106 protein-coding genes and 1 tRNA gene (2 of these 107 only partly in view) are annotated in these 111,441 nt (G+C 69.9%); 44 read left to right on the top strand and 63 right to left on the bottom strand.

Features of this window, described 5'->3' with window-relative positions; genetic code table 11:
- The 11 genes from V5F49_RS20690 to V5F49_RS20640 all read right to left on the bottom strand — a co-directional run.
- A protein-coding gene (locus tag V5F49_RS20690; RefSeq protein ID WP_394115157.1) for a hypothetical protein crosses the window boundary here: on the bottom strand, positions 1-329 show its 5' portion. Its footprint begins 328 nt before the window's first position; only the first 329 of its 657 coding nucleotides appear in the window; it begins with the start codon at positions 327-329; its stop codon lies beyond the left edge, outside the window.
- A 44-nt stretch (positions 330-373) separates the two neighbouring features.
- Positions 374-622, bottom strand: coding sequence for a GlsB/YeaQ/YmgE family stress response membrane protein (locus V5F49_RS20685; RefSeq protein WP_394115156.1), 249 nt, complete (start codon positions 620-622; stop codon positions 374-376).
- 11 nt (positions 623-633) lie between these two features.
- A complete protein-coding gene (locus tag V5F49_RS20680) occupies positions 634-912 on the bottom strand; it encodes a GlsB/YeaQ/YmgE family stress response membrane protein (protein ID WP_394115155.1) in 279 nt (92 codons plus the stop codon).
- Between the two features lie 145 nt (positions 913-1,057).
- Positions 1,058-2,473, bottom strand: coding sequence for a dihydrolipoyl dehydrogenase (gene lpdA / locus V5F49_RS20675; RefSeq protein WP_394115154.1), 1,416 nt, complete (start codon positions 2,471-2,473; stop codon positions 1,058-1,060).
- Positions 2,474-2,506: 33 nt separating this feature from the next.
- Positions 2,507-3,103, bottom strand: coding sequence for a nucleoside 2-deoxyribosyltransferase (locus V5F49_RS20670; RefSeq protein WP_394115153.1), 597 nt, complete (start codon positions 3,101-3,103; stop codon positions 2,507-2,509).
- 112 nt (positions 3,104-3,215) lie between these two features.
- Entirely contained in the window at positions 3,216-3,452 is a 237-nt protein-coding gene (locus tag V5F49_RS20665; protein ID WP_394115152.1) for an HP1242/YdcH family protein, read from the bottom strand.
- Between the two features lie 127 nt (positions 3,453-3,579).
- Positions 3,580-4,974 (bottom strand): pyruvate dehydrogenase complex dihydrolipoamide acetyltransferase, encoded by a 1,395-nt coding sequence (locus tag V5F49_RS20660; protein WP_394115151.1) that lies wholly within the window; start codon positions 4,972-4,974, stop codon positions 3,580-3,582.
- Between the two features lie 12 nt (positions 4,975-4,986).
- On the bottom strand, positions 4,987-6,372 hold the full coding sequence (locus V5F49_RS20655; protein WP_394115150.1) for a pyruvate dehydrogenase complex E1 component subunit beta: 1,386 nt from the start codon (positions 6,370-6,372) through the stop codon (positions 4,987-4,989).
- 5 nt (positions 6,373-6,377) lie between these two features.
- A complete protein-coding gene (locus tag V5F49_RS20650) occupies positions 6,378-6,734 on the bottom strand; it encodes a hypothetical protein (RefSeq protein ID WP_394115149.1) in 357 nt (118 codons plus the stop codon).
- A gap of 8 nt (positions 6,735-6,742) precedes the next feature.
- Positions 6,743-7,756: a pyruvate dehydrogenase (acetyl-transferring) E1 component subunit alpha gene (gene pdhA / locus V5F49_RS20645; protein WP_394115148.1), complete on the bottom strand. Its 1,014-nt coding sequence runs from the start codon at positions 7,754-7,756 to the stop codon at positions 6,743-6,745.
- Positions 7,757-7,917: 161 nt separating this feature from the next.
- Positions 7,918-8,232, bottom strand: a complete 315-nt coding sequence (locus tag V5F49_RS20640) for an FtsB family cell division protein (protein ID WP_394115147.1) — start codon at positions 8,230-8,232, stop codon at positions 7,918-7,920.
- A gap of 135 nt (positions 8,233-8,367) precedes the next feature.
- Here V5F49_RS20640 and recO point away from each other — a divergent pair, with 135 nt between their 5' ends.
- Positions 8,368-9,096 (top strand): DNA repair protein RecO, encoded by a 729-nt coding sequence (gene recO / locus V5F49_RS20635; protein ID WP_394115146.1) that lies wholly within the window; start codon positions 8,368-8,370, stop codon positions 9,094-9,096.
- Here the strand turns inward: recO and V5F49_RS20630 are convergent, their stop codons facing one another.
- Positions 9,097-9,336 carry a hypothetical protein gene (locus V5F49_RS20630; RefSeq protein WP_394115145.1) on the bottom strand — a complete coding sequence of 80 codons (240 nt, stop codon included), beginning with the start codon at positions 9,334-9,336 and terminating at the stop codon, positions 9,097-9,099.
- 296 nt (positions 9,337-9,632) lie between these two features.
- Between V5F49_RS20630 and parC the strand changes: the two genes are divergently transcribed.
- Together parC and V5F49_RS20620 are read left to right on the top strand one after the other, a co-directional pair.
- Entirely contained in the window at positions 9,633-11,870 is a 2,238-nt protein-coding gene (gene parC, locus V5F49_RS20625) for a DNA topoisomerase IV subunit A (protein WP_394115144.1), read from the top strand.
- Between the two features lie 3 nt (positions 11,871-11,873).
- Positions 11,874-13,676, top strand: coding sequence for a chloride channel protein (locus V5F49_RS20620; RefSeq protein WP_394115143.1), 1,803 nt, complete (start codon positions 11,874-11,876; stop codon positions 13,674-13,676).
- A gap of 221 nt (positions 13,677-13,897) precedes the next feature.
- Here V5F49_RS20620 and V5F49_RS20615 read toward each other — a convergent pair whose 3' ends face one another.
- The 9 genes from V5F49_RS20615 to V5F49_RS20575 form a co-directional block, all read right to left on the bottom strand.
- Positions 13,898-14,473, bottom strand: a complete 576-nt coding sequence (locus V5F49_RS20615) for a flavodoxin family protein (protein ID WP_394115142.1) — start codon at positions 14,471-14,473, stop codon at positions 13,898-13,900.
- Between the two features lie 152 nt (positions 14,474-14,625).
- Complete coding sequence (gene era / locus V5F49_RS20610) at positions 14,626-15,675, bottom strand: GTPase Era (RefSeq protein ID WP_394115388.1); 1,050 nt, start codon at positions 15,673-15,675, stop codon at positions 14,626-14,628.
- 140 nt (positions 15,676-15,815) lie between these two features.
- Entirely contained in the window at positions 15,816-16,517 is a 702-nt protein-coding gene (gene rnc / locus V5F49_RS20605) for a ribonuclease III (protein WP_394115141.1), read from the bottom strand.
- A gap of 5 nt (positions 16,518-16,522) precedes the next feature.
- Positions 16,523-17,275 carry a signal peptidase I gene (lepB, locus tag V5F49_RS20600; protein ID WP_394115140.1) on the bottom strand — a complete coding sequence of 251 codons (753 nt, stop codon included), beginning with the start codon at positions 17,273-17,275 and terminating at the stop codon, positions 16,523-16,525.
- A 155-nt stretch (positions 17,276-17,430) separates the two neighbouring features.
- The gene (gene acpS / locus V5F49_RS20595; protein WP_394115139.1) at positions 17,431-17,838 is read right to left on the bottom strand and encodes a holo-ACP synthase; all 408 of its coding nucleotides are present in this window, start codon (positions 17,836-17,838) and stop codon (positions 17,431-17,433) included.
- Entirely contained in the window at positions 17,835-18,602 is a 768-nt protein-coding gene (locus V5F49_RS20590) for a pyridoxine 5'-phosphate synthase (protein ID WP_394115138.1), read from the bottom strand. The genes acpS and V5F49_RS20590 overlap by 4 nt, the downstream gene beginning before the upstream one ends.
- Before the next feature lie 24 nt (positions 18,603-18,626).
- A complete protein-coding gene (locus V5F49_RS20585) occupies positions 18,627-20,837 on the bottom strand; it encodes a RelA/SpoT family protein (protein WP_394115137.1) in 2,211 nt (736 codons plus the stop codon).
- Between the two features lie 153 nt (positions 20,838-20,990).
- On the bottom strand, positions 20,991-21,965 hold the full coding sequence (locus tag V5F49_RS20580; protein ID WP_394115136.1) for a quinone oxidoreductase family protein: 975 nt from the start codon (positions 21,963-21,965) through the stop codon (positions 20,991-20,993).
- Positions 21,966-22,099: 134 nt separating this feature from the next.
- Positions 22,100-22,861, bottom strand: coding sequence for a TerC family protein (locus V5F49_RS20575; RefSeq protein WP_394115135.1), 762 nt, complete (start codon positions 22,859-22,861; stop codon positions 22,100-22,102).
- 200 nt (positions 22,862-23,061) lie between these two features.
- Here V5F49_RS20575 and V5F49_RS20570 point away from each other — a divergent pair, with 200 nt between their 5' ends.
- Positions 23,062-24,240 carry a UbiH/UbiF family hydroxylase gene (locus V5F49_RS20570; protein WP_394115134.1) on the top strand — a complete coding sequence of 393 codons (1,179 nt, stop codon included), beginning with the start codon at positions 23,062-23,064 and terminating at the stop codon, positions 24,238-24,240.
- A 4-nt stretch (positions 24,241-24,244) separates the two neighbouring features.
- Here V5F49_RS20570 and V5F49_RS20565 read toward each other — a convergent pair whose 3' ends face one another.
- Together V5F49_RS20565 and V5F49_RS20560 are read right to left on the bottom strand one after the other, a co-directional pair.
- Positions 24,245-25,201: an AEC family transporter gene (locus V5F49_RS20565; RefSeq protein ID WP_394115133.1), complete on the bottom strand. Its 957-nt coding sequence runs from the start codon at positions 25,199-25,201 to the stop codon at positions 24,245-24,247.
- Positions 25,202-25,523: 322 nt separating this feature from the next.
- Positions 25,524-26,381: a gamma-glutamylcyclotransferase family protein gene (locus tag V5F49_RS20560; RefSeq protein ID WP_394115132.1), complete on the bottom strand. Its 858-nt coding sequence runs from the start codon at positions 26,379-26,381 to the stop codon at positions 25,524-25,526.
- An 83-nt stretch (positions 26,382-26,464) separates the two neighbouring features.
- Here V5F49_RS20560 and V5F49_RS20555 point away from each other — a divergent pair, with 83 nt between their 5' ends.
- A complete protein-coding gene (locus V5F49_RS20555; RefSeq protein WP_394115131.1) occupies positions 26,465-27,505 on the top strand; it encodes an HpcH/HpaI aldolase/citrate lyase family protein in 1,041 nt (346 codons plus the stop codon).
- Between the two features lie 165 nt (positions 27,506-27,670).
- On the top strand, positions 27,671-27,994 hold the full coding sequence (hspQ, locus tag V5F49_RS20550) for a heat shock protein HspQ (protein ID WP_394115130.1): 324 nt from the start codon (positions 27,671-27,673) through the stop codon (positions 27,992-27,994).
- Between the two features lie 196 nt (positions 27,995-28,190).
- Here the strand turns inward: hspQ and V5F49_RS20545 are convergent, their stop codons facing one another.
- The gene (locus V5F49_RS20545) at positions 28,191-29,006 is read right to left on the bottom strand and encodes an invasion associated locus B family protein (protein WP_394115129.1); all 816 of its coding nucleotides are present in this window, start codon (positions 29,004-29,006) and stop codon (positions 28,191-28,193) included.
- Positions 29,007-29,428: 422 nt separating this feature from the next.
- Here V5F49_RS20545 and V5F49_RS20540 point away from each other — a divergent pair, with 422 nt between their 5' ends.
- From V5F49_RS20540 to rpmG, 7 genes are all read left to right on the top strand, one after another.
- The gene (locus V5F49_RS20540) at positions 29,429-31,249 is read left to right on the top strand and encodes an extracellular solute-binding protein (RefSeq protein ID WP_394115128.1); all 1,821 of its coding nucleotides are present in this window, start codon (positions 29,429-29,431) and stop codon (positions 31,247-31,249) included.
- Between the two features lie 712 nt (positions 31,250-31,961).
- On the top strand, positions 31,962-32,390 hold the full coding sequence (locus V5F49_RS20535) for an SH3 domain-containing protein (RefSeq protein ID WP_394115127.1): 429 nt from the start codon (positions 31,962-31,964) through the stop codon (positions 32,388-32,390).
- A 509-nt stretch (positions 32,391-32,899) separates the two neighbouring features.
- Positions 32,900-35,236, top strand: a complete 2,337-nt coding sequence (rnr, locus tag V5F49_RS20530; protein WP_394115387.1) for a ribonuclease R — start codon at positions 32,900-32,902, stop codon at positions 35,234-35,236.
- Positions 35,237-35,309: 73 nt separating this feature from the next.
- Positions 35,310-35,813: a DUF983 domain-containing protein gene (locus tag V5F49_RS20525; protein WP_509210719.1), complete on the top strand. Its 504-nt coding sequence runs from the start codon at positions 35,310-35,312 to the stop codon at positions 35,811-35,813.
- 21 nt (positions 35,814-35,834) lie between these two features.
- On the top strand, positions 35,835-36,569 hold the full coding sequence (locus V5F49_RS20520; RefSeq protein WP_394115125.1) for an NUDIX hydrolase: 735 nt from the start codon (positions 35,835-35,837) through the stop codon (positions 36,567-36,569).
- Between the two features lie 10 nt (positions 36,570-36,579).
- Positions 36,580-37,755 (top strand): MFS transporter, encoded by a 1,176-nt coding sequence (locus tag V5F49_RS20515; RefSeq protein WP_394115124.1) that lies wholly within the window; start codon positions 36,580-36,582, stop codon positions 37,753-37,755.
- 180 nt (positions 37,756-37,935) lie between these two features.
- Complete coding sequence (gene rpmG / locus V5F49_RS20510) at positions 37,936-38,103, top strand: 50S ribosomal protein L33 (RefSeq protein ID WP_012115832.1); 168 nt, start codon at positions 37,936-37,938, stop codon at positions 38,101-38,103.
- Between the two features lie 536 nt (positions 38,104-38,639).
- Here rpmG and V5F49_RS20505 read toward each other — a convergent pair.
- Entirely contained in the window at positions 38,640-39,008 is a 369-nt protein-coding gene (locus tag V5F49_RS20505; protein WP_394115123.1) for a response regulator, read from the bottom strand.
- Positions 39,009-39,103: 95 nt separating this feature from the next.
- Between V5F49_RS20505 and V5F49_RS20500 the strand changes: the two genes are divergently transcribed.
- From V5F49_RS20500 to V5F49_RS20490, 3 genes are read left to right on the top strand one after another with little or no spacing between them, the layout of a single operon-like run.
- On the top strand, positions 39,104-39,430 hold the full coding sequence (locus tag V5F49_RS20500) for a DUF3572 domain-containing protein (protein WP_394115122.1): 327 nt from the start codon (positions 39,104-39,106) through the stop codon (positions 39,428-39,430).
- A gap of 30 nt (positions 39,431-39,460) precedes the next feature.
- Positions 39,461-40,744 (top strand): DNA polymerase IV, encoded by a 1,284-nt coding sequence (locus V5F49_RS20495; RefSeq protein WP_394115121.1) that lies wholly within the window; start codon positions 39,461-39,463, stop codon positions 40,742-40,744.
- 55 nt (positions 40,745-40,799) lie between these two features.
- Complete coding sequence (locus tag V5F49_RS20490; RefSeq protein ID WP_394115120.1) at positions 40,800-41,762, top strand: bile acid:sodium symporter family protein; 963 nt, start codon at positions 40,800-40,802, stop codon at positions 41,760-41,762.
- Here V5F49_RS20490 and V5F49_RS20485 read toward each other — a convergent pair.
- Entirely contained in the window at positions 41,749-42,141 is a 393-nt protein-coding gene (locus tag V5F49_RS20485) for a hypothetical protein (protein ID WP_394115119.1), read from the bottom strand. The genes V5F49_RS20490 and V5F49_RS20485 overlap by 14 nt on opposite strands.
- 140 nt (positions 42,142-42,281) lie before the next feature.
- On the opposite strand from V5F49_RS20485, the gene purB reads away from it, so the two are divergent.
- Positions 42,282-43,589 (top strand): adenylosuccinate lyase, encoded by a 1,308-nt coding sequence (gene purB / locus V5F49_RS20480; RefSeq protein ID WP_394115118.1) that lies wholly within the window; start codon positions 42,282-42,284, stop codon positions 43,587-43,589.
- A gap of 98 nt (positions 43,590-43,687) precedes the next feature.
- On the opposite strand, the gene V5F49_RS20475 is transcribed toward purB, so the two are convergent.
- The 3 genes from V5F49_RS20475 to acnA all read right to left on the bottom strand — a co-directional run bounded on the left by V5F49_RS20475 (position 43,688) and on the right by acnA (position 48,249).
- Complete coding sequence (locus tag V5F49_RS20475) at positions 43,688-44,059, bottom strand: DUF2794 domain-containing protein (RefSeq protein ID WP_394115117.1); 372 nt, start codon at positions 44,057-44,059, stop codon at positions 43,688-43,690.
- A gap of 586 nt (positions 44,060-44,645) precedes the next feature.
- Positions 44,646-45,380, bottom strand: coding sequence for a DUF1223 domain-containing protein (locus tag V5F49_RS20470; RefSeq protein WP_394115116.1), 735 nt, complete (start codon positions 45,378-45,380; stop codon positions 44,646-44,648).
- A gap of 172 nt (positions 45,381-45,552) precedes the next feature.
- Complete coding sequence (gene acnA, locus V5F49_RS20465; RefSeq protein ID WP_394115115.1) at positions 45,553-48,249, bottom strand: aconitate hydratase AcnA; 2,697 nt, start codon at positions 48,247-48,249, stop codon at positions 45,553-45,555.
- A 177-nt stretch (positions 48,250-48,426) separates the two neighbouring features.
- On the opposite strand from acnA, the gene ccmA reads away from it, so the two are divergent.
- From ccmA to V5F49_RS20445, 4 genes are all read left to right on the top strand, one after another.
- Entirely contained in the window at positions 48,427-49,041 is a 615-nt protein-coding gene (ccmA, locus tag V5F49_RS20460; RefSeq protein ID WP_394115114.1) for a heme ABC exporter ATP-binding protein CcmA, read from the top strand.
- Entirely contained in the window at positions 49,041-49,709 is a 669-nt protein-coding gene (gene ccmB, locus V5F49_RS20455; protein ID WP_394115386.1) for a heme exporter protein CcmB, read from the top strand. The genes ccmA and ccmB overlap by 1 nt, the downstream gene beginning before the upstream one ends.
- A 91-nt stretch (positions 49,710-49,800) precedes the next feature.
- Entirely contained in the window at positions 49,801-50,712 is a 912-nt protein-coding gene (gene murI, locus V5F49_RS20450; protein WP_394115113.1) for a glutamate racemase, read from the top strand.
- A 21-nt stretch (positions 50,713-50,733) separates the two neighbouring features.
- The gene (locus tag V5F49_RS20445; RefSeq protein ID WP_394115112.1) at positions 50,734-52,023 is read left to right on the top strand and encodes a lytic murein transglycosylase; all 1,290 of its coding nucleotides are present in this window, start codon (positions 50,734-50,736) and stop codon (positions 52,021-52,023) included.
- A 256-nt stretch (positions 52,024-52,279) separates the two neighbouring features.
- On the opposite strand, the gene irrA is transcribed toward V5F49_RS20445, so the two are convergent.
- Positions 52,280-52,819: an iron response transcriptional regulator IrrA gene (irrA, locus tag V5F49_RS20440; RefSeq protein ID WP_394115111.1), complete on the bottom strand. Its 540-nt coding sequence runs from the start codon at positions 52,817-52,819 to the stop codon at positions 52,280-52,282.
- 281 nt (positions 52,820-53,100) lie between these two features.
- Here irrA and V5F49_RS20435 point away from each other — a divergent pair, with 281 nt between their 5' ends.
- Positions 53,101-53,601 carry a disulfide bond formation protein B gene (locus tag V5F49_RS20435; protein ID WP_394115110.1) on the top strand — a complete coding sequence of 167 codons (501 nt, stop codon included), beginning with the start codon at positions 53,101-53,103 and terminating at the stop codon, positions 53,599-53,601.
- A gap of 72 nt (positions 53,602-53,673) precedes the next feature.
- On the opposite strand, the gene V5F49_RS20430 is transcribed toward V5F49_RS20435, so the two are convergent.
- The 3 genes from V5F49_RS20430 to V5F49_RS20420 form a co-directional block, all read right to left on the bottom strand.
- A complete protein-coding gene (locus V5F49_RS20430; RefSeq protein ID WP_394115109.1) occupies positions 53,674-54,231 on the bottom strand; it encodes an HNH endonuclease in 558 nt (185 codons plus the stop codon).
- 172 nt (positions 54,232-54,403) lie between these two features.
- Positions 54,404-55,108 carry an alpha/beta hydrolase gene (locus tag V5F49_RS20425; protein WP_394115108.1) on the bottom strand — a complete coding sequence of 235 codons (705 nt, stop codon included), beginning with the start codon at positions 55,106-55,108 and terminating at the stop codon, positions 54,404-54,406.
- Between the two features lie 18 nt (positions 55,109-55,126).
- On the bottom strand, positions 55,127-55,777 hold the full coding sequence (locus V5F49_RS20420) for a DNA-3-methyladenine glycosylase family protein (protein ID WP_394115107.1): 651 nt from the start codon (positions 55,775-55,777) through the stop codon (positions 55,127-55,129).
- A 164-nt stretch (positions 55,778-55,941) separates the two neighbouring features.
- Between V5F49_RS20420 and gluQRS the strand changes: the two genes are divergently transcribed.
- The gene (gene gluQRS, locus V5F49_RS20415) at positions 55,942-56,856 is read left to right on the top strand and encodes a tRNA glutamyl-Q(34) synthetase GluQRS (protein WP_394115385.1); all 915 of its coding nucleotides are present in this window, start codon (positions 55,942-55,944) and stop codon (positions 56,854-56,856) included.
- Here gluQRS and V5F49_RS20410 read toward each other — a convergent pair.
- The 3 genes from V5F49_RS20410 to rpoZ form a co-directional block, all read right to left on the bottom strand.
- Positions 56,835-57,776 carry an AEC family transporter gene (locus V5F49_RS20410; RefSeq protein ID WP_394115106.1) on the bottom strand — a complete coding sequence of 314 codons (942 nt, stop codon included), beginning with the start codon at positions 57,774-57,776 and terminating at the stop codon, positions 56,835-56,837. The two genes, gluQRS and V5F49_RS20410, sit on opposite strands and share 22 nt — an antisense overlap.
- Positions 57,777-57,789: 13 nt before the next feature.
- A complete protein-coding gene (locus V5F49_RS20405) occupies positions 57,790-58,107 on the bottom strand; it encodes a hypothetical protein (RefSeq protein WP_394115105.1) in 318 nt (105 codons plus the stop codon).
- Positions 58,108-58,493: 386 nt separating this feature from the next.
- Positions 58,494-58,883 carry a DNA-directed RNA polymerase subunit omega gene (gene rpoZ, locus V5F49_RS20400; protein WP_394115104.1) on the bottom strand — a complete coding sequence of 130 codons (390 nt, stop codon included), beginning with the start codon at positions 58,881-58,883 and terminating at the stop codon, positions 58,494-58,496.
- 202 nt (positions 58,884-59,085) lie between these two features.
- On the opposite strand from rpoZ, the gene V5F49_RS20395 reads away from it, so the two are divergent.
- On the top strand, positions 59,086-59,697 hold the full coding sequence (locus tag V5F49_RS20395; RefSeq protein ID WP_394115103.1) for a LabA-like NYN domain-containing protein: 612 nt from the start codon (positions 59,086-59,088) through the stop codon (positions 59,695-59,697).
- Between the two features lie 6 nt (positions 59,698-59,703).
- Positions 59,704-60,387 (top strand): uracil-DNA glycosylase family protein, encoded by a 684-nt coding sequence (locus V5F49_RS20390; RefSeq protein WP_509210718.1) that lies wholly within the window; start codon positions 59,704-59,706, stop codon positions 60,385-60,387.
- Between the two features lie 22 nt (positions 60,388-60,409).
- On the opposite strand, the gene V5F49_RS20385 is transcribed toward V5F49_RS20390, so the two are convergent.
- The 3 genes from V5F49_RS20385 to dapA all read right to left on the bottom strand — a co-directional run bounded on the left by V5F49_RS20385 (position 60,410) and on the right by dapA (position 62,512).
- Positions 60,410-60,979: a peroxiredoxin gene (locus V5F49_RS20385; protein ID WP_394115101.1), complete on the bottom strand. Its 570-nt coding sequence runs from the start codon at positions 60,977-60,979 to the stop codon at positions 60,410-60,412.
- Between the two features lie 68 nt (positions 60,980-61,047).
- The gene (gene smpB / locus V5F49_RS20380; protein WP_394115100.1) at positions 61,048-61,524 is read right to left on the bottom strand and encodes an SsrA-binding protein SmpB; all 477 of its coding nucleotides are present in this window, start codon (positions 61,522-61,524) and stop codon (positions 61,048-61,050) included.
- Positions 61,525-61,612: 88 nt separating this feature from the next.
- Positions 61,613-62,512, bottom strand: coding sequence for a 4-hydroxy-tetrahydrodipicolinate synthase (gene dapA / locus V5F49_RS20375; RefSeq protein ID WP_394115099.1), 900 nt, complete (start codon positions 62,510-62,512; stop codon positions 61,613-61,615).
- A gap of 417 nt (positions 62,513-62,929) precedes the next feature.
- Here dapA and V5F49_RS20370 point away from each other — a divergent pair, with 417 nt between their 5' ends.
- Positions 62,930-65,251 carry a transglycosylase SLT domain-containing protein gene (locus V5F49_RS20370; RefSeq protein WP_394115098.1) on the top strand — a complete coding sequence of 774 codons (2,322 nt, stop codon included), beginning with the start codon at positions 62,930-62,932 and terminating at the stop codon, positions 65,249-65,251.
- A 219-nt stretch (positions 65,252-65,470) separates the two neighbouring features.
- On the opposite strand, the gene V5F49_RS20365 is transcribed toward V5F49_RS20370, so the two are convergent.
- The 4 genes from V5F49_RS20365 to V5F49_RS20350 all read right to left on the bottom strand — a co-directional run bounded on the left by V5F49_RS20365 (position 65,471) and on the right by V5F49_RS20350 (position 72,015).
- Positions 65,471-66,208 carry a helix-hairpin-helix domain-containing protein gene (locus tag V5F49_RS20365; protein ID WP_394115097.1) on the bottom strand — a complete coding sequence of 246 codons (738 nt, stop codon included), beginning with the start codon at positions 66,206-66,208 and terminating at the stop codon, positions 65,471-65,473.
- A gap of 100 nt (positions 66,209-66,308) precedes the next feature.
- Positions 66,309-68,495 carry an OmpA family protein gene (locus V5F49_RS20360; RefSeq protein WP_394115096.1) on the bottom strand — a complete coding sequence of 729 codons (2,187 nt, stop codon included), beginning with the start codon at positions 68,493-68,495 and terminating at the stop codon, positions 66,309-66,311.
- A gap of 253 nt (positions 68,496-68,748) precedes the next feature.
- Positions 68,749-70,053 carry a porin gene (locus V5F49_RS20355; protein ID WP_394115095.1) on the bottom strand — a complete coding sequence of 435 codons (1,305 nt, stop codon included), beginning with the start codon at positions 70,051-70,053 and terminating at the stop codon, positions 68,749-68,751.
- Between the two features lie 399 nt (positions 70,054-70,452).
- Positions 70,453-72,015, bottom strand: a complete 1,563-nt coding sequence (locus V5F49_RS20350) for a porin (protein ID WP_394115094.1) — start codon at positions 72,013-72,015, stop codon at positions 70,453-70,455.
- A gap of 936 nt (positions 72,016-72,951) precedes the next feature.
- Between V5F49_RS20350 and V5F49_RS20345 the strand changes: the two genes are divergently transcribed.
- The 11 genes from V5F49_RS20345 to V5F49_RS20295 all read left to right on the top strand — a co-directional run bounded on the left by V5F49_RS20345 (position 72,952) and on the right by V5F49_RS20295 (position 83,140).
- Positions 72,952-77,661: a glycosyltransferase gene (locus tag V5F49_RS20345; RefSeq protein WP_394115093.1), complete on the top strand. Its 4,710-nt coding sequence runs from the start codon at positions 72,952-72,954 to the stop codon at positions 77,659-77,661.
- 703 nt (positions 77,662-78,364) lie between these two features.
- Positions 78,365-78,568, top strand: coding sequence for a helix-turn-helix transcriptional regulator (locus tag V5F49_RS20340; protein WP_394115092.1), 204 nt, complete (start codon positions 78,365-78,367; stop codon positions 78,566-78,568).
- A gap of 105 nt (positions 78,569-78,673) precedes the next feature.
- Positions 78,674-78,826, top strand: coding sequence for a hypothetical protein (locus V5F49_RS20335; protein WP_394115091.1), 153 nt, complete (start codon positions 78,674-78,676; stop codon positions 78,824-78,826).
- Positions 78,826-80,076: a hypothetical protein gene (locus V5F49_RS20330; protein WP_394115090.1), complete on the top strand. Its 1,251-nt coding sequence runs from the start codon at positions 78,826-78,828 to the stop codon at positions 80,074-80,076. The genes V5F49_RS20335 and V5F49_RS20330 overlap by 1 nt, the downstream gene beginning before the upstream one ends.
- 10 nt (positions 80,077-80,086) lie before the next feature.
- Positions 80,087-80,395: a hypothetical protein gene (locus V5F49_RS20325; RefSeq protein ID WP_394115089.1), complete on the top strand. Its 309-nt coding sequence runs from the start codon at positions 80,087-80,089 to the stop codon at positions 80,393-80,395.
- Entirely contained in the window at positions 80,395-81,225 is an 831-nt protein-coding gene (locus V5F49_RS20320; RefSeq protein WP_394115088.1) for a hypothetical protein, read from the top strand. Before V5F49_RS20325 ends, V5F49_RS20320 begins: the two co-directional genes overlap by 1 nt.
- Before the next feature lie 6 nt (positions 81,226-81,231).
- Positions 81,232-81,360 (top strand): hypothetical protein, encoded by a 129-nt coding sequence (locus V5F49_RS20315; RefSeq protein ID WP_394115087.1) that lies wholly within the window; start codon positions 81,232-81,234, stop codon positions 81,358-81,360.
- Positions 81,361-81,371: 11 nt separating this feature from the next.
- Positions 81,372-82,187 (top strand): hypothetical protein, encoded by an 816-nt coding sequence (locus V5F49_RS20310; protein WP_394115086.1) that lies wholly within the window; start codon positions 81,372-81,374, stop codon positions 82,185-82,187.
- A 36-nt stretch (positions 82,188-82,223) separates the two neighbouring features.
- Positions 82,224-82,556, top strand: coding sequence for a hypothetical protein (locus V5F49_RS20305; protein ID WP_394115085.1), 333 nt, complete (start codon positions 82,224-82,226; stop codon positions 82,554-82,556).
- Between the two features lie 67 nt (positions 82,557-82,623).
- Complete coding sequence (locus V5F49_RS20300; protein WP_394115084.1) at positions 82,624-82,842, top strand: hypothetical protein; 219 nt, start codon at positions 82,624-82,626, stop codon at positions 82,840-82,842.
- Entirely contained in the window at positions 82,829-83,140 is a 312-nt protein-coding gene (locus V5F49_RS20295; protein WP_394115083.1) for a hypothetical protein, read from the top strand. The genes V5F49_RS20300 and V5F49_RS20295 overlap by 14 nt, the downstream gene beginning before the upstream one ends.
- Before the next feature lie 359 nt (positions 83,141-83,499).
- On the opposite strand, the gene V5F49_RS20290 is transcribed toward V5F49_RS20295, so the two are convergent.
- The 7 genes from V5F49_RS20290 to V5F49_RS20260 form a co-directional block, all read right to left on the bottom strand.
- Positions 83,500-84,729: a tyrosine-type recombinase/integrase gene (locus V5F49_RS20290; RefSeq protein WP_394115082.1), complete on the bottom strand. Its 1,230-nt coding sequence runs from the start codon at positions 84,727-84,729 to the stop codon at positions 83,500-83,502.
- Positions 84,730-84,901: 172 nt separating this feature from the next.
- A tRNA-Ser gene (locus V5F49_RS20285) sits at positions 84,902-84,993 on the bottom strand.
- Positions 84,994-85,087: 94 nt separating this feature from the next.
- A complete protein-coding gene (locus V5F49_RS20280; RefSeq protein WP_394115081.1) occupies positions 85,088-87,184 on the bottom strand; it encodes a tetratricopeptide repeat protein in 2,097 nt (698 codons plus the stop codon).
- A 78-nt stretch (positions 87,185-87,262) separates the two neighbouring features.
- Positions 87,263-87,976, bottom strand: coding sequence for a glutathione S-transferase N-terminal domain-containing protein (locus V5F49_RS20275; RefSeq protein ID WP_394115080.1), 714 nt, complete (start codon positions 87,974-87,976; stop codon positions 87,263-87,265).
- 144 nt (positions 87,977-88,120) lie between these two features.
- Complete coding sequence (locus tag V5F49_RS20270; RefSeq protein WP_394115079.1) at positions 88,121-89,638, bottom strand: ArnT family glycosyltransferase; 1,518 nt, start codon at positions 89,636-89,638, stop codon at positions 88,121-88,123.
- A gap of 213 nt (positions 89,639-89,851) precedes the next feature.
- The gene (locus V5F49_RS20265) at positions 89,852-90,148 is read right to left on the bottom strand and encodes an acylphosphatase (protein ID WP_394115078.1); all 297 of its coding nucleotides are present in this window, start codon (positions 90,146-90,148) and stop codon (positions 89,852-89,854) included.
- 4 nt (positions 90,149-90,152) lie between these two features.
- A complete protein-coding gene (locus V5F49_RS20260; protein ID WP_394115077.1) occupies positions 90,153-90,974 on the bottom strand; it encodes a cell envelope integrity EipB family protein in 822 nt (273 codons plus the stop codon).
- 126 nt (positions 90,975-91,100) lie between these two features.
- On the opposite strand from V5F49_RS20260, the gene V5F49_RS20255 reads away from it, so the two are divergent.
- The 4 genes from V5F49_RS20255 to V5F49_RS20240 all read left to right on the top strand — a co-directional run bounded on the left by V5F49_RS20255 (position 91,101) and on the right by V5F49_RS20240 (position 94,463).
- Complete coding sequence (locus tag V5F49_RS20255) at positions 91,101-91,565, top strand: RidA family protein (protein WP_394115076.1); 465 nt, start codon at positions 91,101-91,103, stop codon at positions 91,563-91,565.
- Between the two features lie 21 nt (positions 91,566-91,586).
- Positions 91,587-92,330: a glycerophosphodiester phosphodiesterase family protein gene (locus V5F49_RS20250; RefSeq protein WP_394115075.1), complete on the top strand. Its 744-nt coding sequence runs from the start codon at positions 91,587-91,589 to the stop codon at positions 92,328-92,330.
- 82 nt (positions 92,331-92,412) lie between these two features.
- Positions 92,413-93,585, top strand: coding sequence for a GNAT family N-acetyltransferase (locus V5F49_RS20245; RefSeq protein ID WP_394115074.1), 1,173 nt, complete (start codon positions 92,413-92,415; stop codon positions 93,583-93,585).
- A gap of 107 nt (positions 93,586-93,692) precedes the next feature.
- Positions 93,693-94,463: a proteasome-type protease gene (locus V5F49_RS20240; protein ID WP_394115073.1), complete on the top strand. Its 771-nt coding sequence runs from the start codon at positions 93,693-93,695 to the stop codon at positions 94,461-94,463.
- An 87-nt stretch (positions 94,464-94,550) separates the two neighbouring features.
- Here the strand turns inward: V5F49_RS20240 and V5F49_RS20235 are convergent, their stop codons facing one another.
- From V5F49_RS20235 to V5F49_RS20215, 5 genes are all read right to left on the bottom strand, one after another.
- A complete protein-coding gene (locus V5F49_RS20235) occupies positions 94,551-95,009 on the bottom strand; it encodes a peptidylprolyl isomerase (protein WP_394115072.1) in 459 nt (152 codons plus the stop codon).
- 129 nt (positions 95,010-95,138) lie between these two features.
- Complete coding sequence (locus V5F49_RS20230) at positions 95,139-95,702, bottom strand: peptidylprolyl isomerase (protein ID WP_394115071.1); 564 nt, start codon at positions 95,700-95,702, stop codon at positions 95,139-95,141.
- A gap of 81 nt (positions 95,703-95,783) precedes the next feature.
- Positions 95,784-96,293 carry a pantetheine-phosphate adenylyltransferase gene (gene coaD, locus V5F49_RS20225; RefSeq protein ID WP_394115070.1) on the bottom strand — a complete coding sequence of 170 codons (510 nt, stop codon included), beginning with the start codon at positions 96,291-96,293 and terminating at the stop codon, positions 95,784-95,786.
- Positions 96,294-96,419: 126 nt separating this feature from the next.
- Positions 96,420-97,136 (bottom strand): metal-dependent hydrolase, encoded by a 717-nt coding sequence (locus V5F49_RS20220; RefSeq protein WP_394115069.1) that lies wholly within the window; start codon positions 97,134-97,136, stop codon positions 96,420-96,422.
- Between the two features lie 102 nt (positions 97,137-97,238).
- Positions 97,239-97,970, bottom strand: a complete 732-nt coding sequence (locus V5F49_RS20215) for a cytochrome c biogenesis CcdA family protein (protein WP_394115068.1) — start codon at positions 97,968-97,970, stop codon at positions 97,239-97,241.
- A gap of 183 nt (positions 97,971-98,153) precedes the next feature.
- Between V5F49_RS20215 and V5F49_RS20210 the strand changes: the two genes are divergently transcribed.
- Positions 98,154-99,164: a YcjF family protein gene (locus tag V5F49_RS20210; RefSeq protein WP_394115067.1), complete on the top strand. Its 1,011-nt coding sequence runs from the start codon at positions 98,154-98,156 to the stop codon at positions 99,162-99,164.
- Here V5F49_RS20210 and V5F49_RS20205 read toward each other — a convergent pair.
- The 4 genes from V5F49_RS20205 to V5F49_RS20190 form a co-directional block, all read right to left on the bottom strand.
- Positions 99,150-99,755 carry a hypothetical protein gene (locus V5F49_RS20205; RefSeq protein WP_394115066.1) on the bottom strand — a complete coding sequence of 202 codons (606 nt, stop codon included), beginning with the start codon at positions 99,753-99,755 and terminating at the stop codon, positions 99,150-99,152. The two genes, V5F49_RS20210 and V5F49_RS20205, sit on opposite strands and share 15 nt — an antisense overlap.
- Positions 99,752-100,924: a vWA domain-containing protein gene (locus V5F49_RS20200; protein ID WP_394115384.1), complete on the bottom strand. Its 1,173-nt coding sequence runs from the start codon at positions 100,922-100,924 to the stop codon at positions 99,752-99,754. Before V5F49_RS20200 ends, V5F49_RS20205 begins: the two co-directional genes overlap by 4 nt.
- Positions 100,925-101,194: 270 nt before the next feature.
- Positions 101,195-102,214, bottom strand: coding sequence for a polysaccharide biosynthesis/export family protein (locus V5F49_RS20195; RefSeq protein WP_394115065.1), 1,020 nt, complete (start codon positions 102,212-102,214; stop codon positions 101,195-101,197).
- A gap of 408 nt (positions 102,215-102,622) precedes the next feature.
- Positions 102,623-103,396 carry a metallophosphoesterase family protein gene (locus V5F49_RS20190; protein WP_394115064.1) on the bottom strand — a complete coding sequence of 258 codons (774 nt, stop codon included), beginning with the start codon at positions 103,394-103,396 and terminating at the stop codon, positions 102,623-102,625.
- Positions 103,397-103,591: 195 nt separating this feature from the next.
- On the opposite strand from V5F49_RS20190, the gene cbiB reads away from it, so the two are divergent.
- Entirely contained in the window at positions 103,592-104,563 is a 972-nt protein-coding gene (cbiB, locus tag V5F49_RS20185; protein ID WP_394115063.1) for an adenosylcobinamide-phosphate synthase CbiB, read from the top strand.
- Positions 104,564-105,093: 530 nt separating this feature from the next.
- On the opposite strand, the gene V5F49_RS20180 is transcribed toward cbiB, so the two are convergent.
- The 3 genes from V5F49_RS20180 to cobU all read right to left on the bottom strand — a co-directional run bounded on the left by V5F49_RS20180 (position 105,094) and on the right by cobU (position 107,780).
- Complete coding sequence (locus tag V5F49_RS20180) at positions 105,094-106,542, bottom strand: cobyric acid synthase (RefSeq protein WP_394115383.1); 1,449 nt, start codon at positions 106,540-106,542, stop codon at positions 105,094-105,096.
- 30 nt (positions 106,543-106,572) lie between these two features.
- The gene (gene cobO, locus V5F49_RS20175) at positions 106,573-107,142 is read right to left on the bottom strand and encodes a cob(I)yrinic acid a,c-diamide adenosyltransferase (protein WP_509210797.1); all 570 of its coding nucleotides are present in this window, start codon (positions 107,140-107,142) and stop codon (positions 106,573-106,575) included.
- Positions 107,143-107,246: 104 nt separating this feature from the next.
- The gene (gene cobU / locus V5F49_RS20170) at positions 107,247-107,780 is read right to left on the bottom strand and encodes a bifunctional adenosylcobinamide kinase/adenosylcobinamide-phosphate guanylyltransferase (protein ID WP_394115062.1); all 534 of its coding nucleotides are present in this window, start codon (positions 107,778-107,780) and stop codon (positions 107,247-107,249) included.
- A 467-nt stretch (positions 107,781-108,247) separates the two neighbouring features.
- On the opposite strand from cobU, the gene V5F49_RS20165 reads away from it, so the two are divergent.
- On the top strand, positions 108,248-110,062 hold the full coding sequence (locus tag V5F49_RS20165) for a solute carrier family 23 protein (protein ID WP_394115061.1): 1,815 nt from the start codon (positions 108,248-108,250) through the stop codon (positions 110,060-110,062).
- Between the two features lie 113 nt (positions 110,063-110,175).
- On the opposite strand, the gene rfaE1 is transcribed toward V5F49_RS20165, so the two are convergent.
- Positions 110,176-111,441, bottom strand: the 3' portion of a protein-coding gene (gene rfaE1 / locus V5F49_RS20160; protein WP_394115060.1) for a D-glycero-beta-D-manno-heptose-7-phosphate kinase. Its footprint extends 183 nt past the window's final position; 1,266 of the gene's 1,449 nt are visible here — the last part of the coding sequence; its start codon lies beyond the right edge, outside the window; its stop codon occupies positions 110,176-110,178.

Below are 111,441 nucleotides of genomic sequence, written 5' to 3'. Positions count from 1 at the left end.
CTATGAGAATGAATTAAAATATTCCTACTCTCGCGCAGCGAATTAAAGGCACGACATGCAAACTCAATTCTCTCGATCAACTCGTCATTGTCGGGACGCTGCCGCGCAAGTGCTAAGAGGACATCAGCCTTGGACACATTGCCCATTCCACTAGTAATGGCCGATCCAATCTCCATATCACCTATGTACTGCCATATAAGGCAAGAAAAGAAATGCTCAATCATATTCCACTCAAGAGAAAAACGGCCGAGATTGTAGACAATCCCGAACGCCTCTTCTGTTTCGTGGTAGTCCACCTCAATATGAGGTGAGCCGATGCTGGCACTCATAAGTTCGCCTCAGACGTGGATGGCGCGCCCGCTGGCGGGCGCACTCAGGCCGGACGCCGGCCCGTGAACGCCCGCCAGATGGCGAGCAGCAGCACCGCCCCGCAGGTGGACACCACGATGCGGTCGGTGAGCCCGTCGCCGATATAGGCGAGGCCGAGCGCCCCCGCCACCCAGCCGCCGAGCATGCCGCCGACGAGCCCCACGAACAGGTTGGTGAACAGGCCGCCGGACGAGGCCATGATCTTCTCGGCCAGGAAGCCCGCGACGATGCCGATAATGATGGAGACGATCATGGCATCCCTCCTCAGCGCGAGCGGATGGCTCGCCACAGCCACAGGAGCACGATGGCGCCGACGATGGCGGCGATCAGCGTGCGGAAGAAGCCGAACACCGGCACGTTGAGCAGCGAGGCCAGCTTGTCGCCCACGAAGGCGCCGGCGACGCCGACGATGAGGTTGGTGAGCAGGCCGTGGTTGCTCGCGGTCACCCGCTCGGCCACCCATCCGGCGATGACGCCGATGAGCAGCAGGGAAAAGAAGCCGACGCCCGGCTGGCTCAGGAACGCATAGGTCTCTTGGCTCATGCCCATACCCCGGTTTGTCCCGCCCGGCTTCCGCCGCCGGCGACGGGCCGATCATGCCGCCGGCCCGGACGCTTGGCGAGGGGGAAGCGCGCGGGCCGGGCATGCAACTTTCGCCTGCGCCCGCGCCCGCCCCTCGCCGGCGTCCTCAGATGTGGATCGCCCGCCCGTAGGCCGCCATGACGCTCTCGTGCATCATCTCGGACAGGGTGGGATGCGGGAACACCGCATGGATCAGCTCTTCCTCGGTGGTCTCGAGGTTCATGGCCACGACGAAGCCCTGGATCAGCTCCGTCACCTCCGCCCCCACCATGTGGGCGCCGAGAAGCTCGCCGGTCTTGGCATCGAAGATGGTCTTCACCAGCCCGTCCGGCTCGCCCAGCGCGATGGCCTTGCCGTTGCCGATGAAGGGGAAGCGGCCGACCTTGATCTGCCGGCCCTGCTCCTTGGCCTTCTTCTCGGTCAGGCCCACGGAGGCGATCTGCGGCGTGCAGTAGGTGCAGCCGGGGATCTTGTTCTTGTCCATGGGATGGGTGTGGAGCCCCTTGATGGTCTCCACGCAGATCACCCCCTCGTGCTCCGCCTTGTGGGCGAGCATGGGCGGGCCGGCGATGTCGCCGATGGCGTAGATGCCCGGCACGTTGGTGCGGCCAAAGGGGTCGATCACGATGCAGCCGCGCTCGATCTTCACGCCCAGCGCCTCGAGGCCGAGGCCCTCCACGTTGCCCACCACGCCGACGGCGGAGATCATGCGCTCCACCGTGATGTCGTGCTTGGCGCCCTTCTCGTCCACCACATGGGCGGTGATGCTGTCGGGATGCTTGGTGACGCCGGTCACCTTGGCGCCGGACATGATCTTCATGCCCTGCTTCTCGAACCGCTTGCGGGCGACGGCGGCGATCTCCTCGTCCTCCACCGGCAGGATCTGCGGCAGCACCTCCACCACGGTCACCTCGGCGCCCATGGTGCGGTAGAAGGAGGCGAACTCGATGCCGATGGCGCCCGAGCCCATGACGAGCAGGCTCTTGGGCATCGTCGAAGGCACCATGGCGTCGAAATAGGTCCAGATCAGCTTCTTGTCGGGCTCGAGGCCCGGCAGCGCACGGGGGCGGGCGCCGGTGGCGACGATGATGTGCTTGGCGGAATAGTCGCCTCCGCCCTTGGCGCCCTTGGGCGGGTTCTCGGCGGCATCCACCTTCAGCTTGCCCGGGGCGGTCAGGGTCGCCTTGCCCCAGATCACGTCCACCTTGTTCTTGCTGAGCAGGAAGCCGACGCCGGTGGCGAGCTGGGAGGACACCCCGCGCGAGCGCTTCACCACGGCGGCGGCATCGAAGCCGATCTTCTCGGCGGAGAGGCCGTAGTCCTTGGCGTGCTCCATGTAGTGGTAGATCTCGGCGGAGCGCAGCAGCGCCTTGGTGGGGATGCAGCCCCAGTTGAGGCAGATGCCACCCAGGTGGCTCTTCTCCACCACCGCGGTCTTGAAGCCGAGCTGCGCGGCGCGGATGGCGGCGACGTAGCCGCCGGGACCGCCGCCGATGACGATGATGTCGTAAGTGTCAGCCATGGGAGGTCTCCTCGCCGCGTGCGCTTCCGGCGGTCATGGATGGGGGGAAACGGGGCGCGTCTTCAGCCGTCCGGCGGCGCGCGCGGCCGCCAGCGCGGCGAGCGCCTGCTCGAACAGGTCGAGGTCGCGGAAGGGATCGCCGGCAGGCGTCCCGGCCTGGATCACCGGCAGCCGTGAGGCGATGAGCGCCTCGGCCAGCATCAGATTGTCGAAATGGCCGAAGTCCTCCACATGGAGGCCGTCCGCCAGCAGCGTCGCGGTCGCCGCGTCGCCCGCCGGCCCGATGGCCGCATGGGCCCGGTGCAGCAGCTCGCCCGGCAGGTTGGAATAGGCAGCCACCGGCTTGCCGAGGGCGAAGGCGAACCCGACCTCGAAGGCAGTGCCGGGATCGGCGCTGATGCCGCGGAACGGCGTCAGGTTGGCGAGCACCGCATCGGCCGCCCGTAAGAGGTCCACGTTGGCGAGGAAGATCTCCCCGCTGCCCGGCCCGCCCGCCGCGTCGAGCGTGGGCTCGCCGTCCAGCGGGTAGAGGCCGGTGAAGCCGTAGCGGGCGCACAGCTCCCGCTTGCGCCGGCCGATCTCGCGCGCATCGTCGAGAAACACTTCGGGGCCGGCGAGATACAGCTTCATGGGGTCGCCCGCCTCCTCGGGCCGTGAGGAGAGCCCCGCCGTGGCGGGGCTCCGTCGCGGACCGGGCAGATGGGGCCCGCCCGGTCCGGTCGTCGGGACTAACCGCGCGCGCTCACTTGGCGAGCAGCGCGTAGAGCTCGTCCTTCAGGCGCATGCGCTCGCGGCGCATGGATTCGATCTCGGCATCGCCGGTGGGCTCCACGTCGGTCTCGGCGCGGTGCACCTGGCGGTTCACCTCGTGATAGGCGTCATAGAGCTTGGCGAAGTGGGCATCCGACACCTTGAGCGCCTGGATCTTCTCGGCGTGCTCCGGGAAGTCGGCGGCGAGCTCGTGGGGCGTATGGCTCATTGTTGTTTCCTCTTTCCGATCAGACGGCGCGACGCGCCGCTGATACCGCAGCTACACCGGCCCGCCGCTGCGGGATTTGATCTGCCGCAGGCCCGCGGGCGGGCCCGCAGCGACCGCCGGCGGTGCCTCACACCAGCATGGACATGGGCTTCTCGATGAAGCCCTTGAACGCGCTGAGCAGCTCGGCGCCCAGCGCGCCGTCCATCACCCGGTGGTCGCAGGTCATGGTCACGGTCATCTGGGTGGCGATCTTGATCTCGCCGCCGCGCACCACCGCCCGCTGCTCGGAGGCGCCCACCGCGAGGATGGAGGACTGCGGCGCGTTGATGATGGCGGTGAAGTTGCGCATCCCCATCATGCCAAGGTTCGACACCGACGAGGAGCCGCCGGAATATTCGTCCGGCTTCAGCTTCTTGGTGCGGGCGCGGGCGGCGAGGTCGCGCATCTCGTTGGAGATGGCGGAGATGGTCTTCTGCTCCGCCTTCTTCACGATGGGCGCATAGAGGCCGCCGTCGATGGCCACCGCCACGCCGACATCCGCGTGCTTCATGCGCAGGATGCGGTCCTCGGCCCACACCGCGTTGGCGGCGGGCACCTTCTGCAGGGCCAGCGCCAGCGCCTTGATGATGAAGTCGTTGACCGACACCCGGTAGGCGGGCTTGCCGTCCTTGTCCTTGGGGGCATTGGCGTTGACCTGCTCGCGCAGGGCCATCAGGTCGTCGAGGTCGCAGTCCACCGTCAGGTAGAAGTGCGGCGTGACCTGCTCGCTCTCCACCAGCCGGCGGGCGATGGTCTTGCGCATGCCGTCGAGCTGGATCTCCTCGTAGGAACCGGGCTCGTACAGGGCCTTGACCTGGTCCGCGCCGGGCGCGGTGGCGAGCGCCGCCTTGGGGGCGGGCGCCGGCGCGGCCGGTGCTGCGGCGGGGGCCGGCGCAGGCGCGGCAGCGGGGCGGGCGCCGGGCTGGGCCCCCTCGATGTCGCGGGCGACGATGCGGCCGTGCGGACCCGAGCCCGCCACGGCGCCCAGGTCGACACCCTTGTCGCGGGCGAGCCGGCGGGCCAGTGGCGAGGCGAACACGCGTCCGGCCGCCCCGTTGGCGGCGGGAGCGGGAGCAGCGACCGCAGCCGCAGCGGCAGGAGCGGCAGGAGCAGCGGCGGGCGCGGGAGCAGGCGCGGCGGCGGGGGCAGCGGGAGCAGGCGCTGCTGCGGCGGCAGCGGGAGCCGGCGCCGCCCCACCCTTCCCGGCCCCGGACGCGGCAGCGGCCACGTCCTCGCCCTCGCCCTCGCCGGCGAGCACGGCGATGAGCTGGTTGACCGGAACGTCCTGCGTGCCTTCCGGCACCAGGATCTTGGCGAGGACGCCTTCGTCGATCGCCTCCACCTCCATGGTGGCCTTGTCGGTCTCGATCTCGGCGAGGACGTCACCGGACTTGACGGTGTCGCCTTCCTTCTTGAGCCACTTGGCGAGGTTGCCCTTCTCCATGGTGGGAGAGAGGGCCGGCATCAGGATCTCGATGGGCATGGGACGACCCCGTCAGCGATAGGTCACGGCGTGGACCGCCTCGATCACCTCGGCGACCGACGGCAGGGCGAGCTTCTCGAGGTTGGCGGCATAGGGCATGGGCACGTCCTTGCCGGTGACGCGGAGCACCGGCGCGTCGAGCCAGTCGAACGCCTTCTCCATCAGCTGGGCGACGATCTCGGAGCCGACGCCCGACTGCGGCCAGCCCTCCTCGACGCTGACGCAGCGCCCGGTCTTCTTCACCGAGGCGATGATGGTGTCCACGTCCATGGGGCGGATGGTGCGCAGGTCGATCACCTCCGCCTCGATGCCCTGCTTGGAGAGTTCCTCGGCCGCCTTCAGCGCGTAGGTCATGCCGATGGAGAAGGACACCAGCGTCACGTCCTTGCCGGGACGGGCGATGCGCGCCTTGCCGATGGGCAGCACGTAATCGTCGAGCTTGGGCACCTCGAACGAGTGGCCATAGAGGATCTCGTTCTCAAGGAAGATCACCGGGTTGGGATCGCGGATGGCGGCCTTCAGCAAGCCCTTCGCGTCGGCCGCCGTATAGGGGGCGATGACCTTCAGGCCGGGCACGTTGGAGTACCAGGCGGAATAATCCTGGCTGTGCTGGGCGGCGACGCGGGCGGCGGCGCCGTTGGGGCCGCGGAACACGATGGAGCAGCCCACCTGCCCGCCCGACATGTAATGGGTCTTGGCCGCAGAGTTGATGATCTGGTCGATCGCCTGCATGGCGAAGTTGAAGGTCATGAACTCGACGATGGGCTTCAGGCCGGCCATGGCCGCGCCGACGCCGATACCTGCGAAGCCATGCTCGGTGATGGGGGTGTCGATGACGCGGCGGGCGCCGAATTCCTGCAGCAGGCCCTGGGTGATCTTGTAGGCGCCCTGATACTCGGCCACCTCCTCGCCCATGACGAAGACGTCGCCGTCGCGGCGCATCTCCTCGGCCATGGCGTCGCGCAGCGCCTCGCGCACCGTCTGGGTGACGAACGTGGTGCCGGCCGGCACTTCCGGATCGGGCTGGGCCGACACCTGCGGCGGGGCGGCGACCGCGGACGGCGCCGGGGTCACGGGCGCGGCAGGCGCGGCGGCGGCCGGCGGCGCGCTCTCGGCCGCCTTGGCCGCCGGCGCAGGCGCCGCGCTCGCATCCTCGCCGTCGGCGACGATGGTGGCGATGGGCGTGTTGACGGCGACGTCCTGCGTGCCTTCGGGCACCAGGATGCGGCCGAGGATCCCCTCGTCGACCGCCTCCACCTCCATGGTGGCCTTGTCGGTCTCGATCTCGGCGAGGACGTCGCCGGATTTCACCGCGTCGCCCTCCTTCTTCACCCACTTGGTGAGGTTGCCCTTCTCCATGGTGGGAGACAGGGCCGGCATGAGAACGTCGATAGCCATGGCTGTCAGCTCTTGCTCGGCACCGTCGCGGGCGCCGCCGGCTCCTGGCCGGTCGGGACCGCGTGGGTGCGCCTGAAGGTGAGGTTTGTGTAGGCGGAGGTGGCGGCGATCGCGATGGTGAGCGCGACGAAGAAGGCGACCGACGCCTTGCCCGTGCGCACGGCATCGAGATCGGCGGCGGGGCCGCGCCGCTTCACGGCGAACGGCCACAGGGCAAGCAGGGCATAGCTGCCGGCACCGACGGGAAAGCCGCCGGCCCGGTTCGCGGCGATGGCGCCGAGGCCGCCCTTCACCGCCACGCCCCAGGCGACAAGCGCCGCCAGGAACGACAGGCCGGCGAGGATATGGAACAGGCCGGCCACCGGGGCGCTCAGCGCAGCACGTCGGTGTAGAGCTCGGCGGCGTCCGGCTCGGGATCGTTGCTGGCGAAGTCGGCGGCGGCGTTGACGATCTCGCGGATCTCCGCATCCACCTTCTTCAGGTCTTCCTCGCTCAGGCCGTGCGTGTCGAGGAGACGGGCGCGCACCTGCTCGATGGGATCGTGCTCGGTGCGCATCTTCTGCACCTCCTCCTTCGACCGGTACTTCGCCGGGTCCGACATGGAGTGGCCGCGATAGCGGTAGGTCTGCATCTCGAGGATGTAGGGGCCATTGCCTTCGCGGGCGAAGGCGAGCGCCCGCTCGCTGGCGGCCTTCACCGCCTGCACGTCCATGCCGTCCACCTGCTCGCCGGGGATGTTGAAGGAGGCGCCGCGCTTGGAGAAGTCCTGCTGGGCCGAGGCGCGGGAGACCGACGTGCCCATGGCGTACTTGTTGTTCTCGATCACGTACACGACCGGCAGCTTCCACAGCTCGGCCATGTTGAAGCTCTCGTAGACCTGGCCCTGGTTGGCCGCGCCGTCGCCGAAATAGGTGACGGAGACGTTGCCGTTCTCGCGGTAGCGGTCGGCGAAGGCGAGGCCGGTGCCGAGCGACACCTGGGCGCCGACGATGCCGTGGCCGCCGAAGAACTGCTTCTCGATGCTGAACATGTGCATCGAGCCGCCCTTGCCCTTGGACAGGCCGCCGCGGCGGCCGGTCAGCTCGGCCATCACGCCCTTGGCGTCCATGCCGGTGGCGAGCATGTGGCCGTGGTCACGGTAGCCGGTGATCACCTGGTCGCCGGACTTCATGGCCATCTGCATGCCCACCACCACGGCTTCCTGGCCGATGTAGAGGTGGCAGAAGCCGCCGATGAGACCCATGCCGTACATCTGGCCCGCCTTCTCCTCGAAGCGGCGGATCAGCAGCATCTCACGATAGGCGAGGAGGTCCTCGTCCTTGGTGAAGGCCGGCGGGGAAGCAGGTTCGGCAGCGGCGCGGGAAGAGGGTTTCTTGGCAGCCATCGGCGTCCTCGAGAAGCGCTGGAACTGCGCCTCTCTAACGCAGGCTCCGCCGCCCTCAAAGCACCAATTTCATCGTGCTGCACTGCAACACGTTGCAAATGCTTGAATTTGCTTGATTGAACTGAATTTCAGTTTATGAGTGTCGTGAACTCAATCACAGTTCATTTTGTGCGAAGCAGCACCAGATCCTTCGCGTTGATGAAGTTCAGCTGGCGCCGTCCCTCCTCGTCCAGCATGTCCGGATCGAGCTGGTTGGGGGCGAGCAGCGACACCTTGTTCTCGATCGCCTTGCGCTGGGCCTTGAGCGACGCGAGCTCGGCCTCCAGCGCCTTCATCTCCTGCTCGTAGTTCCGCTTCGCCACGAGCCCGTGGTCGCCGTTATAGGCGTGGTAGGCGAAATAGCCGATGAGCGCCGCCGCTCCGAGGTGGAGGGCGAGCGTGGCGAGAATGGATTGGAGACGCGACCGGCTCTGCATGGGCGCATCCTCGCCGCTTCGGGTTTCCGTCCCCTTAAGGCCGGCGGGTTTCCGCGCGCGGGGCTGCCCGGTTGCGCGCGGCGGGCGGAAGGAGTCAATTGGCTCCGAGCAACCGGTCAGGAGCGGACCCGACCCGTGGAATGGACTGACGAGGCGATCGTGCTGGGGGTGCGCCGGCATGGCGAGGGCAATGCCATCGTCGAGCTGCTGACACGCCTGCGCGGGCGCCATCTGGGAATGGTGCGCGGCGGCGCCGGCCGCAAGGTGGCGCCCCTGCTCCAGCCGGGCAATACCGTGAGCGCGACGTGGCGCGCCCGGCTCGACGAGCACATGGGCAATTATGCCATCGAGCCCTCGGTGGTGCGCACCGAGCTGCTGATGCGGGCGCCCCATGCGGCGTTCGGCTTCACCCACATGGCCCGGATGCTCCACCTGCTGCCGGAGCGCGACCCGCACGAGGGCCTGTTCCTCACCCTCGGCGCCATCCTCGATGCCTTCGAGGACCGGGCGACGGCCGGCCTGCTGCTGGCGCGGTTCGAGCTGGCGCTGCTGTCGGAGCTGGGATTCGGGCTGGAGCTGGAGACCTGTGCCGCCACCGGCCGGCGCGACGAGCTGATCTACGTGTCCCCGCGCACCGGCCGCGCCGTGTGCCGGGACGCCGGTGCGCCCTATGCGCAGCGGCTGTTCCCCCTCCCCGCCTTCCTGACCGCGGGCGGCCCGGCCGATCCCGAGCAGGTGGAGGCGGCGCTGCGCCTCACCGGCCACTTCCTGCTCGCGCGCGCGCTGGAGCCGCGCGGCCTCGCCTTTTCCGAGGCGCGCGCGGCCTTCCTGACGGCGTGGCGGCGCGATACCGCCCCCGCCTGATCACCAGCGACGGTTCACCCAGACGCTGCGGCAGCGGGTCTGCCAGTGCCAGCGACCGCCCCACCAGACGCGCTGCCGCCAGCAGCGGCGCACCCAGTACACGTTGTCCGGCGTCGCAAGCTGCTGCGACGGACCCAGCAGCATGGAGCCGCTGCCGCCCAGCGATCCCGCCGACGCCGGCGCGGCGGCGAACAGGGCCAGGGCAAGCACACCGCCCGCTGCGAATGCGATCTTCCTCATGAGCCTCTCCTGTCGGAGCCCCGGGCACCTGTGCGCCCGTGAGCAGAAGCTAGAACGATGCCGAGGCACCACTTTGTTCCCCGCCAAGCGAAGTCTCGGCAAAAGAAGGCCGACGACAAGCGCCATTCGCCATGTTGCTGAACACATGTTCACAGCTTGGGTGGCGAATACCGGCCGAATACGTTGCGGCGTACCGCCATCGCCGCCCGTCGCCAGGCCGCGGACCGCCGCGGGACGCCAGGATGCGCGCCAAGATGCGCCTTGTCGCGCGCGCAGGTGCGCGCTACTGGCATCGGATGGCCACGCGCACACTTCCCCCCGGCGACGGAAACATCGAGCAGGTCACGCTGAAGGAGGCGCTGGAAGAGCGCTACCTTGCCTATGCCCTCTCGACCATCATGCACCGCGCCCTGCCGGACGCGCGCGACGGCCTGAAGCCCGTGCACCGGCGCATCCTCCACGCCATGCGCCAGTTGCGGCTCGATCCCGGCCAGGGGTTCAAGAAGTCCGCCCGCGTGGTAGGCGACGTGATCGGCAAGTTCCACCCCCACGGCGACCAGTCGGTCTATGACGCGCTGGTGCGCCTCGCGCAGGATTTCGCCCAGCGCTACCCGCTGGTGGACGGCCAGGGCAATTTCGGCAACGTGGACGGCGATAACGCCGCCGCCATGCGATACACCGAGGCCCGCCTCACCGAGACCGCCCGGCTGCTGCTGGACGGCATCGACGAGAATGCGGTCGACTTCCGTCCCACCTACGACGGCTCGGAAGAGGAGCCGGTGGTGCTGCCGGCGGCCTTCCCCAACCTGCTCGCCAACGGCTCGCAGGGCATCGCGGTGGGCATGGCCACCTCCATCCCGCCCCACAATGCCGCCGAGCTGCTCGACGCGGCCCTGCACCTGATCGAGAACCCCAACGCCCTCGCCTTCGACCTCCTGAAGTTCGTGCCCGGCCCGGACTTCCCCACCGGCGGCGTGCTGGTGGAGGACCCGGTGGGCGTGGCGGAGGCGTACGCGACCGGGCGCGGCTCGTTCCGCGTGCGCGCCCGCTGGGAGAAGGAGGAGACCGGCCGCGGCACATATGTGGTGGTGGTCACGGAGATTCCCTACGGCGTCGCCAAATCCCGGCTGATCGAGAAGATCGCCGAGCTGCTCACCGACAAGAAGCTGCCGCTGCTCGCCGACGTGCGGGACGAGAGCGCCGAGGACATCCGCGTGGTGCTGGAGCCGCGCGCCCGCACCGTGGATGCCGAAGTGCTGATGGAGAGCCTGTTCAAGCTCACCGAGCTGGAGGCCCGCGTCCCGCTCAACATGAACGTGCTGGTGCGCGGGCAGGTGCCCAAGGTGCTCTCCCTCGCCGACGCGCTGCGCGAGTGGCTGGACCACCGCCGCGACGTGCTGCTGCGCCGCTCCCACTACCGCCTCGAGCAGATCGCGCACCGCCTCGAGGTGCTTGGCGGCTACCTCGTCGCCTATCTCAACCTCGACGAGGTGATCCGCATCATCCGCGAGGAGGACGAGCCCAAGCAGGAGCTGATGCGCACCTTCTCGCTCAGCGACGTGCAGGCCGAGGCCATCCTGAACATGCGGCTGCGCTCGCTGCGCCGCCTGGAGGAGATAGAGATCCGCAAGGAGCACGACGCCCTGACCAAGGAGCAGGACGGGCTGAACCGCCTCGTCGGCTCCGAGGCCGCCCAGTGGAAGGCCATCTCCAAGGAGATCCGCGACACCCGCAAGACCTACGGGCCGGAGACCGCCATCGGCCGGCGCCGCACCACCTTCGCCGCCGCCCCCACCGTGCACGAGGATGCCTTCACCGAGGCGCTGGTGGAGCGCGAGCCCATCACCGTGGTGGTCTCCGACAAGGGCTGGATCCGGGCCCTGAAGGGCCATGTGCAGGACCTCTCCAACCTCCAGTTCAAGGGCGACGACCATCTCGGCCATGCCTTCTTCGCCGAGACCACGTCCAAGCTCATGGTGTTCGCCTCCAACGGGCGCTTCTACACGCTGGACGCCGCCAAGCTGCCCGGCGGGCGCGGGCACGGCGAGCCGGTGCGCCTGATGATCGACCTGGAGCAGGAGGCGGAGATCGTCTCCGTCTTCGCCTACCAGGCGGGCCGCAAGCTGCTGGTGGCCTCGAAGCAGGGCCGCGGCTTCATGGTGGCGGAGGACGACTGCCTCGCCAACACGCGCAAGGGCAAGCAGGTGCTGGTGACCGACCCGCCGGACGCGGCGCTGGCCGTGCGCTTCGTCGAGGGCGACTGGGTGGCCGTGATCGGCGACAACCGCAAGCTGCTCCTGTTCCCCCTCAACCAGATGCCGGAGATGGCGCGCGGGCGCGGCGTGCGACTGCAGCGCTACCGCGAGGGCGGCCTTTCCGACCTGAAGACCTTCTCCATGGCCGCCGGCCTCACCTGGGAAGACACCTCCGGCCGGACCTGGACCGTGACCGACCTGATCGAATGGCAGGGCGAGCGCGCCTCCGCCGGCCGGCTGCCGCCCAAGGGCTTCCCCCGCAACAACACGTTCGGCTGATCCATGTCCGAGCCCGCCGCCGAGCCCACCGTCGGCCCCGCGGCGGGGGCGCCCGATGCCCCGCGTGCCCGCGGCCTCCTCGCCGCAGCGCGGACGATGGCCCGCTCGCGCGAGACCGCGCTGGTGCTCATCGCCGCGGTCATGGGGGTCCTGGCCGGCCTTGCCGCCAGCGCCATGAGCATGACCACCCAATGGATGCACGAGGTACTGTTCGCGCTGCCGCCGGGCCAGCGGCTGTCCTCCTCCGGCGCGCTCGGCTCGGTGTGGCTGGCGCTGGTGCCGGTGGTCGGCGGGCTCGCCATGGGGCTGATCTACCTCGCGCTGCGGCGCTGGCGGCGGCGCGCCTTCGTCGATCCCATCGAGGCCAATGCCCTGCACGGCGGGCGCATGTCGCTCGTCGACAGCATCATCGTCGCCGGGCAGACCATGGTCTCCAACGGCTTCGGCGCCTCGCTGGGGCTTGAGGCCGGTTATTCCCAGATCGGCGCCGGCATCGCCTCCCGGCTCGGCCTGTCGTTCCGGCTGCGGCGCAACGATCTGCGCATTCTCGTGGGCGCCGGCGCGGCGGCCGGCATCGGCGCCGCCTTCGATGCGCCGCTGATGGGCGCCTTCTACGGCTTCGAGATCGTCATCGGCTCCTATTCCATCCCGGCCGCCGCGCCGGTGCTGGCGGCAACGCTGGCCGCCGTGATGACCGCCCGTCTGCTGGGCGCCCATGTGGAGCCGCTGCACCTGCCGCTCGATGCGGTGCTGTCCCCGCTCGACATCCTGCCCGTGGTGGCGCTGGGGCTTGTGGCCGCGCTGGTGGCCATCGGCGTGATGCGGCTGGTGACGGGCGTGGAGACGTTGTTCGGCGCGAGCCGGCTGCCGGCGGCGCTGCGCCCGGCGGTGGGCGGCCTCGTGGTGGGCGCGCTGGCGCTCTACAGTCCGCAGGTGCTCTCCGACGGCCACGGCGCGCTGCACCTGCAGGTGGAAAGCGCGGTGACGCTGTCCGTGGCGCTGGTGTTCGGCCTCAAGATCATCGCCTCGGCGGTGTCCATCGGCTCCGGCTTTCGCGGCGGCCTGTTCTTCGCGTCGCTGTTCCTCGGGGCGCTGATGGGGAAGCTGTTCGGCGGCGCCCTGGCGCTGCTCGTCCCCTCCCTGCACCTCGATCCTGCCGTCGCGGCGGTGACCGGCATGGGGGCGCTGGCGGTGGGCATCATCGGCGGGCCGCTCACCATGAGCTTCCTGGTGCTGGAGATGACGCGCGATCTTGCGCTGACCGGCTACGTGCTGGCGGCTGCGGTGGTCACCTCCCTCACCGTGCGCGAGACGTTCGGCTATTCGTTCTCCACCTGGCGCTTCCATCTGCGCGGCGAGACCATCCGCAGTGCGCAGGACATCGGCTGGATGCGGGCGCTGACGGTGGCGCGGATGATGCGCACGGACATGCGCACCTTTCCGCAGGACGGCACCCTCGCCGCGCTGCGCGAGGCTTATCCGCTCGGCGCGCAGCGGGTGGTGGCGCTGGTGGACGGCGCCGGCGCCTACGCAGGCCTTGCTCGGGTCGTGGACGCCCATGCCCCGGGCCGGGATGCGGACGCCCCCGCGTCCGCCATCGCCGTCCATTGCGACGACATGCTGCTGCCGGGCATGAACGTGCGCGAGGCCGCCCTCGCCTTCGACGCCACCGACGCGGAAGACCTGCCAGTGGTGGAGGATCGCGTCACGCGCCGCCTCGTGGGGCTGCTGGGGCAGGCCCACGTGCTGCGCCGCTATGCGGAGGAGCTGGACAAGGCCCGCCGCGGCCTCGGCGCGGAGGACTGAGCCGGGCGGGCCGGGTCGCGCGGGACCAGGGGCTTCCGGGACGCTCGATCGCGCGCAGCGGGTGAACAGCACTGCGCCCGATACCGGGCGGCATCGGGCGCAGGACATCAGGCACGATCGGGAGACGGCGATCAGGCGCCGGCTCCGCTTGCGGTGGACCGGGATGCTTTCGCGTGCGCCGGTCTCACGCGCATCGGCTCTCAGGCTTTCACTTCAGGCTCTCAGGCGCCCTTGGTCCAGCGCACGGTGGCCTCGGCCACGCGGCGGCCCAGATGGACGGCGGTGCGGCGGTCGGTGGCGGGAACCGCGTCCGGGCCCTCGTCCACGTTGGACTGGGCGAACGCGCCGCCGAACCCGCCGAGCCGGTTCAGGTCCTCGATGGAGCCCTTGGAATTGTTGTTGCCGGGGTGCAGGCCGAGCCCCACCCACACCATGCCGTGCTGCTGCGACAGGTTGAACAACGCATGCAGGCCCTGCAGCTTGTCGCCGTTCTGGCTGCCGGAGTTGACGAAGCCGGCGGCCAGCTTGTCCTTCCACTTCAGCTCGAACCAGCGCTTGGAGGACTTCTCCGCGAACGCCCAGAAGGCGGCAGAGACGGAGCCCATGTAGATGGGCGCGCCGAAGATGATGGCGGCGGCGCCGTCCAGCACTTCCCACTGGCTGTCCACCTCGTCCACCGAGATGAGCACGCCTTCCACCGCATCCACTTCCTTGATGCCGGCGAGCACGGACTCTGCCACCACCTTGGTATGGCCGTACCCGGAATGATACACGATCGCGACGACTGGCTTGGACATGTGACGACTCCCGTTTGGGTTCGCCCTGTTGTGCCGTGCGTCGATGCAGATGAAAATGCGAGACTTCGCAAAGCGGCATTGCATTCATGCAATGCGATCTCGCGGGACGGTGATGGGGCGCGCCCTCCTCCGGCCGGCTTGTCGCGGGATGCTCAGCCGCCCTTCGGAAATTCCAGCCCCATCTCGCGGTAGCGCTCCGGATCATCCGCCCAGCTCTCGCGCACCTTCACGAACAGGAAGAGGTGCACCGGCTGCTCGATGATCTCGGCGATCTCCTTGCGGGCTTCCGAGGAGATGGTCTTGATGGCGCTGCCGCCCCGGCCGAGGACAATCTTGCGCTGGCTTTCGCGCTCCACGTAGATCGTCTGCTCTATGCGCACCGAGCCGTTGCGCAGCTCCTTCCAGCTCTCGGTTTCAACCGTCGAGCGGTACGGCAGTTCATCGTGCAGGCGCAGGAACATCTTCTCGCGGGTGATCTCCGCCGCCAGCATGCGCATGGGCGCGTCGGAGACCTGGTCCTCCGGGTAGAGCCAGGGGCCGGGCGGCACCGTCTCGGCGAACCAGCGCCGCACGTCGGCAACGCCGTCGCCGGTCAGCGCCGACACCATGAACACGCGGTCGAACGGCAGTTGCTCGTTGATCTGCGCGGCCAGCGCCAGCAGCGTGTCGCGGCGGATCAGGTCGATCTTGTTCAGGATCAGCGCGCGCGGCTTGCGGATGTCCTTCAGCGGGCCCAGCAGCGCCTCGATTTCCTCGTCCACGCCGCGCTTGGCGTCCACCAGCAGCGCGATGACGTCGGCGTCGGCGGCATGGGTCCAGGCGGTGGTGACCATGGCCCGCTCCAGCCGCCGCTTGGGCGCGAAGATGCCGGGCGTGTCCACCAGCACCACCTGCGAGGTGCCGTCGAGGGCGATGCCGCGCACGATGGCCCGCGTGGTCTGCACCTTGTGGGAGACGATGGACACCTTGGTGCCCACCAGCGCGTTGGTCAGGGTGGACTTGCCGGCGTTGGGCGCGCCCAGCAAGGCGACGAAGCCGCAGCGGGTCGGCCCCTCCAGCGGCGCGAGGGGACCGCGCGGGGCCTCGTCCTCGTCCTCGTCCTCGTCGTCGAAGTCCTCGTCTTCGAGATCCCCGTCGCCGAAATCCGCGCCTTCAGGATCTTCGTCGTCGAAGGCCGCGGCGGCCAGCGCCTCGTCTTCCATCTCGGCCTCACCGGCCTCGGGCGCACCCGCAGCATCGAGCTCGGGGACGACCGGCTCCGCCGCCTCGGCGGGGGTGCCGCGGGGCGGACGGGGGGCGGACGCGCCGCCGCTCTTTCCGGGGCCCTTCTTCGCCGTCGCCATCACGCCTCGTCCTTCTTCCATACGCCCTCGCGGACGAGCACGGCGGCCGCTGCCGCCTTCTGGGCACTCTGCTTGGAGGCTCCCTCCGCCTGCCCTGGCAGCACGCCCGGCAGGTCCACGGCCACCACGAAGCGCGGCGCGTGGTCGGGGCCGGAACGGCTCACCTCGCGATAGACCGGCGGCGGCAGGCCGCGGGCCTGCGCCCACTCCTGCAGCACCGTCTTGGCATCCCGCAACGGACGGCGCGGCGCCTCGAGGCGCGGGCGCCAGAAGCGCTCCACCAGATCCTGCGCGGCATCATAGCCGCCGTCGAGGAACACGGCGGCCACCACACCTTCCGCAACGTCGGCGAGGATGGCGCGGCGCTTGTGCGCGCCGGACTGGCTCTCGCCGGGACCGAGACGGATATAGGGGCCGAGGTTCATGTCCTCCGCCACCTCGGCGCAGGTCTCCTCGCGCACCAGCTCGGCGAGCCGGCGCGACAGCTCGCCCTCCTCGCCTTCGGGGAAGGCGAGATACAGCATGTGGGACACCACCGAGCCGAGCACGTGGTCGCCGAGGAATTCGAGGCGCTGGTAGGAGCGCAGGCGCGGCGCCTCGCCCTTCACGGCGCTGATGTGCGACAGGGCGAGCTCAAGCGCGGAGCGGTCGCGGAAGCGATAGCCGATCCGGTCTTCCAGAGGAGCGAGATCCGTACCCACTCCGTTCAATGCACCCGTGTGAACAGCCGATCCCATCGCACCGTCCAAGGCCATGACCAAACCTGCCACGCCGAGGCGCCCTCGTCGATGGAGAAGAAGATCACCTGCGCCTTGCCGATGAGATTCTCGAACGGCACGTAGCCCACCTGGCTCAGCACGCGGCTGTCGGCGGAGTTGTCGCGGTTGTCGCCCATCATGAAGTAGTGCCCGGCCGGCACCTCATAGACGGGGGTGTTGTCGTAGAAGCCGTTGTCCACGAGGTCGAGCGTCTCGTAGGAGACGCCGTTGGGCAGGGTCTCGCGCCAGCGCTTCACCGGCACCTTGCGGCCGGAGCCGTCGTCCTCGGTCACGTCCGAGAGCCGCTCGCGCTTCACCGGGGTGCCGTTGATGTGCAGCAGGCCGCCGATCATCTGGATGCGGTCTCCCGGCATGCCGATGACGCGCTTGATGTAGTCGGTCTCGTTGTCCTTCGGCAGCTTGAACACCACCACGTCGCCGCGCGTCGGCTCGGCGCCGAGGATGCGGCCGGAGAACAGGTTGGGCGAGAAGGGAATCGAGAAGCGCGAGTAGCCGTAGCTGTACTTCGACACGAACAGGTAGTCGCCGATCAGCAGCGTGTCCTTCATGGAGCCCGACGGGATGTTGAAGGGCTGGAACAGGAACGTCCGGATCACCAGCGCGATCAGCAGCGCATGGACGATCACGCGGACGGTTTCGAGGAAGCCGCCGTCCTTCTTGGAGTCGCTGGTCGCGGTCATCTGCCGTCCAAAAAATTCCGAGTGGGGCGCAGCGTAGTCCAAACTGCGCCGAAACTGAGGAGAGGCGCCCGAATTGCCCGGCGGCTGGCGCCGGGGCAGCGCCCGTCCGGCTCCTCATAGAGGCTTCGACGGCCGGCGGCAACGCGCCCCCAGCGTCAGGGCGCGGACTTCGGTACCGCAGAGATGATGACATGGGCCGCCGTCAGCGGGCCCTCGTCGGTGATGGACAGGTGGATGCGCGGCTCGTAGCCGTCCGGCACCAGCGCGGCGAGCCGCGCCGCCGCGCCGCCGGTGAGCACCATGGTGGGCTGGCCGGACGGCAGGTTCACCACCCCCATGTCGCGCCAGAACACGCCGTGGCTCAGCCCGGTGCCGAGCGCCTTGGCGCAGGCCTCCTTGGCGGCGAAGCGCTTGGCGTAGGTCTCGGCCCTCAGCTTGCGGCGATCCGCCTTGGCCCGCTCCACCGGCGTGAACACCCGGTCAAGGAAGCGGTCGCCATAGCGCTCGATGGAGCGGGCGATCCGCCGCGCGTCTGAGAAATCCGAGCCGATGCCGAGAATCATGCCGCCGCCCCGCCGGCGATCCGCGCCCGGCCGTCGGCTATCGCCGCGCGCATGCGCGCCACCGCTGCCTCCAGGCCGACGAAGATGGCCTCGCCGATGAGGAAATGGCCGATGTTCAGCTCGACGATCTCCGGAAAGGCCGCCATGCGCTCGGCGGTGGCGTAGTCGAGCCCGTGGCCGGCGTGGACCTCCAGCCCGGCGGCGGCCGCCTCCCGCGCCCCCGCCTCCAGCCGGCGGAACTCGGCCTCGGCGGCATCCTGGTGCCCCTCAGCGAGGGCGTCGCACCAGGCACCGGTGTGCAGTTCCACGATGTCCGCGCCGAGCGCGCGGGCAGCTGCGATCTGCGCCGGATCGGCAGCGATGAACAGGGAGATGCGGATACCGGCCGCCTTCAGCCGGGCGATGCGGGGCCGAAGCTCGGCCGCCTGCCCCGCCGCATCGAGCCCGCCCTCGGTGGTGCGCTCCTCCCGCCGCTCGGGCACGAGGCAGCAGGCGTGGGGGCGGATGCCCGCGGCGATCTCCACCATCTCGTCGGTGGCGGCCATCTCGAAATTGAGCGGCACGCCGATCTCGGCCTTCAGCCGCGCCATGTCGGCATCGCGGATGTGGCGCCGGTCCTCGCGCAGATGGGCGGTGATGCCGTCGGCCCCGGCCGCCTGCGCCAGCAGGGCGGCGCGCACCGGGTCCGGCAGCGTGCCGCCGCGGGCATTGCGCACGGTGGCCACGTGATCGATGTTCACCCCGAGCCGCACCGGCTTCAGCATGGCTATGCTCCTTGTTGCGGCCGCTCAGCCGTTCACCCGCTCCACCTGGGCGACCACGTCGCGGGCCTTCAGGTCGGCGATGATGGCGTTCAGATGCCGCAGGTCGAACACCTCCACGTCGATGACGATCTCGTGGAAGTCGGCCGAGCGCGAGCGCATCTGCAGGCCGTCGATGTTGGCGCCGCGGTCGCCGATGGCGCTCGCCACCTGGGCCAGCGCCCCCGGCACGTTGCGGGAGGTGACGGCGATGCGGGCCGGAAACCTGCCCTCGGAGAGCTCGTCCACATCCCACCGCACGTCGAGCCAGCGCTCGGGCGCATCCTCGAAATTCTGCAGCGAGGGGGACTGGATCGGATAGATGGTGATGCCCTCGCCGGGGGTGAGGATGCCGACGATGCGGTCCCCCGGCACGGCTCCGCCCTCCGGCGCGAACCGCACCGGCAGCTCGCCGTTGATGCCGCGGATGGGAATGGCGTCAGGCCGCTCGCCCGGCGCGCCATCGGGGATCTTGAACTTGAGATTGTGGCCGCGCTTCAGCTCGAACCAGCCCTCGCCGCTGGCGACGCGGCTGCCGGGCTCCTCCGGCCGGGGGGGCACCCAGTCGGGATGGACGGCGCGCACCAGATCGTCGGTCTTGATCTCGCCCCGGCCGACGGCGGCGAACACGTCCTCGGCGGCGGTGCGCGCGAGCCGCGGCGTGGCCTTGGCCACCGCCTCGTCGGAGAAGCTGCGGCCGGCCTTGGCGAAGGCGCGCTCGGCGATCTTGCGGCCGAGGCCGGCATATTGCGCGCGCACGGCGGTCCGCGTGGCCCGGCGCACCGCGGCGCGGGCCTTGCCGGTGACGGCGATGGTCTCCCACGCGCCCGGGGGCGTCTGCGCCTTGGAGGTGATGATCTCCACCTCGTCGCCGTTCTTCAGCTCCGACACCAGCGGCGCGATGGTGCCGTTGATCTTGCAGCCCACCGCCGTGTTGCCCACGTCAGTATGGACCGCATAGGCGAAATCGATGGGGGTCGCCTTGCGCGGCAAGGCGATCAGCCGGCCCTTGGGGGTGAAGCAGAAGACCTGGTCGTGGAACAGCTCGAGCTTGGTGTGCTCCAGGAACTCCTCGGGCGAGAGGCCCTGGGAGAGGTTCTCGATGGTCTTGCGCAGCCAGGCATAGGCGCGGCTCTCGTGGGAGAGCATCTCCGCCGGGGCGCCGGTGGCGTCCTTGTAGAGGGCGTGGGCGGCGATGCCGTATTCGGCGATCTCGTCCATGTCGCGGGTGCGGATCTGCATCTCCACGCGCTGGCGGCGCGGGCCGACGATGGTGGTGTGCAGGGAGCGGTAGTCGTTGGGCTTGGGGGTGGAGATGTAGTCCTTGAAGCGGCCGGGCACGATGGCCCACTTCATGTGGATCACGCCCAGCGCGCGGTAGCAGTCCTCCATGGAGGAGACGATGATGCGGAAGCCGTAGAGGTCGGAGAGCTGTTCGAAGCCGATGGCCTTGCGCTCCATCTTGCCCCAGATGGAATAGGGCAGCTTCTCGCGGCCCTTCACCTCGGCGGTGATGCCGCGCCGGGCCAGCTCGTCCTTCAGCTCGCGCTCGATCTCCTGCACCAGCGGGCCATTGACCTGCCGCAGCTCGGAGACGCGGATGGTGATGCTCTCGTACGCCTCCGGGGAGAGCTGGCGGAAGGCGAGATCCTCCAGCTCCTCGCGCATGTCCTGCATGCCCATGCGGGCGGCAAGCGGGGCGTAGATGTCCAGCGTCTCCTGGGCGACACGATCGCGCTTTTCCGGCGGCACCCATTTCAGGGTGCGCATGTTGTGCAGCCGGTCGGCGAGCTTCACCAGCAGCACCCGCACGTCGTCGGCGATGGCGAGCAGCAGCTTGCGCAGGTTTTCCGCCTGCTTGGCCTGCTTGGAGACCAGATCCAGCTTCTTGATCTTGGTGAGGCCCTCCACCAGCGTCGCGATCTGGTGGCCGAACAGGCGTTCGATCTCCGACTTGGTGGCGCTGGTGTCCTCGATCGTGTCGTGCAGCAGCGCCGCGACGATGGTGGCGTCGTCGAGCTTCAGGTCGGTGAGGATCGCCGCCACTTCCAGCGGGTGCGAGAAGTAGGGATCGCCGGACGCGCGCAGCTGGCTGCCGTGCGCGCGCATGGCATAGACATAGGCGCGGTCGAGCAGCGCCTCGTCGGTGTTGGGATTATACCGTCGAACGCGCTCGACGAGTTCGTATTGGCGCATCATGGGCCGGAACGATCCGTCGCAGCACGGGCGGGGCAGCTGCGCAGCACCCGCCCCTTCCTTGAATGTGTCCTAGATATCATGCGGATGGGCGCGATGCGCAAGGCGTGAGCCGGCGATGATCCGGCGCATTCCCCGGCTTTCGCCCGCCCGCCGTCAGGGCAGGAGCAGGGTGGAGCCGGTGGTGCCGCGCCCTTCCAGATCCCGGTGCGCCTTCTGCACATCCTTCAGCGCATAGGTCTGGTGGATGGGGATGCGCACGGCGCCGGTCAGCACCGCCTCGAACAGGTCGTTGGCGGTGGCGACGAGCTCCTCCCGCTTCGCCACGAAGGTGCCGAGCGTCGGCCGGGTGGCGAACAGGGAGCCCTTGGCCGAGAGCTGCAGCAGGTCGAAGTTCTTGATGGCGCCGGAGGCATTGCCGAAGCTGACCCACAGGCCCAGCGGCTTGAGGCAGTCCAGCGAGGCGGGATAGGTCGCCTGGCCGACGCCGTCATACACCACGTCGCACAGCTTGCCGGTGGTGATCTCCTTGACGCGATGCACGAAATCCTCGTCGCGATAGAGGATCACGTGATCGCAGCCGTGGGAGAGCGCGAGCTCCGCCTTGTCCTTCGAGCCGACCGTGCCGATGACGGTGGCGCCGAGATGCTTCGCCCACTGGCACAGGATGAGGCCGACGCCGCCGGCGGCCGCCTGCACCAGAATCACGTCGCCCGGCTTGATGTGGTGGGTGCGCTTGACGAGATACTGCGCCGTCATGCCCTTGAGCATCATGGCGGCGGCGGTGCGGTCGTCGATGGCGGCAGGCAGGTGGACGAGCACCGCGGCGGGCACGTTGCGCACCTCGGCATAGGAGCCGGTCGCCATGGCATAGGCGACCCGGTCGCCCTCATGGAAGCCGCTCACGTCGGGCCCCACGGCGGTCACCACGCCGGCGCCCTCGTTGCCGGGCACGAACGGCAGGCTCGCGGCCTTGTAGAGGCCGGTCCGGAAATAGACGTCGATGAAGTTCAGCCCGATGGCGGTGTGGCGGATCTGCACCTCGCCCCGGCCCGGCGGCGGCACCACGACCTCCTCGTAGGTGAGCACTTCGGGCCCGCCCGTCTGATGCACCCGAACCGCGTGGACCATGATCCGCTTCCTCCGTTGCTTCGTTCCTCGCCGCGTTGGCGCGATCATAGGCGTGGCAACAGGGGCCGCAAGCACCGTGGCGACCGCCTGATACCATCATGAGCGGGCAAATCCCTGTGCGGAGCGGGTTCGCCTCAGGCCCTGCCGACGCCCCGCCGCGCCTCGCTGCGGCGCCGGCGGCGGCCGGAGGCGGCGACGTTCAGCGCCTCCACCGTCACCGAGAAGGCCATGGCGGCGTAGATGTAGCCCTTGGAGATGTGCGCCCCGAAGCCATCCGCCACCAGCGTCACGCCGATCAGCACCAGGAAGGCGAGCGCCAGCATCTTGGTGGTGGGATGGGCGGCGATGAAGGCGGACAGCGGCCCCGAGGCGGCGAACATGATTCCCACCGCGATGATCACCGCCAGCACCATGATGGCGAGGTGCTCGGCCATGCCGATGGCGGTGAGGATGGAATCCACCGAGAACACGAGATCGAGCACGATCACCTGCGCCACGATCATGGCGAAGGCCTGCCCGGCCGCGCCGCCGAGCGTCCCCTCCTCCTCCGGCTCCTCGTCGCCCTCGAGCGCGGCATGCATCTCGTGGGTCGCCTTGGCCATCAGGAAGGCGCCGCCGCCGATGAGGATGAGGTCGCGCCAGGAGAAATCATGCCCGAAGGCCGAGAACAGGGTCTGCTGCAGCCCGATCAGCCAGGTCAGCGCGAACAGCAGCGCGATGCGCAGGCCCAGCGCCGCCGAAAGGCCGATCTGCCGCGCCCGCAGCGCCTGGGCCGCCGGCAGGCGCTGCACCACCAGCGAGATGAACACCACGTTGTCGATGCCGAGCACGATCTCCATGGCCGTGAGCGTGACCAGGGCCGCCCAGGCCTCCGGCGACGAAACCCATTCCAGCATCCGCCCCTCCGCTTTGAGAGCAGAATGGGCAAACGCGGCGATGCCGCAAGGCTTGCGGCCGGTCTGGCGGGCGAAAGCGTGGCGCCGTGCCGCACGCGCAACAACGTGACACGGGGCGGAGCATCCCGCGTCCGCTTTCCTCGGCCGGGCTGCGGTTCTAGTCTCGCGCGAAGAACAGGCACCACGCGAGGGAGGTCCCGATGACGCACGACGACATGCACGAGGTGATCGTGGTGGGCGCCGGTCCGGCCGGGCTTGCCACCGCCATCGGCCTTGCCGCGCGGGGCGTGCCGACCGCCCTCGTCACCGGCCCGGAGCGCGCCGCCGACCACCGCACCACCGCCCTTCTCGACGGCTCGGTGCGCATCCTCGAAAGCTTCGGCGTGTGGTCCCAGGTTGCGGGCAAGGCCGCCCCCCTGCGCGACATGCGCATCGCCGATGCCACCCGCCGGCTGGTGCGGGCGCCGGAGGTCACCTTCCGCTCGTCCGAGATCGGACTGGAGGCGTTCGGCTACAACATCGAGAACGACGCCCTGCGCAACGGGCTCCTCGCCGCCGCGCTGGAGCATCCGGGCCTTGCCATCCACCGCGCCGCCGTCACCCGCGTCGAGCTGTCGGAGGACGCCCCGCGCGTGCATCTGGATGACGGACGCACGCTTGCCGCCCGCCTGCTGGTGGGCGCGGACGGGCGCAATTCCATCGTCCGCAAGGCGGCCGGCATCGGCACGCGCACGCGGGCCTATCCGCAGGTCGCCTTCACCGCCACCGTGCGCCACACCCGCCCGCACGACGACACCTCCACCGAGTTCCACACCGAGACCGGCCCCTTCACCCTCGTGCCTCTGCCCGGCGACCGCTCCTCCATCGTCTGCGTGGTCAGCGACCGGGAGGCGGTGCGCCTCCTCGGCCTCGACGACGCGGCGCTGGCGCGGGAGCTGGAGGCGCGGGCCTCCTCCGTGCTCGGCCGGTTCGAGATGGAGGGCGGGCGCGGCGCCTTTCCGCTGGCCGCCGAGACCGCCGAGACCGTGGCCGGCGAGCGCGTCGCGCTGGTGAGCGAGGCGGCGCACATCATGCCGCCCATCGGCGCGCAGGGGCTGAACCTCGGCCTGCGCGACGCCGGCGCGCTGGTGGAGATGGTGGGCGATGCCTTCGCCGCCGGGACGGACGTGGGCGCCCCCGAGCTCCTCTCCCGCTATGCCGCCGCCCGCGCGCGGGACATCACCGGCCGGATGCGGGCGGTGGACCTGCTGAACCGCTCGCTGCTGTCGGATCTCGTGCCGATCCAGGGCGCGCGCGGCTTCGGGCTCTACCTGCTCGACCGGGTGGGGCCGCTGCGCCGCACGCTGATGCGCCTCGGCGTCGGCGACAAGGCGGCCTGAGCGCTCAGAACAGGCTGAGGGGGATGATCTGCTCGCGCAGCAGGTAGAGCATCCCCGTCACGCTCACCACCGAGAGCAGCGTGCCGACCAGGACGCCGGTCGAGGCCTCCTCCACATACTCGTGATACTGCCGCGCCAGCACGAAGGCGTTGAGGGCCGGCGGCAGGGCCGCCATCAGCAGCATGGTCTTCGCCCACACCGGCGAGAACGGCCCCAACAGCGACAGCGAGACCAACGCGATAGCCGGATGCGCCACCAGCTTGATGGCGAGCAGCGGCACCAGCTCCACCGGCACGCGCGACAGCGGCCTGAGCGCCACCGTCACCCCGAGCGTGAACAGCGCGCACGGGGCGGCCGCATTCTTCAGGAAATCGAGCATGCGCGAGAGGGCATCCGGCTCGCGCAGCTCCAGCCAGGCGGCCGCTACGCCCAGCATGGTGGCGATGTTGAACGGGTGCGTCAGCACGCGCTTGGCGATCAGCGCGAAGGTGTGGGCCAGCCCTTCCCCGCGTCCGCGCGTCGCCATCAGCAGCGGCACGAGGGTGAAGAACAGGAGGCTGTCGCAGGCGAAGATGATGGCCGCCGGCGGCGCCGCCTGCTGGCCGAGCGCCGCGAGGGTGAGGCCCGGGCCCATGTAGCCGACGTTCGCATAGGCGCCGACGGTGGTGGCGATGGCCGCCTCCCCCACATTGCCGCGCCGGAACCACAGCGCGACGCCAAGCGCCAGCCCCGCCGTGACGCCGGTGGAGGCGACCACCGCGAGGATGAAGCGGGGGTTGGCCAGCTCATGGAACGGCGTCTGCGCCACGATCCGATAGAACAGCGCCGGCAGCGCCACGTAGATGATGAAGAAGGACAGCCACGCCAGCCCGCTCTCCGGCAGGCGCACCCGCCAGCCGCAGAAATAGCCGAGGAAGATCAACCCGAAGAAGGGAAAGGCGAGGCCGAAGAGTTCGCTCATGGGGCGCCGGGACAGCTGGGGACGGGAGAGGGAGAGGGGCGGGGGCGGAAGCAGGCAGGATAGTGGGATGGGCGGGGCAGCGGGCGGGCGGTCAGGAGCGATCGGCGGTGGCGCCGGGCCGCCGGCTTGAGGTGTTCAGCGGACGGCCCCGAAGACGGTCGGAGCCGGCGGATGGCCAGTCTCGATCGGGTGACCCGGCCATGCCGGACCGCCCGGACCGCCTCACGGACGGCGCCGAAGGGACCCGCCGGCCGCACGCAGCTACCCTCGGCCACCCTCCCCTCTTACCCCCCGCCCGTGTGGTTGAACAGCGCCCGCGCCCTCAGCGCGCCGGCGCCAGCAGGTGGCGGGCGGCGTAGAGCTCCGGGTAGAGCCGGTTGGCGAACTGGCCGGCGGCGGGCTCCACGCTCGCCAGCAGCCGGTCGATGGCGCCGGCCTGCTCGGTGGACGACCACGGCCGCCGCGGTGTCGGCCGGTCGTCCAGCCAGAACCGGCTCCAGTCGAAGGTGGTCTCCACCAGCTCGCGGGCGAACGCCGCGCCCTCGGCCAGCGCGCCCTGGAGCACCACGTCGATGTAGGACTGGACCAACGGGAAGTCGGCGTCCGGCAGCATCAGGTCGTCGGCGAGGTCGCCGCTGCGCCCGCGCGGGACATAGATCCAGATGCGGGCGGCGCGGGGCAGGTTCTGCCACCCCACCGGCTCGATGAGGGCCGGGTCCACCTCGACCCGCCGGTAGCCGCCCTCGCGCCGGTCGAAGGCTGCCATCTCGGCCGCGTCCAGCACCGGGAAGATGACGCCATTGACGGAGCACGGCGTCTCGTCCGCGCGCGCTCGCCGCAGGCCCAGCGCCGTGAAGCCAGCCCCGGAACGTCCGCCGGCGCGCGCCACGAAGCCGCGCACGTAGCCGACCCGTGGCGAGATTCGCGCCGCCACCGCCGCCACCCGCCGGCCCGAGGTGCCTGTGCGCGAGGGCTCGCTGATGAGCGTGCCGTAGCCGAACAGGAAATCCGCCGGCAGGTCCGCTGTCGGCGTGCCCCAGAAATCGCGCGCCGACGCGGGCCCGGCCGTGGCGAGGCCGGCCGCAAGCGCGCCGAGGCCGGAGATGACCGCGCGCCGGCTGATGCCGGGCTGTGCGGGAAGGGGGCCGCGGGCCCGGCGTCCTCTGAAGTCGTGTTGCACGTGGGGGCTACCTATGCTGCATTGCATCCAACATACGGGCGTGGGGCACGGTGCCCCCCGCCGCCGGCTCCACGGGGGGACAAATGAAGCTGCCGCGCCAATTCTTCAAGCCGCTCGCCATCGGCGCGCCCGAGCCCTACCGCGAGCTGCCGGTGCGTCTGGAGCGGATGATTCATTTCGTGCCGCCGCATCTGGAGAAGATGCGCGCCAAGGTTCCGGACATCGCCAAGCAGGTCGACGTGGTGCTCGGCAACCTTGAGGATGCCATTCCCTCCGACGCCAAGGAGGCGGCCCGCCGCGGCTTCATCGAGATGGCCAAGGCCACCGATTTCGGCGACACCGGCCTGTGGACCCGCATCAACTGCCTCAACAGCCCGTGGGTGCTGGACGACATCGTCGAGATCGTCAGCGAGATCGGCAACAAGCTGGACGTGATCATGCTGCCGAAGGTCGAGGGCGCGTGGGACATCCACTACCTCGACCAGCTGCTCGCCCAGCTGGAGGCCAAGCACGCCATCGCCAAGCCGATCCTGATCCACGCCATCCTCGAGACCGCCGAGGGCGTGAAGAATGTGGAGGAGATCGCCAGCGCCTCCCCGCGGATGCACGGCATGAGCCTCGGCCCGGCCGATCTCGCAGCCTCGCGCGCCATGAAGACCACCCGCGTCGGCGGCGGCCACCCCGACTACAAGGTGCTGGCCGATCCCGACGGCGACAAGCCCCGCGCCGGCTACCAGCAGGACCTGTGGCACTACACCGTCGGCAAGATGGTGGATGCCTGCGCCGCCAACGGCATCAAGCCGTTCTATGGCCCGTTCGGCGACTTCGCCGACCTCGCCGCCTGCGAGAGCCAGTTCCGCAACGCCTTCCTGCAGGGCTGCGTCGGCGCGTGGTCGCTGCATCCCACCCAGATCGACATCGCCAAGCGCGTGTTCTCGCCGGATCCGGGCGAGGTCGCGTTCGCGCTCAAGATCCTCGCGGCCATGCCGGATGGCGCCGGCGCGGTGATGATCGACGGCAAGATGCAGGACGACGCCACCTGGAAGCAGGCCAAGGTGATCGTGGATCTTGCCCGCATTGTCGCAGCCAAGGATCCGGAAATGGGCAAAGTCTACGGATTGTGAGAGAATTAACCAAAATGCGTCACGCCCCAGCGGCGTGACGCTAGGTCAATTCGAGACGTGAGCGTGAAGAGGCGGGACATGGGGACTCAGGAGAAAACGCGGACGCGCGCCGCGGCGGTCGAGGCTCTCCCCCTCCCCGCAACGGGTGACGATTTCAGCACCGTCATGCGTCAGGCCAAGTTCCGCATCGGCGAGGTGGTGCGCCACAAGCACTTCCCGTTCCGCGGCGTCGTGTTCGACGTGGACCCGGTGTTCGACAACACCGAGGAATGGTGGCTCTCCATCCCGGAGGAGATCCGCCCCCACAAGGATCAGCCATTCTACCACCTGCTCGCCGAGAATGCCGACAGCGAGTATGTGGCCTATGTCTCCGAGCAGAACCTCGAGCGCGACTATTCGGACGAGCCGGTGCGCCACCCCAAGGTCACCGAGGCGCTGTCCGAGGACGGCGCCGGCGGCTGGCGTGTGCGGCCCGACCTCGTGAACTGACGGCACGCGGCGCTGCTGCCGCCAGCCATCCGACGCATCGCCAATGAAGACGCATCGCCAATGAAAAAGGGCCGGCTTCGCGCCGGCCCTTTTTTCGTGGTTCCCATGGATGCGTCCGGCCCCCGGACCCTGCCGGGACCGGCCTTCCGAGCGCCCCCGTCTCGGGACGCCGGCCGGAGCCCGTGACCTCAAGCGATCACTGGGCGCCCTGGGTCTTGGCGCGCTCGAGCTCCTGGCCCTTCTTCAGCAGCGCGGCCTTGCCCTGCTCTTCCTGCTGCTGCTGGGCGGCGCGCATCTCCTCCACGCGCTTGCGCTCCATCTCTATGGCAACCTTGGCGTCCATGCCGGGGTTGTCATAGGCCTTGCCGAAGTCGGCGTTGGAGATGGGCAGGCTGAGGGTCCGGCCGGTTCCGTTCACCATCTGCAGGTACACGGCATTGGCCTTGCGGAACTTGGCGATGAAGCTGCCGTCCACCTCGAGGTCGCCGATGCAGGTGGCGCCGCCGCCCTGGATCGGCTGGCACAGCACGAACGGGATGTTCACCGGGTCCTTGTCGAGGGTGATGCGCAGGCCGGGCTGCAGACGCATGCCGAGCGGCACCGAGACGTTGATGCGCTTCTTCGGCTCGTCCTGGAGCTCGATGATGTCCACCTTGGCGATGGCCTGGTTCTCGACGCCGAGCACCTGGGTGAGCACGCAGAGCTGCTTCTTCTTCTCGGGCACTTCCTGGCAGATCTTCTGCCAGGGCGAGGCGGAGAACTTCACATCGCCTTCGCCGGGGGCGCCGGCCTGACCCTGCTGGGGCGCGCCGGCGGGGGCGGCAGCGGCGGGAGCGGCAGGCTTGGCGGCGCCGGCGGCCGGGGTCGCGGGCTTGGCGGCGGGAGCGGCGGGCTTGGCGGGCTGCGCCGGAGCCGGCTGCGCCTGGGAGAAGGCCGGGCCGGCGAGAGCCACGGCGACAAGCGTGGCGGCCACCCCGGCCGTGAGCCGCGCGATGGAATGGGTCTTGGTCATTGTGGCCTTTCCTGTGGTCTCTACCGCCGGGCTCCGGACACACCGGGGCCAAAGCGCCCGAACCCCTCTAAGACACCGGCTCTCTCCAGTCCAATTGAGGCGAGAAGGTGGCCGAGGGGTGCGCTGCCGTTCGTATGGCGTCGTGTGCTACCTTGCCGAGGATTAAGGCCAACAAACGACCGACGATTCGCGATTCACGGGAAAGACGCCCCAAGGTGAGCTCTGAGCGACGATTCGCGAGGTCCGGGCGGCAGCCCAACGGCGCAGCACGCGGTAGCGGGTGCGGGCCCGGGAGGCCGGCAGGCCGTTCCGGCGGCGCTCCGCCCATGTCGGGGGGAGCAGTGTGGCGCGCGGCGGCGCTCGCATTCGTCCTTGCGATTGCTCCGCCCGCCTCGGCCCAGGCGCCGCCCGCAAGCCCCTCCGTGCCCCCCGGGCCGGCGTCCCCCTCGCCGCCTTCCATCGCCCCTCCACCCACCACGTCCGAACGGCCGCCCCCAACCGCCGGCTGGCCCGTCCTCGACCACGCTCCTGCCATCGCCATGCGCGGCACGCCCGCCCTGCCGCCCAACTTCTCTGCCCTGCCCTATGCCGATCCCGCCGCTCCCCGCGGCGGCCGGCTGGACCTCTCGCTGCTCGGCACCTTCGACAGCCTGAACCCCTTCATCGTGAAGGGCTCCGCACCGGCCTTCATCCGCAACTACGTGGTGGAGAGCCTGATGGCGCGCTCGCTGGACGAGCCGTTCACGCTCTATCCCCTGCTCGCCCGCACGGTGAGCACCGATGCGGCCCGCAGCTTCGTGGAATTCTCGCTCGATCCCGCCGCGCGCTTCTCCAATGGCGCGCCGGTGACGAGCGCGGACGTGCTGTTCTCGTTCGAGCTGATGCGCGAGATGGGCCGGCCCAACCACCGTCTATATTATGGGAAGGTGGCGCGGGCGGAGGCGCCGGACGCCCACACCGTGCGCTTCACCTTTGCCGAGCCGGACCCGGAGCTGCCGCTCATCATGGGGCTGATGCCGGTGTTCTGCCACACGGCCGTGGACCGGGACCGCTTCGCCGAGACCACGCTGACGCCGCTGGTGGGCTCCGGCCCCTACCGCGTCGGCACCGTGGATGCGGGCGCCGCGGTCACGCTGGAGCGCGACCCCGCCTATTGGGGACGCTCGCTCTCCTTCAATCGCGGCCTCTACAATTTCGACACCCTCCGCTTCACCTATTTCCGCGATGCGAACACGGAGTTCGAGGCCTTCAAGAAGGGGCTGGTGGATGCGCGCTTCGAGAGCGACCCCGGCCGCTGGGAGACCGGCTACGACTTTCCCGCCGCCCGCGCCGGGGAAGTGGTGCGGGAGACCATCCCCACCGGCACGCCCAAGCCCTATTCCGCCTTCGTCTTCAACACCCGCCGCGCCATCTTCGCCGACCGGCGGGTGCGCGAGGCGCTGATCGCGCTGTTCGATTTCGAGTGGCTGGACCGCACCTTCTACCATGGCCTCTACCGGCGCACGGCGAGCTTCTTCGAGGGCTCGGTGCTCTCCAGCTCGGGCCTGCCGGCCAACACGCGCGAGCGGGCGCTGCTGGCCCCCTTCGCCGGCTCCGTGGTGGACGACGTGCTCGCCGGCACCTACCGGCCGCCGGAATCCGACGGCTCCGGTCGCGACCGGAGCCAGCTGCGCTCCGCCCTCGCCCTGCTGGAGGCCGCCGGATGGAGCCTCAAGCAGGGGGCGCTGGTGAGCCGCGCCACCGGCCGGCCATTCGCCTTCGAGATCATGGTGGTGACGCGTGAGCAGGAGCGCCTCGCCCTCGCCTATGCGAGCCAGCTCAAGCGCGCCGGCATCGCCGCCCAGGTGCGGTTCGTGGACGCGGTGCAGTTCGATGCACGGCGCGGCGCCTACGAGTTCGACATGATGCCCTACTCCTGGAGCCAGTCCCTCTCGCCGGGGAACGAGCAGGCGTTCTATTTCGGCTCCGCCGCCGCCGACACGCCCGGCACCCGCAACTACATGGGCGCGAAGTCGCCCGCGGTGGACGCGGCCATCGCCGCCCTGCTGGAGGCGCGGGGCGAGGCCGACTACGTGGCCGCCGCCCGCGCCCTCGACCGCGCGCTGATCTCCGGCGCCTATGCGGTGCCGCTGTTCCACACGCCGGGGCAGTGGCTCGCCCGCTGGACCCGCATCGAGCGGCCGCGCCGCGCCTCCCTCTACGGCACCTTGCCGGAGACGTGGTGGCGGGTGCCCGGGCGGTAGAGCGACCGCGGCACCGCGTCGCGCACGGGCCGGTGGAGGTGCAGCCTACCTCCCGCACACATATCGGCCGCATTTTGCGAAGAAGCTCCGCCCGCGCTTTCAAGCGGTATTGCCGGAAGAAGGGAGGACTTCGCCCTCGATCGCCCCTTTCGAGATCGACCGGCAAGGGAAAGCGAACCCCCGGGGCCTGCGCCAGCCAGTGGCGGCGCAGACGGTGGAGCGGAGGTGATTGCCAATGGCCGGACTGATACGCACCCAGCGACGCGGCAGCGACGTCAACCAGGTGGGCGATGCCGACCTCGACGGCGGATATGACGCGGTCGGGCACGCCCGGCCATCGGTGCGCCCCCGCTTCGGCACGGGCGCGCGGCCTGTAGAGGCACGCCGCAAACGGGCCGACGGCCTGATGCAATGGCGGCTCCTCGCGTTCGGCGCATGCGCCCTGATCCTCGGAACCGGGGTCGTGATCGCCCTGCGTGCCATGGCGCCCATCGAACCTGTGCCGACCGCATCGGCGCCGCCGGCATCCGCACCAGCGCTCGCCGCGGCATCGGCCGCTGCCGTCGGACCCGCCCGGACGGCCCCGGCCGAAACCCGCCTCCCGGCCGCGGCGCCCGCCGCCGCATCGACGCCGGCACCCGCGGTCGCAACGGCCGTTCCTGCCGCCCCCGCCCTCGCGGCCGCGCCGCAGCCTCCTGAAGCGCACGCGCAAATGGCGACCCAGGTCGCCTCCATCCTCGGCACCGGCGCCGCGGCGCAGGATGCGCCGGCACCGTCGGACACGAAGGTCGCCAGCGCCGAGCCCGCTCCCACCGCCGACGACTTCGCCCGTCCCGCCTTCCTCGAGCCCGCCGATGGCGACGAGGCGGACCTGCCCGAGGGCGCCGCGGAGGCCGCGGGCGACGCCGCCCCGCTGCCCACGCCCCGCCCGGCCGCCGCCAGCGCCGAGGCCGACAAGGACGCCCGCACCGTCCGCATTCGCAGCGCGGTGACCCTGCGATCCGGCCCGCGCCGCTCAGCCTCCGCCATAGGCACCCTCGACGAAGGCACCCGCGTCACCCTCTATTCGTGCAAGTCGTGGTGCGAGGTGTCGTCCGGCGACAAGCGCGGCTTCGTCTACAAGACCGCAGTGGCGCAGTAGCCATCCGCCGGGCGCGGGCGAAGCCGGCATTCGGGCGGCTTCCCGCGGGCGCTTCCCGCGGGCAGCTTCCTGCGGGCTCGTCCTGCCAGCGCGCTCGCGGCCGGGCGCGCTCCTCACTGCGGCCCTTCCCATGGCGCGTCCGCCCGTTCGGACGACCATCGCGACGACGCCGACCATCCGATGGATGGGTGCATCCCCGACCCGATACACCGGCCGCAAGCCGCGCTCCCTGAACCGGTGAGGAGGTTCCGCGCGTGCCCGGCGCCTGCGCGCCATCCGCCGGGCACCGGGACGGCTAGCCGGGGCGGTCCGTTCCGGGTAGCGTCGCAACAAACCGGAAAGCTCTCTTGTCCAAGCGTCCCACCAAGCCCCCCGCCCGTTCCAGCAAGGCGAACGCCCGACCCGGCGTCGTGAAGACGCGCGGCAAGTCCCGCGCCGGCCGCAAGCAGGCGGCGGCGGAACATGCCCGCGCCGAGCAGCTGGTCATCGCCCGCCACGCCACCGGCGAGATGCCGACGAAAGAGCAGGTTCTGGCCTTCATCGCCTCCCAGAGCGGCGAGGTGGGCAAGCGCGAGATCGCCCGCGCCTTCGGCCTCAACGCCGCGCAGAAGCTCGAATTGAAGGCGCTGCTGCGCGACCTGTCCGATGACGGCACCGTGGACCGCCGCCGCAAGCGCCTGCACGTGCCCGGCGCGCTGCCGGGCGTGGTGCTGGCGGACATCGTCTCGCGCGATGGCGACGGCGAGCTCATCGCGGTGCCGGTGGAGTGGGACACAGAGGCCCAGGGCGAGGCCCCGCACATCCTGGTGCAGGTGCCGCGCCGCGCCGCCGGCCCCGCGCCCGGCCTGAGCGACCGGGTGCTGCTGCGGATCGTGGAAGGCTCGATCGAGCATCAGGTCCCGCACGTGGGCCGGGTCATCAAGGTGCTGGAGAAGGCGCGCCGGCAGACGCTGGGCATCTTCCGCGCCGCCCCCCACGGCGGCGGCCGCATCATCCCCATCGACAAGAAATCGCTGGGGCGCGAGCTCCAGGTGCCGCCGGGCGCGGAGAACGACGCCGAGGACGGCGACCTCGTGACCGTGGAGCTGATGCGCCAGCGCGTGTTCGGCCTGCCCACCGCGCGGGTGAAGGACAAGCTCGGCTCCATGAAGTCCGAGAAGGCGGTGAGCCTCATCGCCATCCACGCCCACGGCATTCCCAACGTCTTCCCCGACGCCGTGCTGAAGGAGGCCGAGGCCGCCCGCCGCGCCACCGTGCGCGGGCGCGAGGACTGGCGCCACCTGCCTCTCGTCACCATCGACCCGCCCGACGCCAAGGACCATGACGACGCGGTGCATGCCGTCGCCGACGACGATCCGGACAACGAGGGCGGCTATGTGGTCACGGTCGCCATCGCCGACGTGTGCGCCTATGTGCGCCCGGGCTCGGCGCTGGACCGGGAAGCGCTCATCCGCGGCAATTCGGTCTATTTCCCGGACCGTGTGGTCCCCATGCTGCCGGAGCGCATCTCCAACGACCTGTGCTCGCTGAGGCCCGACGAGGACCGCGCGGCCCTGGCGGTGCGCATGGTCATCGGCGGGGACGGGCGCAAGAAGCACCATTCCTTCCACCGCGTGCTCATGCGCTCGGCCGGCAAGCTCGCCTACGCCCAGGCGCAGAACGCCATCGAGGGCCGCGCCGATCCGGTGACGGACGACCTGCTCCATCCGGTCATCCGCCCGCTCTATGCGGCCTACGCGCTGGTGAAGAGGGCGCGCGACAACCGCCAGCCGCTGGAGCTGGACCTGCCCGAGCGCAAGATCCTGCTGAAGGAGGACGGCACGGTTGACCGAGTGGTGGTGCCGGAGCGGCTCGACGCGCACCGCCTGATCGAGGAGTTCATGATCCTCGCCAACGTGGCCGCCGCCGAGACGCTGGAGGAGCGGCGCACCCCGCTCATCTACCGCGTGCACGACGGCCCCTCGCTGGAGAAGCTCTCCAACCTGCGCGAATTCCTGAAGACGCTGGATATCGCCCTGCCCAAGATTGACGCGGTGCGCCCCTCCCACCTCAACCGCATCCTCGAGCAGGTGCGCGAGAGCGACGTGGCGCCGCTGGTGAACCAGGTGATCCTGCGCAGCCAGTCGCAGGCGGAATACGCCTCCGAGAACTACGGGCATTTCGGCCTCAACCTGCGCCGCTACGCCCATTTCACCTCGCCCATCCGCCGCTATGCCGACCTTGTGGTGCATCGCGGGCTGGTGCGCGCCCTCGGCCTCGGCGGCGACGGCCTGCCGGAGGAGGCGACGCCCGCCACGCTGGGCGAGGTGGCCGCCGCCATCTCCGTCACCGAGCGGCGTGCCATGGCGGCCGAGCGCGAGACGGTGGACCGGCTGATCGCCCATCACCTCGCCGACCAGATCGGCGCGGAATTCAGGGGCCGCATCACCGGGGCGACCAAGGCGGGACTATTCGTCGCGCTCGACATCACCGGTGCCGACGGCTTCATCCCGGCGGCGACGCTGGGGCAGGACTATTACCGCTACGACGAGACGCGGCAGGCGCTGGTGGGCGAGCGCACCGGCGAGATGCATCGCATCGGCGACCGGGTGGAGGTGCGTCTGGTGGAGGCCGCGCCGGTCGCCGGAGCGCTCCGGTTTGAGCTTCTGAGCGAAGGCACTTATGTAAAGGGCTTGCGCGGTCGTCCCGCGCCCCTCCGCAAGGGCGGGGCGAAGGGACAGAGCCGGTTCGCGCCCGACGACGCGCCGCGTGGCGGCGGCGCCGGCCGGAGCCTGCCGCGCAAGGGGCCTCCCGGCAAAGGTTCCTCTGGCAAGGGGCCTTCCGGACGAGGACGGCAGCGGCCGTGACGGGTCCGCGCCACGGGGCAAGACGACGCGCGCGGACAGTCGCGCGCGCTCAGGGGTGACGACGCCTGTGACCATGACGGTGACCACCAAGCTGGACGCCTCCGGCGATCCGGCCCCGGACGACGGGCCCCTTCCCGAGGGACCGGCGCCGAAGCGCGACGTGCGCACGGCGCTGGCGCGCGGCGCGCGCTGCCTGTGCCCGGCCTGTGGCGGCCGGGGCCTCTACTCCGCCTATATCAAGGTATCTCCCTACTGCACCTCGTGCGGCGAGGCGCTCTATCACCACCGCGCGGACGACGCGCCGCCCTATGCCGTGATTTTCGTGGTGGGGCACATCGTGGTGCCGCTGATGGTGCTGGTGGAGGAATTGCTGCGTCCCGATCTGTGGGTGCATCTCTCGCTCTGGCTGCCGCTGACGCTGGTCCTGTCGCTGGCGCTGCTTCCGCCCCTGAAGGGCATGCTGGTGAACCTGCAATGGGCGCTGCGCATGCATGGATTCGACCCGGCGAGCGAGGAACGGGAGGCGCCGCCCGACGACGTGAAGCCCTTCGTCCGCGCTGTCCGCCCCACCCGCTGAGCCCCGTCGCCGAGACCCCCCATGACCGATCTTGCCACCCGCCTCACCAACGCCGAGCGCCGCCAGGACTGGCCGAACGTGCGCCCCCGCGACGCCGCGACCCTCATCCTGGTGGACCGCAAGGGCAAGAAGCCCCGCGTGCTGATGGGGCGGCGCAGCCCGAAGCTGAAGTTCATGCCCGGCATGTTCGTGTTTCCCGGCGGGCGCCTGGAGGCCACCGACAAGTCCATGCCGGTCTACGGCGTGCTCGACGCCGACAGCGAGCGCCGGCTGATGGCCATGGTGCAGCGCCCGACCCTCGGCCGCGCCCGGGGTCTCGCCTCGGCCGCCATCCGCGAGATGTACGAGGAAACCGGCCTGCTGGTGGGCACCAAGGAGCTCGGCGCGCCCAAGGCGCCCTGCGAGGACTGGAGCGCCTTCGAGACGCGCGGCGTCTTTCCAGATCTCGGCGCCCTCGCCTATGTGGCCCGCGCCATCACGCCACCGCGCCGGCCGAAGCGCTTCGACACCCGCTTCTTCGCCGCCGACGCCACCGCGGTCTGCGACGAGGTGGGCGGTTTCGTCGGCGACGATTCGGAGCTGGTGGAGCTGCGCTGGCTCTCGTTCGACGAGACCGAGAAGCTGGAGCTGCCCACGGTGACCCGGGTCATCATCGAGGAGATCACCGCCCGCATCGAGGGCGGCTTCGGCCGCCACCTGCCGGTTCCCTTCTACGCCATGCACCACGGGCGCTTCGTCCGCACCCTGCTCGATTGACCTCTTCCTGATGCACGCACCCGAACAGGCCCTCGGCCACATGAGCCGCACGGCCTCCATTGCCGCCGCCATCTCCGCCATCACCGTGGTGGGCGTCGGCATCAGCCTTTCCATTCCGTTGCTGGCGCTGGAACTGGAGGTGCGCGGCATCTCCGCCTTCTGGATCGGCGTGAACACCGCGGTGGCCGGCGTCGCCACCATCGCGACGGCACCGTTCGTGCCGCTGCTGGTGCGCAAGCTGGGCCTGCGGACGCTGCTCGTCTGCGCCATCGTGCTCGCCGCAGCGAGCCTCGTGGGGTTCAAGGCGGCGCCCTCGTTCGCGCTGTGGTTTCCGCTGCGCTTCGCATTCGGCGCGGCGCTGTGCATCCTGTTCGCGGTTTCGGAATTCTGGATCAACGCCCTCGCCCCGCCCAACCGGCGCGGGCTGATCATGGGCATCTACGCCACCGCCTTGTCCCTCGGCGCGGCGCTGGGGCCGACCATCCTCAGCGTGCTCGGCGCCTCCGGCTGGGAGCCCTATCTCGCCGGGGCGGGGGTGCTGCTCGCCGGCGCCATCCCCATCCTCATGGCGCGGGGAATGACGCCGCGTATCCATGACGACAGCCATCACGACGTGCTCACCTTCGTGCGCCTCTCGCCCTCAGCGGTGCTGGCGGCGCTGGTGTTCGGCGCCATCGAGACGGCGGTGATGACCTTCCTGCCGCTGTACGGCCTGCGCCTGGGACTGACCGAGACCAGCGCCGCCCTGCTCCTCACGGCCGCGGTATTGGGCAACGTCGCCTTCCAGATTCCCATCGGCCTCATCAGCGACAAGGTGGACCGGCGCGTGCTGCTGCTGGTGTGCGCGATAGGCGGCGCCATCGGCGCGTTCACGCTGCCGTTCGTGGACGTGTCGAGCCCCATGTTCCTGGCGATGATCTTCCTCGCCACCGGCGTGGTGGGCTCGCTCTACACCGTGGGCCTCGCCCATCTCGGCGAGCGATTCCACGGCGCCGATCTCGCCGCCGCCAATGCGGCCTTCGTGATGCTCTATTCGGTGGGCCTCATCGTCGGCCCGCCGGCGGCCGGGCTCGGCATGAAGCTGTACAACCCCTATGGCTTCGCCTTCGTCATCTCCACCATGCTCGCCCTGTATGCGGGCGTGGTCGCCGTCCGCCTCACGATGAGGGGGCGGCGCGCGCCGTGAGGTGCCCGGAGAGGGAGCCGCCCTTGACATTGCGGGCGCTTTGAGAGAGTTTCCGCGCCCACGAGCCGCCGGAGACCGGCAGCGAGTCCGTTCTATTTTTCGCTACCTCCAGTTCCGTCAACGCAAGGTTTTTGGAAACAGGACGGTCGCTCGCCGCACGCGGCACCCAGGGATCAAGACATGGCCAAGGCTGCAACCATCAAGATCAAGCTCCTGTCCTCCGCGGACACGGGCGTGTTCTATGTGACCAAGAAGAACTCCCGCACCAAGACCGACAAGATCGTGCTGAAGAAGTACGACCCGGTGGTGCGCAAGCACGTCGAGTTCCGCGAGACCAAGATCAAGTGAGCCGCGGCGGCGCCGTGCGGCGCCGCGCGATCGCATCTGGTCCTCACGATCGTCATCGTGACTGACAGGGCGCCTTTCGGGGCGCCCTTTTTGTTTGCCCGCAATCCTTTGGCCGGCCGGTGCGTGTGCCGGCAGGCGCGCGGCAGCATCGCCCCGCGTGGCAGGACCGCTGCCCGTAGGACGGCGGCGCGCAAGGTTGCCGCCACAGCATGGGCGAAGACGGCGGACGGATGCGGACCGCGGTCGGGATGATGAAGGAGAGGATGGCCGGTGGGGAACATGCGGGGAGGCCTCCCGCTACGCTCACCCACCGGCCAAACCCTACGGACCCAGGAGATGCGGCGGACCTGAGCACTCCGCAGGGTTGTTCTGAAGCAGCGGACACCCGCGCCGGAGGAGCGCAGCATCCATCTCGCGGCCGCCGCTCTGCCGCGCGCAATCTGCTTCACATGTGCAAGGCGGAAACAGTAGCACAACGCCCGAAAAGGAAAAGCGCGCGATTCGCCCGGTAGCCGGCTGACCTTCGCCCGCGGCCCTCACCCGCCGGCGAACTGGCGCACCGTCTGCAGGAACTTCGCCACCGAGATGGGCTTGGAAAGATACGCCTCGCAGCCGCCGGCGCGGATGCGCTCCTCGTCGCCCTTCATGGCAAAGGCGGTCACCGCCACCACCGGGATCACCTTCAGCTCGGGATCGGCCTTCAGCTTGCGGGTGACGTCGAGGCCGGAAATCTCCGGCAGCTGGATGTCCATGATGATGAGGTCGGGCCGGTGGGCGCGGGCGAGCTCCACGGCCTCCACACCGGATCGTGTCTCGACGGTGCGGTAGCCGTGGGCCTCCAAGAGATCGTGGAAGAGCTTCATGTTGAGCTCGTTGTCCTCCACGATCATCACCGTCTTGGCCATCGCCCATTCCCCCGAACAGCCGCCGCCCGGCTTCTAAGCCCGGCCGGAACGTGCTGGAATGGGACAGCTAGACCCCATTCCTTGCGGAAGCGCAAATGCCGTTTCAGGACAAACCGAGAGGCCTCAAGGCGCAGCGTGACGCGGCGCAGGAGGTGGCCGTCTCGGCTCTCGCCTTCATCGCCGCCGACGGGGAGCGCCTCGTGCGGTTCCTGGCCGAGACCGGCCTCTCCCCCGCCACCCTGCGCGAGGCCGCCGGCCGGCGCGACTTCGGCGCGGGCGTGCTCGCCTTCCTCCTCTCGGACGAACAGATGCTGCTCGCCTTCGCCGCCGAGAAGGGCCTCGAGCCCAAGCATGTAGCCGGCGCCCACGACATCCTCGCTCCGCCGTTCGATCCCGATGCGACGGTGCGCCGGCCCATGTAGGCGCGGCCCGGCGCGGCGGAGCGCGCGACCATGAGCGCGCCCGGCTTCTGCCGCGACTGCCTCGCCGATGCGCCCCACGGCCTGCGCTGCCCGGCCTGCGGCAGCCCACGTCTGGTGCGCCACGCCGCGCTCGACCGGCTCAGCGTCGCCCATGTGGATTGCGACGCCTTCTTCGCCGCCGTGGAGAAGCGCGACGACCCGAGCCTCGCCGACGTGCCGCTCATCATCGGCGGCGGCAAGCGGGGCGTGGTCTCGACCGCCTGCTACATCGCGCGCATCCGCGGCGTGCGCTCCGCCATGCCCATGTTCAAGGCCCTCGCCTTGTGTCCGGAAGCGGTGGTGCTGAAGCCGAACATGGAGAAATACCGTGTCGCCGGCCGGCAGGTCCGCGCCCTGATGCAGGAGCTGACCCCGCTGGTGGAGCCGCTCTCCATCGACGAGGCCTTCCTCGACCTGTCGGGCACGCAGGCGCTGCATGGCGCCAGCCCCGCCCGCACCCTCGCCCGCTTCGCCCGGCGGGTGGAGGAAGAGGTGGGAATCAGCGTCTCGGTGGGCCTCGCGCCCAACAAGTTCCTCGCCAAGACCGCCTCCGACCTCGACAAGCCGCGCGGCTTCTCGGTGCTGTCGCTGGAGGAGGCGCCGGCCTTCCTCGCGCCCCGGCCGGTCACCTTCATCTGGGGCGTGGGCGCGGCCTTCGGCGGGCGCCTGGCGCGCGACGGCTTTGCCACCATCGGCGACCTGCAGCGTGCCGAGGCCAGCGACCTCGCCCGGCGCTACGGTGCGGAAGGGCTGCGCCTTGCCCGGCTCGCCTTCGGCATCGACACCCGCAGCGTGGAGCCGGCGCGGGAGGCCAAGAGCGTCTCGGCCGAAACCACCTTCGAGCGCGACATGGGCGCGCTTCGCCCGCTGGAGCAGACGCTCTATGCGCTCTCCGAAGAAGTGAGCGACCGGCTCAAGCGCGCCGGCCTCGCCGGCCGGGGGGTGACGCTGAAGCTGAAGACGGCCGACTTCCGCCTGCGCACCCGCTCGCGCATGCTGGAGGCGCCCACCAGCCTCGCCGCCCGCATCAACGCCGCCGCCCACGAGCTGCTGGCGCGGGAGGCGGACGGCACGCTGTTCCGCCTCATCGGCGTCGGCGTGTCCGACCTCTGCCCCATCACGGAGGCGGACCCGGCGGATCTGGTGGACACCTCCACCCAGCGCATCAAGGCCACCGAGACCGCCATGGACGCGCTGCGCGCCAAGTTCGGCCGGGAGGCGATCTCCCGCGGCATCCTCCTCGACGCCACCACCGACCGCCGCAGGAAACGGTGAGGCCATCCGGCGGTATCCGAGCAGGCCCGAAACGCGCTAGGTAGGAGGACAAGGTATGTCCATGCCCCTCCTCTCCCTTCCCGTCCGCGCGCTCGGCGCCCTCGGCCGCAGGAGCGCGCCCGCGGTCGCGCTCAGCGTGTTCGGCGGTCTCGCCTTCCCGACCCTTGCCGGTCTGGCCAAGCCGCTGATCGTGCCCGTGATTCTCGCGCTGCTCACCCTCTCCTTCGTGCGCACCGATGTCTCCGGCGCGCTCGGCGGGCGGCGCGGGCCGGCGGCGCTCGCAGCCATCGCCTGGACCATGCTCGCGCTGCCGCTGGCGGTGGGCTTCGCCGCCCAGGCGCTGGGAGAGCCTTCGGCGGTGACGCTGGCGGTGCTGATGCAGGCGTGCGCGCCGCCCATCATGTCCGCGCCTGCGTTCGCGCTGATGCTGGGGCTGGATGCGCGCCTCGTGCTGGCGGTGATGGTGGGCGCCATGGCGATGACGCCACTGACCGCGCCGACGCTGGTGGGCCACTTTTCCCACGGCGCGCTGTCCATCGATCCGCTGGGCCTTGCCCTGCGCCTGGGCGGCGTGGTGGCGGGCCCGGCGGCGGCGGGCCTCGCCCTGCGCCGGCTGGCGGGGGTGGAGCGCATCGCCGCGACGCGCGCGCCGCTGGACGGGCTGAACGTGCTGCTGCTCGGCCTCCTGGCCTTCGGGCTGATGGACGGGGTGACCGTCGCGTTCCTGGATCGCCCGGCGTTCATGGCCGGGCTGGTGGCCCTCGCCTTCGGCCTGTCGGTGGCGGGCATGGGCCTGACGCTGCTCGCGTTCCGCAGCGTCGGCGCGGGCGATGCGCTGACCCTCGGCTTTGCGGCCGGGCATCGCAACATCTCGGTGATGGTGGCGGCGACGGGCGCGGCCCTGCCGCCGGACACCTGGCTTTATGTGGGCGCGGCGCAGTTTCCCATCTATCTGCTGCCGCTCGCCCTGCTGCCGCTGGCGCGCCGCATCCGCGACGACGCCGTCACGCCCGGCTGACGGGGGTCAGCAGCCCCGCCAGCGCCCCGACCGCCGCCGAAGCGAGCGCAACGAGGCCGTCAGGGATGGGAATGCTGGTCTTGTCGCCGCCGATCCACAGGCTCGCGACCGTGATGATCAGCATGGCGATGACCGCGCCGGTCACGCAGCCGCCCGGCGATTTCACCACCAGCCGGTAGATGCGCGAATCCGGCGCGACGGCGGAGCGCTCCACCACCCGCTTCTCCTCCTCGTCGGAGGCCTTGGTGGCCTCCGCGTCATAGGCGCGGATCAGGTCCGGATTCGCCTTGATCTGCTCGACCTGCGAGGGATCGCGCGCCAGTCGGTTGACCAGCGTGTCGGCGAGAAGACTCGCCGAGCGCAAGGGCGTGAGTGCCATGTGTCGCCCCTCAGATTGAGGGCACAGATTGACGCGCTCATTGCGTGTATTGGCAAGTCGGCACACGCCCGGCGGCTACCCGTGGCGCCGCCTTTCTGCTAGATCGCTGGCCTGCCCTGAGATTGCACGAGCACTGAACGATGATCCCGCGCTACAGCCGGCCGGAAATGGCCTCCATCTGGTCCCCCGAGGCCCGCTTCCGCATCTGGTTCGAGATCGAGGCCCATGCCGCCGACGCCATGGCGGAACTTGGCATCGTTCCCAAGGAAGCCGCCGCCAAGATCTGGGAGCTGGGCGGCAAGGCCGAGTTCAATGTGGAGCGCATCGACGAGATCGAGCGCGAGGTGAAGCACGACGTCATCGCCTTCCTCACCCACCTCGCCGAGTTCGTGGGGCCGGAGGCGCGCTTCGTCCACCAGGGCATGACCTCGTCCGACGTGCTGGACACCTGCCTCGCCGTGCAGCTCGCCCGCGCCGCGGACCTGCTGATCGCCGACGTGGACAAGCTTCTGGCCGTGCTGGAGCGCCGGGCGTTCGAGTTCAAGCTGACGCCCACGGTCGGCCGCTCCCACGGCATCCACGCCGAGCCGACCACCTTCGGCGTGAAGCTCGCCATCGCCGCCGCCGAGTTCCAGCGCTGCCGCGCCCGCCTCGTCGCCGCGCGCGAGGAGATCGCGACCTGCGCCATCTCCGGCGCCGTCGGCACCTTCGCCCATATCGATCCGGCCGTTGAGGCCCATGTGGCGGCCAAGCTGGGGCTGAAGGTGGAGACCGTCTCCACCCAGGTCATCCCGCGCGACCGGCATGCCATGTTCTTCGCCGTGCTGGGCGTCGTCGCCTCCTCGGTGGAGCGGCTCGCCACCGAGGTCCGGCACCTGCAGCGCACCGAGGTGCTGGAGGCGGAGGAGTATTTCTCGCCCGAGCAGAAGGGCTCCTCGGCCATGCCGCACAAGCGCAACCCGGTGCTCACCGAGAACCTCACCGGCCTTGCCCGCATGGTGCGCGCCTATGTGACGCCGGCGCTGGAGAACGTGGCCCTGTGGCACGAGCGGGACATCTCCCACTCCTCGGTCGAGCGCATGATCGGCCCCGACGCCACCGTGACGCTGGACTTCGCCCTCGCCCGCCTCACCGGCGTGATGGACAAGCTCGTCGTCCATACCGACAACATGCAGAAGAACATGGACAAGCTGGGCGGCCTCATCCACTCCCAGCGCGTCCTGCTCGCCCTCACCCAGAAGGGCGCGAGCCGCGAGGACAGCTATCGCCTCGTGCAGCGCAACGCCATGAAGGTCTGGCGCGGCGAGGGCGACTTCCGCACCTTCCTGCTGAACGATGCGGACGTGCGCAAATACCTCTCGGAAGACGACATCAACGAGAAGTTCGACCTCGGCTACCACTTCAAGAACGTGGACAACATCTTCAAGCGGGTGTTCGGCCGGGCCTGACCGGAGGGTGTCGTCCGGCACGGCGCCAAAAAGGACCAACGCGAAATGGCCGGGCTTGCCCGGCCATTTTCATGTCTGCCGCCGGCGCCCCGCGCCGCTCAGATGGTGCGGAGCGGCTTTTCCAGCACCGCCAGCACGCGCGGCAGCTCATGCCCGCGCTTCAGGATCAGGCCGGTCTGCGAGACAACGGCATACATGCCCTGCCGCCTGGCAAGGCGGGGGTCCTTCTCGATGCGGTAGAGAGGGACATCCATGCTGCGGCGGTAGATGGCGAACACCGCCTTGTCGCGCTGGAAGTCGATGGCGTAGTCCCGCCATTCACCTTGGGCGACCATGCGTCCGTACAGATCGAGGATGCGATCCAGCTCCCGGCGGTCGAACGTGACCTTGAGCGGAGCGGCGGCCGGCGCCGCGGGCTGGACCGGCGTGGCGCCGCGGCGGGACAGGGATATGGGTTCGACGTCTCCCATCGGGCCTCCTCTGCCGCTGACGGGCTGCCTGCTCCCCTGCCCCGTCGCGCGGAGCCGGTTGGAGACGACCCGGCCGGATTACCGCACCATGATCGCCCCGGCACGGCAGGGTTTCAAGCGCATTCGGTAGCCGGCTGGCTCGCCGCCTGAAACGGTGTCAGGGTAGCGATCACGCCAACGTCAATGAAATCACAGTGTCGCCGGAATTCGGTCAATCGCGCGCCGCGGCCCGGCGCGATCTTCATTTGCGTAGCAGGGCCGGTTCGCGAGGCGCTCCGGTCTATCCCAGCCCCCCAGCCCCCCGGGGTGCGCGCGAACCGGCCACTGCTACGCACCGACTTCAGACCCCCAAGATCAGGCCGCCTCTGGCGGCCTCTTTTTTTGCGCCGCCGCCTGTCCGGGCGAAAGCCTCCCTCCCCCGAGGGCGAGGGCGAAGCTGGGGCGAGGGCGAAGCTGGGCAGTCCACGAGTCGCATGAAGGGCACGGCCCAGCCGACGCGGACCGTATCAGGCGGCTTCGCAGGGCGCAGGGCGCCATCCATGCGGCGCAGGATACGGGCCATGGATTTTGGAAACGACGCGCCGCGTCACTCCAGCGGGGTCATGGTGGCACCGATGATGCGCCCCGGCGTGGCGGGGGTGCCCTTCTGCAGCAGCACCGCCACCTGATCGGCGCCGTCGCGCTGCAGATCCTTCAGGGGCACGCGGAAGCGCCGCGCATCGCCCTGCCACGACGCCACGCGGACCCAGCCACGCACCACATTGGCGTACGTGACGTTGCGCCCGACATTCTCCCCGCGGCCGATGGCGACCGTCTGGCTGCGCGCCACCGGGCAGGCCCACAGATCGACGCCCTCGCCGAGCCCCGCCTCATGCGGCAGGGTGATCTCCAGCATGTCGCCGTCGCGCTGCACGGTGATGGCCACGCTCAGCCCGCCGTCGCTGCGCGCGGTCATCAGCGCGCGCTGCACGGCAGCGCGATCGCTGCCCTTGGCGGCGTGAAGGCCATCCACCACCAGCTGGGGCGTAAACACCTTCTTGTCCGGCCGCTGGTCGGCATAGGCCTTCTGGCGCAGCGAATGGCCGTGCAGCGCCAGCGTGTCCTTCCAGCCGACATAGTCCCAGTAGTCCACCGCAAGGGTCAGCGCGAGCACCTGCGGGTCTTTCGCCAGCTCGTTGAGCAGCGCGTCGGCAGGCGGACAGAAGGAGCATCCCTGGCTGGTGAACAGCTCCGCCACGACCTTCGGCTGGCTCTGCCCCAGCGCCGGACCGGCGAGGAGGACAAGCGCGAGCGCGAGGGCGGGACGTAGCGATCTCATCATTCAGAATACGTTCTGCTGGGAGCGGAAGACCGCTTCGGGATACCCGACCGACGCCCGCCGCACCAGTCACAATGGGGTGTCACGGCGGTATCGGGGCGCAGGGCACCACACATGAAAATGCCGGCCCGGAACGACCGGGCCGGCATGTCTCATTGCATCAGGCCGGGGCGGATCAGGCCGCCAGCGAGCGCAGCACGTAGGGCAGGATGCCGCCATTGCGGAAGTAGTCGAGCTCGTCCAGCGTATCGATGCGGCAGATGAGGTCGACGTTCTTCACCGAGCCGTCGGCGAACTTGACCTCGGCGGTCAGGGTCTGGCGGGGCTTCAGGTCACCCTCGATGCCCTTGAGGGTGACGATCTCGTCGCCCTTGATGCCGAGGGTCTGCCAGCTCTCGCCGTCCTTGAACACCAGCGGCACGATGCCCATGCCCACCAAGTTCGAGCGATGGATACGCTCGAAGGACTGGGCGACCACGGCGCGCACGCCGAGCAGCTTGGTGCCCTTGGCGGCCCAGTCACGCGACGAGCCGGTGCCGTACTCCTTGCCGGCGAACACCACCAGCGGCACGCCCTCGGCCTTGTACTGCATGGCCGCGTCGTAGATGGGCAGCTGCGCACCGTCCGGGTAGTGGATGGTCACGCCGCCTTCCACGCCGGGCACCATCTGGTTCTTGATGCGGATGTTGGCGAAGGTGCCGCGCATCATGACTTCGTGGTTGCCGCGGCGGGTGCCGTACTGGTTGAAGTCCACCGGGCGGACCTGATGGTCGATCAGGTACTTGCCCGCCGGCGACGCCTGCTTGATGGAGCCAGCCGGCGAGATGTGGTCGGTGGTGATGCTATCGAGGAACAGACCCATGATCCGCGCGTCGATGATGTCCTTCACCGGCTCGGGGGTCTTCTGCATCCCGACGAAATAGGGCGGGTTCTGCACATAGGTCGAGGCATCCTGCCAGGCGTAGGTCTGGCCGGTGGGCACCTCGATCTTCTGCCAGTGCTCGTCACCCTTGAACACGTCGGAATACTTCTCCTTGAACATCTTCTTGGTGACGTTCTCGCGGATGTATTCGGCGACTTCCTTGTTGGACGGCCAGATGTCCTTGAGGAACACGGGCTTGCCGTCCTTGTCGGTGCCGAGCGGCTCGGTGGTCAGGTCGACCTGCAGCGAGCCGGCCAGCGCATAGGCCACCACCAGCGGCGGGGAGGCGAGGTAGTTCGCCTTCACGTCGGGGTTCACGCGGCCCTCGAAGTTGCGGTTGCCGGAGATGACGGCACCGGCGACGAGGTCGTTCTTGTTGATGGCCTCGGAGATCGGCTCCGGCAGCGGGCCGGAATTGCCGATGCAGGTGGTGCAGCCGAAGCCGACCAGATTGAAGCCCACCTCGTCCAGATACTCCTGCAGGCCGGCGGCCTTCAGGTAGCCTTCCACCACCTGCGAGCCGGGCGCCAGCGAGGTCTTCACCCACGGCTTGGACTTCAGGCCCTTCTTGGCGGCCGCCTTGGCGAGGAGGCCGGCGGCGATCAGCACCGAGGGGTTGGAGGTGTTGGTGCAGGAGGTGATGGCGGCGATCACCACATCACCATGGCCGAGCGTGTAGTCGGTGCCGGTGACGGGCACGCGCTTGGCCGCCTCGCCGGGCTTCTTGAACTCGCCTTCCAGGGCGGAGAGGAAGCCGGTCTTGGTGTCGGAGAGCAGCACGCGGTCCTGCGGGCGCTTGGGGCCGGCCAGGGACGGGAGCACGGTGTCGAGATCGAGCTCCAGCGTGTCGGTGAAGACCGGATCGGGGGTCTCCTTCTTGCGCCACATGCCCTGCGCCTTGGAGTACTTCTCCACCAGCGCGACGCGGCTGTCCTTGCGGCCGGTCTCGTCGAGATAGTCGATGGTCTCGCGGTCCACCGGGAAGAAACCGCAGGTGGCGCCGTATTCCGGGGCCATGTTGGCGATGGTGGCGCGGTCGGCGAGGGAGAGGTGCTCCAGGCCGGGGCCGTAGAACTCGACGAACTTGCCCACCACGCCCTTCTTGCGGAGCATCTGGGTGACGGTGAGCACGAGGTCGGTGGCGGTGATGCCTTCCTTCAGCTTGCCGGACAGCTTGAAGCCGATGACCTCGGGGATGAGCATGGAGATGGGCTGGCCGAGCATGGCCGCCTCGGCCTCGATGCCGCCCACGCCCCAGCCGAGCACGCCGAGGCCGTTGACCATGGTGGTGTGCGAGTCGGTGCCCACCAGCGTGTCGGGATAGGCGACCTCGACCTTCTTGCCGTTGATGTCTTCCTTGCGGGTCCACACCGTCTGGGCGAGGTATTCGAGATTCACCTGATGGCAGATACCGGTGCCGGGCGGGACGACGCGGAAGTTGTCGAACGCGTTCTGGCCCCACTTCAGGAAGCGATAGCGCTCCTGGTTCTGCTTGTACTCTTCCTCGACGTTCTTGCCGAACGCCTTGTTGTCACCGAAGAAGTTGACGATCACCGAATGGTCGATGACGAGGTCCACCGGGACCAGCGGATTGATCTTGGCCGGCTCGCCGCCGAGGGCCACCATCGCGTCACGCATGGCGGCGAGGTCCACCACGGCCGGAACGCCGGTGAAGTCCTGCATCAGCACGCGGGCGGGGCGGTAGGCGATTTCCTTCTCCGCCTTGCCGCGGTTGTTCAGCCAGTCGGCGACGGAGATCACGTCTTCCTTCGTGACGGAGCGGCCGTCCTCGAAGCGCAGCAGGTTCTCGAGCAGCACCTTCATGGAGAACGGCAGGGCCGAAACGCCCGGAAGACCGTTCTTCTCGGCCAGCTCAAGGCTGTAATAGACGTATTCCTTGTCGTCTACCGTCAGGGTGGTCCGGCACTTGAAGCTGTCGAGGGAAGTCACGGCGCGATAACTCCGGTTCGATGATCGACCCAGCCGAGACGCCGCTTGTGGCGAGGCAGCATCGGCTGAGCCACCTTGGACGGCGCGGTTCGAGGGCTTTATAGAGCCATTTCAAAGCGCGGTCATGCGCTAACAACAGCTAATGTGCAATGCATCAAAAGCAGGGGGCAACTGCCCATGGCCGTGACGGCTCTGGTGGGTGAAAAGCTGGGGTGCCGCAGGGGCTTCAAGCTGCTGTTCGAGAACCTCGACCTGCGCGCCGAGCCGGGCCGCGCCCTCCTGGTGGTCGGGCCCAACGGCGCCGGCAAGTCCTCGCTGCTGCGCATCCTCTCCGGCCTGCTCGGCGCCACCGCCGGACAGGTCCGCCTCGACGGCGCCGACGACGGCGCCGTGGGCGAGCACATCCACTATCTCGGGCACGACGACGCGGTGAAGGGCGCCCTGACGGTGGCGGCCAACCTGTCGTTCTGGCGCACCGTGCTGGGGCCGTCCGGGCTTGCGGTGGAGGACGCGCTGGAGGAGGTCGGCCTCGGCGGGCTCGGCCGCCTGCGCGCGGCGGTGCTCTCGGCCGGGCAGAAGCGGCGCCTCGCCATCGCCCGGCTGCTGGTGTCGCGCCGGCCGGTGTGGATCCTCGACGAGCCCACCACCGCGCTGGACGTGAAAGCACAGGCGCGCTTCGCTGCTTTCGGGCGCGCGCACCTGGCGGAAGGCGGCATCCTGGTCGCGGCCACCCATGCGCCGCTCGACCTTGGCGAGACGGACGAGATGCGGCTCGGGCGGGTGGCGGCATGATGGGCGCCTTCCTCGCCATCGTGCGGCGCGACCTCGCCCTGTCCCTCGGTTCCGGCGGAGGCGCGGGCCTCGGCGTGGTCTTCTTCCTCAGCGTGGTCACCGTGATGCCGTTCGCGGTGGGGCCGGACCTCGTGCTGCTGGCCCGCATCGGCCCGGCCATCCTGTGGATCGGCGCGCTGCTGGCGAGCCTGATCGGCCTCGAGCGCCTGTTCGCGGCCGATGCGGAGGACGGCTCCCTCGACGCCATGATGCTCTCGGCCCTGCCGCTGGAGCTGGCCGCCGCGGCCAAGGGCCTCGCCCACTGGCTGGCCACCGGCCTGCCGCTGGTGCTGGCCGCGCCCGTGCTGGCGCTGATGCTCAATCTGGAACCGGCGGCCATCGGCGCGGTGGTGCTGACCCTGCTGGTGGGGACCCCCGCCGTCACCTTCCTCGGGCTGGTGGGCGCGGCCTTTGCGGGCGCGTTCCGGCGCGGTGGGCTGCTGATCGCGGTGCTGGTCATCCCGCTCGCCATTCCGGTGCTCATCTTCGCCGTGTCGGCGACTCAGGCGGCGGTGACGGGGCCGGTGCCGTTCGGCACGCCGTTCCGGGTGCTGGCGGGCCTCTCCCTGTTCTCGCTGGTGCTGGGCCCGGTGGCCGCTGCTGCGGCGCTGCGGGCATCGCGGGCCTGAAACGGCGGGACATTCCGCTACGGAATGTCCTGCTCACCCTTCCTTTACGGTGACGGCGTCACAATCTCGCCCGTGCCGTTGAGGATAAGTCATGGCAACCGTCCTGCCTGTCGCCATCGAAAGCCATGTCGTGAACGCCCCTGCCCCGGTTCCCAGCGCCACGACCGCCATCGAGGCGGAGCGCGCGCCGACCATTCTCGTCTTCGATTCCGGGGTCGGCGGGCTGTCCGTGTTCCGCGAGGTGGCCCGGGTGCGCCCCGATGCGCGCTTCGTCTATGCGGCGGATGACGCCGCCTTCCCCTATGGCGCCCTGTCCGACGACAAGCTGGTGGCGCGGGTCGATCACGTGATGGACCGCCTGATCGCGCAGGTGGCGCCGGATCTGGTGGTGATCGCCTGCAACACCGCCTCCACGCTGGCCCTGCCGGCGCTGCGGGCGCGCCATTCCATTCCCTTCGTCGGCACCGTGCCGGCCATCAAGCCGGCCTGCATCGCCTCGCGCACCCGGCGGGTCAGCGTGCTGGCAACCCCCGGCACCGTGCGCCGCGACTATACCGCCGCGCTGGTGCGGGAGTTCGCCGCCGGCTGCGATGTCGCCCTCGTGGGCAGCGACCGCCTCGCCGCCCTCGCCGAGGCCGCCATGGCCGGCGAGGCGGTGGACGACGCCGAGATCGCCGCCGAGATCGCCCCCTGCTTCGTCTCCGCCGGCGGCCGGCGGACCGATACGGTTGTGCTCGCCTGCACCCATTATCCGCTCATCGTCGACCGGCTGGCGCAGCTTGCCCCGTGGCCGGTCACCTTCGTCGATCCCGCGCCCGCCATCGCCCGGCGGGTGACGCAGCTGATCGGCGCCGGTGTCGCGCCCGATGTGCCGGAGCCGGTGCGGCTCCTGTCCACGCTGCGGCCGTTCGAGACGGCCCGCATTCAACCCATCCTGGGACGGCCAATGGCCGCGCCCGAGGTGCTGGCGCCGGCCGGGACGCCGCTCGCCGCCGCCAGCTGACCTCTCCTGCCGAGGGCCGACATGACCCGCGACACCGACCGCCTCGCCCCCCATCCGCGCGCCATCGACCGCCGCTCCTTCACCACCGCGCTCGTCGCCGGGCTGGCGGGCGGGCTCGTGGGTGGCCTTGCGCCGACCACGCCCGCCTTCGCGCAGCAGTCGGCGCAATCCTTCCCCAAATGGGTGGAGACCTTCCGGGCCCGAGCCCGCGCCCGCGGCGTCTCGGACGCCACCTACAACCGCGTGTTCAATGGCCTGAAGCCGGATACCAGCGTCTACGCGCAGGACCGCAACCAGGCCGAGTTCACCGAGCAGACCTGGCAGTACCTCAACCGCCGCGTCTCCGACTGGCGCATCAGCACCGGCAAGCAGCGGGCGCGCCAGTATGCCGGCCTGCTGGAGCGCATCGAGACGGCGTTCGGCGTCGATCGCCGCGTCATGCTCGGCTATTGGGGCATGGAGAGCGCGTTCGGCGACGTGCTGAGCAATCCGGCGCACATGAAGCCGGTGTTCCCCTCCCTCTCCGCCCTCGCCTGGGGCGACGCCCGCCGCCGCAAGTACTGGGAGACGGAGCTTCTCAACGCCCTCGTCATCGTCGAGCGCGGCTGGGGCACGCCGCAGGAGATGACCGGCTCGTGGGCCGGCGCCATGGGGCACACCCAGTGGATGCCCGAGGTGTGGCTGAACATGGGCGTCGACTTCGACAACGACGGGCGCATCTCGCCCTTCGGCAAGCCCGACGACGCCCTCGCCGGCACCGCCAATTATCTGGTGAAGCGTGGCAAATACCGCCGCGGCGAGCCCTGGGGCTTCGAGGCCAAGCTACCCATGGGCTTCAACACCGACTTTGCCGACAACAAGACCCGCCGCCCCCTCTCCCAGTGGGGCGAGATGGGGCTCGTCACCGTCGAGGGCCAGTCGCTCGGCGGCTACGACGAGCCGGCGCGCCTGTGGCTGCCGGGCGGACCCGGCGGGCCGGCGCTGCTGCTGCTGCACAACTTCTACGCCGTGCGCTCCTACAATCCGTCGTCCAACTATGCGCTGGCGGTGGTGCATCTGGGTGACCGGATCATGGGCGACGGGCCGTTCGTGACGCCCTGGCCCGGCGGCGAGCGGGCGCTGACCCTGCAGGAGCTGCAGGAGGTGCAGCAGCGCCTCACGGCCGCAGGCTTCGACACCGGAGGCACCGACGGGCGGGTGGGCGCCGATACCATGCGCGCCGTGCGGGCGTTCCAGCAGAAGGCCGGCATCGCCCCGGCGGACGGCTACGCCTCCATCGCCGTCCTCACGGCGCTGCGGCAGGGGCGGTAGGACCGCCGCTCTCTCCCGCCTGCTTCAGGGCCGACAGGACGGCGCGATTCGGCCTCCTGCGCGCGACCATGCCCGGCATGGACGGGCTCCAGACACAAAAAAGGCCGGCACGGGCGGGCTCCAGAAACAAAAAGCCCGGCACGGGCGGGCGCCAGACACAAAAAAGGCCGGCGCGACGCCAGCCTTTCCGTTTCTCGCGCCGTCGCAGGACCGGGGCAGCCGACCCGGGTCGTCGCGACCGCGCAGCGTCCGCAGGTCAGCCGCGGGTCGAGCCCTTGCGGCGCAGGCGCACCACCACGTCCACGCGCGCCACCTCATAGCCCTCGGGGGGCTCGGGCAGCAGGTCCACGTGGACCTCGCGCGCGGGGATGTCCATCAGGTCGTTCTGGCCTTCCAGGAAGAAGTGATGGTGATCGGACGCGTTGGTGTCGAAATAGGTCTTCGAGCCATCCACCGCGAGCTCGCGCAGCAGGCTGGCCTCGGTGAACTGGTGCAGCGTGTTGTAGACGGTGGCGAGGGACACTGGGAAGCGCGCCTTGATGGCTTCCTCGTGCAGGATTTCCGCCGTCACGTGCCGGTCGCCCTTGGCGAACAGCAGCCAGCCCAGCGCCAGACGCTGGCGGGTCGGCCGCAGGCCCACCTCCTTCAGCATCTCGCGCACGTCATGGAACGGACAGCCCGTACGGCGGGCCGAGTTGATGTCCCGCAGCTGGGCCACGGGCAGAACCGGCTCGTCCTGCCCTTCGGCGGGCGCCGGAACGCCAATCATGGATCGGGTCTGGGTCATCTCGTTCATTTCGGCTGCAATCTTCGTAGCTATCACCAAAATATGCCGGCGCCGGAGAAACGCAATGCGAATGCCTCCGAAGACGACTTGCAACTTTATACCGCACTGCGAACAGCCGCGCCATAGAGGTGCCCTTGAGTAAGAAGTATTCCAAGGTGGCCGGCCGGCGCGCGGGCCGGCCTCACATGCGCGATATCGGGGTCCGCGCCTGATGGACACGGGGCGCGTCGCGGTCTAATCGCCCCTGCGGGGAAGGGCGTCCGCGAAGGGCGGCCCGGAGGACAGAGCCCGTGCTCCAGCGTCTCGATGAAACCGCCGCCCTGCTCGTGGTGGCAGGCTCGGCGCTCGCCCTCGCGGCGGCCTGGTACTTCCAGCTGGTGGTAGGCCTTGCGCCCTGCCCGCTCTGCCTCGACCAGCGCATCGCCTATTATGTCGCCGTGCCGCTGGGCCTTGTGGCCTATGGCGCGGCGCGGGGCGGACGAGTGCGCGTGGCGCAGGTCATCCTCGGCCTTCTCGGCCTCGCCATGGTGATCAACATGGGCATCGCCATCTTCCACGCCGGCGTGGAATGGCGCCTGTGGGAAGGCCCCACCACCTGCACCGGCGCGCCGGTGATGACCGGCAACGTGCTGGGCGCGCTGAAGGGGGCGCGGGTGCCGCGCTGCGACGAGGCGGCGTGGCGGCTGTTCGGCCTCTCCATGGCCGGCTGGAACGCGCTGATCGCCGCCGGCCTCGCCGTCGTGGCCTTCACGGGCGCGACAACCCGCCGCAAAGACGCAGGCGCGGCATAAGGCCCGCCCGGTCGCGACGTACCGTTCGATGGCGGGAATCGGATGGAGTGCGATGGCTCGGAGGGCCGGCGATCAGGGATCGAGCTCGGTATCCCAGTAAAGATAATCCAGCCAGCTCTGGTGCAGGTAGTTCGGCGGGAACTGGCGCCCGTTCTGGTGCAGGTCATGCACGGAGGGCTGGAACGGCATCTGCGCCGGCCACATTCCGACGTCCCCGGGCATGTGGCTGCCCTTGCGCAGGTTGCAGGGGGAGCAGGCGGCGACGACGTTTTCCCAGGTGGTCTGCCCGCCCCGGGAGCGGGGGATCAAGTGGTCGAAGGTCAGGTCGTCGCGCGAGCCGCAATACTGGCAGGAGAAGCGGTCGCGGAGGAAGACGTTGAAGCGGGTGAAGGCCGGTTGTCGGGTGGGCTTCACGAACGCCCGCAGCGAGACCACGCTCGGCAGGCGGATCTCGAACCCGGGACTTCGCACCGCCTTGTCGTAATACTCGACGATGTTGACCCGATCGAGAAAGACCGCCTTGATCGCATCCTGCCAGCTCCAGACCGACAGCGGGTAATAGCTCAACGGGCGGTAGTCCGCGTTGAGCACGAGCGCTGGCCAAGCCCCGGGTGACAAAGCAGTGGTCAAGGACCGAACTCCTCGTCTTCCGCATTCGAATCGCAAGTGACGATCCCGATGCGCGGGCGATACTCTATATGCTCCGTGTCAGTGTTGTGAAGCCGCGCGGAATTCACGCACCGCGCGCGTTGGATATTACCGTACCGCCGCTGGCGCATCCGCCGGCATCTGCGGCCGGCGCCTAACGCCGGCTTGGCCGCAGGAATTCGGCCAGGAAGGCGCCGCCATGCGCGAGCCCGGCATCGTCGATGCCGTGGCCCAGCCCGTGGCTGAGGTGCCATTCCGCCGGCACGCCGGCCGCCGCCAGCCCCTGCGCCGAGGCGAACAGTGCCTGTGCCGGGATCACCTCGTCCTCCGAGCCGTGCACCAGCAGCACTGGCGGGCGCACCGGCAGCTCGCCCGTCCCGCCGCGGCCGGCGGCCGCCTCCACCCACAGGCCGGAATAGGCCACCACCGCCGCCGGCGCCTCGGCCGCGGTGGTAGCGACCTTCAGCGCCATCATGGCCCCCTGGCTGAAGCCGACGAGAGCGAGACGGGAGGCCGGCAGGTCGTATTTCGCAAGCTCCGCCGCAAGGAACTCCCGCAGCAGCGGCGCGGCGGCCTCGGCACCCCGGGTCAGCTCGTGCGGGTCGCGGAAGGTGAGCGGGAACCACTGCCGCCCCACCGGCGCCTCGCCGCAGGGGTCCGGAGCATGGGGGGAGACGAAGGCGGTGCCGGGCAGAAGCTCGGCCCAGGCATTGCCGATGTCGATCAGGTCGCGCCCGTCCGCACCATAGCCGTGCAGGAACACCACGAGGCTGTCCGGCTCGCCGCCGGAGCGGGGCCGCAGGCGCGGGCCGTCAAGGATCGGCTCATCGAGCGAGACACCGTCGAGGGGAAAGGGCATCAGGGCCACCGTGTGCGATCAGGCCGGGGCGCCCAGCCGCGCCCGCCGGGCGCCATAATAGGCCCACAGCAGATGCGCCGCCACGCCGCGCAGGGGGCGCCAGTCCTCGGCGATGGCGCGCAGGCCGTGCGGCGTGCAGCGGCCGGGCAGCCCGAAGCCCTCCCCCAGCGCCACCTGGAGCGCGAGGTCGCCCTCGGGGAACGCATCCGCGCGGCCGAGGCAGAACAACAGGTAGATGTCCGCGGTCCATGGCCCGATGCCCGGCAGGCGCGTCATCAGCTCCGCCGCCTCATCCGCCGGCAGGCGCGCCACCACGTCGAGGTCCACAGCGCCGTCGGCGAGCGCCCGGGCGATGCCGGTGAGGGTGCGGATCTTGGGCGCCGAAAGCCCCGCGGCGCGCAGGGCCTCAGGTGTCGCGGCGAGCATCGCCTCCACGGACGGGGCGCCGCCCAGCGTGAGCTCCAGCCGGCCTTGGATGGCGCGGGCGGACGCCACGGAGAGCTGTTGCGCCACCACCACGGAGGCAAGGCCGGCAAACCCCGGCTCCCGCCGCCGCAGGGCCGGGCGGCCCGCCACCTCGGCCAGCGGCACGAGGCGCGGGTCGAGATGGAGCAGCGCATCGAACGCGCGGTCGAACGTAGGCTGGTCGGCAAGGTGCGGCTCGTCCATCATGCACTCCCAGCGGCGCACGCCGTCGGGAATCTCGCCCGCGCGTGCCCTCAACGTTCCACCGCCCCATGCCGGACCGACCGCCCGTGACGGCCCCTGCCCCGCCCGCAAGTCAGACCGCAAGTCCGCTCGCACGTCCGCTCGCGGCCGACCCGCGCCCGCCCCTGCCGGGACAGCGGATCACCTGCCGGTTCGCGCCCAGCCCCAACGGGCGGCTCCATCTGGGCCACGCCTGTTCCGCCCTCGTCAACAGCGAGGCGGCGCGCCGCATGGGCGGCACCTTCCTGTTGCGCATGGAGGACATCGACGCCACCCGATGTCGCCCGGAATTCGAGCGCGGCATCCTCGACGACCTCGCCTGGCTGGGCGTGGCGCCGGATGCCCCGCCGCGCCGGCAGTCCGAGCACTTCGCCGATTATGCCGCCGCCCTCGCGCGGCTGGAGGCCATGGGGCTGGTCTATCCCGCCTTCGAGAGCCGGTCGGACATCGCCCGCGCCGTGATCGAGCAGGAGGCGGCGACCGGCCGCCCCGCCCCGCGCGATCCCGATGGCGCACCGCTCTTTCCCTTCCCGCGCAACGCCTTGGGTGCGGCCGAGCGCGCCGCACGGCGGGCGGCGGGCGCGCCGTTCGTGCTGCGTCTGGACATGGCGGCCGCCATCGCCGCTGCCGGTGGTCCGCCCGGATGGGCGGAGGCACAAGGCGCGCCGGAAGGCCCGCTCCGGCGGGTGCAGGGAGATCCCGCGGCATGGGGCGACGTGGTGCTGGCGCGCAAGGACGTGCCCACCTCCTATCACCTCTCCGTCGTGGTGGACGACGCGGCGCAGGCGATCACCCATGTCATCCGTGGCATGGACCTGTTCCACGCCACATCGGTGCACGTCCTGCTGCAGCGCCTGTTGGGCCTGCCGACGCCGGTCTACCACCACCACCGGCTGATCCTGGACGACAGCGGGCACAAGCTCTCCAAGAGCAACAGCGCCACCAGCCTTGCCGCCCTGCGCGCGGCGGGCGTCACCCCCGAGGACGTGAGGGCGCGGCTGGGGTTTGCCCCTGCGGCTCAGCCCACGCCGAGGATGTAGAGCCACACCGCCACGGTCAGCACCGCGAGACCGGTGGACATGGACACCGCCGTGGTGGAGGTGGCGACCCCGATGCCGTAGCGCTGGGCCAGCAGATAGCCGTTGATGCCGCTCGGCATGGCCGCGAACAGCACGGCCACGCCGGCCCACACCGGCGGCATGGCGAACACGAAGGTGACCGCGAACACCGCCGCCGGATGCACCACCAGCTTCAGCAGGCAGATGACTGCGGAGGGCGCGAGATCCCCGCCCGCCATGCCGTAGCGCTTCAGCGACAGGCCGAGCGAGATCAGCGCGCAGGGGGTGGCCGCGGCGGCGAGCAGGTCCACCATCTGCTTGGGGATGCCCGTCGCCTGAACGCCCACCACCCGCGCCAGCGCCCCGGCATAGATGCCGATGAGGATCGGGTTGAACGCCAACGCCTTGAGCAGCCGCAGGACCGTGGCCCGCGAGAAACCGGCGCTGCCCTCCAGCAGAACGGTGGCGGCCACCAGCATCACCGGCAGATGGATCGCGATGAGCAGGAACAAGGGCACCGCGCCCTCGTCGCCATAGGCCTTGAGGATCAGCGGCACGCCCACGAACACCGTGTTCGCCTGCCCCGCCGCGAAGCCATGGATCACCGCCTCCTTGTGGCCGCGGCCGAACAGTCGCCGGGCCGCCACCATGGCCAGCCAGAACACGAAGAAGGCGCCGGCGAAATAGGCGATCCAGTAGCCCCAAGGCTGCGCCTCCGGCAGCCGGGATTCGCTCAGCGTCTTGAAGATGAGCACCGGCACCGAGAGGCTGAAGACGAACTCGGCGAGGCCGTCGGTCGCCCGCTCGCTCACCAGGCCGACTCGGGCGGAGAGATAGCCCACCGCCACCATGCCGAAGACCGGCAGGACGATGACGGCGATGTCGGCGAGGGTGGCGAGCATGGCGACCTCTCTCTCAGGCCGCGCGGGAAGCGGCCGCAGGGTGGGCCAGGCTGGCCCCGGCGGGCGCGATGGCGGCCGACCTGACGCCCATCATCCCGCCGAGCCGCAGCCGCAGCCGCTCGGCCACATCGGTGGAGGCGGCGAAGACGATCTCGATGCCGAGCGCATCCTCGCCACCGGTGCAGACGATGCGCTCCGGCAGCACGTCGTGGACCACGAGCGGCTCCAGCAGGCGCATCATCAGGTTGACCTGGGGCTCCGCCTCCACCTGGAGGCAATGGCGCGGGCCGCAACGGTCGGTGACCGGCGGGACAACGGAAGCATGGGACATGGAAAAGTTCCGGACGAAGCGCGGCTGGGCCGCCTGCGGAGCGACGGGGTTGGGCCCCGGAAGTGGTCGCGCCCGCCGCAAAGGCCGGCCGGCGCGTCAGGTCACCCGGCCGACAGGGTCGACCGGGCGGGGAAGTCGCCGCGGGGCCGGAATAATCGACGGCCGTGCTGGTCCGAAACGAAACATGGGGGGAAACCTAGGCTGGTGTCCGGGGGCCGTCAACCGGCGCATTAATCGTTTAGAGCGGGCAAGGCTGCACCCGCTTCGATCCCGTCGGGGCAGGTCGCACCCCACCGGCCACGGCCCCGGATGACCGCGACGGCGCGCCCCAAACGAAAACGGCCGGGCATCGCGCCCGGCCGTCACCTAACGGGGAAACGGGGCGATCAGCCCTCGTCGTCGTCGGTGTGCTCGGGCGGCACGAGGCCCTGAAGGCCGGCAAGAAGCTCCTCTTCCGTCATGCGGTCGAGCATCACGTCGCTGTCGTCGCCACTGCCCGATTCGCCGGAAGCGATGAGCGGCACGGCCTCGGGCTCGGGCTCGTCCACCTCGGTGTACTTCTGGAGCGAGTGGATGAGGTCTTCCTTCAGATCCTCGGGGCTCACCGTCTCGTCCGCGATCTCGCGCAGGGCGACGACGGGGTTCTTGTCGTTGTCGCGATCGATGGTGATCTGCTGGCCGGACGAGATCATGCGCGCCCGGTGGGCGGCGAGCAGGACCAGCTCGAACCGGTTATCCACCTTGTCGATGCAATCTTCTACCGTGACACGGGCCATGGGCTCGTCACTCCCTCATGCGCAGCAGCGCACATATCTAGGCCTGGGAAGAGCGGGTGGATACAGCAATTCCCGCCATGGGGCAAGCCCGCGCCGCCTTTTTCGCTTGATTTGGAATTGCCTTCGTCGGAGAAAGGCGGCTGGATGACGTGGTTTGCAGCCTTATCCCTTTGCCCATACCCTTCCATCGGCGGACCTTTGTATGCAGGGCCTGGAAAAGATCGCTCTTCTGATTGATGGCGCCAATCTGTACTCAGCAACCAAAGCGCTCGGCTTCGACATCGACTACAAGCGGCTCCTGAAGGAGTTCCAGAGCCGGGGCTATCTGCTGCGGGCGTTCTACTACACCACCCTGATCGAGGATCAGGAATACTCTTCCATCCGCCCGCTGCTCGACTGGCTGGACTACAACGGCTACTCGGTCGTCACCAAGCTCGCGCGCGAGTTCACCGACGCGCAGGGCCGGCGCCGCGTGCGCGGCAACATGGACATCGAGATCGCCGTGGACGCCATGGAGCTCGCCGAGCACGTGGACCACATCGTGCTCTTCTCCGGCGACGGCGACTTCCGCTCGCTGGTGGAGGCGCTGCAGCGCCGGGGCGTGCGGGTGTCCGTGGTCTCCACCATCTCCACCCAGCCGCCGCTGATCGCCGACGACCTGCGCCGGCAGGCGGACGTCTTCATCGACCTGGTGGAGCTCCAGCCCAAGATCGGCCGCGACCCCTCCGAGCGGCAGGGCCGCATGCAGGAGACGCCGCGCTTCCTGGAGCGGCGCAACGCCGCCGCGGCCACAGCCTCCGATCCCGAGACCTGACGCTCCATGGCCCGCCCCATGGCCACGGCGTCCGCCGGGGCGCGCGCGACGTTGCCCGCGACCGAGCCGCCGCGCGACTGCCCGCTGTGCCCGCGCCTCGCCGAGTTCCGCACCGAATGGCGGGCCGCCGAGCCGGGCTGGCACAACGCGCCGGTGCCGGCCTTCGGACCGCAGGATGCGCGCCTGCTCATCGTCGGCCTCGCCCCGGGCCTGCGCGGCGCCAACCGCACCGGTCGGCCGTTCACCGGCGACTATGCCGGCGACCTGCTCTATTCCACGCTGATCCAGTACGGCTTCGCCACCGGCACTTATGCCGCCCATCCCGAGGACGGGCTGGCGCTCACCGACGCGCGCATCATCAATGCCGTGCGCTGCGTGCCGCCGCAGAACAAGCCGACGCCGCAGGAGATCCGCACCTGCCGCCCGTTCCTGAAGGCGCCCATGGAGGCCATGCCGCGCCTCAAGGCCATCGTGACGCTGGGCAAGATCGCCCATGATTCCACGCTGGCGGCGCTGGGCGAGAAGGCCTCTCGGCTGAAGTTCGGCCACGGCGCCACGGACACTATCGGGCAGGTGCGCCTGTTCGCCTCCTACCACTGCTCCCGCTACAACACGAACACCGGCGTCCTGACGCCGCAGATGTTCCACTCCGTGTTCTCTGCCGTGCGCGCCTATCTCGACGCCGCCTGAGCGCGCCCGCCGCCGCGCAGGCTCAGTCCTGCGCGCGCTTGGTGGCAAGGTGCGCCAGCACGTCCGCCGCGTTCCGGTCGGGCGGGAAGACGGGATAGAAGACGTGGGAAATGGCGCCGTCCTCGATGATGAGGGTGATGCGCTTCAGGAGCACTTGGCCCTCCACCTCGAAGGTCGGCAGCCGGATGGCATGGGTCAGCTCATGCCGATGGTCCGACAGCAGCGGGAACGGCAGGTGCAGCCGTTCGGCCACCTCGCTCTGGAAGGGCGTGTCCTGGAGCGACAGGCCGAACACATGCTCCGCGCCGGCCGCCCTCAGGTCCGCGAAATGGTCGCGGAAGGCGCAGGACTGGGGCGTGCAGCCGCGCGCGCCGGGGATCTCGTCCCAGCCCGTCGGCAGCGGCTCGCCCGGCACGCCCGTGCGGGGATAGGCATAGACCACGGCGAGGCCGGACAGCGAGGAGAGGTCGACGGTGCGCCCGTCGGTCGCCGGCAGGTGGATGATGGGCAGCTCCAGCCCCGGCAGGTGGTCGGCGTGCCCGTCATCCTCGGGTACAGGCAGGCCCTCGGGCAGGCTGTTGTAGGTGGTCATGGCCGTTCCCCGTTCCGCGTGAGTTGAGTTGCGTCGTGCGGGCTCCGCGCGGCGTGCAGCCGGCCGGCTCAGCCCCGCTCGCGCATCAGGCGCGCCTTGTCGCGGGCCCAGTCGCGCTCCTTGCTGGCCTCGCGCTTGTCGTGGGCCTTGCGGCCGCGCGCCACGGCGAGCTCCACCTTGGCGCGGCCGCGATCGTTGAAATAGATCTTCAGCGCCACCACCGTCATGCCCTCGCGCTCCACCGCCTGGCCCAGCTTGGCGATCTGGCGCTTGTGCAGCAGCAGCTTGCGGGGCCGCCGGGTCTCGTGATTGAAGCGGTTCGCCTCCAGGTACTCGGGGATGTAGGCGTTGTAGAGCCACATCTCCCCGTCCTTCTGGGCGGCATAGCTCTCGCCGATGGTGGCCTTGCCGCCGCGCAGGCTCTTCACCTCGGTGCCGGTGAGGGAGATGCCCGCCTCCAGCGTCTCGCCGATCTCATAGTCGAAGCGCGCGCGCCGGTTGTCGGCGGCGATCTTGCGGGGGGCGTCTTTGTTCTTGTCGCTCATGATGGGGCAAACATGGTCGCGCGCCGCCGGGCAGGCAAGCGGAAGGGGCTCACCGCCCGCTCCGCCCCCTGCCGCGGACGCGAGGCCATCAGTTGATGAGGCCGGCGTGCACCATGGCGCTCTTCACCACCGCGCGGGTGGATTCGGAGACGGGCACCATGGGCAGGCGCGCCTCCTCGCTCATCTTGCCGAGCACGGAGAGCGCATACTTGGTGGGCGAGGGATTGGTCTCCACGAACAGCGCCGTATGCAGCGGCATCAGCTTGTCCTGGATGGCGAGGGCCGCGGCGAAGTCGCCGGCGAGGCAGGCGTTCTGGAAGTCGGCGCACAGGCGCGGCGCGACGTTCGAGGCCACCGAGATGCAGCCATGGCCGCCGTGGGCCATGAAGCCGAGGGCGGTGGCGTCCTCGCCCGAGAGCTGGATGAAGTCCGGCCCCAGCACCTGCCGCTGCAGCGAGACGCGGGCGAGGTTGGCGGTGGCGTCCTTCACGCCGGCGATGTTCGGCAGCTCGAACAGGCGCGCCATGGTCTCCACCGACATGTCGATCACCGAGCGGCTCGGGATGTTGTAGATGAAGATGGGCAGGTCCACCGCGTCGGCGATGGCCTTGAAATGGCGGAAGAGCCCTTCCTGGGTGGGCTTGTTGTAATAGGGCGTCACCACCAGCAGCGCGTCGGCGCCCACCTTCTGGGCATGCTGGGCGAGGGCCACCGCCTCCGAGGTGTTGTTGGACCCGGCGCCGGCGATCACCGGCACACGGCCGCCGGACTGCTCGACGGTCCACTCCACCACGCGGTTGTGCTCGTCGTGGGACAGGGTCGGGCTCTCGCCGGTGGTGCCGACGGGGACGAGGCCGTGGGTGCCCTCGGCGATCTGCCAGTCCACGAAGGCGCGGAACGCCTTCTCATCCAGCGCGCCGTCGCGGAACGGGGTGACGAGGGCGGTAAAGGAGCCGCGGAAGCGCGAGAGAGACGGGATGGGCGACATGGGCGAACGCCTTGGGTTCCTGGAGCTTGGTCGATTGGCCGGCGACGCCTGCGCGGACGGCTGACGCCCCGGCGCCGCGCCGGCTCGGGTGAGCGGCGGGTGCGGGCCTTGACCCTTATCCTTTTGCCGCCCGCCCGGAAAGGGGGCACGCGCCGGAAGCCGCTCGGCGGTGGCGGCAAACCGAAGCCGCATCGCCCGGCGGGCTTCCCGCCCATCGAAGTCGGGCTGGCGGAGGTGCGCGGGGATGGAGAGGAGGCACCGGGGTGAGGCGAAACGCCGAATGCAACCAACGCTGCGGCAGGGGCCCCGGTTTCGCCCTCTTTCCGCGATCAATCTGGTTAGGGTTTCGTCAACACGGCTGGCCGAACATGGCCAAGGGGGAGCCGCTCAAGACCGAACGCGCCGCGAGGACATTCCATGTCGCCAGTTTCGAGCCTGATTTCCGTGAGCGCGCTGGCGCTCGCCCTTGCGTGGAGCGGGGCGATGCCGGCTGCGGCGGAAACCGCGCCGACCCCGGCCGCCAAGCCCGCCGCCGCCAAGGACGCGAAAGCCTCCAAGGACACCAAGTCCACAAAGGACTCCAAGAGCACCGATTCCAAGTCCGCGAAGGACACCAAGGCGGCCAAGGACGCCAAGGACGCCAAGTCCAGCCACGATTCCAAGTCCACCGCGAAGCCGGCCGCCGCCAAGGGCGGTGATTCCAAGTCCGCGAAGGATGCCAAGTCCGGCGCGGCCAAGTCCGGCACGGCCAAGTCGGCTGCGAAGACGGCACCCGCGCGCGCGCCTGCCGCCCCGGCCCAGCCTGCGCCGCCGCTGGGCGCGTCTTCCAACATCCCCGGCAGCGACCTCGCCGCGCTCCGCGTCGCGGTGACGGCGGCCAAGAACGGACGCGCCGGCGAGGCCATGAGCGCCGCGCAGCAACTGGATGACCCGGTGGCGCGCTCTCTGGTGACGTGGCTCGTCATCCGCCACGCGCCGAACGATCTGGGCTTCGACGCCATCAACCAGTTCCTGAAGGAAAAGCCCGGCTGGCCGACGCAGAACACCCTGCGCCGGCGTGCCGAGCGCGTCCTGTTCCAGGAGAACCGCGACCCCGCCAAGGCGCGCGAGTTCTTCGCCGAGCAGCCGCCCCTGTCGGGCGAGGGCAAGGTGGCGCTCGCCCGTTACCTGGTCTCGGTGGGCAACCGCTCGGATGCCGCCGACTGGGTGCGCGAGGCCTATCGCGAGGATGAGCTGAACGAGCTGTTCGAGGAGCGGATCCTCTCCGAGTTCGGCTCTGTGCTCACCCGCGCCGACCACAAGCTGCGCGCCGACCGCTTCAGCTACAAGCCCGACCCCGAGCGCGCCCTGCGCGCCGCGGCGCGGGCCGGCTCGGACATCGTCGCGCTCACCAAGGCGCGCATGGCCATCGCCAAGAAGGAGCCGAACGGCGACAAGCTGCTGGCCCAGGTGCCGTTCACCCTTGCCAACGATCCCGCCTATCTGTTCGCCAAGTCCCAGCTCGCCCGCCGCGCCGACAAGCCGCAGGAAGCCGCGCGGGCTCTGCTCGCCGGCTCCACCTCCGACATGGTGCGCGCCGATCCGGACGAATGGTGGATCGAGCGGCGCCTCGTCGCCCGCGAGCTGATCGAGGCGGGCGACCCGCAGGCCGCCTACAAGGTGGCCGCCACCGGCGTGCCGCCGAAGGCCGACAACTACCGCGCCGAACAGCACTTCACCGCCGGCTGGATCGCCCTCACCTTCCTGAAGGACCCGCGCACGGCAGCCCAGCACTTCGCCAAGATCGACGACGACCAGAAGCACCCGATCACGCTCTCGCGCGCCTACTACTGGCAGGCCCGCGCCGCGGAGGCCATGGGCGACCGCGGCCGCGCCAATGCCGGCTACGAGGCGGCATCACGCTTCCCTGCCACCTATTACGGGCAGCTGTCGCGCACCAAGCTCGGCATGGCGCCGGTGGCGCTGCGCGGCACGCCGGGCGGCTCGTTCGACACCCGCGGCAACTTCAACCGGCTGGAGCCGGTCAAAGCCATCAAGATGCTGTACGCCATCGGCGATCGGGACACGCCGCTGACCATCTATTACGACCTCGCCTGGCGCATGGAGGATTCGGCCCAGCTCGCCATGCTGGCCAACCTCGCAGAGAGCGCCGGCGATGCGCGCGGCGCGCTGGTGGTGGGCAAGGAGAGCCTCGCCGAGGGCCATCCGCTCGAGGCCGAGGCGTTCCCCACCTTCGGCCTGCCCACCTACACGCCCATCGGCAATCCGGTGGACAAGGCGTCCATCTATGCGGTCGCGCGGCAGGAGAGCCTGTTCAACGCCCGCACGCTTTCCAGCGCCAAGGCCATGGGCCTGATGCAGGTGACCCCGGCCGCCGGCCGCGAGGTCTCCAAGAAGACCGGTGCGCCCTACAACGAGCAGCGCCTGATGAGCGACCAGTCGTACAATGTCCAGTTCGGCGCCGCCGAGTTGGGCGAGCTGGTGGAGAACTACAACGGCAATTACGTGCTGGTGTTCGCGGCCTACAATGCCGGTCGCGGCAGCGTCGCCAAGTGGATCCAGCGGTTCGGCGACCCGCGCGATCCGGACGTGGACGTGGTGAACTGGGTGGAATCCATCCCCTTCTCCGAGACCCGCAACTATGTCCAGCGGGTGATGGAGAACTACCAAGTCTACAAGCTGCGCTTCAACATCCCCACCAAGCTCCAGATGGAAGCGGACCTGCGCGGCGGGCGCTGAGCCCGCGTCACTGGGCACCGACGACGGTGGCCGGCGATGCTGGCCGCCCCGGCCCGTCCGCCCGGCACGCCACCCCAAGGATCAGGCCCGGCAGGTCGATGTTCCGGCGGGCGGCGGCGCCCACTGTTCCGCTCCACCCATCCCACCGCTTCCCGCACAGGATGCGGCTCGCCCGCCGCGCCTGCGGCCGTGAGAGGCTCGCGGGGCGTTAGAGGGATCTCACGGCTCCTGCCGCCGCTTGTGGCCATTGTCGGGAGGCGGATCGCCGGCGGTGAGGGCACGCGCCTGCGCGGTCCACTTCTCCCGCTCGATCCGCCCGGGGAAGGCCAGATAGCTGCCGACCCATGCCGCCTCGTCCGGGGTCCAGGCCGCGATCTGGCGGAAATGGAAGATGCCGAGGGCGTTCAGCCGCCGCTCGTTCTGCGGGCCGATGCCCTTGAGCAGCTTCAGGTCGTCGGCGCTTTCGCCCTCAGGCGCCTCCAGCGTGGGCGGGCGACGGCCGGGATGGCCGTCGGGCCCCTTCTCCCGCGGCGGGACCGGCGGTGGCGCGGGCGGACGGGTCTCCGGCTCGCGCTCGCGCGGGGCGAGCGCCACGAGACCGTTGGTGAGGCCGAGGCGCGTGAACAGATCCGGCTCCTCGGCCCGCGCCGGAGCAGGCGAAGATGGTGACGCCGGCTGCGGACGCGGCGGGGCGGCGCGCGGAGGCTCGGGCGGGCGGTAGGCCGGCGGCACCGGCACCCGGCTCAGTCCCGAGCCGGACTCGCGCGCCGGGGGTGCCGGGCGCGGCCAGGGTGCCACGCCGGACAGGCCGTCCCCCTCCGCCTGCACCAGCCGGGCGATCCGCTCTGCGTCCACCTCCCGCGGGGGCCGGCGCTGCGCCAGCCAGTAGCCGGCGGCAATGCCGAGCATGAAGGCAATGGCCAGCAGCAGCAGGACCTGGAGATCGAATGCGGTCATGCGCGCCTCCCCGGGCACTGGCGTCCCAGCGCGTAGCCTGTGGCGAGGCCGATGGCCAGCGCCGCCAGAAGATGCGGCCACAAGGCGAGAGCCAGGTAGATCATGGCGCGCGCTCCTTCACCTCGATCTCGATGCGGCGGTTGAGAGCCCGCCCCGCTTCCGTGTCGTTTGGAGCGAGAGGCCGGCCTGCGCCCTGCCCCGCTGCGCTCAGGCGATCCGAGCCTATGCCGGACTCCACGAGATATGCCAGCACTGCGTTGGCCCGCGCCTCAGACAGGCGCTGGTTGAGCTCGCCGTCACCCACGCCATCGGTATGGCCCAGAACGCGCACCAGCGTGGCCGGGCACCGCTTCAGCGCCACCGCCAGCCGGTCGAGCAGGCCGCGGCTGCTGCGGTCGATCTCGGCGCTGCCGGTGGCGAATCGCACCGTGCCCCGCCCGAGCAGGTCGCCCACCAGCCGGCCGCAGGCAGCGGTGTCGAGCGGCGCGGCCACCGGCGCCATCTCCAGCGCGGTCTCGACCGTGAACGGCGCGTGGACGGCCCGTTTCAGCTCGCCCTCCACCTCCACGGCGGCGGCCGGCGTCAGCACCCGTCCCGACAGCCGCATCTGGGCGTCGGCGATGCTCAGCTCGCCGGCGCCCATGCGGGACAGCTGCGCCAGGCCCGCCAGCACCGCCCGCAGGAACCCGTCCGGCGCGCCGCCGCCCACGGAGGAGACGTCGTTGACCTTCTCCCGGAGGAAGTCGCGCTCCAGCGCGGCGCGGATCGCCGCATGCACGGCAAGGTCCGGGTAGAAGCCGGAGACGGTGAGCTCGTCGCCCTCGCGCCGCACCGAGAAGACATAGGGCGAGATGGCGGGCGGCTCCACCCCATCCGCCACCACGCTCACGCCGGCCGGAGGGGTGCGCGCGGCCTGCATGATGGAGGCATAGGCGGCCGAATCCACCGCCTCGCCGGCCAGCGCCACCTGGGCGCCGGTCACCTCGGCCGAGCCGGTCATGAGCTTGCCCAGCTGGGCGACGGCGAAGCTGGCGGCGCTCGCCCACACCTCCGGCGCAGGTCCGCCTGAGGCGAGCTGCATATCGTCGCTGACCTGGACGCCGGGAAACGCCGCGCGGGCGGCATCCACCAGCAGCCGACGCGCCTCCTCCGACGGCGCGTAGCCGGCGAGGCGCACCGCCTGCGCGAGGCGCTCGATGCGCCAGATGAAGGGCGCGGCGCGCGGCGGCTCCACGGCGAAGCGGATGATCTGGAAGCCTTCCGGCGGCGCGCGGCGCGCGGCCAGCAACTGGTCGAATGCGGTGAAGCTCGGCGCCAGCCCCTCCACGGCGAGCGTGCTGTCCGAGATCGTCACGCGGCCCTCCGGCAGTTGCGCCAACACCTGCCCGGCAAAGCGCACCGCCTTCAGCCACAGCTCAAGGCTCGGCGCGCCATCGGCGAGCCGGGTGTCGTCCTTCACGCCGATGCCCGGCACCGCGGCCGAAAGCGCCGCCGCCACATCGGCGCGCGCTTCCGCGGACGGGATGAAGCCGGTGAGGCGCAGCACCGCGCCATCGCGCTCTGCGGACCACACGAACGGCGCGGCGACCGGCGGCCGCACCGCGAAGCGGGCCAGCACCATGCCGTCGGGCAGCGGCCCGTGCATGATGCGGGCAAGCGCGTCATAGCTCGCGAGATCGCGGGCGCGCCCCTCGATGCCGATGGCGCCATCGGACAGGGTGATGCGGCCGGACGGCAGCTTCTTCAGCTGGCCAAGGCCGAAGATGACCAAGGCGCCGAAATCCCCGGGCGGCGCCCCGCGGGCCCGCACCAGCCGGTCTTGCCCCGTCACCTGGTAGCCGCCCTCGCGCGCGGCCGCGACGATGCGGAACAGGGCATCGGCCGAGGGCACGTAGCCATCGAGGGCGATGGTGCGGCCGTCCTTCACCGCGCTGAAGGTGAAGGGCCGTCGCTCCGGCAGGAGCGTGGTGCGATCGCGCACCACCCGCACGCCGAACAGGGATTGCAGCGAGGCGCGGACCTTGTCGCGGGCCTCCTGGGCCAGCGACTCTCCCTCCAGCGTGGCGTCGCGGCCCTCGAACCGTGCCGAGGCCCAGGATTCGCCGGTGCGAGCCAGAACGTCGGCCGCCGCCCGCTGCAGATCGGCCTCGATGGGCCGGCGCGCGGTGGACACGGTGTAGGCATACAGCAGCCCGAACGCGGTCAGCCCCAGGACCAGCGTCCACGCCCTGCGCCAGCGCCTCCTGCCACCTGTGTCCCGCCCGTCGCCGTGCCGGTCCGCCGCCATCCGCTAGCCTCTCCCGATCCGGCGCCGCCGCGGCATGCGCCGCCCGCAAGGGGCCGACGCGGCCACGCGCCTTGCCCGGCCAGCCGGACCGCACGGCACACTGTGCCGCCGGATCCGACGCCGGACGGACGCCACCCGTCCCGCACCACGGGCGCGAACGCCAGCGGCGCGGGAGGGGGAGTTCAGCACACTTCGCCGACACTCCGGAAGCCCGCGCGTGCGGATCGCCGGTAGCGGGAAGCGCAGCCGCGGATCAGAAATCGCGCGAGACGAACAACAGCACGCGATCGGCGTTCACCGAGGCGGTCGCAGGCGCGAACGCCGCCGGGAAATAGTCCGAGGCGCTGTTGTAGGTGTGGTCGTACTGCAGGGCGATGCTCAGGTGCTTCACCGGCGCGAACGCCACGTAGCCGCCCACGTTGTAGTTGGTGCCGCCCGAAGCGCCGTAGAACAGCTGGGCAGCCGCATTGTTGAAATCATACGCCGCATAGCCGCCGAACACGGCCGAGCTCCACTTCTCGTTCCAGTTGTGCAGGAGCGAGGCGGTGGCGTTCCAGCCGGTGACGCGGCTGACGCCGAACGGATTGAGGAATGCATCCGGCGGCGTGTAGGCGCCCGAGGGATCCTGCAGGCCGAGATAGGAGACGGCGCCGTCGGCATAGGCGGTCTGGAGGTAGAGCGTGTCCCCCTCGCCCAGCATGGGCAGGTTGAACATCACGCCCGCCTGCACCGCGAAGCCCCATCCGCCCTCGGTCACCGCCAGCGGCGCCAGCAGCGACAGCGCGTTCACCTGGTGCAGCGCGCCGGAGAGCTGGGCCGAGCCCCACTCGCCCTCATATTTCAGGTTGGCGACGATCTCCGGCCAGCTCTGCCCCGCCTGGAAATCGTCGGTGGAGAAGGTGGCGGGGTCCGAGGCGAAGATGCCGCCCCTGCGGTCGGAGGCATCCTCGAACGACACGGTCGCGCTGAGGCCCTTGGTGAACTCGTAGGTGTAGGCGATCAGGTTGATGCGCGTGTCGTCGCCGATGGTCGCCGGGTCCGTGCCGAGCACGTTCGCGTTGGCGTAGAAGTCGAAGAAGGATTGCGCATGGCCGACGGTGAAGCCGGCGAACTGGACGTAGATGTTCCAGACCTCGAGCTCGCTGCCGGTGGGGCCGTTCGACCACGGATCGGCGGTGCGCCAGCGGAACCGCGTCTCGATATAGGACCTCAGGGTGCCGTATTCCGTCTCGGTCCGGGCGTCGAGGATGAGGCCGGCGGTGGCGACGGAATAGGTCTTGTCGTTCTGCAGCGGGTAGTCGGTGTAGGTGTTGTAATAGCCTTCCGCCCAGGCATACCCGCCGATACGGACGCAGGTGTCGGTGCCGGGAATGTAGTAGAAGCCATCCCCCTGCGCGGTGCACGCGCGCACATAGGCATCCTTCGCCTTGGTGGCGAGGAGATCGGCGCCGAGCGCCCCGCTGGCAGGAAGGGCAAGGCCGGCGAACCCCGCCAGCGACGCGGCAGCAAGCGAACGCGCCGCGAGGCGAGACTGCAGGACAGGTGCGGAACGGCGCATGAGCATCCCCAATTGATATAATATATCTCTAACAGACCCACTCCAGAGGGGAAAGCCCATTTTACCTCTCCCCTCGTGTCGCATGGGGCCAGATGACCGGCTTCGCACCCCGCCTGGCCCGCCGTCTCAGGACTGTGTCAGCCCGCGCCGCCGGAACCCGACATCATCCGGCTCTCCCGTCGCGCCCATCCCGAGACACACATCCGGACTCGCTGAGTGCAAGATGCGCGGTCAACATGGCAAAGTTCACCACTGAATTAAATACCCGGATACACACTCTATTATTGTTCCAATTCAAGGTTTTGACTGCGGACATGGACCCGGGCATGGCGCAGACAAAGAAAAAGCCCCGGTGGTTTCCCACCGGGGCCTTTCCGAAGACCGTTGCCGAAGCAGCGATCAGAAGTTGCGCTGCACGCGGATGCCGCCCGACCAGATGTCGGCAGAGGTGCCGGACGAGAGGTCGAGGACCGGAGCGGTCGCAGTGCTGGTCTGCCAGTACTGGTTCGGGCTGGCCAGCTCAACCTTCGAGTACAGCACTTCGGCCGCGATATCGAGGTTCTTGACCGGAGACCAAACCGTGTTCACGCCGACCTGCCACATGTCCACATCGGTCGGAGCGTAGTAGACGCCGCCACGCGGGGAAGCGGTCACGCCCAGGCCGGGGTAGAAGGACGGGACGTCGACGCTGACGTAGCCGGCGTAGATCGCCGAACGCAGGCCGGGGGTCCAGTAGTGGCGGAACTGACCCTGCAGCGACCAGCCGGAGACCTTCTCCAGGGTGCCGAAGGGGCTCAGCAGGGCGTCGGCGAGAGGCGCATAGGCGCCGCTGCCCACGCCGAGGCCGGGAACGTAGGTGTTCAGCGGGCTCAGGGTGATGGTGCCGAGACCCTGCGAACGGCCCTGCGAGGTGCCGGACAGGCCGAGGTAGCTCAGGGCGCCGTCAGCATAGCCAGCCTGGACGAACACGGAGTCGCCAGCGGCCAGGAAGGGCGTCTTGATCTCGATGCCGCCGCCGATGGCCCAGCCCCAGGTGTCGGTCGAGCCGAGGATGCCGGGCAGGCCGAGGCCGGCGATGGCCGACACGTCAGCGGTGTTGACCTGGTGCAGGGCACCGGACAGCTGGGCAGAGCCCCAAGCCTGGTCAACGCGCAGGTTGGCGACGATATCGGGAGCCTGCTGGCCGCCGACAGCGTTGTAGTAGGTGGCGCCGGTCCAGGCGAGCTCGTTGGTCACGCCGGTGTAGGGCGCGCCGGGCGGGTTGCCGGGGGTGGAGCCGCCGATGGAGGCGAAGCCGTACTGCACGCCGGTCACGCGGTTGGCAGCGTCTTCCAGGGCCAGGGTGGCGGAGAAGCCGTTGCCGAACTGGGCGGTGTAGGCGGCCACGGTGGTCCACTGGTTGGAACCAGCGTACGGCGTGGTGAGCATGTAGTTCAGGCCCAGGTCGAAGAACGACTGGGTGTAACCGAACGTGAAGCCCGAGAACTGAATGAAGGCGCGCTCGAAGTAGAGGCCGTTGCCAGAGCCGGCGCCACCGGTGGTCTGCGAGTTCCACTCAGCGCCGAAACGCACGTAGGAACGCAGGGTGCCGTAGTCGGTCTGGGTGCGGGCGTCGAAGTCGATCGTGCCACGGACGCGGGTCAGGTAGTCCGGATCATCCGCATCGCGGAAGGGGTAACCCGAGTTCAGCGAACCGGGGCCGTTGAAGCCGGTGCCGGTCGGCGAGGAGATCATCGGGTTGAAGGTGCCGACCGCGTTCACATAGGTGTCGAAGCGGGCGTAGCCACCGATCTTGATGCAGGTATCGGTGCCAGGGATGTAGTAGTAGCCGGCGCCGTAAGCGGAGCAGACCTTAACGTATTCGACAGCCTTCGCCTTGACGGGAAGGTCGGCGGCCTGGGCCCCAGCCACCGCGACGAGACCCGCCGCGCTGCCGAGGAGAAGGCTCTTCACCATCTTCATCGTGACCTCCAAGTAAATTCCGAGGGAGCTCGTTCCGCTTCGCCGGTGCGGTCGCACCCCGAGGGGGTTCTTGCCCCAGTTTCCCATTCCGCGCCCAGGCCCCCCGGGCATGGAACGGGCGACCGGGGATGCCCCCCTTCGTCGCAAAGCCAACATACAAAAGGCCAATCCGCGATCAATCGGAACGGTACCGTTTGCGTCACTCCGGGGCCGCTTTTCCGCCGGGTGTTGCAGGAATGGCACGCTCGAAATGACCCACTGGAATACCGTTCAGGCCTCCTTTATCCGGCTCCGGCATCTCGACCCAACACCTTGAATCAGCAGCGTTTCATGCGCTCATTTGCCGACTGACCGAACGCTCGATTCCTGCCGCAGCGGCTACCGTTGGGGCACCTGCTCCAGACCCGGGTGGCGCTCGACCCATCGGGCCCTTCCGCGTGTCGCCGACCTGCCCCTTTTCGGGCTCCCGCGCGGCCGCCGGAACGACACAATCGTGCCGAAATCAAGCAGCCGCTTGGCCTGACGGGGATCGCCGACGGGATTCGCCCGGGCTGACGACCGATTGACCGCCACGACGCCGGATCCGGCCGCTCGGGCGGGGCCGACACGTCGCATTAGGGTTCTGCGGGGTCCAATCCACGAGGCGTGCTCGAATCGGAGGGGCTTTCCGGCGGCACCAGGAGGGTCTCTGGAGACGGCCGATTCCGCCGGCGGCGTCGCGTGCGCACGCGTATGCTCTTTGGGAAAATGCGCCTCTTGCACCGTCCCCCCGAAGAAGGCCCGGGAGACGCGCTGCCGCTGACCCAAAGTGGCAGCGTTGATCGATTGAAACTGAGGGAGTAATGGACCCTTTCCGTTGGGTCGCAGCGCATATGGGGCTGGCGCACGATGCACGCATTTAGCGAGATTTCTGGCGCAACCGCGCATCGATCGGCGATGGTCGGCAGCATTGATGCGTTCGACGGCCTGTGCGGCAGCGGGCGAATCCCGGCAGCCGGCGCGCCGCAGCAGTCGGCCCTGGAGGTTCGGATCGACAACCTGCCGGTCGCCGCGACCGTGACCGTCGCCAATGCACCGTCCGGCGATGCGGATCTGCAGGATGTCGCGTTCGAATTCACCCTCGTCGCCGCGGCCGATCTGCATGGCGCGCCGGTCCAGGTCTCCGTGCACCTCGCCGGAGACGACACGCCCCTCGCCTCCGGAACCTTTGCCGCCCCCGCCGCAGGCGTCGAGGCCGCGGCCGGTGCGGCCGAATGGCATGCCTTCATAGAAGGGCATGACGGCTCACGGGTCTGGGGCTGGGTGATGAAGGGCGGGCAGGTCGACCCGCAGACCGTCGACATTCTGGTGAACGATGCCCCGGCGGCGCTCGCGGTTCGCGCGGATGTCTACCGCAGCGATGTCCACGAGGCGGGATTCGGCAGCGGTTTCCATGGCTTCGTGGCCGAGATCGCCGATACCCCGTCGTTCGGCGGCGGATTGCTCACGGTGAGTCTCCGGGATCCGGCGGATGGCCGGGTCATCGCCACCCGAACATTCGGCGAAGCCCCCTGGCTGGCGGCCATCGACGCGCTGGAGGACCAGCGCCTCCACGGCTGGGCCGTGAAGCGCGGCGAGGCCGAGCCAGTCGCCATCGACATTGTGGTGAACGGGGAGCCGGTCGCCGTCGGCGTGCGCGCGAATCTGTTCCGCGGCGACCTGCTCGGCGCGGGCAGCGGGGCCGGCTTCCACGGCTTCGAGGTGCAGATTCCCCACACCCTGCGCGCCGAAGAGGCCCCGCTCGAGATCGTCCTGCGCGAGGCGACGACCGGCGAGGTGCTGACCGCGCGCACCTTCGCCCCCAAGCCCTGGCTCGCTTTCATCGAAGGGCTCGACGGCCGCCGCATCTGCGGCTGGGTCATGAAGGGCGGGGAGGTCGAGCCGCAGGCCATCGACATTCTGGTGAACGATGTCCCCGTGCTCGAGAATCTCCTCGCGAGCGAGTTCAGGCCGGACGTGTTCGCCGAGGGGTTCGGCACCGGGTGCTACGGCTTCGACGTGCGGATCGAGAGCATCCTCGACATCGCCGGAGACGAGGCCAGGGTCGCCATCCGCAGCGCTGCCGACGGGCGCATCCGGGCGGAGCGCGTCTTTCCGCACAATCCCTTCCGCCAGCAGTTCATCCACAAGATCGAGACCGCGGGCGATGCCCTCATCTCCGGCTGGTTCATCGACAAGAACTGGAGCGCGGGGCTGCACCGCGCCACGCTCTATCTCGACGACCTGCCGTATACGACCGTCGACAATGCGGCGCGCCGTCCCGACCTGAAGAAGATCGGGGCTGACGGCAGCTGCGGGGGGTTCACCCTCAAGAGCCCGCTCCGCTACATGGAGCCCGGCGAGCACCGGCTCGCGCTGCGCTTCCCGAATGGCATGCTGTCACGGGCCTTCAAGGTCCAGATCGACGCCCTGCCGCCGGTCCCGGAGTTCCATGAGGACGCCTACACGCGCAACGGCGTGACCATCGTCGTCCCGATCTACAACGCCGCGGACGACGTGGACGTCTGCATCCGCCGGCTGCTGGATCACACGCCCGCCACGGCGCGCATCCTGCTCATCGACGACTGCTCCACCGACCCGCGCATCTCCCGGATCCTCGGCGCGTGCCACGACACGCCGCAGATCCGCATCCTGCGCAACGCGGAGAACCTCGGCTTCACCCGCACCGTCAACCGCGGCATCGCGGAAGCCGGCCGGGACGACGTGATCCTGCTCAACTCCGACGCGCGGGTCACGCCCGGCTGGCTGGAAAGCATGGTCATGGCCGCCTGCTCGCGGCCGCGGGTCGCCACCGTCACGGCCATGTCCGACCGGGCCGGCGCCTTTTCCGCCCCGAACGCGGGCAACGACAACGCCCTGCCGGAGGGGATCGACGAGATCACCTTCGCCCGCGCCTTCCGGCGGCGCAGCCTCGGGCTCTATCCCCAGGTGCCCACCGGCAACGGCTTCTGCATGTTCGTCTCCCGCGCCTGCCTCGACAGCATCGGGCCGCTGGATGCCGAGGCCTTCCCGCGGGGCTATGGCGAGGAGAACGACTTCTGCATGCGCGCCCTGCGCGCTGGCTGGCGCAATCTCATCGATGATCGCACCTACGTCTTCCACGATCGCTCGAAGAGCTTCGGCGAGGCGAAGACGGAGCTGATGGCCGCGGGCCGCGCCGTGGTGGATGCGCGCTACCCGGAATACAAGAGCGCGATCCAGCTGTTCGGCACCTGCGAGAAGATCGCCTTGGCGCGCCATCAGGCGCGGCTGGCGCTGCGGGATTGCCTTCAGGGCCGCGCGCCGCTGCCGCGCGTCCTGTTCGTGGTCTCGACCTCCACCGGCGGCACCCCGCAGACCAACCGCGACCTCATGGAGGCGCTCGCGGACGCCGTGGACGGCTGGGTGCTGCGCTGCGACAGCCGGAAGCTGGAGCTCAGCCGCCTGTCCGGCGGCACGGTCGCGGTCGTCCGCACCCACGAGCTGGACGAGCCCGTCGACCCGACCTCCCACCGGTCCGGCGAATATGACGCCGTGGTGGGGGGCTGGCTGGCGCACTACGACTTCGACCTCGTGCACGTCCGGCACATCGCCTGGCACAGCCTCTCGCTGCCGCGCATCGCCCGCCTGCTGGGCAAGAAGGTGGTCTTCTCCTTCCACGATTTCTACACGCTCTCCCCCACCATCAAGCTGATCGACGACGAGGGGGTGTTCCTCGGCCCGACCTATCTTCCGGAGGGCTCGATCCATCGCGAGAGCCTGTGGCCGGCCGGGGCGCTGCCGACGCCGAGCGCGACCTGGCTGGACTTCTGGCGTCGCCGCTTCGAGGCCGAGCTGGCGCATTGCGATGCGTTCGTCACCACCTCGCACAGCGCGCGGGCGCTGATCCTCGACACATTGCCGACGGTCGCGGCGGATCGCTTCCACGTCATTCCGCACGGGCGCGATTTCGCGGAATTCTCCCGGGTGCGCCAGCTGCCGCGGCACGGCGCGCCGGTGCGCATCCTCGTGCCAGGGAACATCAATGCCGCCAAGGGGCTGGAAATCATCCTCGCCCTCGCCGAGCACGACAGGGCCGGCTGGCTGGAGTTCCATATTCTGGGTGGCGTGCATCTCGCCGGCCGCGTCCTCCCGGCGAGAGTAATTTCCCACGGCCGCTACGAGCGGGATCAGTTCCCGAAGAAGGTGGCAGCCATCCGGCCGCACGTGGGTGCGGTGTTCTCCATTTGGGACGAAACCTACTGCCACACCCTGACAGAGCTGTGGTCCGTGGGCCTGCCCGCCATAGTCTTCGACTTCCCGACGGTGGCCGGCCGCGTGCGGGAAACCGGCTGCGGTTGGGTTGTCGATCACCACGACATTGCTTCGCTCTATGGAGAGATCCTGCGTATCGCGTTCGATCCGCATGAGGAGCTGAAGGTCGACGCGGCCCTGCGCACATGGCAGACCGGCGCTGGCTTGGCGGGCACCACACGCACGATGGCCGCTGGCTATCTCGACATCTACCGCAACCTCCTGCAGCCGAAGCCCTTGGGGGAAACCGCCCCGTCCGAGCCGAAAACCCGCACGACGCCGCGCATCGCCGTTGTGTGTCCGAGCAGCGTGGACTTGCGGCACGGGACGGGCTCGACGGACACCCGCATCTGGGAACGGACCTTCAACTCGATCGCGCGCAACATCGACTTCATCCGGATGCGGCCGGATGGGCTGCTCGCGAGCCTGCGTGCCGGCACCATCGACGGCGCCATCATCCAGCGCACGGCCATCCCCCGCACGCTGGTCCCTGCCCTGCTGGACGCCTTCAGGGATTCCGGCCGGCCCTACCTGCTCGATCTCGACGACGACCTGCTGCACGTGCCGGAGCAGAAGGACCCGACCGGGACCTATGCGGACTACGCGCCGGCGCTCGAGCGCCTGATCGCGCAGGCGACGCGGGTGAGTGTCTCGACACCCCACCTCGCCGGACAGATGGCAATTCTGAACCCGCGCACGGTGCTGCTGCCCAATGCGCTGAGCGAGCGGCTGTGGCGCGCGCCCCCCCTGGAGCGGGTGCAGGACAACACCATCCGCGCGCTCTACATGGGCACGCGGACCCACCACGACGACCTCGGGCTGATCCTGCCCGCGCTCGATGCCGTGGCCGCCGAATGCCCGGAATTCCGCCTTACCCTCGTCGGCGTGACCGGCGACGACACCCTCGCCGAGACGCGGGGTGACTGGCTGAAGACGGTCCGGGTCCCCGCGGACCATCAGGATTACAGCGCGTTCGTGCCGTGGCTCCGCAACCAGGCGGCGAGCTGCGACTTCGCGCTCGCGCCGCTGGAGGACAGCGCCTTCAACGAGAGCAAGTCGAGCCTCAAGCTGATGGATTATGCGGGGCTGGGCCTGCCGGTGGTGGCCTCGGACGTCGCCATCTATCGCACCGATGCGCCGGGCGTGCGGCTGGTGGAGAACACCACCGAAGGCTGGATCGCCGGGCTGCGCGCGCAGATCGCGCTGGGGGCGGAGAACGCAGCGCTCGGCGCGGCCCAGCGCGACTGGGTGCTGGGCGGCCACATGCTCGGCGACACCCTCGGCGCCTTCGACGCGCTCCTGCTGGAGATGCTGACCGAAAGCGGCCGCCGCTGAGCCGCGCCCGGTTTCCGCGCCGCCGGTGATTCCCCCACCGTCGGCGCGAGGGTGCTGCTTCCCGAGGCCGACCGGACAAGGCCGACACCTGCGAACGCGCCGCCCCGCCGCACGCCCCCGCGCGCAAGCTGTCGCGCAACGCGGGCCGGCAAGGCGAAGTTTCTGAACAGGCAGGGCTGCGAAGGAAATGGCGGAGACGGAGTCCGCCATTCATTTTCGCTATGTACATGTTTTTGCTATTATTTTTCTTCATGAAAAATATTCTACCCCAACGATCACCCCAACGGGTGACGGGGCGTTCGGACTCTCCCCCGGAGGAGCGGCCGCAGTGAATCGCAGCACGGCATGCGCCACCTCCTGCCGCCTGCTTACCCCCTTTAGGTGGGCCATCTTGGCCCACTAAAGCCCGCCGCTCCCCGACGATCTTCGCCCTCGCGGCACGAGGTTCGCGACTTTCAATTGGCCCAACTTGGGCCAATTGATCCGCCTCCACCCGACGATCAGCACCCAAGCGGCCACACAGGCCCCTTCAAGCCGCCGCCCGCGCAAGTGCGGTTTTTCTAGGCCGCTTTTCCCAATACATTTCAATGCTTTATGCGCTATTTTGTACCGAGTTATGGTCAGTAGGCCCCCGCGACGCACTATTGCTTGGTAGCATTTTATGCGGACAATGAGGAGCGGTCCTCAACATTGGTAAAAAATCATGACCGCACCCGCCAAAAAGCTCCTTACCATCCGCGAAACAATGAGCATTCTGAGTGTTTCTCGCGGCACCATCTATCGTCTGCTTGGCGATGGCAAGATTCGTGCGCGCAAGATCGGAAAATGCGTGCGCATTGAGGTGAGCGAGATCGATCGGCTGATGGCGAATACGCCGATCGCCGAAATCGCCCCCCGGACTTCCTGACGACAACGACCTGAAATGAAAAGGCCGCCCTTTCTAGGGCGGCCTTCTCGCGTTTCACTGCGGCGCCGTCGGACAACGCGCCGCATCAACTAGGACATAATTCACATGTACTTCATGGAAACTCCGGCTGTCAACGGGCTGATCATCGTTTCCGGCAACCGTTGGCTCGTTTGCCTCGAAATGTCTCACGGGCTGCGACAGATGGGCGGCATCCATCGTTCCGCCGAGGCCGCCCGCGCGGCGCTGGGTGGTAGCTGATGGGCGCGATCAAGCACGCAGCCGGCCCCGCCAAGACCTACACGCCCAGCCAGCGGCAGGCCATGGCGCGGCTCGCGAACCTCCGCACTTTGTGTTGGTGGCGCGTCCGGCACGGGGAGACGCTGGACACCAAAGCGCTTGTGGATCTGATCGACCTCATCGTAGATGCGATCAGGTTTCTTCACGGCGACGGGCGGCACACGCTGGACCGCTCTGGCGTCCTGAATTGGATGCCCGCCCCGTGGCGCGCGCAGGTGCCCGCGGGAGCTATCGGGCGGGCACTGGAGGTGTCGCGTCCCCCGTGGAGCGTCGCCTCCAACGCCGAGGCTGGCCGCCAGCTTCGCGTCCGCGCCGTCGAAATCCGCGAACTGGCGGCGTGCGGCTCCCGCATCCATCTCCATGCGATCGACGAGGACGACACGGCGCGCGCCAGCAGGCGCGCCGCAGACCGCCGAGCCACCCGAGCCGAAAAGCGGAAGATGGCCGGAGAAGGTAACGAAACGCGGTGCTTCCTTATTAAGGGGGAGCCGCGTTTTGTTACCTTCAGACGTGGCTCTGCCACGGCGAAGATTCTGGACCTTCTGGATGAGGGCATCGCGTCGCTGGGTGAAATCACCGCCCGGACGGGCACGACGCCCTCCGCCGTGAAGGTCGCGCTGGGGCGCCTCGCCGGCGCGGGGATCGTCTGCCGTATTAAGCGTGGCACGTACGCCCTCTGCACGGCCGTGGGCAGCGAGACCAGCGCCATTGCGCTCGACGTGCTCGCCGAGATTGAGCGTGAGAGCCGCGCACCTGCGCCGCCCTCGGCCTCGCCCTCGCCGATGGAGCAGGCGCAGGAAGGCTCGCGCGATGCCGCCGCAGGTGCCGTCCACTCCGGTCCCGAGAACCCGCCCGATGCGCACGAACCGCCCCGTGAAGTCGCTGCCAGCTTCCCGGCATCGCGCCCGGCGGAAGGGGCCGATCTTGGGCCGGATGTGGCACAGGCGGCGGAACTGATGGCGCCCACGTCCGGTACCGGTGCGAACGACGCGACCGCTCGGACCGAGGGGGCGCCGCCCCCTCACCCCTGCGCCCGGCTCTCGAAGGGCATGCACACGGATGCGCACGTGCTCGCGCTCAATACCTCCGCGGCCCTGCGCCAATCCCATGAAGCCGCCCGGTTCGCGACCCCCATCCTCCCGTCCATCGTCGCCCTCTCCGCTCGCCTCCGCGCCATCCGGGCGCTCGTAGCTTCCTCTACCGCAGCATAGGAGTTCCCAAATGGCTCGCCGCTCCGCCCTCGACGACCTCCACGCGAACAATCCCGACGCGCCGTTCGATGAGCTGGTCATCCACGACTTCGCGCTCGGCAGCGTCGGCTACAACGCCGCTCAGGTCGCGGCGTCGCTCGGCGTCCGCCAGCCCGTGGTCTGGGCGGCAATGCGTCGCCTGATCGCGCGGGGCCATCTCGCTCACCCTCTGCCGGGGTACTTCACGCCCAGCCGGAAAGGTTGGGCTGCCGCGAACGCGATCGATCGCCGCGGGGCCGCGAAGGCGACCGCCTCCAACCCCCAGCCCGGAGCCGCGTGATGGTCGCGCTGACTCTCGTTGTCCACCTGATCGATGGTGCGGCCAACCCGGCTGTGACCGCTGTTCCGTTGGACCGTCTGCATCGAATCAAGATTGACCGCACTCGGTTCGTGCTTGAGGCGCGCGGCCTCAAGGGTTTGGTGAAGCTTGGGGCGAGCGTGAGCCGCGCTGGCATCACCGGCGCGGGGCGCCCTCGGGCGCGCCCGGCCACACGCGAGGGTGCCCACCCCCCCACCGGGGTACCGGGTCCTTCCCGACCCCCTTCCACGGCGCTGGCGCGGCAGCGCGTTTCTTGCGCGTTTCTGCCGTGTCGAAATCACGATTTCCGTTTCCCGAGGCAACCGATGGTCAAAAAATCTTCCATTCCCGAAAAAGTGAGTGGCGAAGAACTCGCCGCGCTTCTGAACGTGGACGTCAGGACGATCCGGAATCTTGCGACGGCTGGGACGATTACTCGGATCGATCGAAATCAGTACCCCCTCGCGGAGTCCGTCCGGAGCATCATCGCTGCGGCGAAGAAGTCCAGCAAGTCCAGTGCGTTGGAGCGTGAACAGACCGCCATCATGGCGGGAAAACGCAAGATGCTGGAACTCCGCATTGCGCAGGAAGAAGGCCGCCTCATTGAAGTTAGCGAAGCTGAAGGCGTGCTCGATGAAATAATCGGCACGTTCCGTGCGGGTCTCGACGCCCTCCCGGCGCGCATCACGCGCGATGTGGCCTTGCGCAAGCAAATCCGCGCCGAGGCGGATGCAATGTTACTCGCCGCCTCCGAAAAATTCGCCGCACTTGCGGTAAATCCCAACGTGGCTAACAGCAAACGAAAGGAGTAACAGGGCATGAATGGTGATAAAATGGCACAGAGTCACGATGCTTTGGCGGACCTCTACGAGGCCGCCGCACGTAAAACCGCCGAGCCGATCAAGTTTGATACCGACGAAACCGCCGACTCCGAAACCGAGAACTGAGAGAAATGCAGATGAACATTTTTGATTCTATCGCGAAGACTTTCCGGGGAACCAAGGCGCCCACGGCCTCGCAGATCACGACGCTCATCGCGAGGGCGGACGCCGAGGTGGAGGCCGCCGAGGCCGAGGTGAAGGCCGTGGCAGCGCGGCTGCCTGATGCAGTTCTGAGCGGCGAAGCCGGCGTGTCCGCGCACCGCTCCGCCGCCCGCTTGGCGGCGGAGCGCCTGTCCTATGCGAAGCAGGCCCGCGAGGTGCTCGCCAGCAAATTCGCGGCGACGGAAGCCGAAGAAGCCGAGGCCGCCCGCCGCTCCGCCTACGAGAAGGCTGTAGCCGCTCAAAATGCCGCTCGGTCCGACCTGCTCGCCAAGTACCCTATCGCTGTGGCGGAACTGATCCGCCTCCGGGAGCTGGTGGGGGAGGCCGACCGCCTCGCCGCGATTGCGAACGGCGATCTGCCGGCGGGTGCCACGCGGCTCCTCGAAACCGAAGCGGTTCGCGACGTGCCCGCCACGCCCGAGCGCATCGTCTCGGAAGAGCTGATCGATCAGTGGGTTACCTCCGCCGGCACCCCGGTGGACGCGGCTCGCGTCACTCGGCGGGAGGGCAAACGAGGCGCCCTGTACGCGGAATCGTCGTTCGGCCCCCGCCCGGTGGCCTGCCAGCTCGTGAAGATGCGCCGCGTGAAGCGCGAGCCGTGGTGCCCGCCCGCATATGGGGCGCGCCTCGCCGACATGACCCTGCCGGACCTCCACGCCGCGCCGGTCCCCACCCCCTCGCCGGTCACGGAGCTTCTGCCGCTCGCGGGGACCGCCGAGGCCGCTGAATAATCACCCGCCACATCAAACAACTGAAAGGGCGAAAACATGTTCGTGATCGTTGAGTGCGAAATGCCAGTTGACAGAACTTTGCCACTGTCTGCCGGATTTGTGCATGAAACATTGTTTTGGAGTGAAGCCATCAATCCGCCTCCCGGCGTCACGAGTGGCGTTACTGTCAACGCGGCGCCACTCGATGATGGTGTTCCGGCCGCGCAGCCACATGTACTGATTCATCTTGGCATTCAGGATGATCTTTACATTGCGGTTGGCAAGAATCCCGACGCTCGCGATCCCGCCGCGCGCCGCTGGTTGCGGGGTGGCATGACGCACCGGATCGTGGCGCCGCCCGGCGCGAAGGTCGCGTGGTCCCTGACCTGAGCATCAGCATCGAATGGGCCGGCGCGCTAAGCGCCGGCTCCCCCCTTCTCAAATATCAGGAGCAATCATGAGCGATCCCGACGACCTCGCCGCCGCCCTGCGGCAGGTGCGCGGCCAGCACACCGCCGAGAAGCCCCGGCCCGCCAGCCTCACCGAGGCCCTCGCGGCAGTTCGCGCCCAGCCTGCCAAGCGCCCGCCCCGCAAGGGCGCGTCCGTTGTGAATGGCCCCGATGGAATTCCCGGCCTGCGCCAGTACATTGCGGAGTTCCACAATGGGAAGCATTGACCGTCTCGCGGACGCGCTGGCGGCCGTCCGCGCCCGCCATGCGCAGCAGGACGACGAAGAGGACGCCCCGGTGCCCGTCGATCCCGGCGAGGTGGACGAGGAAGCGGAGGAGGCCGCCGACCTCGCGGGGCTGGAGGACTCATACCACCGCTCCCGCGAATCCAGCCTCAGCCGTGCCCAGCTGATCGACTACGCACAATTCCGAGGTGTTCGACTCACGCCGGAAGAGCAATCCGCCCCGATGGCTGAACTCAGAAAAGTCATTCTGGAGCGGCTCGCAAGCATTGTGCGGCATTGATGTCGCGACTATATTAGAGATGAACCGATTGGCGTTGGTTCCTCAGTGAAACTCCCTCGCGGTGCAATCCGCGAGGGTTTTTTTATGCCTATGTCTCCGATTCATCGGCGGGACCATGCACCGCCGGGAACTCGATGGCCTCGAACGCGCGGACCTCGTGGTGGCTTGGGCCACGATCGTGGGGGAGCGGCGGGGTAAAATTGGCCAAGATGGCCAATTTTCCAAGGTGGGAGCCGGGCGCGGGAATAAGGGCGGCATCAGCCAGACCGCCCGCGACCTCGGGATGCCGCGCAAGACTGTGGAGCGCCATCTCGCGGTCGCGAGCCTCTCCCCTCAGGCAAAGGCCAAGGCCCGCACGCCTAGCAAACGAATTCCCCCCACGCGTCCATCATCTGCCGGCGCTTCTCCAGCGCGTCGCCCCGCCGGTACGCCGCCTCGGTCGCATCCCCCACCGCGTGCGCCAGCGCCGCCTCGGCGACCTCGCGGGGGAACGTGGTGTGGTCGCCAGCCCAGTCCCGGAACGACGACCGGAAGCCATGCACGGTCGCATCCACCTTCAACCTGCGCAGGAGCGCAGTAAGCGACATATCGCTGAGCGGCGCACCCTTTCGTTGACCGGGAAACACAAAATCCTCCGGGCCATGATCCAGCTGGGCAAGCGTCTCCAGAATCGCCACGGCCCGGTCACAGAGCGGCACGCGGTGTTCCCGGCCCGCCTTCATCCGCGCCGCCGGAACGGTCCAGAGCTTTTCTTTCAGGTCAATCTCGGACCACCGGGCGCCCCGGACCTCGCCGGAGCGCGCGGCCGTCAGGACCGCGAACTCAAGAGCGAATGCGCTCATGCCGCGAACAAGGCGAAGCCGCTTCACGAAACCGGGAACGGCAGCATGGGGCAACGCCTCATGGTGGCCCCGCTGGAGCTTCTGCCGCTTGGGCAGCGTCAGGGCGAGGTGTCCTTTCCAGCGCGCGGGGTTCTCCCCGGTGCGCAGGCCCTTGGCCTTGGCGGCATCCAGAACGGCCTCGATCCGCCCCCGCACGCGGGAGGCAGTCTCGTTCTTGTCCGCCCATATGGGCGTCAGGATCGCCAGCACGTCCTCGGTTGTGATCTGGTCAACGGCCTTGTCTCGGATGCCGGCGCAATAGCCGGTGGCCAGATAGGCGCCATCCTCGCTGCGCTCCAGACTGAGGGTGGAGCGCCATTGCGCAAGGTGCTTGGAGTTCCGCCAAGCCGGTGCCATCGCGGCGATATGCGCCTCCGCAACCTCCCCGAAGGTCGGGACCGATGCCGCCGCCTTGGCGTCGCGTGAGGCCGCGATGGGATCGACCCCGGCGGCAATCTGTTCCCGCACCTTGGCGGCAGCCTCGCGGGCTGCCGCAAGGGAAACGCTTATGGCGCTACCTAGGCCCATTTCGCGTAGCTTCCCGGTGCCCCGCTCCGTTGGGGTGGCCTTCCAGCGGAACAAAAACACCCATCGCCGGGCGCCCGACTTATCCACAACTAGATAAAGTCCGCCGCCATCCGCGTGCCGGCCCGGCTCTTTGATTGTCTGGACTTGCCGGGCGTTCAGGCGGTTCAGGGCGACGGCCATATGGGTCTCCGTTGGGGCGGGCTGGACGCGCCGGATTCTGCCCTAACGCCCATCCCAACGCAAAACGGCGCTATAGGGGTACAAGGCGAGACACACGGAAACACATGGGGCGATGAAAAGCCTTGCGGGCGTTACATTCTGGGGCTTTTGGGGATGTCCTGAAACAGGCAATTGGCGGAGACGGAGGGATTCGAACCCTCGAGACCCTTTTGGGGGTCTGCTCATTTAGCAAACGAGTGCCTTCAGCCTCTCGGCCACGTCTCCAGCACCCCTCCCCTATGCCGGACCCCCGTCGCCTTTGCAAGACACCCGACGCACCTACCCTCCGCAAATGTGACGGCTGCGCGCGGCGCGGGTGTCAGCGCGGCGCGGGCCGGCGGGCGGCGAGGGCCCCGCGCAGGGCGGTCGCGAGGTCGGCCGTCGTGCCGCCCTCGCCCGCGCGCACCAGCTCCAGCGCGGGATAGAAGGCGCTCGCAGCCCCGTCCCGCCCCCAGCACCAGTGCGTGGCGCCGGCGAGGCCGACGATGGCAGGACGGGCCCGTGCGCCGGCGATGTGGGCGACCGGGCCATCGCCGGTCACCACCAGATCCACATGCTGGATGACCGCGGCCGTATCGACCAGCCGGTCGCCCTGCCCCCAGTCCGGACCGATCCGCGCCACCTGGCCACCGAGCGGGGCGGCGTCGAGCTGCGCCTCGGCTTGCGGGCCGGCATCCAGCGCGACCAGTGCCACACTCTCCAGCTGCGCCAGCGGCGCGCATGCGGAAAGGAGCGCGGCGAGCAGGGCGGCATCGCCGCCCCAGGCCAGCCCCAGCGTGAACGCGTCCGCGCGCACATGGCGCCAGTGGGCGATCCGCGCGGGATCGGGCGTCAGGAACGGGGGACGCGGCCACAGCGCCGGATCGGGAGCGACGAGGCCGGGCAGGCTGGCAAGCGGCACCCAGCGCAGGCCACGCTCACGCACATCGACGCCCGCCAGATCAGCCGCAACCGGCACCCTCGCATCGATGCGCGACAGCAGCGGAACGGTGTCGGCCCCGGTGAGCAGACGCGCCGGCAGGCCGCGATCGGCCAGCACGCGCAGCAGCCGCGCGAACAGCAATTGCTCGCCGGCGTCCCCTTCCCCCGCCACGATCAGCGTGGTCGCGCCGGTGATCCCGTCCCAGCGGGGAAAGGGCAGCGGCGGATGGTCCGGCCGTGCGGCACGGGCCTCGAAGCCCGCCCACCCTTCACGCCAGCGCCCGTCGGCGAGCGCCTCCAGCGCCAGCCGGTGGCGCGCGGCATCGTCGCGCGGGCCATCAGCCGAAGCCGGAGCGCCGGATTGCGGGGCCACGATCGGGGCGGCGCCCGGCGGAGGCGAGACGACGGGGCGAGCGTCCGTCTGCGCCACGGCGGTCTCATCCCCCTCGGGCTGCGGTTCGCGCTGCGCCGGAGCAGAGGCGACAGGCGTCGCGACGGCCCCTTCATCCTGAGACAACACAGGCTCGGTCGGCCCGGTGGCAGCAGGCTCCGGCGCGGGCGCGACTGCGCCGGCCTCGTCGCCCGCATCGCCTACGGCGGAGGCGCACGCCGCCTCGGGCGAACCGGTGGACGACGAGGTTTCAGCGTCTTGCGGCAGGTCGACGTGCAGCGCCGCTCCCTCGGCCTCCGCCGCGTCCGGTTCCATGGGGCCTGCCCCCGGTGCCGGGGACGCTCGCTCCAGCTCATCGAGCGCCGACCGGAACGCAGGCCGTCCGGGCGCGCCGGCGAGCGCGGCGTGGAAGGCAGCGCTCGCCGGCGCCGTGTCTCCGAGGGCGAGCAGGGCCCGCCCCTTCAGAAAATGCGCGTCCGGCAGGTCCTTCTTCAGCGCGAGGCCGACGGCCGCGGCGGCCAGGGCATCGGCCGGGCGGCCGAGATCCAGCAGCAGCGCGCCGCGCGCCAGCTGGTGGGCGGGGTCCCAGGGCTGCAGCTCGCACAGGCGCGCGAGGTCGGCGAGCGCTTCCTCCCGCCGATCAAGCCGGATGAGGGCGGCGGCCCGATTGGCCACTGCCTCAACCGCGCGGGCGTCCAGGTCGATCACCTGCGAGAAGCGCTGCGCCGCCTCGGCGTGGCGTTCCAGGCTGGCGAGCATGTTGCCAGCGAGGTAGTGCGCCTCCATCAGGCCGGGATCGAGCGCGCAGGCCTGCTCGAAGGCGACGAGCGCCTCGGCGAACTTCTTCTCCGCCTGCAGGGTCGCGCCATAGAGCACGTGGGCGTGGGGATTGCCGCGATGGCTCTGCCGCGCCTTGCGGGCGGCGGTGTGGGCCTGCTTCACCCGGCCCGCCTGAAGCTGGGCGAACACCAGCAGGCGCTCCACCTCGAACAGGCCCGGCCGACGCTTCAGCAGGCGCCGGTAGATGTCGATCGCCTCGTCCAGCTGCCCCTGCCGATGCAGGGCGGCGCCGCGGGCGAAATCGGTGCGCACGTCCTCGGCCATCGCAACTCCTTGCCACATCGGGGCAGCACCACCCTTATCCCATCGCCGCGCGTCGGGCGATGGGCGGATGGCCGGCGGTCAGGAGCGGGCGCGCTGGCCGAACAGGACGCTCTGGGCTTCCTTGTCCTTGGAAAGGTCCACGTTCTGGCGCTGCTCGGCGCTGACGGCGAGGCCACGCTGCACCGCCGGGCGGGCGAGCACGCGGTCGAGCCAGGCCTTGAGGTGGGGAAACTCCTCGATGTGCTGGCCCTGCCGCTCCCACAGCTTCGCCCAGCCGATGCAGGCGATGTCGGCGATGGAATAGGCGCCGGCGAGATACTCGCGGTCCTTCAGGCGGGTGTTCATGACACCATACAGGCGATGCACCTCGTTGGTGTAGCGCTCGACGGCGTAAGGGATCTTCTCGGGGGCGTAGATGCGGAAGTGGTGCGCCTGCCCGGCCATGGGGCCGAGGCCGCCCATCTGCCAGAACAGCCACTGGTCCACCTCCACCCGGCCGCGCTCGTCGGCGGGGTAGAACAGGCCGGTCTTGCGGCCGAGATACTGCAGGATGGCGCCGGATTCGAACACCGAGATGGGCGCCCCGTCCGGTCCGTCCGGATCGATGATGGCGGGGATCTTGTTGTTCGGCGAGACGGCGAGGAAATCGGCCTTGAACTGGTCGCCCTTGCCGATGTTCACGAGCTTCACCTCGTAGGGCAGCCCGCACTCCTCCAGCATGATGGCGATTTTCCATCCGTTGGGGGTGGGCCAGTAATGAAGCTCGATGGGCGAGGACTGGACTGCGGCCATGGTGCGCTCCCTGCGGCCGGTCGCACGGCCGGAGGCTAGAGGTAGACACAGGGCCGTCACAGGGCAAGGGGGTGCCGACCCGCATTGCGACCGGCCGGTCACCTCGCCTCGCGGCCCGTTCTCCCGCGCGCGGGGCTGCGGAAATCAGCGGCAGAGCGGATCGTCGGGCGGCAGGATGGTGAACTGCCAGTCGCTGATGCGGCGGGGCTTCATCATGGGCGACCACCACTTCACCGACATCTCGATGGTGTTGCGGTCGGCCGGCGGCAGCAGCGGCTGCGGCAGGCCGTTCACCACGCCGGTCACACGGGCGCAGCCGGTCGATTCGCGCGGCGGCGGGCGATACTGGAACTCCCGCTCGATCACCACCCGCGCGCCCGGCACGGCGGCCCGCAGGCGCCCGGCCGAGGTGCGGTCGTCGGCCACCAGGGTCGGCGCGTCGCCGAGCTTCAGCGTCACCGCCGCCTGGAACTTCTGCAGCGGCTCGGCTGCCATGCAGCGCCCGCACAGCCGCGGGTCGGGCCAGAGCGGCACCGCGATGCGGGTGATGAGCACGCCCACCGCGATGGCCGCCAGCAGGCCGAGATAGATGGACACCCGCTGCTGCCAGCCGCCGAGGCGCTCCAGCTCGGCGAACAGATAGACCGGGAGCAGCAGCAGGAACACGTGGAAATAGCGGTCGCGCAGGGTGGTGGCCCCCACCGCCAGCGTGGACACCAGCGTGATGAGGATGCCGAGCACGATCAGCGTGCGCAGCACGCGCCGCCCGGCCGCCCGCTCGGCGTCCGGCATCGCGCCGGCGCCGCGGTTGTAGGGCAGGAACACCACCGCCATCAGCAGCGCCAGCGGCAGCACATAGCCGGCGAGCGCCCCGATGACCGAGGTGATGACCTCGTCCCACCGCGCGCCGGTGGCGCCGATGGTGTGGGCGGTGGCCTGCACCACGTCCTGCCCGTAGTGCATGAGCGCCCAGCCGTAGATGCCGAGCGGCACCGCCGCCACCAGCACCGTGACGAAGATGCGGCGATCGAGAATCACCCGCCGGTAGCTGGGCTCCAGCAGGCAGGCCACCAGCACCACGCCGAGGAACGCCACGAAACCGAACTTGCCCAGAAGCCCGGCCGCGATCCACGCGCCGAGACCGGCATACAGGCCGACCGAGGGGCGGCGCGCCAGCGCCATCAGGGTGAGGAACGCGCCGGCGATGGCGACGATCATCACGTTGGAATGGGTGAGGATGCGGTGGCTGTGATAGCCGATGACCCAGATGGCAGAGAGCGAGAAGGTGGCGAGCGCCTGCAGCCGCGGATCGGCGATCATCCGCCGGGCGATGCGGTAGACCAGCATGGCGCAGGCGAACAGCAGCGCATAGCGCAGCACCGCGAAGCCCACGAGCCCGGTGCCGACCACCTTCTGCAGACCGTACAGCAGCCAGTCGAACAGCGGCGGATTGCGCGGGACGTAGGACAGCTCCAGCGACTGCACGAGATAGCTCTCGATGGCGTCGTCGGCATTCACCGCCGTCTCGAACAGCACCGCCACCAGCGCGTGCAGCAGCGCCCACAGGCCGACGATTGCGGCGACGCCTTCCGGTCGCGCCCAGAAGGGCACAGCAGCGGGGACGGCCGCGTCGGCCTCGCGGTGGAGATAGGTGTGGGTCACGGCACGCTCCTCATGCGGGGGCCTCTATAGACGCGCCAGTCCCCGCGCGCCACCTGGGCGCACCACCTGGGCGGGCAGGCAAGGCGGGCAGGCTGGGCGAGACGCCGGGACGGGCCGCGGAGGCGAGCCGCCCGGGCGGGGGAAGCTGGACGCAGGGCCCTGGCGCGGGAGATGCGCGCCGCGCGCCGACATCAGGGGCAATGGCGGCCACCTCTAGAGCGTCGGCAGCACGGCGAATTGGTCCCGCCCGCCGGCGGCAAGGGCGGCCTCCGAGGCCTCATGGACCAGCATGTCGTCGACCCGCGCGCCCGGAGGCCCGGATCGGCAGTCGGCCAGCATGGCATCCACCGCCGCCGCCGGACCGGCGAACACCGCCTCCACCGCGCCGTCGCGCCGGTTGCGCACGAAGCCCTTCAGCCCGCGCGCGCCGGCCGCGTGGAAGCACCAGTTGCGGTAGCCCACGCCCTGCACCCGCCCGCGCAGCATCACATGCACGTAGCGCATGGCCATCGCCTCAGTTGGAGCAGCCACCGGGGGCCGGCAGCGCCTCGAAGCTGGCCATGGCGCCGACCAGGGCGAAGCGGCCGTAATCGATCTTCAGCCCGCCGACGACGCCGTTCTCATAGAGCGACATACTCATCACATAGGCCGGCGAGCGGTCCACGCCGCCGCCCTCGAAATAGCTGACCGTGACCGGATAGAAGGTCACGCCCTTGAGCGCTTCCCGCGCCGGGGCGGCGAGGCGACTCTCGTCGGTGCTGGGGCGGCCGATGATGGCGAGGGTGTCGTAGACCTTGGCCGGATCGCTGGCGCCGTCATAGACCCGCGCCTGGAGCGTCGTGTCCCCTGCCGCCGCGGCCGCCAGCACGCGCCGCACATGCTCCGTGGGCAGCAGGATATCGCCCTTCAGGTCGAACGATCCGGGGTCGGGCTGGATGACGGTGACCTTCAGCGCCTCCCGGCCCTGCCGCTCCACCGTCGCCTCCACCTTCTCGTCGCCCTCGCTGGAGGAGGAGACCGAGGTGAAGCGATAGGACTTCCCCTCCCCGTCCTCCCACGACTTGGAAGTGACAGACTGGCGCACCGGATCGCCCTCGCCGGTGGAACCGATGCTGGCCTGCCGCGTGTCGGTGGTGAAGCCGGTGCAGGCGTCGCCGGTGATCTCGTATCGGATCTCGCCGCTCAGCTCCTCGAGCTGGCCGGATGGCTTCGAGCCGTCGAGCGACAGCCGGTAGGCGGCCTTGTGCGGCAGCAGCGCCGTGGCCCCGGCGGGCACCGCGACGAGACAGGCCAGAGCGAGCGCCGCGGCCGGTGCGAGGCGGAAGGGTCGGGACATGGCGGAAAGCTCCTGATGCGCGGCACCGGTGGACGGGGGCGGGATGCAAGGGGCCGGCTTGCGCGGGGACGGCGGTTCGGCGAAGAGGAAAGCCCAATTGCGCACACCGTGTGGCAGGAGACCTCCATGACCTCGACCGTCGACGCCAGGCTCGCCGAACTGGGCATCGTCCTGCCGACTCCCAACCCGCCCCTCGCCAATTATGTGCCCGTGGCGCGCACCGGCAACCTGCTCTTCGTCTCCGGCCAGGTTTCCATCGACGCGAGCGGCAAGGCGATCGCCGGCAAGCTCGGCGCCGGGGTGGACGTCGAGGCCGGCCGCGCCGCCGCGCGCCTGTGCGCCATCAACATCCTCGCCCAGGTGAAGGCCGCCGTCGGCGATCTCGACAAGGTGGTGCGGGTGGTGAAGCTGGTGGGCTTCGTCAACGCCACGGCCGACTTCACCGACCATCCGAAGGTGGTGAACGGCTGCTCCGACCTGTTCGTGGACGTGCTGGGCGACAAGGGCCGCCATGCCCGCTCCGCCGTCGGCGTCGGCGGCCTGCCGTTTGACGTGGCGGTGGAGGTGGAAGCCATCGTGGAAGTCGCCTGACGCGGCGGCGGAGGCCCGGCCATGGCTGATCTCGCCTGGCTCACCGCGCGCCCGGTGGCCCATCGCGGCCTGCATGACGCAGCGCGGGGCATTCTGGAAAATTCCGGCTCCGCGATCGATGCGGCGGTGGACGCCGGCTATGCCATCGAGCTCGATGTCCAGATGAGCGCCGATGGCGAGGCCATGGTGTTCCACGACTTCACCCTCGACCGGCTGACCGGCGAGAGCGGCCCCCTCGCCGCCCGCCCTGCGGCCGAGCTTGCGGGCCTGACCCTGCGCGGGACGGCCGATCCGATCCTCACCCTGCCCGCCCTGCTCGCGCGGGTGGCGGGGCGGGTGCCGCTCGTCATCGAGATCAAGAGCGACTTCAGCGGCGACATGCGGCTCACCGCCCGTGCCGCGGCTCTGGTGGCGGCCTATGGCGGGCCGGCGGCGCTGATGTCGTTCGATCCGTGCGTGCTGGTGGAGCTGCGCCGGCTGGCGCCGCATGTGGCGCGCGGCATCGTGGCGGAGGGCCATTACGCACCGGAGCATTGGCCGGGCATGACCTCCGCCCGCAGCTTCGCCCTCGCCAATCTCCTCCACTGGCCGCGCTCCCGCTTCCAGTTCATCAACTACCGCGTCGCCGATCTCGCCCGGCCGCCGGTGCGCCTCGCCCGCGCCCTCGGCATGCCGGTGCTGGCCTGGACCGTGCGCACCCCGGCGGACCGTGCCCGCGCCGTCGACGGCGCCGACCAGATGGTGTTCGAGGGATTTCGGCCCTGAGGCGTGGCCGCCGTGGCGCATCGGCCTGATGCGTCATCCTGTCGCGGTGGGCAGGGTGATGTGCTGCGCACAAATTAGCGGAATGCCCGACGCCCGCATTCGCATCCTGCCAGCCCTCTCCGAAATCAAGGCGGCCGAATGGGACGCGTGCGCGGCCGGTGGCGCGGCGCGGCCGGAACCGTTCGTCTCCCATGCTTTCCTGTCCGCGCTGGAGGAATCCGGCTGCGCCGCCGCGCGCACCGGGTGGCTGCCGCAGCATTTGGTGCTGGACGGCGCCGACGGGCATGCCGCTGCGGTCGCTCCCGCCTATCTGAAATCCCATTCCCGCGGGGAATACGTGTTCGACCACGGCTGGGCCGAGGCGTTCGCACGCGCGGGGGGTGACTATTACCCCAAGGTGCAGGTGGCGGTGCCGTTCACGCCGGTCACCGGGCGCCGGCTGCTGGCGCGCGATCCGGCCGACCCCGCGGCGCCCACAGCGCTTGCCGCCGGGCTGCGCGAGCTGGTGCGGCTGCGCGGCGCCTCCTCCGCCCACGTCACCTTCGCCACGCAGGCGGAATGGGAAACACTGTCCGGTCTCGGATTCCTGCCGCGCACCGACCGGCAGTTCCACTGGACCAACGCCGGATACGCCAGCTACGAGGATTTCCTCGGCGCCCTCGCCTCGCGCAAGCGCAAGGCCCTGCGCAAGGAACGGCGCGAGGCGCTCTCCGAAAGCATCTCCATCGAGTGGCTCACCGGGCGGGAGCTGACGCAGGAGGCACTCGATGCGTTCTTCGCCTTCTATCTGGATACCGGCGGGCGCAAGTGGGGCTCGCCTTATCTCAACCGCCAGTTCTTCACCCTGGTGGCCGAGCGGATGCCCGAGAGCATCCTCCTGGTGATGGCCCGGCGGGACGGCCGCTACATTGCCGGCGCGCTCAACTTCATCGGCGAGGACACGCTCTACGGCCGCTACTGGGGCGCCATCGAGCACCACCCGTTCCTGCATTTCGAGGTCTGCTACCACCAGGCCATCGACTTCGCGATCGCCCGCGGACTCACGGTGGTGGAGGCGGGCGCCCAGGGCGAGCACAAGCTGGCGCGTGGCTATCTTCCCACCACCACCCATTCCGCCCACTACATCGTGCATCGCGGGCTGGAGCGTGCGGTGGCACAGTTCCTCGAGCGCGAGCGGGCCTTCGTGGAGGAGGACGCGGCGATCCTGACCGAGCTCGGACCGTTCCGCCGCTGCCACGAGGACGAGCAGGACTGAGGAGCGCCGGCAACACTTCGCTCCCCTCGGCCCGCCCGGCCGCATCCGGCGTTGCCCGTCGCGGCGGCCCATCGCTATAGTCGCGCCCGCGAAACCGGGGGTTTGCAATGACGTATTGCTGTGGGGTTCTGGTGCGGGACGGGCTGGTGCTGATCGCCGACACCCGGACCAATGCCGGCCTCGACAACATTTCCACCTTCCGCAAGCTCCACATGTTCGAGGAGCCGGGCCACCATGTGCTCGGCCTTGCGACCGCCGGCAACCTGTCGGTCTCGCAGTCGGTGGTGAGCATGCTGCACGAGGGCGTGGAGGACCACGAAGCCGGCGAGCGCAAGCAGCTGCGGGATTGTCGCACCATGTTCCAGGCGGCCCAGCTGGTGGGCACCGCCATCCGCCAGGTGCACCGGCTCAACGGCGCGTTCATGGAGCAGACCAACGTCAGCTTCGACGTGTCGTTCCTGCTCGGCGGCCAGATCGCCGGCGACAGCCTGCGGCTGTACATGGTCTATTCCGCCGGCAATTTCATCGAGTGCACGCAGGACACCCCGTTCCTGCAGATCGGCGAGCACAAGTATGGCAAGCCGGTGCTGGACCGCGCCGTGAACTATGACATGGAGTTGTCGGAAGCGCTGAAATCGAGCCTGATCTCCATGGATTCGACCATGCGCTCGAACCTCGGGGTCGGCCTGCCCATCGACGTGCTGGTGGTGGCGCCCGAAGCGCTGCGCTCCGAGCTGGTCTATCGCATCGAGCCGGGCGAGCCCTATTTCCATGACCTGCGCGAGCGCTGGTCGGCGGCGCTGCGCTCGGCCCATTCATCGATTCCGAAGCCGCCGTACCTCAAGAATGCCCGGCCGCGGGTGGTGAACGAGGTCTGACGGCAGGCGTACCGGCGGCATGAAAAAAGGGCGTCCCGCGGGACGCCCTTCGTGTTTCAGGCACCGTCCTGGCGGACAGGCCGCAGCTCAGGCCGCCTTGGGGGCGAGCTTGGCGGAGACGATCTTGTCGGGATCGCGGACCGGCTCGCCGCGCTTGATCAGGTCGATGTTCTCCATGCCCTCGATCACCTCGCCCCACACCGTGTACTGACGGTCCAGGAAGCGGGCATCGGTGAAGCAGATGAAGAACTGGCTGTCGCCGGAATCCGGGTTCTGCGCGCGGGCCATGGAGCAGGTGCCGCGCACGTGGGGCTGGGCGTTGAACTCGGCCTTCAGCTTCTTGCCCGAGCCACCCATGCCGGTGCCGGTCGGATCGCCGGTCTGGGCCATGAAGCCCTCGATGACGCGGTGGAACGGCACGCCGTCATAGAAGCCCTGCGACACCAGCTCCTTGATGCGGGCCACGTGGCCGGGCGCCAGATCGGGACGGAACGCGATGGTCACCGGTCCCTTGGTGGTTTCGAGAACCAGAACCTCTTCACTCATGGACCTCATCCTTTCAGGCGGCGCCGTCCTCGGGCGGCCGCCGCATGGGCCCGGACGCGCCGGGCTGCCTCACTGTCCCGGCTCGCCGGGGGGATTTCGCGCACTCGGGCTGTCCACCCGGACCGGCACTCACTTGGCGTCGGCGGCGACCTGCATCTTCACGATCTTGTCCGGGTTCGAGACCGCGCCGTTGGCGGAGGACGGACCCTTCTTGATCTTGTCCACGAACTCCATGCCCGACACCACCTGGCCGACCACGGTGTACTGGCCGTTCAGGCTCGGGGTCTCGTCGAACATGATGAAGAACTGCGAGTTGGCGCTGTTGGGCGAGGACGCCCGCGCCATGCCCACCACGCCGCGCTTGAACGGCACGGAGGAGAACTCCGCCGGCAGGTTGGGATACTTGGAGCCTCCGGTGCCATTGCCGAACTGGCCGTCGCCGGTCTGGGCCATGAAGCCATCGATGACTCGGTGGAACGGCACGTTGTTGTAATAACCCTCGCGGGTCAGCGTCTTCAGACGCTCCACGTGCTGGGGCGCGAGATCCGGACGCAGCTGGATGACGACCCGGCCATACGGCGTCTCGAGATAGAGGGTGTTCTGCGGGTCCGGCTTGGTCTGCGCCGCCGCCGGCAGCGCGAAGGCGAAGGCGAGGAGCGCAGCGGCGACGAGGCGGCCGATGAGGCGCGGCATGAAAAACTCCTGCGAAACGGCCCCGGACGGGGGCGTGGGTCGGCGCGAGCGCGGCGGCGGCACCGCCGGCAGGCGCGGGAATCAGCGCTGGAACTTGGCCTGCAGGCGCTCCAGCACCTGCGGCGGCACGAAGGCGGAGACATCCCCGCCCATGGAAGCGATCTGGCGCACGAGCGTGGCGGTGATGGGGCGCACGCGCGGCGAGGCGGGAAGGAACACGGTCTGGATGGCGGGAGCGAGGGTGCCGTTCATGCCCGCCATCTGCATCTCGTAATCGAGATCGGTGCCATCGCGCAGGCCACGGATGAGCAGGGTGGCGCCCAGCCGCGCGGCGGTGGAGATGATGAGATCAGAGAAGGTGACCGCCTCCAGCGTCGCATTCTCCTCGGCCGCCACCGGCCCGCAGACGGCGTGGATCATCTCCAGCCGTTCCTCGGCCGAGAACAGCGGCGCCTTGCCGGGATGGATGCCCACGGCGATCACCAGCCGGTCGGCCAGGCGGCAGGCGGAGCGCACCACGTCCAGGTGGCCGTTGGTCAGCGGATCGAACGAGCCGCCGTAGATGGCGGTGCGGGGCGTGTGGGCGCTCATGAGGCGTCTCTCGTTGGGGCGTCGGTCCCGGGGCGCCAAGGGGTAGCGGTCCGCGCGCCGCGACGCAACCGGCGGGACGCGGGGCCGGGCGCGGGAAACGGGGGCCGGCGGACGGCCCCCGCAAGATCACACCTCGAACGAGCCGCCGCTTTCCGGCACCACCACCTTCACCGGATGGCCTTCCAGCGCCGCCACGAAGGCGGAGGCATCCTGCACCAGGATGGGGAAGGTGGCGTAGTGGATGGGCACCACCACCTCGACGCCGGGCAGGAAGCGCTTCACCGCCAGCGCGGCGACTTCCGGACCCATGGTGAAGCGGTCGCCGATGGGGATCAGCACCACCTTGGGCTGGTGGATCTCGCACAGCAGCGCCATGTCCGAGAAGATGTCGGTATCGCCCATGTGCCAGACGGTGGGCTCGCCCGGCGCCTTCACGATGAGGCCCGTGGGATTGCCGAGATATTCGGAGGGCGCGGCCGGCCCGCCCGAGGAATGGTCCGCGCGCACCATGGTCACGGTGAAGCCGCCGAGGTCGATGGTGCCGCCGGTGTTCATCATCTGCCCGGCATCGCCCGCGCCCTTGGCGGCGAGGTAGGCGCACAGCTCCGGATTGGCCACCACCGGCAGGGACCGGCTGGCGTCGGCGGCGTCCTCGACGATGGAGACGGTGTCGCCGATATGGTCGCCATGGCCGTGGGTGAGCAGGATGTGCGTCACCCCGCGGGCGGCTTCCTCCACGGTGGAGCGGAAGCTCGGGTTGCCGGTGAAGAAGGGGTCGATGAGCACTGCCTTGTCCGCGAAGTCGAGTCGGAACGCGGCATGGCCGAACCAGGTGATCTTCATGGGAGAACTGCGCCCCTTGGCTGCGCTGGATGCGATCGGGGCGGGAGTATTCCGGAAGCCCCCGCCGGGCGCAACGGGGACAAAAGCCCGCGCCGCCGCGCCTCAGCCCAGGGTGGAGAGCGCGGGGAAGGCCTCGATCAGCCAGTAGCTCACATGGGCGATCCAGCCGGACATGAAGGCGATGCCGGTGAGCACCAGCAGCGCGCCCATGGCCTTCTCCACCATCGGCAGCGCCTTACGCACATGCACGAGGCTGCGCAGGAACGGCCGCACCGCCATGGCCGCCAGCAGGAACGGCACTCCGAGGCCGAGCGAATAGACGGCGAGCAGCAGCGCCCCCTTGGACACCGTCGCCTCCGAGCCCGCCACCGCGAGGATGGCGCCGAGCACCGGGCCGAGGCAGGGCGTCCAGCCGAACGCGAAGGCAAGGCCCATCACGAATGCGCCCCACAGGCCGGTGGGCTGGTGCACGTGCGGCCGCGCGGTGCGGTGCAGCAGGTGGATGCGGAACACGCCGAGGAAGTTCAGCCCCATCACGATGATGGCGAGCCCGGCGATGATGGAGAGGACCTCCAGATGCGCGCGCAGCAGGTCGCCGATGGCCGAGGCCCCCGCCCCCAGCGCGACGAACACCACCGAGAAGCCCGCCACGAACAGCAGCGCCCCCACCATGGCACGCCGCGCCACCTCCTTCACCGGCTCGGCGCCGGCGAGATCATCGAGCGTCGCGCCGCCGAGGAAGCACAGATAGGGCGGCACCAGCGGCAGCACGCAAGGCGAGACGAAGCTCACGAGGCCGGCGGCGAAGGCGGCAGGCAGGGTCACATCGGCCATGGGGAAGGATCGCGGCTCCCGTCTCGTCGTCTGGTCCGGCTCTCATGGGCCGGCCGGCGCCGGCGGGCAAGCCACACATCGCCGCGCTCGCCGGCTTGTGAGGGCAGCGACGGCGACCCGCCGCCCGCTATTCTGGCCGGCCGGGGGTTGCGCCCGTCGTGCGGCAGGGACATCTCAGGGACCATGAGCGACGAGCGCCCCTCCCCCCGCCGGCCGCAGGTGTTCCGCCTCGACGAGGCGGACATCACCCTCGCCCCGCCCGAGCCGGTCGATCCCGATCCGGCCCTGCTTGTGCCGGCCCCCGCGCCGGCCCGCCGGGGCTGGGGCATGTCGCTGGGCGCCCTGTTCTGGTCCGCGCTGGGCGGCGTCTTGAGCCTTGCGGCCTATGTGGGCCTGAGCCGGCTGGTGGACGACCTGTTCGCCCGTGCGCCCTGGCTCGGCTACGTGGGCCTTGCCCTCACGCTGGCGCTGGTGCTGGCCGCTCTCGCCATCGCCGCCCGCGAGATCGCGGGGCTGGCGCGCCTCACCCGGCTCGACCACATTCGCGCCCGAGCCGAGGAGGCCATCGCCGCCGACGACCGCGGGCTGGCCGAAGGCGTCGCCCGCGAGGTGCTGCGCTTGTCCGCCGAAACGCCGGTGCTGGCGCGTGCGCGCGCCGATCTCGAAGGGCACCTGAGCGGCATCATCGACGGGGCCGATCTGGTGCGTCTCACCGAGCGGACGCTGATGGCCGGCCTCGATGCCCGGGCGCGGCAGATGGTCTCCGACGCCGCGCGCAACGTCTCCGTGGTCACCGCCGTCTCGCCCCGCGCGGCGGTGGACCTCGCCTTCGTCTTCTACAATGCCGTGATGCTGATGCGCCGCCTCGCGCTGCTCTATGGCGGCCGGCCGGGCACGCTCGGCACCATCCGGCTGGTGCGGCATGTGCTTGGTCACCTCGCCATCACCGGCGGCATGGCGGCCGGCGACACGCTGGTGCAGCAGATCGTGGGACAGGGCCTCGCCGCCCGGCTCTCGGCGCGGCTGGGCGAGGGCGTGGTGAACGGGCTGCTCACGGCGCGGCTCGGCCTTGCCGCCATTGCCGTCACCCGGCCCCTGCCGTTCGCCGCCCTGCCCGCCCCCCGCCTCGCCGATGTGGCCACCGGCCTCCTGCGCAAGGCGGAGGAGGAGGCGGAGGCTTCACGCCGGCAATAGGTGGGGCGGAAGCGCGTCTGGCGTGTAGGTGACCAGGCGGTTGCGCCACACTGTCTCCACCGTCGGCGCCACCACGAAGGCGCCGAGCGCGGCGAGGAACAGGGCGAAGCTCCACTGCCGCTCGGCGATGGCGAAACCCAGAACCGCCAGCAGCCCCGCCAGCGCGGCGAGCCCGACCGCCACCATCACCCAGAAGCGCAGCGCCCCGTAGCCGCCGCGGAACGTCCGCTCGCCCGGGCTCCGCGCCAGCGCGGCGTGGAAGGCACGCACGAAGGCGGCATATTCCGGCCCCTGGTCGCGCACGCCGGTGAGGGAGATGCGGGAGGCCGAGCCCACCTTCAGCCGCGTGCCGTCGCGCCCGGCGATCTCCATCTCGAAGCTGCGGCTGGCGAACTTGGCGGGCAGGAAGCGCAACCGCACGGCGGTCACGTCCTTCAGCGGCAGGCGGCCCTCGCGGGGGCCCACCGACCAGTCCAGCGCCGCCGGCGCAAGGCCCGCCGGGGTCAGGGACAGGCGCACGCCAGCGCCGCCCAGGCGGGGCAGGCAGGCATAGGCAGGACCCTCGGCCGCCCCGGTCTCCATCCCGTTCACGTCAGCTCCCGCATGGCGGCATCGATGCCCTCGACGGTCAGCGGGAACATGCGGTCCTCCATGAGGTGGCGCATGAGGCGGATGGATTCCGTGTAGCCCCAGCGGGTTTCCGGCAGGGGATTGAGCCACACGGCCTTGGGGTAGGTGGTGGTCAGGCGGTCCATCCACACCTTGCCCGGCTCGGCGTTGTTATGTTCCACGGAGCCGTTGGAATACATGATCTCGTACGGCCCCATGGAAGCATCGCCCACGAAGATCAACTTGTAGTCATGGCCATAGGTGTGAAGCACGTCGAACAGCGGAATACGCTCGGAATGGCGGCGTACGTTGGTCTTCCACACGTCCTCGTAGACGCAGTTGTGGAAATAGAAGTGCTCCAGGTGCTTGAATTCTGCACGGGCGGCGGAAAACAGCTCCTCGCACTGGGCGATGTGCCAGTCCATGGACCCGCCCACGTCGAGGAACAACAGCACTTTCACCGCGTTGCGTCGCTCCGGCCGCAGGCGCACGTCGAGATATCCCTGCCGGGCAGTCTCGCGGATGGTTCCGTCAAGGTCCAGCTCCTCCGCCGCGCCGATGCGGGCGAACTTGCGCAGGCGGCGCAGGGCGACCTTGATGTTGCGGGTGCCGAGCTCGACCTGATCGTCCAAGTCCTTGAATTCACGCTTGTCCCAGACCTTGACCGCGCGGAAGCTGCGGTTGCCCTCCTGGCCGATGCGCACGCCCTCGGGGTTGTAGCCATAGGCGCCGAAGGGGGAGGTGCCGCCGGTGCCGATCCATTTCGACCCGCCCTGATGGCGCCCCTTCTGCTCCTCAAGACGTTTCTTCAGCGTTTCCAGTATCTTGTCGAGCCCGCCGAGAGCCTCGATCTGGGCCTTCTCCTCCTCGGTCAGGTGCTTCTCGGTGAGCTTGCGCAGCCAGTCCTCGGGAATGGACGCCCCCTCCTCCCCGAGCGCAGACTGCAAGCCCTTGAAGCAGCGGCCGAAAACCTGATCGAACCGGTCGAGGTGGCGCTCGTCCTTCACCAGGCTGGCGCGGGCCAGATAATAGAAGGCGTCCACCTGGCGGGCAGCCAGGTCGCGGTTCATGGCCTCCATCAGCGTGAGGTATTCGCGCACCGAGACCGGAACGCCGGCCGCCTTGAGCGCCTCGAAGAAGGCGATGAACATCGGCACCTTTCTCGTGTTCGGGTTCGGCTGGCGCATGCCGCGCCGGCGTCCGTGCTGTCACCCGAGGATAGCTGCGCCGCAGCGCACCGCAAGCCGCGTGCCCCGCATCCCGCGCGCCCGGTTTCCCTCCGCCGCCCGCGCCGCCCGCCCGGCCCGGCGCCCGGACAGGGGGGCGCCCGAGGCGCCCTGCCCGCACGAAAAAGCCGCGCCCGGGAGGGGGCGCGGCTTTCTCAGGAGGCGACGGGTGCGATCCGGCGGGCCGGACCCGCGTCAGTTCGGGCCGTAGAGGTAGGAGTTGCTTTCGGCGATCTCGCGGACCGTGGAGGCGCCGAGCAGCACCAGATTGAGGAACTTGGTCAGTTCCACCGAGCCGGCATTGCCCACGTAGAGGATGTCCTTGTCGCGCATGGGCACCTTGGTGGACAGGAGGTAGCCGGTGGGCTCGCGCAGGTTCACCGTGTAGATGGTGGGGATGCGCTTGTCCTGGATGGTGGAGACGTCCACGCCCATGCGCTCCAGCGTCGAGCGGTTCTCGATGCGGAACAGGAAGGCGGACTGCGGATCGGCCTGGGCGTCGAGCAGGCCCTCGGCCTTGGCCACCGCCTCGCTCAGGCTGATGGAGTCGTTGCCGAAGTTGAACTGCCCCTGCTTGCCGGTGGCACCGAAGGCGAGGAAGGTCCGCGGCCGGCTGAACACGTAGATGGTGTCCTCGGGCTGCAGGTAGACGTTGTTGGCAGGCTCGCGCACCAGGCGGTTGAAGCTGATGGTGGCTTCCCGGTTGCCGCGCTGAAGCGTGACGAACAGGTCATAGCCCTTGGCCTGCGCCATGCCGCCGCGGCTGATGGCGTCGAGGATGCGCTCGCCGGTGGCGGTCAGCGGGAAGCGCTGGGGGGTCTCCAGCTCGCCGATGACGGTGACGGCGTTCGAGCGCTGGGTCTTCACGGTCACCACGGCCTGGGGCTCGATGGCGCGGTTGCGCAGGCGCTCGACGATCTCCTTCTCCACCTGGGAGGGGATCATGCCGGCGGCCTTGATCTGGCCGGCGTAGGGCACGGAGATGAAGCCGTTGATGTCCACCGACTGGTCGGGGAGATCGACAAAATTGCCGGCGCGGGACGCCGCCTCGGCCGGGATGAACAGGCCGCCGGAAGAGGCCTCGAAGATGGCCACGCCGACCACGTCGCCCACGCCGATCTTCACGCTCGGAATGGGCCGGCGGTCGTTGCGGAAGGTGCCGATCAGGCCCTCGCTGTCCAGCTGGGCCAGCACCCGCACCACGTCGGCGGTCATGGGCACCAGCTTGTAGCCGACACCGTCCTGATCCGGGGTCTGCTGGTTGCGGACCTCGAGGCTGTAGGGGCCCGACGCCGGGAGAAGATTGCAACCCGCCAGAGCGACCGCCGCCGCAACGCAGCCTGCGAACCGAAGGGCGCGAACCCAACTCTTCCGGTCAATGAACACTGGCCAGCACCCCCTTGAACACACCCAGCCTACCTACCACGGGGGCAAACGGCGGGCCTATCTCCGCCGGGCTGGATTCACGCCGCGCGACCAGGTTTTCGGACCGCGTGTGGCATCGCAGCAACGTTGCGGCGAGCCGTTGATGCCATTGAAAAGTGCACTGCGGAATGGGGGTGGTTGCAAAGCGCGAAACTGCGCGTGGACAGGGCAACTTGCCCATCCCGCAGGCAGATCTCCTCAGGTGGCGATGAGGAATCGCTCCTCCCCCTCCAGCACGAGGCACGTGAGCCGGCCGGTGGCATAGGCGGCGGTGTCGATGTTGATGCGGTTGCTGCGGAATTCCGGCTCCCGCCCCGGGGTGTGGCCATGGACCACGCAATGGCCCAGCCAGTCGCTGCAATCGAGGAACGGGCGGCGGATCCACATCATGTCCTCCGCGCTCTGCTGCTCCAGCGGCACGCCCGGGCGCACGCCGGCATGGACGAAGACGTAATCGCCGCAGACGAAACGCGTCTCCAGCCCATCGAGGAAGGCAAGGTGCGCGCGCGGCATGGCGCTGCGCCAGGCCTGCCACAGGGTGGCCTCGTCATGGGCGCGGCGCGGGCCGAGATAGGAGGTGACGGTCTCCCGGCCGCCCATGCCCAGCCACCGGGCGAACGCCTCGGGCGAGGCCAGCGCCTCCTTCATCACCGCCTCGTGGTTGCCGGAAAGGCAGACGGCATTGTGGGTGAGCTTGCGGGCGATGAGGGCATCGAGGACGCCGGCGGAATTGGGGCCGCGGTCCACGTAGTCACCGAGATAGACCTCGACGGCGGCGACGCCGGGATGGGCCGCCATGTCCTCGTCGATGGCCTGCTGGATCCGCGCCAGCAGGCTGGCATGGCCGTGGACGTCGCCGACGGCATACACCCGCCGGCCCCTGGGAACGCGCGGGGTCACCGGCGCGCAGCCGGGGGCTGCATGGGGCTGGCCCGTCAGTCCGCTCGCAGGATCGGGGCGGAGCTTCAGCATGGGCAGAATCCGTTTCACAGAACCGCAATCCGCGCCCCCGGAGGAGGCGCCCGAAGCACAAGACCAAGGTTAACACGCCCGCGAAGGGGTGGCGACCGGTTTTTGCTGCACTGCAATAACCCTGCGTCAGTGCCGCCGCATTGCCGCTGGCCGGCGAAGCCATGTATGCAGCCGGGATCGGGCAAAGGCGGGGCGATGGCGTTCGATCTCACGGCACTGGCGGTGCTTCTGGAAGCGGTGCTCGGCTATCCGGCGGGGCTGGTGCGGTGCATCGGCCATCCGGTGATCTGGATCGGCCGGCTCATCGTGCTGCTGGACCACGCCCTGAACCGGCCCGGCCTCGCGCCGCCCTGGCGCAAGGTGATGGGGGTGGTGGCGGTCGCCATCATCCTGATGGCGGCGGCCCTGCCGGCCGGGTTCATCGAGGGGCTGCTGCGCCCCCTGCCCTTCGGGCTGCTGGCGCTGGGCCTCATCGGCAGCACGCTCATCGCCCAGCGCTCGCTGCACTGGCACGTGGCCCGCGTCGCCGAGGCGCTGGAGGGCGGCGACCTCGATCAGGCCCGCACGGCGGTGAGCCACATCGTCGGCCGCGATCCGCAGACCCTCGACATGGAGGGCGTCGCCCGCGCCGCCATCGAGAGTCTCGCGGAGAATTTCTCCGACGGCGTGGTCGCCCCCACCCTGTGGATGTGCGTCGGCGGGCTCGCCGGCGGCGCGGCCTACAAGGCCCTCAACACCGCCGACAGCATGATCGGCCACATGACGCCGCGCCACGCCGCCTTCGGCTGGGCCGCCGCCCGCGCCGACGACTACGTGAACCTGCCCGCCTCGCGCATCGCCGGCGCGCTGCTGATCGCCGCCGCCGCCGTCACCAGGGGCGCCGACCCGCGCGCCGCCCACCGCGCCATGCTGCGCGACGCCCCGCGCCACCGCTCGCCCAACGCCGGCTGGTCGGAGGCGGCCATGGCCGGCGCGCTGGGGCTGAAGCTGAACGGCCCCAAGGTCTATGCCGGCGTCTACACCCAGGATGCCTACATGGGCGACGGCCGGCGAGAGGCCACCGCCGCCGATGTGCGCGCCGCCCTGCGCCTCTACCGCCGCGCCGATGCGCTGATGGTGCTGCTGGTCCTGGCCGGCGCCGCCGCCAGCCTGTTCCTGCTCGGCTGACGGCAGGCCGGCGCGCGCCGGACGAGCCTCCTTCGCCGCCCGGCGACAGCGCCGCAGCGCCCGCCCGTTCACCGGGAGCACGCCCCTTTGGGTGCGATCCGTCCACCCGCCCGGACTGCAGGCGCGCGCGGCGTGACCGGGGGACACGGCGCGTCCCGCCGCCGTTCCTTAGTCCGGCGCGCGGCGCGGACAACGATCGCCGCCAGCGGAGCACCCGCCGCTCGCGGGACGTGCGTGCCCTGGCACCGTCTTTCGGGGTGCCGCTCGGAATCGAGACGTGCGCGCGGCGCGGCCGAAGGATACGGCGCCCTCCGCGCCGTTCCTCCCGCCACGTTCCAGCTGCCACGTTCCTCCCGCCAAGTTCCTGCTGCGACCTTCCTCCGCGAGCGCACGGCTCCCCCCGCCGGCGACGGCTCGCCCGCCGCTCTTGGGCAGCGCGCTCCTTGCCGAACACGTCCTTTCCACCTCGCTCGGATCGCTGGCGCGCGCCTCAGACCCGCGGCGCGTTCCGCCCGCCCGTCCCGATGCCCCTACTCCGCCAGCGCCAGCAGCCGGTCGAGGTCCAGGTGCGCGGCGAGGTGGGCGGCGAGGGCGTCGAGGGTGGCCTCCACGCCGGCCTCATAGGCGATCCCGGCCGCCGCCGCCTCGCCCCCGGCCAGCGTGGCGATCAGCGCGCCGCGCAGCGCGTCGGAGGCGAACAGCCCGTGGACGTAGGTGCCGGTGATCCGCCCGTCCGGCGAGACGGCGCCCTCCGGCCGCCCATCGGCGAGATGGGCGAACGGCCGGCCGGTGTCCTCCCCGGCGGTGACGCCCATGTGCATCTCGTAGCCGGAGAACGGCACGCCGCCGGCGGTGCCATTCACCTCCTCCAGCCGCTTCTCGCCGGAGAGCACCGTGTGCACCTTCAGGAGGCCGAGGCCGCGGGCGATGCGCGCCTCTCCTTCCACGCCCTCCGGATCGGCGATGGTCTCGCCCAGCATCTGGTAGCCGCCGCACAGGCCGCTCACCCGCCCGCCGCGCCGGGCGAAGGCGAGGATGTCGTGGTGGAGCCCCTCGGCCTTGAGGGCAGCGAGGTCGGCGATGGTGGATTTCGAGCCGAGCAGCAGCACGAGGTCCGTGTCCGCCGGCAACGTCTCGTGCGGGCGGATGCGGCGCACCTCGACGGACGGCTCGGCATCCAGCGGGTCGAGATCATCGAAGTTGGAGACGTGGGGCAGGATGGGCACGCAGATGCGCAGCCGCGCGCCGGGCTTTGCCGCGGGCGGCGTCGAAAGCGCCAGCGCATCTTCCGCCGGCAGGCGCGCGGCGGCGGGAAAGTGCGGCACGAGCCCGAGCGCCGCCCAGCCGGTGCGCTCCGCGATGATGTCCATGCCGGCGGCGAACAGGGCGGGGTCGCCGCGGAAGCGGTTCACCACAAAGCCGCGGATGAGGGCCGCGTCGTCCGGGTCCACCACCGCCCTGGTGCCGACGAGGCTGGCGATCACCCCGCCCCGGTCGATGTCGCCGATCAGCACCACTGGCACGCCGGCGGCGCGGGCGAAGCCCATGTTGGCGATGTCCCCGGCCCGAAGGTTGATCTCCGAGGCGCTGCCCGCGCCTTCCACCAGCACGAGGTCCGCCTCTTCCTTCAGCCGGCCGAAGCTGTCGAGCACGTAGGGCATCAGGGAGGGCTTCAGCCCCTGGTAGGCGGCAGCGCGGGCGGTGGCGTGGACGCGGCCCTGCACCACCACCTGCGCGCCGGTCTCGCCCTGCGGCTTCAGCAGCACGGGGTTCATGTGCACGCTCGCCGGCACCCGCGCGGCGCGCGCCTGCAGCGCCTGCGCCCGGCCGATCTCGCCGCCGTCGGCGGTGACCGCCGCATTGTTGGACATGTTCTGCGGCTTGAACGGCCGCACCTTCAGCCCGCGCAGGGTAAAGGCACGCGCCAGGCCAGCCACGAGGAGCGACTTGCCCACGTCCGAGCCCGTGCCCTGGAACATCAGCGCCCGCGCCAGAGTTCGCGCCATGGGTCAGAACTCGACGCCCGGCTGGGCCTTCACGCCCGCCGCGAAATGATGCTTCACGAGCCCCATCTCGGTCACGAGATCGGCCGCGGCGATCATCTCCGGGCGCGCGTTGCGGCCGGTCACCACCACATGCAGGCCGGGCCGGCGCGCGGCGAGCGCCGCCACCACCTCGGCGAGGTCGAGATAATCGTAGCGCAGGGCGATGTTCAGTTCGTCCAGCACGAGGAGGTCGATGGATGGGTCGGCCATCAGCTCGCGGGCACGGGCGAAGGCGCGGGCGGCGGCGGCGCGGTCGCGGGCGAGGTCCTGCGTCTCCCAGGTGAAGCCCTCGCCCATGGAGTGCCACACCACGCGCTCGCCGAAGGCGGCGAACGCCTGCTGCTCCCCGGTCTGCCACGCCCCCTTGATGAACTGCACCACGCCCACCCGGCCGCCGCGCCCCAGCATGCGCAGCGCGAGCCCGAAAGCGGCCGTGCTCTTGCCCTTGCCGGGGCCGGTGTGGACCATCAGCAGCCCCTTCTCGAGGGTCTTTTCCGCCACCTCGCGGTCCTGCACCGCCTTGCGCTTCTCCATCTTGGCGCGGTGGCGGGCGGCCTCGGCCTCGTCCACGGGCAAGGGCGCAGGGGGCTCGGGGGCGGGGGGCTCGGGCGCGGATGGCTCGGGGGCGGGTGGCTCGCTCACGGCGTCTCCTCCTTCACTGTCATGGGCAGGCCGGCCACCACCAGCACCACCCGGCGCGCGGCGCGGGCCAGCCGCTGGTTGAGCAGGCCGGCGGCATCGCGGAAGCGGCGGGCCAGCGCATTGTCGGGCACGATGCCGAAGCCCACCTCGTTGGCCACGCACACGCTGAGGCCGGGACGGGCGATGAGCGCCGCCTCCAGCCGGCCCGCCTCGGCGTCGAGGTCGTGCTCGGCGAGGAGATGGTTGGTGAGCCACAGGGTGAGGCAATCCACCAGCACCGGCTGGTCCGGCGGCAGGGCCGCGAGGCAGCCGGCGAGGTCGAGCGGCGCCTCGTGGGTCTGCCAGCCGGCGCCGCGGCGCGCCCGGTGGAGGGCGATGCGCGCTTCCATCTCGGCATCGCGCAGCTCGGCGGTGGCGATATAGGCCCACGGCCCCGGCCGGCGCGCGATCTCGCCTTCCGCGAACCGGCTCTTGCCGGAACGCGCCCCGCCCAGCACCAGCACCAGACCACCCGAAGTCTCCGCCGTCACCGCTCAGTCCCTCCGGCTGGCGCGGCACCGGCCGGAACGCCGGGTGCCGGACGCCCGCGGCGACACCGGGGGCGGGAAACGCATCACGAGCACCTCTCCACCTCCCCGCTCTGCCGCGGATCGCCGTGCCCTGCCGGATCGCGCATGCCCGACGCTCCGTCACCCCGCGGGTCCGGCGCGGGCGCGGCACCAGCCTCGGCCGGACACTACCCGCAGGCGGCGCGATGGCAACCCGGACCGGCGGCCGCCATTGCCCCATCCACACCGGGGCCCGTGGCGCGAAAGGCCCGCATCGCGGTGGCGCATCGAGTTGCGCGTCCCTTGGCGCGTCCTGTGGCGCGTCCATTGGCGCATCCTGCGGCACGGCCCCTCGCGCCTCTTCCCGCGCGGGGCCGTGCCGTGGCAGAAATTCGGGTGAGACGGGGCGGCCAAGCCCCGCGCCGCCGTTCAGGCCAGGGAGACACGCCGTGCCCGAAAGCCCCGCTGCGCCCGGCCGATCCGCGCCCACCCGGCTGGAGCGGCTTGCCGCTTTGCTCGGCGCCGGCCTCGTTCCGGTGCCGCCGCCCCGCCGCCGCTCCCCCACCCTGCTGTACGGCCGGGACGACAGCGTGCCCCGCGCCGACCTGTTCGCGCTCGTCTCCCAGCACGCGCTGCTCAGCCTCACCTTCCTCGTCTACCCCCTCGTGATCGCCGCCGCCGCCGGCCTTGGCGAGCACGACACGCGGGTGCTGATGACCGGCAGCGTGCTCGCCATGGGGCTCGCAACCATGCTCCAGTGCATGCGCTCGCGGTTCGGCAGCGGCTACCTGCTGGTTGCGATTCCCGCCCCGGCGGCTATGCCGCTGGCGGTGCTGGCGCTCCAGTCCGGCGGCATCGCGCTTCTGGGGGCGGCGACGTTCCTCACCGGCCTCGGGCAGGGCATCGCCGCGCGCATGATGCGCCAGCTGCGGGTGATCCTGCCCACCGAGGTGTGCGGCGTCGCCATGCTCATGCTCGGCGTGTCGCTGGCGCAGGCCGGGGCGCACCGCTCGCTCGGCTTCGACGGCAACGGCGGGCAGGTGGCGCTGGCCCATTTCGGCATCGCCGCCGCCACCCTCGGCAGCATGATCGGCGTCGCCGTGTTCGCCGGGCGGCACCTGAAGCTCTATGCCATCTCGGTGGGCGTCGGCCTCGGCTGGCTGCTGGCCCGCGCCATGGGCTTCGACACCACCGACATCGCCGCCGCCACCGCCGGACAGCCGCTGGTGCAGCTGCCGGCCTTCGACCTGCCGGCGCTCGACCTGCCAGCGCTGTCCGTCACCTCGGCGCTGGCGCCGCTCATCGGCCTGCTCGTGGTCACCAGCCTGCTCGACATCATGAGCGCCACCATCTCGCTGGAGAAGGTGGAGGATGCGGACTGGTCGCGCCCGCACATGCCCGCCAGCGAGCGCGCGGTGCTGGGCTTCGGCATCGCCAACGTGGTGGCGAGCGTGATGGCGGCGGTGCCGCTGAATGTGTCGCGCTCGGCGGTGGGCCTCGCCTTCTCCACCGGCGCCACCGCCCGGCGCATCGGCCTGCTGGCCGGGGCGGTGACCGCCGCCGTGGCCTTCTTCCCCAAGCTGATGATGCTGTTCACCCTGGTGCCGGCGCCGGTGACCGGGGCCATCCTGCTCTACATGGCTACCTTCATGATCGTGAACGGCATGGCGCTCATCGCCAGCCGGCGCATGAACGAGCGGCGGCTGTTCACGGTGGGGGTCTCGGTCATCACCGGCCTGTGGGTGATCGCGGTGCCGTTGCAGCAGATGGCGCCTGTGTGGGCGGAACCGGTGTTTTCATCGCCACTGAATCTGTCGGTGACGGTGGCGATCCTGCTCAACCTCATCTTCAGGATCGGGATCACCCGCACCGCCAGCCGGGAAATTCATCCGGGAACAGACTCTTACGAGGAGATTCGCACCTTCCTCGAGAAGCAGGGCGACATCTGGGGCGCCCAGCGCGACGCCATCGCCTCAGCCGTGACGGCGGTGGCCTGGGCGGTGGAGCTGATGGAAGAGAGCGCCCTGGCGCAGGGGCCGGTGCGGCTGGAAGCGCGGTTCGACGAGGCGCGCCTGTTCGTGATGCTGGACTATGCCGGCGCCCTGCCGGCCGTGCCGCAGCAAGCGCCGGCGGCCGATGCAATCCTCGCCAGCGAGGCGGAAAAGAGCCGCTTCGCCGCCTTCCTGCTCGCCCGCATGGGTGATCGCGTCACCTTCGCTGAAGCCGCCGGCCGCTCGCACATCACCCTGCGGTTCGACCACTGACGGTGACGGAATGCCACTTCATGTTTTGAATCAATACTTCAGGAGATTGGTGCAACTACCGGAAAATTAACCATATTGTCCAATTTCTTTATGTGCGGCACCAATCCGGCGCCCTACCCTTTCGCCTTGGCCACCAGCGCCGAGGTGGAGCGGCCGGCCACCAGCGGCACCAGCGCCACGCGCCCGCCGCGCGCCTTCACCACTTCGCCGCCCACCACCTGGTCCTCGCGGTAATCCGCGCCCTTCACCAGCACGTCGGGGCCGAGCGCGGTGATGAGCTCAAGCGGGGTGTCCTCCTCGAACAGCACCACCAGATCCACGCAGCGCAGGGCGCCGATGACGCGGGCGCGGGCGGCCTCGTCCTGCACCGGGCGGGTCTGGCCCTTCAGCCGGCGGACCGAGGCATCGGTGTTGAGCGCCACCACCAGCCGGTCGCCCTCCCGCGCCGCCGCCTCCAGCAGGGAGACGTGGCCGGGGTGCACCAGATCGAAGCAGCCGTTGGTGAAGACCACCCGCGCGCCGGCCGCCTGCCAGCCGGCGATGATCGCGGCGGCGCGGGGGGTGTCCACCAGCGCGCCGGGCTCGGCCCCCTCGGGCACGCTGGCGTCCAGCGCCGCGTTCAGCTCCGCGCGGGTCACCACGGCGGTGCCGATCTTGCCCACCGCCACGGCGGCGGCGGCATTGGCGAAATAGACGCTGGTCTCCAGCGTGTGGCCGGAGGCGAGCGAGACCGCGAGCGCCGCCAGCGCCGTGTCGCCGGCGCCGGAGACGTCGAACACCTCCCGCGCCTGTGCCGGCACATGCAGCACCCGCCCGTCGCGGCGCCACAGGGTCATGCCCTTCTCGGCCCGCGTCACCAGCACGTCGCCGCCGAACTGCGCGCCCGCCGCCGCAGCCGCCGCGGCCGCCTCCGCGTCGGTGCCGTCGGGCAGGCCGGTGGCGGCGGCCAGCTCCAGCCGGTTGGGGGTGACGAGGCTCGCGCCCGCATAGGCCTCGAAGGTGCGGCGCTTGGGATCGACGATCACCGGCACCCCGGCCGCGCGCGCCGCGGCGATGGCCGCCGCGATCACCCGGTCGCAGAGCACGCCCTTGGCATAGTCCGACAGCACCACCACCGCGCTCCTCGCCACCGCCGCCTCGACGGCCGCAACCAGGCGCGCCACCGTCTCCTCGGCGGGGGGGCTGAGCACCTCGGCGTCGATGCGCACGATCTGCTGGCGGCCGCTCATCACCCGGGTCTTGGTGATGGTGGGGCGGGCGGTGTCGGCCACGAGGCCGGAGAGGTCGATGCCGGGATGCGCGGCGAGCGCGTCGGCCAGTTGGCCGGCTTCCGCGTCCGCGCCCACGAGGCCCACCAGCAGCACCGGCGCGCCGAGGGC

This window comes from Xanthobacter lutulentifluminis (assembly GCF_043194675.2).
In the GTDB taxonomy this organism is placed as follows: Bacteria; Pseudomonadota; Alphaproteobacteria; order Rhizobiales; family Xanthobacteraceae; genus Xanthobacter.
This window is presented reverse-complemented; position numbering and strand designations above follow the sequence as displayed.

What these genes read in the sequence shown, in the direction of transcription:
- V5F49_RS20685 (WP_394115156.1), bottom strand. Translation starts at nt 622, where the DNA reads ATGATCGTCTCCATCATTATCGGCATCGTCGCGGGCTTCCTGGCCGAG.
- V5F49_RS20680 (WP_394115155.1), bottom strand. Translation starts at nt 912, where the DNA reads ATGAGCCAAGAGACCTATGCGTTCCTGAGCCAGCCGGGCGTCGGCTTC.
- lpdA (WP_394115154.1), bottom strand. Translation starts at nt 2,473, where the DNA reads ATGGCTGACACTTACGACATCATCGTCATCGGCGGCGGTCCCGGCGGC.
- V5F49_RS20670 (WP_394115153.1), bottom strand. Translation starts at nt 3,103, where the DNA reads ATGAAGCTGTATCTCGCCGGCCCCGAAGTGTTTCTCGACGATGCGCGC.
- V5F49_RS20665 (WP_394115152.1), bottom strand. Translation starts at nt 3,452, where the DNA reads ATGAGCCATACGCCCCACGAGCTCGCCGCCGACTTCCCGGAGCACGCC.
- V5F49_RS20660 (WP_394115151.1), bottom strand. Translation starts at nt 4,974, where the DNA reads ATGCCCATCGAGATCCTGATGCCGGCCCTCTCTCCCACCATGGAGAAG.
- V5F49_RS20655 (WP_394115150.1), bottom strand. Translation starts at nt 6,372, where the DNA reads ATGGCTATCGACGTTCTCATGCCGGCCCTGTCTCCCACCATGGAGAAG.
- pdhA (WP_394115148.1), bottom strand. Translation starts at nt 7,756, where the DNA reads ATGGCTGCCAAGAAACCCTCTTCCCGCGCCGCTGCCGAACCTGCTTCC.
- V5F49_RS20640 (WP_394115147.1), bottom strand. Translation starts at nt 8,232, where the DNA reads ATGCAGAGCCGGTCGCGTCTCCAATCCATTCTCGCCACGCTCGCCCTC.
- V5F49_RS20630 (WP_394115145.1), bottom strand. Translation starts at nt 9,336, where the DNA reads ATGAGGAAGATCGCATTCGCAGCGGGCGGTGTGCTTGCCCTGGCCCTG.
- parC (WP_394115144.1), top strand. Translation starts at nt 9,633, where the DNA reads ATGGCCACGCGCACACTTCCCCCCGGCGACGGAAACATCGAGCAGGTC.
- V5F49_RS20620 (WP_394115143.1), top strand. Translation starts at nt 11,874, where the DNA reads ATGTCCGAGCCCGCCGCCGAGCCCACCGTCGGCCCCGCGGCGGGGGCG.
- V5F49_RS20615 (WP_394115142.1), bottom strand. Translation starts at nt 14,473, where the DNA reads ATGTCCAAGCCAGTCGTCGCGATCGTGTATCATTCCGGGTACGGCCAT.
- era (WP_394115388.1), bottom strand. Translation starts at nt 15,675, where the DNA reads ATGGAAGACGAGGCGCTGGCCGCCGCGGCCTTCGACGACGAAGATCCT.
- lepB (WP_394115140.1), bottom strand. Translation starts at nt 17,275, where the DNA reads ATGACCGCGACCAGCGACTCCAAGAAGGACGGCGGCTTCCTCGAAACC.
- acpS (WP_394115139.1), bottom strand. Translation starts at nt 17,838, where the DNA reads ATGATTCTCGGCATCGGCTCGGATTTCTCAGACGCGCGGCGGATCGCC.
- V5F49_RS20590 (WP_394115138.1), bottom strand. Translation starts at nt 18,602, where the DNA reads ATGCTGAAGCCGGTGCGGCTCGGGGTGAACATCGATCACGTGGCCACC.
- V5F49_RS20585 (WP_394115137.1), bottom strand. Translation starts at nt 20,837, where the DNA reads ATGATGCGCCAATACGAACTCGTCGAGCGCGTTCGACGGTATAATCCC.
- V5F49_RS20580 (WP_394115136.1), bottom strand. Translation starts at nt 21,965, where the DNA reads ATGGTCCACGCGGTTCGGGTGCATCAGACGGGCGGGCCCGAAGTGCTC.
- V5F49_RS20575 (WP_394115135.1), bottom strand. Translation starts at nt 22,861, where the DNA reads ATGCTGGAATGGGTTTCGTCGCCGGAGGCCTGGGCGGCCCTGGTCACG.
- V5F49_RS20570 (WP_394115134.1), top strand. Translation starts at nt 23,062, where the DNA reads ATGACGCACGACGACATGCACGAGGTGATCGTGGTGGGCGCCGGTCCG.
- V5F49_RS20565 (WP_394115133.1), bottom strand. Translation starts at nt 25,201, where the DNA reads ATGAGCGAACTCTTCGGCCTCGCCTTTCCCTTCTTCGGGTTGATCTTC.
- V5F49_RS20555 (WP_394115131.1), top strand. Translation starts at nt 26,465, where the DNA reads ATGAAGCTGCCGCGCCAATTCTTCAAGCCGCTCGCCATCGGCGCGCCC.
- hspQ (WP_394115130.1), top strand. Translation starts at nt 27,671, where the DNA reads ATGCGTCAGGCCAAGTTCCGCATCGGCGAGGTGGTGCGCCACAAGCAC.
- V5F49_RS20545 (WP_394115129.1), bottom strand. Translation starts at nt 29,006, where the DNA reads ATGACCAAGACCCATTCCATCGCGCGGCTCACGGCCGGGGTGGCCGCC.
- V5F49_RS20535 (WP_394115127.1), top strand. Translation starts at nt 31,962, where the DNA reads ATGGCGACCCAGGTCGCCTCCATCCTCGGCACCGGCGCCGCGGCGCAG.
- rnr (WP_394115387.1), top strand. Translation starts at nt 32,900, where the DNA reads ATGCCGACGAAAGAGCAGGTTCTGGCCTTCATCGCCTCCCAGAGCGGC.
- V5F49_RS20525 (WP_509210719.1), top strand. Translation starts at nt 35,310, where the DNA reads ATGACGGTGACCACCAAGCTGGACGCCTCCGGCGATCCGGCCCCGGAC.
- V5F49_RS20520 (WP_394115125.1), top strand. Translation starts at nt 35,835, where the DNA reads ATGACCGATCTTGCCACCCGCCTCACCAACGCCGAGCGCCGCCAGGAC.
- V5F49_RS20515 (WP_394115124.1), top strand. Translation starts at nt 36,580, where the DNA reads ATGCACGCACCCGAACAGGCCCTCGGCCACATGAGCCGCACGGCCTCC.
- rpmG (WP_012115832.1), top strand. Translation starts at nt 37,936, where the DNA reads ATGGCCAAGGCTGCAACCATCAAGATCAAGCTCCTGTCCTCCGCGGAC.
- V5F49_RS20505 (WP_394115123.1), bottom strand. Translation starts at nt 39,008, where the DNA reads ATGGCCAAGACGGTGATGATCGTGGAGGACAACGAGCTCAACATGAAG.
- V5F49_RS20500 (WP_394115122.1), top strand. Translation starts at nt 39,104, where the DNA reads ATGCCGTTTCAGGACAAACCGAGAGGCCTCAAGGCGCAGCGTGACGCG.
- V5F49_RS20495 (WP_394115121.1), top strand. Translation starts at nt 39,461, where the DNA reads ATGAGCGCGCCCGGCTTCTGCCGCGACTGCCTCGCCGATGCGCCCCAC.
- V5F49_RS20490 (WP_394115120.1), top strand. Translation starts at nt 40,800, where the DNA reads ATGTCCATGCCCCTCCTCTCCCTTCCCGTCCGCGCGCTCGGCGCCCTC.
- V5F49_RS20485 (WP_394115119.1), bottom strand. Translation starts at nt 42,141, where the DNA reads ATGGCACTCACGCCCTTGCGCTCGGCGAGTCTTCTCGCCGACACGCTG.
- purB (WP_394115118.1), top strand. Translation starts at nt 42,282, where the DNA reads ATGATCCCGCGCTACAGCCGGCCGGAAATGGCCTCCATCTGGTCCCCC.
- V5F49_RS20475 (WP_394115117.1), bottom strand. Translation starts at nt 44,059, where the DNA reads ATGGGAGACGTCGAACCCATATCCCTGTCCCGCCGCGGCGCCACGCCG.
- V5F49_RS20470 (WP_394115116.1), bottom strand. Translation starts at nt 45,380, where the DNA reads ATGATGAGATCGCTACGTCCCGCCCTCGCGCTCGCGCTTGTCCTCCTC.
- ccmA (WP_394115114.1), top strand. Translation starts at nt 48,427, where the DNA reads ATGGCCGTGACGGCTCTGGTGGGTGAAAAGCTGGGGTGCCGCAGGGGC.
- ccmB (WP_394115386.1), top strand. Translation starts at nt 49,041, where the DNA reads ATGGGCGCCTTCCTCGCCATCGTGCGGCGCGACCTCGCCCTGTCCCTC.
- murI (WP_394115113.1), top strand. Translation starts at nt 49,801, where the DNA reads ATGGCAACCGTCCTGCCTGTCGCCATCGAAAGCCATGTCGTGAACGCC.
- V5F49_RS20445 (WP_394115112.1), top strand. Translation starts at nt 50,734, where the DNA reads ATGACCCGCGACACCGACCGCCTCGCCCCCCATCCGCGCGCCATCGAC.
- irrA (WP_394115111.1), bottom strand. Translation starts at nt 52,819, where the DNA reads ATGAACGAGATGACCCAGACCCGATCCATGATTGGCGTTCCGGCGCCC.
- V5F49_RS20425 (WP_394115108.1), bottom strand. Translation starts at nt 55,108, where the DNA reads ATGCCCTTTCCCCTCGACGGTGTCTCGCTCGATGAGCCGATCCTTGAC.
- V5F49_RS20420 (WP_394115107.1), bottom strand. Translation starts at nt 55,777, where the DNA reads ATGGACGAGCCGCACCTTGCCGACCAGCCTACGTTCGACCGCGCGTTC.
- V5F49_RS20410 (WP_394115106.1), bottom strand. Translation starts at nt 57,776, where the DNA reads ATGCTCGCCACCCTCGCCGACATCGCCGTCATCGTCCTGCCGGTCTTC.
- V5F49_RS20405 (WP_394115105.1), bottom strand. Translation starts at nt 58,107, where the DNA reads ATGTCCCATGCTTCCGTTGTCCCGCCGGTCACCGACCGTTGCGGCCCG.
- rpoZ (WP_394115104.1), bottom strand. Translation starts at nt 58,883, where the DNA reads ATGGCCCGTGTCACGGTAGAAGATTGCATCGACAAGGTGGATAACCGG.
- V5F49_RS20395 (WP_394115103.1), top strand. Translation starts at nt 59,086, where the DNA reads ATGCAGGGCCTGGAAAAGATCGCTCTTCTGATTGATGGCGCCAATCTG.
- V5F49_RS20390 (WP_509210718.1), top strand. Translation starts at nt 59,704, where the DNA reads ATGGCCCGCCCCATGGCCACGGCGTCCGCCGGGGCGCGCGCGACGTTG.
- V5F49_RS20385 (WP_394115101.1), bottom strand. Translation starts at nt 60,979, where the DNA reads ATGACCACCTACAACAGCCTGCCCGAGGGCCTGCCTGTACCCGAGGAT.
- smpB (WP_394115100.1), bottom strand. Translation starts at nt 61,524, where the DNA reads ATGAGCGACAAGAACAAAGACGCCCCCCGCAAGATCGCCGCCGACAAC.
- dapA (WP_394115099.1), bottom strand. Translation starts at nt 62,512, where the DNA reads ATGTCGCCCATCCCGTCTCTCTCGCGCTTCCGCGGCTCCTTTACCGCC.
- V5F49_RS20370 (WP_394115098.1), top strand. Translation starts at nt 62,930, where the DNA reads ATGTCGCCAGTTTCGAGCCTGATTTCCGTGAGCGCGCTGGCGCTCGCC.
- V5F49_RS20365 (WP_394115097.1), bottom strand. Translation starts at nt 66,208, where the DNA reads ATGACCGCATTCGATCTCCAGGTCCTGCTGCTGCTGGCCATTGCCTTC.
- V5F49_RS20360 (WP_394115096.1), bottom strand. Translation starts at nt 68,495, where the DNA reads ATGGCGGCGGACCGGCACGGCGACGGGCGGGACACAGGTGGCAGGAGG.
- V5F49_RS20355 (WP_394115095.1), bottom strand. Translation starts at nt 70,053, where the DNA reads ATGCGCCGTTCCGCACCTGTCCTGCAGTCTCGCCTCGCGGCGCGTTCG.
- V5F49_RS20350 (WP_394115094.1), bottom strand. Translation starts at nt 72,015, where the DNA reads ATGAAGATGGTGAAGAGCCTTCTCCTCGGCAGCGCGGCGGGTCTCGTC.
- V5F49_RS20345 (WP_394115093.1), top strand. Translation starts at nt 72,952, where the DNA reads ATGGTCGGCAGCATTGATGCGTTCGACGGCCTGTGCGGCAGCGGGCGA.
- V5F49_RS20340 (WP_394115092.1), top strand. Translation starts at nt 78,365, where the DNA reads ATGACCGCACCCGCCAAAAAGCTCCTTACCATCCGCGAAACAATGAGC.
- V5F49_RS20335 (WP_394115091.1), top strand. Translation starts at nt 78,674, where the DNA reads ATGTACTTCATGGAAACTCCGGCTGTCAACGGGCTGATCATCGTTTCC.
- V5F49_RS20330 (WP_394115090.1), top strand. Translation starts at nt 78,826, where the DNA reads ATGGGCGCGATCAAGCACGCAGCCGGCCCCGCCAAGACCTACACGCCC.
- V5F49_RS20325 (WP_394115089.1), top strand. Translation starts at nt 80,087, where the DNA reads ATGGCTCGCCGCTCCGCCCTCGACGACCTCCACGCGAACAATCCCGAC.
- V5F49_RS20320 (WP_394115088.1), top strand. Translation starts at nt 80,395, where the DNA reads ATGGTCGCGCTGACTCTCGTTGTCCACCTGATCGATGGTGCGGCCAAC.
- V5F49_RS20315 (WP_394115087.1), top strand. Translation starts at nt 81,232, where the DNA reads ATGAATGGTGATAAAATGGCACAGAGTCACGATGCTTTGGCGGACCTC.
- V5F49_RS20310 (WP_394115086.1), top strand. Translation starts at nt 81,372, where the DNA reads ATGAACATTTTTGATTCTATCGCGAAGACTTTCCGGGGAACCAAGGCG.
- V5F49_RS20305 (WP_394115085.1), top strand. Translation starts at nt 82,224, where the DNA reads ATGTTCGTGATCGTTGAGTGCGAAATGCCAGTTGACAGAACTTTGCCA.
- V5F49_RS20300 (WP_394115084.1), top strand. Translation starts at nt 82,624, where the DNA reads ATGAGCGATCCCGACGACCTCGCCGCCGCCCTGCGGCAGGTGCGCGGC.
- V5F49_RS20295 (WP_394115083.1), top strand. Translation starts at nt 82,829, where the DNA reads ATGGGAAGCATTGACCGTCTCGCGGACGCGCTGGCGGCCGTCCGCGCC.
- V5F49_RS20290 (WP_394115082.1), bottom strand. Translation starts at nt 84,729, where the DNA reads ATGGCCGTCGCCCTGAACCGCCTGAACGCCCGGCAAGTCCAGACAATC.
- V5F49_RS20280 (WP_394115081.1), bottom strand. Translation starts at nt 87,184, where the DNA reads ATGGCCGAGGACGTGCGCACCGATTTCGCCCGCGGCGCCGCCCTGCAT.
- V5F49_RS20275 (WP_394115080.1), bottom strand. Translation starts at nt 87,976, where the DNA reads ATGGCCGCAGTCCAGTCCTCGCCCATCGAGCTTCATTACTGGCCCACC.
- V5F49_RS20265 (WP_394115078.1), bottom strand. Translation starts at nt 90,148, where the DNA reads ATGGCCATGCGCTACGTGCATGTGATGCTGCGCGGGCGGGTGCAGGGC.
- V5F49_RS20260 (WP_394115077.1), bottom strand. Translation starts at nt 90,974, where the DNA reads ATGTCCCGACCCTTCCGCCTCGCACCGGCCGCGGCGCTCGCTCTGGCC.
- V5F49_RS20255 (WP_394115076.1), top strand. Translation starts at nt 91,101, where the DNA reads ATGACCTCGACCGTCGACGCCAGGCTCGCCGAACTGGGCATCGTCCTG.
- V5F49_RS20250 (WP_394115075.1), top strand. Translation starts at nt 91,587, where the DNA reads ATGGCTGATCTCGCCTGGCTCACCGCGCGCCCGGTGGCCCATCGCGGC.
- V5F49_RS20245 (WP_394115074.1), top strand. Translation starts at nt 92,413, where the DNA reads ATGCCCGACGCCCGCATTCGCATCCTGCCAGCCCTCTCCGAAATCAAG.
- V5F49_RS20240 (WP_394115073.1), top strand. Translation starts at nt 93,693, where the DNA reads ATGACGTATTGCTGTGGGGTTCTGGTGCGGGACGGGCTGGTGCTGATC.
- V5F49_RS20235 (WP_394115072.1), bottom strand. Translation starts at nt 95,009, where the DNA reads ATGAGTGAAGAGGTTCTGGTTCTCGAAACCACCAAGGGACCGGTGACC.
- V5F49_RS20230 (WP_394115071.1), bottom strand. Translation starts at nt 95,702, where the DNA reads ATGCCGCGCCTCATCGGCCGCCTCGTCGCCGCTGCGCTCCTCGCCTTC.
- coaD (WP_394115070.1), bottom strand. Translation starts at nt 96,293, where the DNA reads ATGAGCGCCCACACGCCCCGCACCGCCATCTACGGCGGCTCGTTCGAT.
- V5F49_RS20220 (WP_394115069.1), bottom strand. Translation starts at nt 97,136, where the DNA reads ATGAAGATCACCTGGTTCGGCCATGCCGCGTTCCGACTCGACTTCGCG.
- V5F49_RS20215 (WP_394115068.1), bottom strand. Translation starts at nt 97,970, where the DNA reads ATGGCCGATGTGACCCTGCCTGCCGCCTTCGCCGCCGGCCTCGTGAGC.
- V5F49_RS20210 (WP_394115067.1), top strand. Translation starts at nt 98,154, where the DNA reads ATGAGCGACGAGCGCCCCTCCCCCCGCCGGCCGCAGGTGTTCCGCCTC.
- V5F49_RS20200 (WP_394115384.1), bottom strand. Translation starts at nt 100,924, where the DNA reads ATGTTCATCGCCTTCTTCGAGGCGCTCAAGGCGGCCGGCGTTCCGGTC.
- V5F49_RS20195 (WP_394115065.1), bottom strand. Translation starts at nt 102,214, where the DNA reads ATGACCGCCGACGTGGTGCGGGTGCTGGCCCAGCTGGACAGCGAGGGC.
- V5F49_RS20190 (WP_394115064.1), bottom strand. Translation starts at nt 103,396, where the DNA reads ATGCTGAAGCTCCGCCCCGATCCTGCGAGCGGACTGACGGGCCAGCCC.
- cbiB (WP_394115063.1), top strand. Translation starts at nt 103,592, where the DNA reads ATGGCGTTCGATCTCACGGCACTGGCGGTGCTTCTGGAAGCGGTGCTC.
- V5F49_RS20180 (WP_394115383.1), bottom strand. Translation starts at nt 106,542, where the DNA reads ATGTTCCAGGGCACGGGCTCGGACGTGGGCAAGTCGCTCCTCGTGGCT.
- cobO (WP_509210797.1), bottom strand. Translation starts at nt 107,142, where the DNA reads ATGGAGAAGCGCAAGGCGGTGCAGGACCGCGAGGTGGCGGAAAAGACC.